A 112320-nucleotide genomic window follows, 5' to 3' on the forward strand; every position below is an offset into this window, starting at 1 on the left:
GCCGGTGCTAGCCTGTGCCGCGTGTCGGCAGGCCGGGCTGCCCGACGCTGGACAGTGCCCGGACGGAGGATGTGCGGCCGTGGATGCAGTCGCCCAGCAAGCCCTGATCACGGGCACGGCCCCGGCGGGCCTGAACCGGCTGCTGCCGGCGCTGCAGGCCATGCCAGATCTGCTGCCGCCGCTGCTGGTCTTCCTGCTCATCGCGCTGCTGCTGGACCTGCACCGCCGGCTGCGGCAGGACCCCTCCCTGCGCCGCTGGCCCTGGGGCCTGGGCGTGGTGCTGGCCGTGGTGCCGGGCGTGCTGGCGCTCAGCCGGCCGGCGGCGGCCTGGGACGAGGCCCTGCTGCTGGGTGCGCTCAGCGCGGCCCTGCTGGTCGCGCTGTGGCTGGGCAGCACGGTGGCCGACCTGCGCCAGACCCGCGCCCGCCTGCGCCAGGCCAATGCCGAGCTGGAGGCGCGTGTCCGCGAACGCACCCGCGCGCTGGAAACCGCCCGCGACCTGGCCGAGGCCGCCTCCAGCGCCAAGAGCCGCTTCCTCGCCACGATGACGCATGAGCTGCGCACGCCGCTGAATGCCGTGCTCGGCGCGACCGAGCTGCTGGCCGAGCGGCCGCAGCTTCACGGCACCGACCGGCGCCTGCTGGAATCGGCCCACGACAGCGGCCGCCACTTGCTGGCCATGATCGAGAACGTGCTCGATCTCTCCCGCATCGAGGCCGGCCAGATGCCGGTCGTCCCCGCGCCTTTCTCGCTGGCCGAATGCGTGCACGGCGCGCTGGAGGCCGTGCGCCTGGCCGCCGAGCGCAAGGGCCTGCTGCTGGAGCTTCAGGGCGGCGGCAGCCTGACGGACTGGCGCCTGGGCGACGCCCTGTTGATCAAGCGCGTGCTGATCAACCTGCTGGGCAATGCGGTGAAGTTCACCGCCCGCGGCAGCGTCATCCTCAGCCTGGCCGAGGATGCGCCCGGCAGCCTGCGCATCGAGGTGCGCGATACCGGCATCGGCATCCCGGCTGCCGCCCTGCAGCGCATCTTCGAACCCTTCCGCCAGGCCGACGACACCACCACCCGGCGCCACGGCGGCTCGGGCCTGGGCCTGGCCATCACCCGCGAGCTGCTGACCGCCCTGGGCGGCAGCATCGAGCTCGACAGCGTCGAGGGCCTGGGCACCACCATGACCGTGCGTCTGCCCCTGCCCGCCTGCGAGGACGTGCGGCCCAGCGAGCTGGCCGCCTGGCGCGACCGCCTGGCCGAGCTGCGCCCGCCGGAGCCGGCCGACACGCTGCCGCCCGAGCTGCTCGACACCGCCCTGGCCGGCCGCGAGCCGGCCAGCCTCCCGCCCGAGCCACCGCGGCCGCCGCGGCCCGAGTTGCGCCCGCTCGCAGCCGCTGACCCGCAGCCGGCGCCGGCGCTCGAATCTGCCGCGGGGCCGGCCGCCACGGCCGATGCCCTTGCAGCGCCCACGCCGGGCGCGGCCCCGGCCTCGCCCGCCACCGAGGCCCTCACCCCACCGGCCGCGGCCTGGGCGCGCCGCCTGCTCGTCGTCGAGGACGACATGGTCAACCAGCTCATCGCCACCCAGATGCTGGCCGCCGACGGCTGGCAGGTCGACATTGCCGAGCACGGCGGCGAAGCCCTGGCCCGCCTGCGCGAACGGCCCTATGCCCTGGTGCTGATGGACTGGCAAATGCCAGTGATGGACGGGCTGGAAGCCACCCGGCGCCTGCGCGCGGGGGAATCCGGCATCGCGGTGGCCGCGCTGCCGGTGATCGGCGTGACCGCCAATGCCCATGCCGATGACCGCCAGGCCTGCCTGGCCGCCGGCATGAACGAGGTCGTCACCAAGCCACTGAGCCTGCCGGTGCTGCGCGCCGTCGTGCGGCAGTGGGCGCAGGTGCCGGCGTCGGCCTGAGCAGCCGCAAGCGGCCGGCCCGCCGGCTTCAGCGGCCGAGCAGGCCCTTCAGCGCATCCTTGACCTTGTCCTTGGGCTGGGCCGGCGGGGCCGAGGCGCCGTCGGCCGGCGCCGCCGCGCCCTTGCCGCCGAGCAGGCGGTCGACCAGGGCCGCACCGCCGCCCGAGGCACCGGCCGCGCCCAGGGCCTGGCGCTTGAGCAGCTCCTTGCCGACCTCGGACCAGCGGATGCGCCAGCTCACCGCGCTGAAGGGGCCTTCGAGCTTGACCGGCACGGTCAGGCCCTTGAGCGCGGCCATCTCCGGCCCGTCCTGGCCCTGCGGCGTGCCCGTCACCGTGGCCCGCGCCACGTAATCGACCCGGCTTGCGCCGAGGTCGACCAGGCCTTCGCCGCTCAATCGCAGGAAGGGGCTCTTGGCGCTGAGGTCCTTGCTGCGGGCCACGCCCTCGCGGATGTCGAAGCTCAGGCTGACCTCGGAGAAATCGGTCTTCTCGCTGGCCTGGCTGGCCTGCTTGGCATCGCCGCCGGCGATCGCGCCGCGCCAGTCGCGCAAGGTCTTGGCCAGGTTGATGCCGCGCACGGCGCCATCGCGCATCTGCAGGGCCAGCGTGCCGCCCAGGGCCTGCTTCAGCGCGCCGACGGTCGGGCCGCGGCTGGCCAGCCGGGTGCTGAGCTTGCCGCGGCCTTCGAGTTTGTCGAAGCCGGCCAGCGCGCCCAGCATCGCGTTCAGGTCGACCTCGTTGGCATCCAGCCCCAGGGCCAGGGCGCCGCTGCCGGCATCGGCCTGGGCCGTGGCCTGGAAGCGACCGCCCCAGGCGCGGCCGTCGAGCTGGCTCAGGTCGAGCTTGCCGTCCTTCAGGCGGGCGGCCACCTCGGCTTGTTCGATGCGGTGCGGCGGCAGGATCAGGGTGCCGGCGCGCAGCTTCAGCGTCGCGTCCACCGCCTTCAGTGGCGAGAGATCGACTTTCTGCGCATCGGCCGCGGCGGTGCCCTCGGCGCTGGCCGGGGCCGGGGCCGAGGCCGCCGCCGTAGGAGCCGGCGGCAGGAAGCTGCTGAGGTCGAGCGTGCCGAAGCTGGCCTGCACGCCCAGGCGCGGCACGCCGCTGCCCAGCACGGCCTCCAACGTGGTGTCGAAGGCCTGGCCGTTCAGCGTGCCCTTGAGCTGGGCCTCAGCCTGCTGCCGGGCCGGCGCGCCGGCCGGCTGTTGCAGGCTCAGGCGGCCCTGGGCCAGCAGGGCCAGGGGCGGCAGGGCCGGGTCCTTCAAATCCAGTTGCAGCTTCAGCGGCGCCAGGTTCAGGGCCAGCGGCTGCGGCGCCAGGCTCAGGTCGGCCTCCAGTTGTGCGGCGATCTGGCGGCTGCCTTCGCTGCCGCTGAGCGCCAGCTTGAGGCCGGGCACGACGATCTTCTCGAAACGCCCGCTCGGTGCCTGCGAGCTGAGCTGCATTTGCAATTCGCGCGAGCCGCCCGCCACCGGCCCGGCCAGCCGCGCGCTGCCGCTGAGCGGGCTGCCCGACAGGCCCTGGCCTTCGACCGACAGCGCCGGCCAGTCGAGCTGGGCGACCAGTTGCTGCGCCGCCTCGGCCGGGCCGAGGGCGGCCTTCAGCTCCAGCGCCAGCCGGGCCAGCTCGATGCGCTGGCTGGCCGGCTTGAAGCCCAGGCGCTCGACGGCCAGGCGCAGGGTCTCGATCTTGGCGCCGGCCGGGCGGGCGGCCAGTTGCAGTTGCAGGCCGCGGGCCTCCAGGGCCTGCTGGGCGCCGTCCCAGTCGAGCGCACCGGCCAGTTGGGCGTCGATGGCCTGCACGCCCAGGGCGCTGCCCTTCAGGCCGAGCTTCATGCCTTCGATGGCCAGGCTGGGCGGCTGGTCGGCCGGCAGGCGGAAGGTCAGCGTGCCGTCCAGGCTCAGCGCGGCATCGACCGGCGGCTCGGCCAGCTTGGCTTGCAGGCGCAGTTCGATGGGCGTGGCCTCGCCCTCGGCCAGGCGGCCGCTGCGCAGGCGTTCGATCTGCACCTGGCCGTCCAGCTTGGCCGGCACGTCCTGCACGGTCAGGCGCAGGTCGTCGAAGGCCAGGCCGTCGACCGAGAAGGCCAGGGGCTTGCCGGGGGCGGCCGGGTCCTCAGCGGCGGCGGCGTCCTGCCGGCTCAGAGCGATCAGGTCGTCGATGTTGCGGCGGCCCTGGGCGTCGCGGCGTAGGGTCATCTGCACGCCGCGGGCGCTGACGGCCTCCACCTCCAGCCGCTGCGCGCTCAGCAGCGGCAGCACGCGCACGGCCAGCCGGGCTTCGTCGACGCGCAGGAATTCGTCGGGCTTGCCGGCCTCGCTCAGGTGCAGGCCCTGCAAGGTGACGGCGACCTTGGGCCACAGGGCCAGGCCGACCGGGCCGTCGAGCTTGAGCGTGCGCTCGGTGCGCTCGGCCACTTGCGCTTCCAGCAGCTTGCGGATGTCGTCGCCGTCGAAGCGGGCCACGAGCACGCCGGCGGCCAGCACCAGCAGGGCGAGCAGGGCGGCAAGGGCGATCAGCAGGCGCTGGATCCAGGTCGGCATGGTGGGGTGCAGCTTGCGGGGCAGGGGGAAGAGGGCCGCTTCATGGTAGCGCCGCAGGGGCAGGCCGGGTCTTCCTAGAATGTCCCGGATGAAGCCCCTCAGCGCCCCGGAACCGGCCGTGTGCATCCAGGGCCGCGGCGCGGTCGGCATGGCCCTGGCCCTGGCCCTGGCCCGGCAGGGCCTGGCGGTGGCCTGGGCCGCCGGCCCGGCGCGGCCGGCCAGCACCCGGCCCGATCCGCGCACCTATGCGCTCAATGCCGCCTCGCGCCGCCTGCTGCAGGCCCTGCGGGTGTGGGATGCCCTGGCCGAGCAGCCCGGCGCCATCACCCCGGTGCGCGAGATGGCGGTGCAGGGCGACCGCGGCGGCCAGCTCGCCTTCAGCGCCTGGCAGCAGCGGCTGGAGGCCCTGGCCTGGATCGTCGATGCCGCTGCGCTCGACCGTGCCCTGGCCACCGCGCTGCGCTACGCCCCGCATGTGCAGGCTGTCGAGCATGCCTGTGCCGCGCCGCTGCAGGCCTTGTGCGAAGGCCGCGACGGCGAGACCGCCGCCCGCTGGGGCGCGCGCTTCCAGCGCAGCGACTACGGTCAGGCTGCGCTTGCCACCCGCTTGCAGGCCGACCGCCCGCACCGCGGCCGGGCCTGGCAGGCCCTGGCCTCGCCCGAGGTGTTGGCCCTGCTGCCCTTCGATGGCGCCGCCGGCCCGGCGGCGGCCGGCTACGGCCTGGTCTGGTCGCTGCCGCAGGCCCGGGCCGAGGCCTTGCGGGAGGCGCCGGCCGAGGCGCTGGAAGCCGAGCTTCAGGCCGCCACCGGCGGCGTGGCCGGCACCCTGCGCCTGGCCGACCCCGACCCGGCCGCCCGCGCCTGCTGGCCGTTGCGCCTGGTGCGGGCCGAGCGCTGGCACGGCCCGGTGCCCGAGGCTGCGCTGCATCCGGCCGGCCCGCGCGCCCCGGGCGTCGATCCGGCCTCCTGGCTGCTGCTGGGCGATGCCGCGCATGTCGTGCATCCCCTGGCCGGCCAGGGCCTGAACCTGGGCCTGGCCGATGTCGCCGCCCTGGCGGCCGTGCTCGGCGAAGCCCGCGTCCGCGAGGCCTGGCGCGCGCCCAACGATCCGCGCCTGCTCGATCGCTATGCCCGCCGCCGCGCCGGCCCCACCGCGGCCATGGCCCAGGCCACCGATGGGCTGTGGCAGCTTTTCGCGCCCGCGCAGCCGCTGCTCGCCGGCTTGCGCAACCTCGGCCTGGGTCTGGTCGACCACCTGCCGCCGGCCAAGCGCTGGCTTGCCGCCCAGGCCCTGGGCGGCTGAACTTTGCGAGGCCGGGCCGGGTCTGCCCGGCGCGTCCTGCAGCGCCTTCCCCCTCCTTCTTTTCGATCGGATCGTCCGCCATGCCCGCTTTGCCGCCCTTCCTGATGCGCCGCCCCCTCGCGGCGGCCCTGCTCGCGGCCGCGGGCCTGCTGGCGGCTGCCAGCCTGATGCCCCCGCCGGCCCACGCCCAGGCCCAGGCGGCCGCGGCGGTCGACCCCGAAGTCGACAAGCGCATCCGCAAGGTGCTGGCCGAGCGCCTGCCCAACCTGCCGCGCATCGACGAGATCCGTGCCACGCCCATCGCCGGCCTCTATGAGCTGCGCATCGGCAGCGACCTGGTCTACGGTGATGCCAGCGGCCAGTACCTGGTGCAGGGCCAGATCATCGAGACGGCCAACCGCCGCAACCTGACCGAGGAGCGCATCAACAAGCTCACGGCGATCGATTTCGCCAGCCTGCCGCTGAAGGACGCAATCGTCTGGAAGACCGGCACCGGCAAGCGCCGCATCGCCGTCTTCAGCGACCCGAACTGCGGCTACTGCAAGCGTTTCGAGGCCGAGCTGAGCAAGGCCAAGGACCTGACTGTCTACACCTTCCTGATGCCCATCCTCAGCGAGGACTCGGCCGCCAAGTCCAAGGCCATCTGGTGCGCCAAGGACAGCACTGCAAGCTGGCGCGGCTGGATGCTCGACGGCATGAACCCGGCCAAGGCCGCGGCCGACTGCGCGAACCCCATCGAGCGCAACCTCGAACTGGGCCGCAAGCTCAAGGTCAACGGCACGCCGGCCATCGTCTTCGAGGACGGCAGCCGGGTGCCGGGCATGGTGCCCGCGGCCGAGCTGGAGCGTCGCCTGGCCGAAGTCGCCAAGGGCGGCTGAGCCCCGGGCCGGGCGGCCCGGCCGCCAAGCCCCGGCGCGGGCAGGGCGGCCGGGGCCTGCCTAGACTGCGGCGCGATGAGCATCGCCCCCGCGTCCCCCGACGGCCCCGAAGCCGCATCCGAAGCCTGGGCCCCCGGCCCGGCCGACCTCACCACCCTGCGGGTCGCCGGCATCCCTGCCGCGCTGCACCGCTTCCCGCCCAGCGCCCAAGCCGCCTGGGCCCGGCTGGCCGAGCTGAAGCCCGCCAGCTATGCGCGCAGCCGCAATGCGCTGGACGGCGCGGTCTCCGGCCTCTCGCCCTATTTCGCCCACGGCCTGATCGAGCCGGGCGCCGCCCTGGCCGCCCTGGCCGCACGCCACCGCATCGGCTACGAGGACAAGCTGGTCTTCGAATTCGGCTGGCGCGCCTTCTTCCACCATGTGCGGGCGCGGCGCCGCGACGCCATCCTCGACACCCTGCGGCCCGAGGGCCTGCCCGCCGGCCCGGCCGCCTACCGCGCCCGCCTGCCCGACGATGTGCTGGAAGCGCGCAGCGGCGTGCCGGCGATCGACCAGGCGGTGCGCGTGCTCTATGCCAGCGGCTACCTGCACAACCATGCCCGCATGTGGCTGGCCAGCTACCTGGTGCACCTGCGCAAGGTCGATTGGCGGGTCGCCGCCGACTGGCTCTACGGCCACCTGCTCGACGGCGACCTGGCCTGCAACCACCTGAGCTGGCAGTGGGTGGCGGGCAGCTTCTCGTCCAAGCCCTACCTCTTCAATGCCGACAATGTGGCGCGCTATGCGCCGGTCGCGGCCTCGCGCACCTGGCGCTCGGCCGGCACGCTGATCGACCGCAGCTACGAGGCGCTGGAGCAGCTCGCCCGCCAGGGCCGCGCCAGCGGGCCCGAGCCCGGCGCGCATCCGGCGGTCGAGCCGCCCGGGCTCTGGGCCGAGCCGCCCGCTGAAGCCCTGGCCGGCCTGCCCCGGCTCGACGACCCGGCCGAACTCGGCGCGGCGACGGCCGCGCTGGACCTGGTCCACCCCTGGGCCCTGGGCGAGCCGCCGGCCGGCGCCCGCCCGCAGCGCCTGGGCCTGGTGCATCTGCCCGCGCATGCGGCCCGGCCCTGGTCGGCGCGGCGCTGGGCCTGGGTGCTGGCGCGCATGGCGGCGGTCTGCGACCGGGTCTGGATCGACGATGCCGCGCCCCTGCTGCAAAGCCTGCGCGCCCAGGGCCGGCCGCTGCGCGCCGCGCCGGCCCCCGAGTCAGGCTACGCCAGGCTGCTGGCCGGCCTGGCGGCCCCGCCGGCGCCGCCGCCGCTGTTCGCCGACCCGGCCGGCTCCTGCACCTCCTTCAGCCGCTGGTATGCGCAGAGCCAGGCCCTGGCCCCGCATCTGGAGGATCGGCTGCGGCCCTGGGCCGCAGCGGGGGCCGCCGGCTTGGGCACACTGTCGCTGTTTCCGGGCTGAGGCCCGGTTCTTCCCGCCTGCTGCCGCCCACCCGCCACCATGTCCGCGCCTTCCTCCGCCCCCGACGCTGCCGGCCCCGTGCCCCTGCTGGCCACCCGCCTGGGCCTGGCCGGCCTGCTGCCCTTCGTGCTGGGGGCCGCGCTGGTCTGGATCGTCAACGAGGAGGCCCATCCCTATGTGGTCGATGCCCTGGCCGGCTATGCCGCGCTGATCGCCAGCTTCCTTGGCGGCCTGCACTGGGGCCTGGCCATGCGCCTGCCCGAAGGGCCGCTGCGCGTGGCCCGGCTGCGCTGGGCGGTGTTGCCTTCCCTGATCGCCTGGATCGGGCTGACCATGCCGGCCTATGCCGGCCTGGTGGTGCTGGGCGGGCTGCTGATCGCCTGCTACCTGGTGGACCGCCGCAGCTACCCCGCCCTGGGCCTGGCGCCCTGGCTGACGCTGCGCTTCCGGCTCAGCACCGTGGCCGCCCTGAGCTGCTTCCTGGCCGCGGCCGGCAGTTGAGCTTCTTTTCCTTGCCGGGGCGCCCGCCGCGCCCGCGACGATGATCCGCTACCGCATCGAGCTGCCCCAGCCCGCCAGCCACCAGTTCCACATCACGCTCACTGTGCCGCAGCCGGCGGAGGCTCAGGTGCTGAGCCTGCCGGTCTGGATCCCCGGCAGCTACCTGGTGCGCGAGTTCGCCCGCCACCTGCACAGCCTGCAGGCCGAACAGGGCGGCCAGCCCTGCGAGATCGTCTGGCGCGACAAGGCGAGCTGGACGGTGCACTGCCGCGGCCGCGGCGCCCTGACCCTGCGCTACCAGGCCCATGCCCTGGACCCCTCGGTGCGCGCGGCCTGGCTCGACGCGCAGCGCGGCTTCTTCAATGCCAGCAGCCTCTGCCTGCGCGTGCACGGCCGCGAGGCCGAGGCCCAGGCCCTGCAGCTCGGCCCGCTGCCGCGCGGCTGGCAGGTCGCCACCGCCATGCGCCCGGCCGCCGGCCAGGGCGAGTCGCCGCGCCGCTTCGAGGCGGCCGACTACGACGAGCTGCTCGACCATCCCTTCGAGCTCGGCCCCTTCTGGTCGGGCGGCTTCCGCGCCCAGGGCGTGCCGCACCGCTTCGTCGTCAGCGGTGCGCCGCCGGGCTTCGACGGCGAACGCCTGCTGGCCATGACGCAGCAGATCTGCGAGGCGCAGATCGCCTTCTGGCATGCCGAGACCGATGCCCGCGGCCGCCGCCGCGTGAAGAAGCCGCCCTTCGAGCACTACGTGTTCATGCTGCACGCCAGCGACGAGGGCTACGGCGGCCTGGAGCACCGCGCCAGCACGGCCCTGGCCTGCGGCCGGCGCGACCTGCCGCGCCGCGCCCTGGTCGATGTGGAGGGCGCCCCCGGCGCCGGGGGCCCCAGCGAGGGCCTGACCCAGCTCCTCGGCCTGATCAGCCACGAGTACTTCCACACCTGGAACGTCAAGCGCCTCAAGCCCGCGCCCTATGTGGCCTACGACTACGCGCGCGAGCAGCCGACCGAGCTGCTGTGGTTCTTCGAGGGCTTCACCAGCTACTACGACGACCTCTTCCTGGTGCGCGCCGGCCTGATCGACGAGGCCAGCTACGTCAAGGGCCTGGCCCGCACGATCAACCAGGTGCTGGCCACCCCGGGCCGGCAGATCAGCAGCGTCGCCCAGGCCAGCCTGGATGCCTGGATCAAGTACTACCGGCCCGACGAGAACACCGTCAACGCGACGGTCAGCTACTACACCAAGGGCGCGCTCGTGGCCCTGGCCCTGGACCTGACGCTGCGCCGCGAAGGCCGCGGCACGCTCGACACCCTGATGCGCCGTCTGTGGATCGCCACCGGCTGCGGTACGGCCGACTCGACCCGCGAAGGCGCGCTCGACGAAGCCCTGCTGCGCCGCGAGCTGGCGGCCGTGGCCGGCCGCTCGATGGATGCCGAGCTGGACGCCTGGGTCCACGGCCGCGGCGAGCTGCCGCTGCCGAGCCTGCTGGGCAGCGTCGGCCTGGGCTGGTCCGAGGACGCGCCGACCCCGGCCCAGCGCCTGGGTGCGCGGCTCAGCGAGTCGGGCGGCCAGCTCAAACTGGCCAGCGTCTTGCGCGGCGGCGCCGCCGCGGCGGCTGGTCTGGCGCCGGGCGACGAGTTGCTCGCCGTCGACGGCTGGCGCCTGGGCAAGGCCGAGGACCTGGCCCTCTACGGCGCCTTCCACGGCCCGCGCCGCCTGCTGGCCGCCCGCGACCGTCGTCTGCTGGAGCTGCAGCTCGATGCCAGCGGCCCGGTGCAGTCCAGCGTCAAGCTCAGCCCGCGCAGCGACGCGCCCGAAGCCGCCCGCGCCCGCCGCGAGGCCTGGCTGGGCCGCGACGGCGGCCGGTGAGCCCGCGCCCGCGCCGCCGCGGCCTGCTGCTCCTGGCCGCCTGCGTGCTGCTGGTCCACGGGCTCTTGCTCGACGGCCTGGCCATGCTGCTGCCGGCCGGTGCAGCGGCCCCGCTGGCGCGGATGGAAGCCGACTTCATCACCGCCCTGCGGCCTGCCGAGCCGGTGACGCCGCCGCAGGCCCCCGCGCCGCCCGCGCCGTCCCCGTCCCCGGCCCCTCCGCCGCCGCCCGAGCCGGCGGCCAGCCGCCCCCTGCCGCCCGAGCCGCCGGCCAGCGCGCCTGCCCCGCTGCCGGCCTTGGCGCTGGCCCCGGATCCCGAACCGGACCCGGACGACCTTGCGGACCCGGCGCCCGCCGAGGCCCTGGCCGCAGGCGCGGCCGCGCCACCGGCCCACGATCCGGCCGGCCCGCCCGAGCCGCTGGCCGAAGCCCACGTCTCCCCGGGAAGTGCGCCGCCCGGCGAGCCCGCCCCGCCCGCCTCGGCAGCAGTTGCCGGAGCCGCGGCAGCAGGCCGACCGACAGACCGCGCCCCGTCCGCGTCGGACCCGGCCGCGGCCGATGCCGGGCCGGCGCGCGTCCCCGCCCCGGCATCCGGCCCCGCGCAGGCCGGGCCGCTTGCGGTCGCCGCGGGCGAGGTCGAAGGCGAGCTGGTCGACGAGGAACTGCGCATCGACGGCTTCGCCTGGCCGGCCTCCACCGAGATCCGCTACCGCCTGAGCGGCGAGGTGCGCGGCGAGGTGCAGGGCAGCGCCGCCGTGCGCTGGCTGCGCGAGGGCCGGCGCTACCAGGTGCATCTGGACGTGATCGTGGGCCCCAGCTTCGCGCCCCTCTTGCAGCGCCGCACGACCAGCGCCGGCCGCATCACGGCCGCCGGCCTGGTGCCCGAGCAGTACGAGGAACGCAACCGCATCGCCTTCGCGCCCGAGCGCCGCGCGCGGCTGGACTTCGCCCCCGGCCGCGTCACCCTGCCCACCGGCCGGCAGGTCGAGGTGCCGGCCGATGTGCAGGACAGCGCCAGCCAGTTCATCCAGCTTGCGTGGCGCTTTGCCCGCCAGGCCCGGGCCCTGGCGCCGGGCGATGCCGTCGACCTGACCCTGGCCCTGCCGCGCCGGGTCGACGGCTGGACCTATGACGTGGTCGGCCTGGAGCCGGTCGATACGCCCGAAGGCCCGGTGCCCGCCTGGCACCTGCGGCCGCGCCGGGCCGGCGAGCCCAGCACCTATGCCATCGAGGCCTGGCTGGCGCCCTCGCTGCGCTGGATGCCGGTGCGCATGCGCGTCACCGACGGCCGCGGCAGCCGGCTGGAGCTGGAGCTGGAAAGCCTGCCGCGCCAGGCCCGGAGCCCCGCCCGCCCGGCGGCCAGCGCGCCGGCCCAGCCGCTACAGTGAAGGCTTCCGGCCCGCCCCGGGCCGCCGCCTTGCCGCTGCTTGCCATGTCTGTCGCCTTCCCCCGCTTCGATCCCGCCCCGCAGCATCTGCTGCTCGACCGCCGCGGCAGCGCGCCGCTGGCCACCGCCTGGATCACCCTGAACCGCCCGGCCGCGCTGAATGCGCTGAACGATGCGCTGATGGACGAGCTGGGCGCCGCGCTGCTGCAAGCCGATGCCGACGAGGGCATCGGCTGCATCGTCATCACCGGCAGCGAGAAGGCCTTTGCCGCCGGCGCCGACATCGGCGTGATGGCCGGCCTGGGCTATGCCGATGCAGTCCGCGGCGACTTCATCACCCGCAACTGGGAGACGATCCGCCGCATCCGCAAGCCCGTCATCGCCGCCGTGGCCGGCCATGCCCTGGGCGGGGGCTGCGAGCTGGCGATGATGTGCGACCTGATCATCGCGGCCGACACCGCGCAGTTCGGCCAGCCCGAGATCAAGCTCGGCATCATCCCCGGCGCCGGCGGCACGCAGCGCCTGCCGCGCGCCGTGGGCAAGGCCAAGGCCATGGACATGGTGCTGACCGCCCGCACGATCGGCGCCGAAGAGGCCGAGCGCGCAGGCCTCGTCGCCCGCCTGGTGCCGGCCGCCAGCCTGCTGGACGAGGCGCAGAAGGCCGCCGACGCGATCGGCCGCCAGCCCTTGCTGTCCATCCTGGCCGCCAAGGACTGCGTGAACCGCGCCTTCGAAGGCCCGCTGGCCGAGGGCATCGCCTACGAGCGCCGCCAGTTCCACGCCATGTTCGCGACCGAGGACCAGAAGGAAGGCATGGCCGCCTTTCTGGCCAAGCGCAAGCCGGTCTTCAAGCACCGCTGAAGCGGCCGGCTGCGACCGGCCGGGGGCGAAGGGCGGTGCCCTCAGCCTCCGCAGACCACGGCGGCCTGCTCCAGCCGCCAGGAGAGGTAGCGCCAGGACGCATAGGAGCCGATCGCGAAGCCGGCCAGCGCCAGGGGCGCACCCAGCGTCAGCAGCGACAGGCCGGTCAGGCCCTGGCCGAAGGTGCAGCCCACGGCCAGCACGCCGCCGAAGCCCATCAGCACGGCCCCGATCAGGTGGTGGGCGGTGTCGCCCACGCCGGCAAAGCTTTCCCAGCGGAATTCGCGGCGCAGCAGGGCGCTGGCCGTGCTGCCCAGCAGGGTGCCCAGCACCAGGGCGATGCCGAAGTTCAGCACGGTGTTCTGGTCCGAGGCCAGCTCGGCATAGCCCAGGGTGGCGCCCACCGGGGCGACGAAGCTCAGGCCCTCGGGCCGGCGGCTGGCGGTGCCGAGCCAGGCCGCTTCCAGCGTCTCGGGGTGTTCGGGCAGGTGGCCGATCAGGCCGGTCGTGACCCAGGCGGCGACGATGAGCAGGCCGACGACCACGCCGCCGATCCACTGCGCCGCGCTCAGGTGGGCGCGGCCGCGCAGGATCCACAGCCCGCCGACCACCAACAGCAGGGCGACCAGGCCCAGGCGCAGCGTGTCGACCGGAAGCTCCAGGCCCGCGGCCAGCAGGCGCGGCAGGTCGGCCTGGGGCAGTTCGATGGCGACCCGGTCGAGACCGTCGACCCGCAGGCCGGCGAAGGCGCCGCGCAAGCTCATCTGCGCGCTCACCGCCAGCACCACCAGTACGACCAGCGAGCGCAGGCTGCCGGCCCCGGCTCGCACCAGCGAGCGGGTGGCGCAGCCCGAGGCCAGCACCATGCCGGCGCCGAAGATCACGCCGCCCAGCAGGTGGCTCAGCCAGGTCAGCCGCGCCTGGTAGTAGATGGCGGCATCGAGCTGCAAGAGGCCCGCGGCCAGCAGGCCCTGGGTGCCGGCCAGGGCCACCAGGGCGGCCAGCAACCACATGCGCATGCGGCTGCCTTCGCCGAAGGTGTAGAGGTCGGTCAGCGCGCCCATGGTGCAGAAGCGCGACCACTGCCCCACGGCGCCGAGCCCCAGGCCGATCAGCCCGCCGAGGGCAAGCACGCGGAAGGTGAGGGCGGCGACGTCGGGATCCATGGGGCGCTCGAAGGCAGGCGGGGCGTGAGGGCCGCGATTCTAGGGGGGCGCCCCCCGCTGTCTGGCCGGCCGGCCGGCCGCTCGCCGGCCCCCCCGGTCCCGCCGGGGCAGCGGCGCATCGCGCCTCGTCAGTCCTTGAAGCGGTAGTGCTCGAGGTTGAGCACCGCGGCGATGGCGGTCACGTCCTCGGGGAAGAGGCTGAGGCCCAGCTCGGTGTTGCACTGCTCGACCATGCCGCGCAGGTAGCCGGCATTCGTCAGGCGCTTGCCGGGGCGGTAGATCGCATGCGGCTTGCCGCCGGTCTTCTCGGCATGGCAGGCGTCGCAGCGGTTCTCCTGGATCAGCTTGCGGCCCATGGCCAGGTCGGCGCCCTGGAAGATCGCCGGCTCGGCCCGCAGGCCGGTGCTGCCGAGCAGCAGGCCCAGCAGCAGTGCGGCTGCGGCCCGCGGCAGGCGGGGACGGACGGATGCGGAGGCAGGGGAGCGGGCCATGGTCGTCCTCGGAGGGGCAAGGGCTGCAGTCTAGGCAGACCGGGTGCGCCGCAGGGGCCGGGTCCGGTCCTGACCCTGCGCGGCGCTCAGGCCGGGCGGTCGGCGTGGCGGATCAGCTCGGCCACGTCCTCGGCGAACATCTCGCCGGGGATCACCTCGCGCAGGCGGCCGCCACGGTCGACGACCACCGTCAGCGGCAGCACGTCGCGGGTGCTGAACAGCGGCGCCAGGCGCTTGGCCTCCAGCGTCACCGGGAAGTCGTACTGGTTCTGGCGCAAGTAGGCCCGGGCGGCTTCGGGCCGGTCGAAGCTGGCCGTCAGCACCCGCAGCGGCTTGCCGGCCGCGGCCCGGTGCAGGGCTTGCACATTCGGGTTGTGGCGGCGGCAGAAGGGGCAGTAGCTGGCCCAGAAGACCAGCACCACGGCCTGGTCGCGCAGGGCCTGAAGGTCGAGCAGGCTGCCGTCGAGCAGGGCCAGGGGCTGCTGCGGCCAGTGGACCCGCTCGCCCCGCGCCAGCGGCTCGGGCCGTGGCGGCGTCGCGGGCGCGGCTTGCACCTGCGGGCCCGCAGGCAGCAGCAGGCTGCCCAGGCCGGCCTGCAGCAGGCGGCGGCGGGATTCACTCATCCTCGCGCTCCATCAGCAGGTAGGTGTTGTAGGCATTCATGCGGTTGGCGGCCTGGAACAGCGGCAGGCCGCTGTAGCGCGACCAGTCGGCCTGGGCATAGGCCTCGTCGAAGGGCAGCAGCTCGCGGGCGGCGCGGCCCATCTGCTCACGCAGGAAGACCAAGTAGTCGCGGGTGAGTTGCAGGTCGGCACGGGCCTGGGTGGTGTGCGGGCCGTGGCCGGGCACCAGCAGGTCCAGCGGCCGGGCCAGCAGGCGGTCGAGCGCGGCGATCCAGGCCCGGCTGTTGGCCTGGCCGACGAAGGGGATGCGGCCGCGGAAGGCCAGGTCGCCGACGAAGCTCACGCCCAGGGCCGGCAGGTGCACGGCCAGGTCGTCGCCGGTGTGGGCCGGGCCCAGGGCCTCCAGCTCGAAGCGGCGGCCGCCGATCTCCAGCGTCAGCCGGTCCTCGACCCAGCGGTCCGCGGCGACCAGGCGCGTGCTTTCGTCCACCCAGGGCGCCAGGGTCAGGCGGCTTTCCTCCAGGCGACGGCGGGCGGTGTCGGATTGCAGGTAGTCGCGTCCGCGCGCCTGGGCGATCACCTGCGCGCCGCGGTCCTGGAAGTACTGCAGGCCGTAGACATGGTCGGCGTGGTAGTGGGTGACGAGCACATGCCGGATCGGCAGCGGCGTGATGCGCGCAATCGCCGCATGCAGCAGCTCGGCCAGCGGCGGCGAGCCCAGGGCATCGATCAGCACCACGCTCGTCTCGGTGATGACGAAGCCGGCATTCGAGATGTAGTTGCCATTGGCCACCGAACCCAGGGCCGAGACGCCGCGCACGTAGTACACGCCGGGCGCGACCTCGATGGGCTCGATCTCGACCGAGGGCAGGAAATCGGCCGCCTGCCCGGCCGGCTGGGCCGGGGCTGCCGGCGTCGGCTGGGCCCAGGCCGGCGGGCTTGCCGCGGCCAGGCCCAGCATCAGGCCCAGCATCAGGCCCAGCGTCAGGCCCAGCACCCAGCCGCGCAGCCCGCCACCCGGCAGGCGGCCGGTCCGGCTGGAACGGGTCGGGCCGGCCGGATGGTCCGGGGCGGAGGCGGCGGGCGGCAGCATCGTGGGTCGACGCGAGCGGGTGGGCCTGGGGCCGAGCAGGGCAGGGCGGGCTGGGGCGGGCAGGCGCTGGCCTCAGAAGGCCAGCGCGTCCTCGATGGCCTTGAGACCGGCGCGGGCGCAGGCCTCGTCGGCCTCGCCGCCGGGGGCGCCGGAGACGCCGATGGCGCCGACCAGGCTGCCGCCGGCCTCGATGGGCAGGCCGCCGCCGATGGCCGCCACCCGCTCATGGGCGGTGCGGATGCCGCTCATGGACTTGCCGGCCTGGGTCTCGGCGGCCAGGGCCATGGTCGGGATCTTGAAGCTGGCCGAGGTCCAGGCCTTATCGGCCGCCACCTCGACGGTGTGGGCGCCGGCAAAGCGGTCGCGCAGGAAGACTTGCAGCACGCCGCTGCGGTCGACCACGGCAACGCCCGCCTGAAAGCCGGCCTTGCGGCAGCTCTCCAGCGCGGCCTGGGCAGCGCGCAGGGCGGTCTCGGGCGTCAGGCTGGTGGTGCCGAAGGTGGCCGGCGCTTCGGCCGCACCGACGGCTGCCGCGCCCAGGCCGAGCGCGAGGGCCAGCAGGCCGGCCGCGACCGGACGGGCGCCGAGGCCGCGGCGCTCAGGGCTTGATGTAGGCATAACCTTCCTTCTGCAGCTTGGTCAGCCGCACGACGCCGGAGGGGGTGAAGTCCGCTTCCTGGATGAACTGCTCGCGCTTCAGGTTGCGGTTCTTCAGCGTGATCTCGCAGATCTCGAACTTCACGCCGCGCGACTTGAGCGCCGCGACGGTGGCGTCGAAGGGCGACTCGTTGCGGTCCTTCATGCCTTCCATCAGGAAGTCGACGCCGAAGGCATGGGTCACCACCGTGATCTCGGCCGAAGGGTCGGTGTCGAGGTGGTTGCGGATGTTGCGCAGCGTGGCCAGGGCCTGGCTGGCCGTGTCGTTGACGTGGTAGACCACCTTGTCACCGGCCCAGGCGGGCAGGCTGCACGCCGCGGCCAGCAGCAGGCTGGCCAGGGTGCGGGCGGCGGACGGGGCGGGCAGGGCAGGCTTCATGGTCTCAATCCTCGTTCAGCAGAATGGGCCGCGCGGGCGCGGGCAGGAAGGGCAGTGTCAGGCCGCGAGCCTGCCCGGGGGCTCAGGCCAGGCCCGGGTTGCCGTCCACGCCGATCATGCGCGGCGTGTTGAGCCGGCGTGGCTTGACGACCTTCTGGTCCTTCAGCCAGCGCTCGACCAGCTCCCAGACCTGCGGCAGGCCGGCCTTGCTGGCCTCTTCGGCCACCGGCGCCCAGCCGGCCACCTTGTAGGTCTTGCCAGCCTCGATGGGCTTGCCGCCCAGGCGCATGTCCTGGATGCGGCGGCCCATGGCGGCGCCGGGCTCGATGGCATAGCTCAGGCCGCCGATGCGGACCATGTCGCCGCCCTGCTGGTAGTAGGGGTCGGCATTGAAGAGGTTGTCGGCCACGTCCTCCAGCACGGTCTTGATCGTCTCGCCGCTCATGGGCGTGACGGTCGCGTAGGAGTAGGTGGTGGCGAGCTGGTCCATCATCAGCTCGCGCGTGATGGCCTGGCCCGGCAGCAGGCTGGTGCCCCAGCGGAAGCCCGGCGAGAAGGCGATCTCCGCGCCCTGGGTCTCGATCAGCGCATCGCAGATGAGCTGGTCCCAGCTTCCATTGAAGTTGCCGCGGCGGTAGAGCGTGCCTTCGGTGGTGGCGAGCACCTCGTTGAGCTTGGCCTCGTAGGGCGCGCGGATCTTGGCGATCTGCGCGGCCATGGCGGTGTCGGCCGGCAGCATCTTCGAGAACACCGGCAGCAGGCGGTACTTGAAGTCGCTGACCTTGCCGTCCACGACCTTGAAGTCCATCACGCCGAGGAACTTGCCATTGCTGCCGGCATTGGTCACCAGCGTCGTGCCGCCGGGGTTCTTGACCGGGACGGCCATCGGCACGCCGTCGTGGGTGTGGCCGCCGAAGATCGCGTCCACGCCGCGCACGCGGCTGGCCATCTTCAGGTCCACGTCCATGCCGTTGTGGCTGATCACCACGACCACCTTGGCGCCCTTGCCGCGTGCTTCGTCGACCATGGCCTGCAGGTTCTCGTCCTGGATGCCGAAGCTCCAGTCGGCCACCATGTAGCGCGGGTTGGCGATGGGGGTGTAGGGGAAGGCCTGGCCGATGATGGCGCAGGCCACGCCGTTGATCTCGCGGATCACATAGGGCTTGAAGACCGGGTCGCCGAAGTCATTGGTCTTGACGTTCTGGGCGACGAAGTCGAGCTTGCCGGCGAAGTCCTTCTCGACGATCTCCTTGACCCGCTCCATGCCATAGGTGAACTCCCAGTGGCCGGTCATCACGTCCACGCCGAGCAGCTTGCAGGCGTCGACCATGTCCTGCGCATTGGTCCACAGGCTGGTGGCGCTGCCCTGCCAGGTGTCGCCGCCGTCCAGCAGCAGCGCGCCCGGGCGGCTGGCCTTCATCTGCTTGACCAGGGTGGCCAGGTGCGCAAAGCCGCCGACCGGGCCATAGAGCTTGGCGGCCTGCTCGAAATCGGGGAAGGCAAGGGCATGGGCCTCGGCCGTGCCGGGCCGCACCTTGGCCAGCTTGAGCAGATGCTCACCGACCAGGTGGGGCACCTGGCCGCGCATGCCGGCCACGCCCAGGTTCACGCTCGGCTCGCGGAAGTAGATCGGCATCAACTGCGCATGGCAGTCGGTCATGTGCAGGAAGGACACCGCGCCCGGCCCCTTGAAGGCCGGCGGCAGGTCGTAGAGCGAGCCGGCTGCCGCACCCGCCGAGGCGTGACGGGCCAGCGGCAGGCCGGCGGCAGCCGCCAGGCCGAGCAGACGGACGAATTCGCGTTTGGAGAGGTTCATGGCAGCAGCCTGACGCCCCGGGGGGCGCGCAAATAAAAAGGGGGCCGGGAAGGCCCCAATCACGAGGGAGACGGGGGCGACGCCGCAGCCGGCCTGGGGCCGGCCGCGTCAGCGCTTCACTGGTTGACCGGGGACTTCGGGTCCAGCAGCAGCGCCATCACATGCTTGATCTGCTGCTCGTCGAGGATGCCCGCATGGCCCGCCCGCGGCATGGCCGAGCAGGCGTTGTAGGCCTTCGCATTCCAGAGCTTGCCCCAGGTGTATTCGACGATGGCCTTGGACGCCGGATCGGCCGGATCCGCCACGCCGCGCAGCTTGCCGTACTGGTAGAGGCTGGGGCCGATGGTGCCGAAGGACAGCTCGGCCTTGCTGATCTGGTGGCAGTTGTAGCAATTGCCGCCATTGGCCGAGCCGGCCTTGTCCGACCAGGTGTTGCCGCGACCGCTCTGGGCGATCTTCTCGCCTTCCTTCCAGTCGCCAAGGAACTTGCCGTCCTTGGGCCACTGGATGGTCTTGAAGTTGGCTTCCTCGATGGCCTTGGCCTGGGCGGCCGGCAGCGGCTTGCCGCTGGCGTCGGCTTGCGAGCAGGCTTCGTTGGCCGGGTCCTGCTGCAAGCGGGCGACCGTGGCGATGCCCTTGTCGCTGAAGGAGGCCTGCATCATCGCGGCGGCCTGGGCATCCAGCTCGGCCGGGCTGGGGCCGGTCGCGCAGGCGGCCAGCAGCAGGGCGGCGGGGAGGGTGGCGATCAGGAATCTCATGGTGCGTCTCCTCAGCGCTTGATCGCCGGGGCGATCGATTCGGCGCCCTTGGCATTCAGGCCCATGTAGCTCGACAGGGCGATCGTGACGTCCGAGCCGAAGCCCGGGTAGGGGAAGCGCTGCTGGCGGAAGCAGTCGTTCAGGCGGCGCTGCATGCCCCAAAGCTGGCCGGCCGACACGCGGTAGGCCGGCCAGGCGGCGAAGCCGATGCCGTCGCCCGGGTTCTTGCGCAGGTCCGGCAGGTCCTGCAGGCGGATGCGCTGGCCTTCGGCGCCGTGGCAGGTCGCGCAGGCAAAGTCATAGGGGCCGCCACGGTAGAAGAAGGCGCGCTTGCCCAGTTCGTACATGCGCTGCTCTTCGGGATGCGCGTTCGGCAGGTTCATCTTCATGCCGCGCGATTCGGCGCTGATCCAGGCCACCAGGGCTTCGAGCGTCTTCTGCTCGCCCTTGCCGAAGTCGGTCTTGGCGATCTCGGCGGCGTTGAAGCCCTGCAGCGTCTCCATGCAGGTGAGCAGGCGCGACTCCAGGTCCTGCACCCGGTTCGTGTCGGCGAAATAGCGCGGCAGCGTCACGAAGACGCCCTTGACCACGCCCTTGCCCTGACCCAGGTCACAGCCTTCCAGGCTGGCCTTCTTGGGGCCGCGGGCTTCCTTCCAGAGCGACTCGCCCTTGAGCTCGAAGAGCTCGGCCGGGTTGCCGTCTTCGAGCATCTTGCGGTACTCGGCAATGCCGTCGGCGGCCGATTTGGCCGCCGGGGCCGACTGTGCGTCGGCCGGGGGGGCGCTGGTCAGCAGGGCCACGCCACCGGCCAGGGCCAGGCCGGCGCCGATCAGGCGCAGGCGCTGGTTCCGGATGTTCTTGGATTCAGCCATTCAATGTCTCCTCGTGCGGCCCCTGTCGGTCGGGGCGGGATGGACCGTCGTCATGGCGACGGTGCTCGGGCTCTCTGGGTCCCCCCTGCGAACGGAGTGGGGGCCGGACCGGCCGGCCCCCGCGGCGTCCCGATCAGGACACCGTGGCTTCGTCGGTGCGCGACTCGCCCTTGTTGTCCACCCAGCTCACGGCGATCTTGTCGCCGGCCTTCGCGCCCTTGACGGCGAACTGCAGGTAGGGGTTCTTCGAGATGGCGGGGCCCCACTGGGCGTCCATCACGACCTTGCCGTTGTGCTTGGCGGTGACTTGCTGGATGAACCAGGCCGGCACCAGGGCGCCCGAGGCGTCCTTGCGCTGGCCGGTTTCCATTTCGTGGCTCATCAGGACGCGGACGGTGGCTTTGTCGCCGGACATCTGCGCGCGGATCTTCATCGGATCGGCCATGGGGTAACTCCTTGAATCGGTGAAAAGCTCGGGGGTGTGGTCGGGAGGCTCAGTGATTGAGCCGGGGTTCCCACGGGCTCGCAGAGCTCGCCCGCTTCGTCAGGCGTTCAACCGTCCGCAAGGACGGTTTCACGTCCTGACTCAGCCACCACATCCACCCAGGGTGACCTTGACTTCCTTCTGGGCGAACAGCACCTTGCCGTCGGCCATCATGGCCACGGCATAGACGTTCGAGGACTGGCCCATCTTGGCGCGGGTCGAGACCGAGGCCTCGACGCTGTCGGTGACGTCGAACTTGGCGGTCAGGATCGAGGGGTTCTTCTCGATCAGGATCATCATGCTCTTCACGCCGGCCAGCGCGGTCGAGGCGCCCAGCGGCACCACGGCGCCGTTCTCGGCGATGTCCGGGCCGGTGATCGTCACATCCTTGCTCTCGACCGGGGCGCCGGCGCCCAGGGCCTTCATCAGATCGGCCATGGTCTTGGCGTCGAAGGCGGCCTTGTTGTAGTCGGCGGCCAGGGCGAAGCCCGGCAGGCTCATCAGCCCGGCTGCGGCCATCAGGCCGGCCACGGTGGCGCTGCGTTGCAGCATCTGTCGACGGTTTTGCATCGGGAACTCCTTGTCAGGACGGTCGGGTGGGGCGCGCAGGGCGCGCGCCCCGGGGCTCAGGGTTTGGCGGCTCCGCCAGCCAGCCAGGTCGCCATGATCTTGGCGTCGGCTTCACCCAGGTTCTGCGGCGGCATCGGGATCGCACCCCAGACGCCAGCGCCGCCCGCCCGGATCTTGCCAGCCAGATAGGCCACTGCGTCGGCGCGCGCGCCGTGCTTCTTGGCAATTTCACGGAAGGACGGACCCACCAGCTTGTTTTCAAGCCCGTGACAGGCCACGCAACTGTTCTTCTGGGCCAGGGACCAGGCCGCCGCGGCCTCTCCGCCGCCGCCAGCGGCCGCAGGCGCGGCAGCCACGGTGGCGACGACCGGGGCCATCACCGCCGTGCCCGGCTTGCGGGTGTCCACGCCCTTCTGGGCGCCGACGACGCGCTGCTGCTCGGCCAGGTTGCCGTGGTTGTCGCGGGCATGCTCGGGCAGGAAGGAGGCGATCTTGGTCTCCGTCGGGCAGTTCTTCATGCACGCGGAACCCTGCACGTCCGGCTTGCTGCTGCCGCCGAACTCCTTGCCCGGCCACAGGCCGTGGGCCGTGGTCTTGCCGGCCCGGTTGGGCAGGCGCTTCTGCACCTCGGCGATGTTCTTGTCGGACAGCACGAAGTCGTCCGGCAGGATGCCGCCCATGTTCAGCAGGTAGGCCGTGACGCCGTAGACCTCGTCGGGCTTGAGCGACTTCGGGTTGGTCCAGGGCATGGCGCGGTGGATGTAGTCCCACAGCGTCGAGACGCTGGAGACCTTCATCAGCGTGGTGCGGCCCGGGAAGCTGGAGTCGTTCAGGCGGGCGACGCGGCCGCTCTTCACATCCTCGGCCGAGGTGCCGCCGACCAGCGGCGAGAAGACCTCATTGCTTTCGCCGAAGACGCCGTGGCAGGACGCGCACTTGTTCTCCCACACGTCCATGCCCAGGTTCACCGAGCCCGAGCCCGGGGGCAGGCCCTTGAAGTCCGGACGGACATCGATGTCCCAGGCCTGCACTTCCTTGGCGGTCGCCGCGCGACCGATGCCGGAGAAGTCGGCGGGCGCCTTGGCCTGGGCCAGGGCCCCGCCGCAGGCGGCCAGCAGGGCCGCCGCCATCACGCTTCGATCAAGCCAGTTGGACATTCTTCACCTCGCCGCTTTCCTGCACGAGCCAGGTCTGGATCGCGTTGTTGTGATAGATCGAGCGCGAACCGCGCACCGCGCGCAGCGCGGTGTAGGTCGGCTGCACATGGCCGGTTTCGTCGGTCGCGCGGCTCATCACCAGCGCGGGCTTGCCGTCCCAGGTCCAGTCGGCGTTGAAGCGCGTCAGGCACTTGGACATCACTGGGCCCTGTAGGCGCGCGGGCTTCCAGTTGCGGCCGCCGTCCATCGACACATCGACCTTGGTGACCTTGCCGCGGCCCGACCAGGCCAGGCCCGAGACGTTGTAGTAGCCCTTGTCCAGCAGGGTCTGGCCGCCCGAAGGCGTGGTGACCACGCTCTTGACCTCATGGAGCGAGGTGTACTGGCGGTGCAGGCCGCCCGGCATCAGGTCGACATAGTGCATGACCTCGTCCTTGGCGCCGTAGGGCTGGTCGCCCACCTCGATGCGGCGCAGGTACTTGACCCAGCTCACGCCCTGCACGCCCGGCACCACCAGGCGCAGCGGGTAACCGTTCTCGGGGCGCAGCATCTCGCCGTTCTGGCCGTAGGCCAGCAGCACCTCGCCGCTCTCGATCAGCGACATCGGGATGGTGCGGGTCATCGAGGAGCCGTCGGCGCCCTCGGCCAGCACGAAGCGGCCGCGCTTCAGGTCGGCGCCGCACATGTTCAGCACATGGATCAGCGGCACGCCGGTGAACTCGCTGCAACTGATCATGCCGTGGCTGTACTGGCAGGTCGGCACCGCGACATTGCCCCACTCCATGCCGGTGTTGGCACCGCACTCGATGAAGTGGAAGCGGCTCACGCTCGGCAGGCGCATCAGCTCGTCGAGCGTGAAGACCATCGGGCGCTTGAGCATCTTCTCGTCCGAGCCATTGACCATCAGGCGGTGTTTGGACGGATCGATGTCCCACCAGCCCTGGTGATGGCGCTCGAAGTGCAGGCCGCTGGGCGTGACGATGCCGAACAGGCTCTGCAGCGGCGCGAAGCTCACGCTGGCCTGGGTGGTCTGCGTCAGGCCCGGGCTGGTGCGACGCTGCACATTCGCCTCGAACTTGGACGGCTTGCCATAGCCGTCGGTGACCACCGGCTGGCCCAGGCCCGTGGTGTGGGCCGGCAGGGTCAGGATGTTGGGATCCCCCCCCTCCGTGGGCACCGGGTTGGCCGCGCCGAAGGCGCTGGGCGCGGCGGCGGCGGAACCGCCGGCCAGGGCGGCGGCAAAGGCGTTGCGGATGAAGTCGCGGCGGCCGTCGCGGGCCTCCGCCTTCACGCGTTCAATGCCCTGGGCATCCAGGAAGTTCTCGGGGGCCTTGATCAGCCGGCCCGAGGAGGCGTTGTCCATACCGATCTCCTCGTTGCTGCGTGGAGCAGCAAATCAACATATAAGCAAAGACAAATATAAAGCCGATGCAAGCGTCCGGCACCCCCGGGTGTTCCCCAGCTTTTGTGGCTCGGGGGCGTCAGCCCGCGGTCAGCCCGGTCTGGCACCTGCGAGCTCGATCCATGCATGGTTATGATTCGATGAGCAGGGCATTCCGTCCTGTGTAGTACGCCCGGCCCCCTGAGAGCCTGGACCGAGCCGCGGAGCAAGCGATGACCCCAGCCCTCGAAGCCGACCAAGTCTTTGAGTCCGCGGCCGAACTGTTCTCGCTGCTCGCCACGCCGATCCGCCTCAAGCTCATCAGCGCGCTGTGCCGGGAAGAGAAGAACGTCTCGCAGCTCCTCGCGGAGATCGAGACCACCCAGCCCAACCTCTCGCAGCATCTCGCCACCCTCTACCGCACCGGCATCCTCGGCCGGCGCCGCGAGGGCACCCAGGTCTTCTACCGCCTGATCAACGAGCATGCGGCCAGCCTGTGCCGCGCCGTCTGCACCCAGATCGCCATGGAGCAGGCCGGGCCGGACGAGGCCCAGCCCGCCGCGGCAGCAAGCCATGCCGCGCCCGCGCCCGCGCTCGCCGAGGCCCCGGCCGACCTGGCGCTGGCCGAGGACGGCCCGGCCGCCCGCCCCGCCCGCCGCAGCCGCCGCCGGGCCTGAGGCCCCCGCAGCCCCCCGGCCCCCCGGCCCGGGTGGCCGGACGCCCGGCTGCTCTAGGCGTTTTCACCGGCGCCGGCCACCACCCTTCGGGTGAATTTCCCAGTGGGGGCTCCGCGATCATCGGGCCGCCCGCGCGGCGCCCTTGCGCACGCCGGGGGCGCCCGTGGCCGCATCGCGGGCGCCGTGCCCTTGAACGACGGGCCTGCCCCTGAAACCGACCCGACTGCGCCCGCCCCGATGAACGGCCCCGTTTCCCGCGTGCCTCCTGCCCGAGCCAGCCGCCTCGTCGCTGCCCTCGCCGGCCTGTTCCTCGGGGGCTTCGCGGCAGCCGCCCCGCCGGTGCTGGAGATCCAGCGCAGCCACTCCCGCCTGATCGAGCTGCCCTTCGACGTCGGCAGCATCGCCGTCGGCGCGCCCGGCATCCTCAACACCACCGCCATCAGCCCGCGCCGCTTCCTGGTCAGCGGCAGCCAGACTGGCGCCACCACCCTGATGTTCTTCGGCCGCAAGGGCGAGGTGGAAGAGCGCCGCGTCCAGGTCGTCTACGACGTGTCGGCCCTGCGCGAGCAGCTCGAACGCATCGACCCGCGCATCCGCATCGGCACCGATCCCAACCGCAACGCCCTGGTCCTCAGCGGCACCGTCCGCACCGAGCTGCTGCGGCGTCGCGCGCTCGATGCCGCGCTCAGCTTCGTCGGCACCACCAACTACGCCGTCACCGAGAACGGCGCCCTCGTCCTGCCGCGCGGCGCCGCCGCCGCCCCGGCCGCCGCGCCCGCGCCGCAGCCCGCCGAGGGCGAGGTCGACCTGCCCCAGCTCGACGAAGCCCCCGGCGCCCCCGCCCCCGCCGCCGCCCGCCCGGCCGAGATCGGCGCCGGCGTGCAGATCATCGGCGCCGCCGGCCGCGACGACGGCAGCACCACCATCACCCGCACCCGGGTGCCCGCCGCCGGCGCGCCGCAGATCATCGACCTGCTGAATTCCGAAGAGGCCCTGGCCACCCGCGCCAGCCAGCTCGAAGGCCTGCTCGCCAGCCTCGACCCCAGCCTCAAGGTGCAGGAGATCAACACCGTCCTGCACATCAAGGGCAGCGTGCCCAACCCCACCCTGCTGACCCGCGCGCTCACCCTGATCGAAAGCTTCGTCAGCAACGGCCAGCAGACCGGCGAAGGCCTGCGGCCCCTGTCCGACCGCGGCGGCATCCTGGTCACCGGCAACGACACCGTCGCCACCGGCCGCAACACCGGCCTGCCGGCCGGCGGCACCGGCAGGCAGGGCCAGGGCAGCACCGGCAACCTGGGCATCGGCGCCTCCATCGGCCAGTCGCCGGCCAAGGGCAACATCCAGCAGAACCTCTCGCGCGCCGATGCCGTCGTCATCGCCGGCGGTCGCGCCCTGGCGCAGATCAAGGTGGCCGACCAGCCGCGCATCGAGGTGCAGATCCGCATCGTCGCCGTCGACCGCGACGCCACCGAAGCCCTGGGCATCAACTGGCGCATCGACGGCTCGCGCGTCTCCATCGGCAACCTCACCGGCAACGTCGTCGACCAGTTGCCCACGCCCAATGCCGGGGGCGTCTTCGACCAGCTTGACGTTGGCGCCGCCAACCTCGTCGGCGCCTTCCGCACCGGCAGCATGTCCATCCTCGCCTTCCTGCAGGCCGTGCAGCAGAACGGCGCGGGCACCTCGCTGTCCGAGCCCCTGCTCACGGCGGTCAGCGGCGAGCAGGTCAGCTTCCTCGTCGGCGGCGAGATCCCCATTCCCGTCTCCAACAGCTCCATCAGCACCAACTCGGCGGTGGGCGGCACCACCACCACCAACAACACCCAGCTCTTCTTCCGGCAGTTCGGCATCCAGCTCTACTTGCGGCCCACCGTGCTGGAAGACGGCCGCATCAGCCTGGTGCTCGACCAGAGCATCTCCGCCCCCGACTTCAGCCGCACCCTCACCATCGGCGGCAACCTGGTGCCCAGCTTCACCCAGCGCCAGGTCCAGACCCTCACCGAGACCGGCGACGGCGAAACCTGGGCCGTCGCCGGCCTGATCACCGCCGAAGACAGCGAGCGCCTCCAGAAGGTGCCCCTCATCGGCGACCTGCCCATCCTCGGCAAGCTCTTCCAGAACAAGAACGGCCGCAAGGCCCGCAACGAACTCATCATCACCGTCACCGCCCGGCGCGCCGTGCCGGCCACGCACGTCACCCCGCCGCGGGCGGCGGCGCCGGGGGGGACGCCTGTCGCTGCGCCTGCGGCAGCAACTGCGGCGGCAGCGACTGCGGCGACCGCGACTGCGACTGCGACCGTGCCTGCGGCTGCGGCTGCGGCGGCCGTGGCGGCTCCGCCGGCCTTGACCAGCCGGCCCGCCCCGGCGCTTGCCCCGGTCCAGGCCCCGGTGCCGGTTATCCCGCAGGCTGCCCCACAGACCGCCCCGCCGACCGCCCCGCCGGTCGCCCCGGCGCCGATCACGCAGCCCGCGCCGATCGTGCTCGCCGCACCGGCAGTCGCACCCGTGGCGCCGCCCCAGGCCCAGCCCCTCCCGGCAGCGCCCGCCGCGCCGGTGCTGCCCGCGCCGGCCGCCACCGCCCTTTCGCCCGCCCCGGTCCTGGTCCCGGTCCCGGTCCCGGTCCCGCAGGCTCTGGTGCGCAGCAACTCGCCCCGTGCCCCGCAGCCCATCGCAGCCCGGCCGATCGTCGCGCCGCGCGGCTTGCCACCTGCCGACGTCGCGCCCGCGGTGCCGACTGCCGATATCTCCGCCGCGCTGCCGCTCGCGCCCGCTGCAACCCTCGCCGTGCCCCAGCCGGCTGCTGCGCCGGACGCTGCGCCCATCCCGCCAAGCCCCGCCCTTGCACGGCCCGCCGCCGCGCCTGCGCCGCAAGCCCTCACGGCGCCCGCCGGCCCGCAGGCTACTGCGCCGCAAGCCGCCCCGCTGGCCGCCGCGCTGCAGGCCGCTTCGGCACAGGCCATCCCGCCCGCCGTCGCGGAGCCGCAGGGGGCCGTCCAAGCGCACGTCGAGCCGCAGGTCCCGCAGCCGCAAGCCGCCACCTTGCCGACCGCCGCGGCCTCGGCCCCCACGCTGCAAGCCGCCGTGCCCCCAGCCGCTGAGCCACTGACCGCTGTTGCTCCGGCTCCCGCGCCACAGGCTGCCGCTGCCCCGATCCCCGCGCTGCAAACCGCTGTGCCCCCGGCCGCTGCGCCGCTGGCTGCTGTTGCTCCGGTCCCTGCGCCGCAGACTGCCGCTGGGCCGCAAGCCGCCGTGGCTCCAGCCGCCGCCACGCCGCCCAAGGGGGTTCGCCAGCAGCCCGCGCCCGCGCTCAAGCCCCGCGATGCGGCGCTCGCCGCCCTGGCGCCTTCCGCCGCCGCGGCCGTGCGTGCCCGCGCCGAGGCCGCTGCGGCCCGCCGCCTGCAAGCTGCGCCGGTCGCGCCGGTCGCGCCGGCGGCCGACCCCGTGACGCCGCAAGCCACCGAAGCTGCCGCGCCGGTCGCCGTGGTCCCGGCCTCGCCCGAGGCATCCACCCCGTCTGCCGCGCCGGCTGCCGTCGCGCCGCTCGCACTCGCTGCCCCCGCCGCCCCCGCCCCCGCCGCCCCGGCGCCCGCCGCAGCGGTGGCCGAGTCCGCAGCCGAGCCCACCCCAGCCGCCGACCCCGCCGACGACCCAGCGACCCGCCTCGCGCCCCGCGCCGCCGACCTGGCCGCCCTGGCGCCCTCGGCCGCAGCCATAGTCCGCGCCCGGGCCGATGCCGCCGCGGCGGCTGCGCTGGCGCGCTCGGCGGCTGCCCGCCAGAAGGGGGCGGGCCAGTGAAGCTGCCCGATCGTTTCCGCCGCTTGCAGGCCGGCGCGGCCCTGGGCGGCCTGCGGCTCAAGCTCATCGTGCTCGGCGGGCTCATCGTGGCCTTGCTCGGTGGCGCCGGCTTCCTCTGGTGGCAGGAGCAGCAGCGCATCGCCCGCCAGGCCGAGCTGCTGGCCGAGGCCGAGCGCGTCGGCGGCCTGGCCGAATCGCCCCAGGTCCTGGCCCGCTGCAAGAGCCTCGACCAGGAACTGCCGCCCGTCATCGCCAAGCTGGCCGAAGAGCCCAACCGCCAGGCCGACATCGGCCGCGCCCGCCGCGCCCTGGGCCAGTGCTACACCAAGCTGCGCCGCTACAACGATGCCGTGCGCGAGCTGCGCGCCGCTATCGAGCTGCGCCCCGAATTCGCCCCCCTGCACGGCGAAATGGCGCTGGCCCTGTCACGCAACGGCCAGCATGCCCAGGCCCGCCGCTGGGTGCGCCTGGCCGTGCAGCTCGATCCGCTGATCTGGCAGGCCCACCGCGCCGAGGCCCGCGTGCTCGACGCCGCCCGCCTGCCCGAAGAAGCCCGCGCCGCCTACGCCGAAGCCCTCAAGCTCGCCCCGCCGGATGTCAGCCGCGGGCTGGAGGACGAGAAGCTGCGCATGCTGCGCCGGCATGGGCTGGCGCCGCCAGCGGTGCCGGCTTCGGCACCGCCCCAGGCCGCAGCAGCTCCCGCGGCGCGGGCGCTGTCCGCGCCGCCAGCCGCGGCGTCCGGCCCCTGATTGCCTGCTGTCCGAGCGTCATCAGTGGAGGAAAACATGAAGCCATCTCTCAGCCCCCGGCGCCCGGCGCCTGTCGTGCTCGCCTGCATCCTCGCCCTGGCCGGCGCCTTGGCCGGTTGCGCCACGCCCAGTTTCGAGGCGCCGGTGCCCGTCACTCCGGCGCGCGAGACGCAGGCCCAGCTCAGCGCCGTGCGCCACTGGCAGGCCATCGCTGCCGACCATGCCGCCGTGATCGCTGCCGGGCTCAAGGCCTCGCCCTGGGCGGGCACGCCGGTCCAGCTCAAGCTCGCGCCCGGTGCCTCTCCCTTCCTGCGCAACTACCGTGAGCTGCTCGCCAGCCAGCTTGTCGCCTCGGGCGTGAAGCTGCGCCTGGAGGGCAGTTCCGACTTGCAGCTTCTCGTCGGGGCCGAAGTCGTCGGATTCAGCCGCGAGCGCGAGAACCGCATCGACATCTACAACCCCTTGCTGTTCACCAGCTGCGGGGTCGCCGGCATGGTCGGCCGGGAAGCCCGCGACTGGTCCATCGGCCGGGGCCTGGCCGTGGGCACCGGCGCCCTGCTTGCCATCGACGCATGGCGCTACTACCTCGGCCAGGCCAGCCAGGGTGCCGACCGGCCCGTGCCCTCGCACGAGCTGGTCGTCTCCACCACCGTCCACCATCAAGGCGTGGTCGCAGCCCGACGCAGCGACATCTATTACCTGCGCGATGGCGACACCGCCCTTTACGTCGAGCCGCGTCCGCCTGCGGGCACCCCCAGCCGGCAGATCGCCGTTCGTCCCCAATGAGCCCCTTGTCAGGAGTCCGAGCCCATGTTCCTCGCTGACCCCACCCGCATGCGTCTCGCCGGTCTTGCCGCGGCCTGCCTGATGCTTGGCGCCTGTGCTGCCCCGCCGCCGCCGGCAACCGAGGCGCGCTTGCCCGAGGCCGACCTGCTGCCCCGCAGCATCCAGCCCGGCGCCGACCCGCTCAAGCAGGCCAGTGAAGCCGCAGCCGACACCCTACACCGCCTGCTGCTCGCGCGCGGACTGGAGCCCAACCTCAGCCTCGTCGTGGCCCAGATCGCGCCGCTGGACGAGCTGCAGGGCAGCTCGCCCCTGGGCCGCGCCCTGGCCGAGCAGGTTGCCGGCCGCCTGACCCAGCTTGGCCTGCAAGTGCGGGAGGCCCGCCTGCGCGAGGCCATGTTGATCAGCCCGCGCGAGGGCGAGCAACTGCTCTCCCGCGACCTTGCCAAGCTCGCCACCCAGCAAGAGGCCCAGGCCGCGCTGGTCGGCACCTACCAGCGCTCCGCCGATCTCACCCGCGTCAGCCTGCGCATCGTGCGCCTGGCCGATGCCACCGCCCTGGCCGCGGTCAGCTTCGACCTCGGCCTCGATGAGCGCAACGAACTCATCCGCGGCGCTGCCGACGAGCGGCGCGCCCAGGCCCTGCGCCGCCACGATGAAGACCTGGCTGCCGAGCGCGCTCGCGCCGCCCGCGAGGGCGCGCGTGCCGAGCGAGGCCTCGACCGCGCCGAGCAGGGTGCCGTCCATGCCCAGCGCCATGGCGAGCGCCTGCTCGATGCCGAAGCCCGCGTGGTGGAGGGCCGTGCCCGACAGGCCGAGCGGCTGCTTGAAGCTCCGCCGCAACGCAGCGAGCAGCCCAGCAAGCTCGTGCCCGTGCTGAGCCGCTGAGCCGGAGTCCCACCATGCCCGCCAACCCGCGCCCCCGCCGTCCCGGCTTGATGCCCTGTCTGCTCGCCCTCGGCCTGGGGGCCTGTGCCGCCCTGCCGCCCCCGGCGCCCCCGGCCACGGCCGCCCCTGCGAGCCTGTCGCTGCCCTCGGCTTCGCGCCATGCCGACGACCTGACCCGCAGCAACGAGCAGGCTGCCGACGAGCTCGCTACCGCCTGGCGCCAGTCGGGTTTCGGCTTCACCGAGACGGTGCTGATCAGCAGCCTGGTCGCCCTCGACGACCTCAAGAAGTCCTCGCCCCTGGGCCGCCTGGTGGCTGAGCAGGTTGCCGGCCGCCTGGCCCAGCATGGTCTGGGCGTCAAGGAAGTGCGCCTGCGCGAAGGGCTGGTGATCCGCGCCGACCAGGGCGAGCTCATGCTCTCCCGCGACGCCGCCGAGCTGGCGCGCCAGCACCAGGCGCATGTCGCCCTCATCGGCGCCTACACCCGCTCGCGCGAGGCCACCCGCATCACCCTGCGCCTCGTCCGGCTGGACGATGCCCGGGTCATTGCCGCGGCCAATTACGTCGTCAAGGTGGACGAGCGCACCGACGCCCTCTTGCCGCTCGGCCCGACCGAAGCCAGCGCATCCGAAGCCGCGACGACCCCGCCCCGCCGCACCCTCTACGACAGCATCCGCGACTACGACCGCGGTCAGCCCTCGCTGCATTACTGAGCGCACGGCGCCGCTCGCCCCTTCATGCGCATCCTTGTCATCAGCGCCCAGGAACTCTTCCGCCAATCCACCCAGGCGGCCTGTCTGCGCTATGGCGAATCGCTGGTCAGCGTGCGCTTGTCGGAAAGCGTGGGGCAGGGCCTCGAACTCGCCGAGCAGTTCCAGGCCGAAGTCGTCTTCCTCGATCTCACCCGCAGCGTCGAGGCCGGCATGCTCGCCATCGAGCAGCTTGCCGCCAGCCGCATCCAGCGCCTCGTCATCGCCAGCATCGACAAGGCCAGCATCGACCTCATGACCCGCGCCGTGCGGGCCGGCGCTCGCGAGTTCATCGCCCAGCCGGTGCAGGACGACGATGTCCATGCCGTGCTGCGCAAGGCCCGCCAGGTGCTGGTGCCCGCGCTGGCCGACCCGGGCGTGCGCGGCAAGATCTACGTCGTCTTCTCCAGCAAGGGCGGGGTCGGCAAGACCACCCTGGCCTGCAACCTCAGCGTGCTGTTGGCCCAGCGCAGCGGCGTGGGCCGGGTGGCCATGGTCGATGCCAACACCCAGGCGCCCAATGTCGCGCCCATGCTCGACCTGCAACCCGAGCGCTGGCTGCGCGACGCCGTCGAGCAGTACCGCCGCCTCGACGGCGACATGCTGCGCCAGTTCATGACCCCGCATGAAAGCGGCGCCCTCGTCCTGGCCCACTCCTCCGAAAACCCCCTGGGCCTCGATTTCGAGGAAGACCAGCTCGGCAAGATCCTGCTGGTCGCCAAGGGCCATTTCGACCACGTCATCGTCGACACCTTCCCGGTGCTGTCCAGCCTCAACCTGGCGGTGATGGACCTGGCCGACGAGATCCTGCTCGTCACCGAGCCGGTCGTGCCCGCCCTGCGCAGCGCGCGGCACAACCTTCAGGTGCTCAAGCAGGCCGGCTACGGCCCCGAGCGCATCCAGCTCGTCATCAACCGCTTCTCGCGCTTTCGCGGCAACGTGCCCATCGATCTGGTGAGCGAGACCCTGGACTGGCCCGTTCACGCCGTGCTGCCCTACGACATGCACGCCACCATCGCCGCCAACAACGGCCAGCCCGTGGTCACCATGTTCCCCGAGTCCATCGTGGCCAAGGGCATCGGCGAACTGCTCGACCGCCTGACCGGCCAGAGCGATGTCGAACCCACCCCGCCCATGAGCCTGCGGGATCGCCTGCTGCGCCTGCTGCGCGGCTACTGAAGCCCCTGTGACCGCCATGAGCACGCCGGATCCCGCCACCCTCAGCCTTCGCGAGCAACTGCGCCGCAGCGCCAGCGGCGGCAGCGATTTCCTCGGCGAGCGCCTGCGCTCCCTGGCCGTCGCCCAGAAGGACGGCCGGCTCGGCAGCGAGTCCGCGGGCCCCCTGGGCCTCAGCCCCGGCACCGCCAGCTATGTGCAGGTCCGGCACCGCCTGCACCGCGGCCTGCTGGAAGTGCTCAATCCCCAGGCCGTTGCCCAGGCCGGCATGGCCCAGATCCAGGAGGCCATCAACGCCTACCTCGACGATGCCCTGGCCCGCGAGACCCTGCCCCTGTCCCGCCCCGAGCGCGAGCAGATCAGCGAAGACCTGCTCTACGAAGTCATCGGCCTCGGCCCGCTGTCCTCGCTGATGAGCGACCCGACGGTGGCCGACATCCTCGTCAACGGCCCCCACCAGGTCTATGTGGAACGGCATGGCCTGCTGGAGCTGACCGACATCCGCTTCCACGACAACGAGCACCTCATGCTCACCATCGAGCGCATCCTCTCGCGCGTCGGTCGGCGGGTCGATGAATCGCAGCCCATGGCCGATGCCCGCCTGCCCGATGGCAGCCGGGTCAATGTCATCGTCCCGCCGATCGCCGTGCACGGCCCCAGCATGTCCATCCGTCGCTTCATGCGCGAGGTCTATGGCATGGACGAGCTGGTGGCTGGCGGCTCGCTCACCGCCCGGGCGGCCGAATTCCTCAAGCTCGCCGTGCGGGCGCGGCTCAACATCATCGTCAGCGGCGGCACCGGCTCGGGCAAGACGACCATGCTCAACTGCCTGAGCAACCACATCCCCGACGGCGAGCGCATCGTCACCATCGAGGACACCGCCGAGCTGCGGCTCAACCACCGCCACATCGTCACGCTCGAAGCCCGGCCCGCCAATGCCGAAGGCCGGGGCAGCGTCAGCATCCGCGACATCGTCAAGAACGCCCTGCGGATGCGGCCCGACCGCATCATCGTCGGCGAAGTCCGCGGCGGCGAGGCGCTCGACATGCTCCAGGCCATGAACACCGGCCACGACGGCAGCCTCGCCACCCTGCACAGCAACACCCCGCGCGACACCCTGGCGCGGCTGGAAACCATGATGCTCATGGCCGATGTCGACCTGCCCCAGCGCGTGCTGCGCGAGCAGGTCGGCTCGGCGCTCCACCTCATCGTCCACCTCGGCCGCATGGCCGATGGCAGCCGGCGCGTCACGCACATCACCGAAGTGGTCGATGTCGACAACGGCACCATCCTCACCCAGGACCTCTTCCTCACGCGGCGCGAGGGCGAGACCCAGGTCATGCGCGGCCAGGGCATGCTGCCCGCCTGCGCCAACGCCTTCCACGAGCGCAATGTCGCGCTCGACCCGGCCCTCTTCATGGCCTGAGCACGCGCCATGGTCCAGCTCCTCGTGCCCCTGATGCTGCTGCTGGCCGCCGCCCTGGTCGGCCTGCTGCTGCTGGACCGCTGGCGCAGCGCCCGCCTGCGCGAGCGCATGGTCGACCTCATCCTCGACCTGCCCGAGCCCGAGGCCGCCGACACCCTCTGGCGCGACGCCGCCAGCCTGCTCCAGCTCACCCGCATGCGCAGCCTCGTCGGCCAGTCGCCGCTCATGCGCCGCCTGGCCCTGCGCCTGGTGCAGGGCGATGTGCCGCTGCGCCTGGGCCAGGCCGGCCTGCTGCTGTTCGCCTCCGCCGGCCTGGGCGCCGGCCTGGGCGTGCTGCTCGGCCGCGGCTTCGGCATCAGCCCCGGCGGCATGGGCGTGGGCGGCGCCCTGCTGCTGCCGCTCGCGCTGTGGTCCATGCTCGATGCCTGGACCACCCGCCGCATCGAACGCCGCGAGCGCCAGCTCCCCAACTTCTGCACGCAGATGCTGTCCTCGCTGCGCACCGGCGCCACGCCGCTCACCGCACTGCAGGCCGCGGCCCGCATCAGCCCCGACCCGCTCGGCCGCAGCCTGCGCAGCCTCGTCGATGTGCTGCAACTCGGCGTCTCGCCCAATGTCGCCTGGCGCGACTGGGCGCAGCGCTGCGGCGGCGACCATGCCCAGCTCCTCGCCACCGGCCTGCGCCTCAAGTGGGAGGCCGGCGGCCAGATGACATCCATGCTCGCCCACATCCTCGAATCCATGCAGACCCGCGAACGCATGATCCTGCGCGTGGGCACCCTCACCGCCCAGGCCAAGCTGGGCAGCTATGTGCTCAGCCTGCTGCCGGTCGGCTTCATGATCTTCAGCTACCTGGTCAACAAGCGCATCTACGACTTCGTGATGCAGGACCCGGTCGGCCCCAAGGTGCTGCTGGGCGGCGCCGGCCTGGTCATCGTCGGCTTCTTCTGGCTCCGCCGGCTCGCCAAGCTCAAGTTCTGAGCCCCGCTGCATCGCCCTTGCCGCCGCCATGCTGCCCGTCCTGCTGCTCACCGTCCTGACCCTGCTGCTCGCCGGCTGGCTGGGCCTGCAACTGCGCCGCCAGCAGGAGGTCGAGCGCCTGCGCCAGCGCATGGTCCAGGGCGAGGCCCCGCCGCCCGACGAGGCCCAGGCCACCGCCGAGGACCTGATGCGCGACGACTACGGCCTGCGCGGCGCCGACATCCTCAGCTACCAGCTCACCCGCCTGACCAACAGCGTGCTGGGCCGCCTGCTGATCGCCGGCGCGGCCGGCGGCGCCGGCTTCCTGCTCAGCCGCAGCGCCGGCCGCAGCCTGGGCGACAGCATCGGCCTCAGCCTGGCCGCCGGTCTGCTCGGCGTCGGCCTGGCCTACCTCGCCCTCAATGCCCGGCGCCGCAACCGCCAGCGCGAGATCCGCAAGGCCCTGCCCGATGTGCTGGAGATGCTCGCCGCCATCATGGAAGGCGGCACCGCCTTCGACGCCGCGCTGCAGCACATCGTCCGCGAGTCCGACCTGCGCCACCCGCTCTACCTCGAACTCTCCATCACCCTCGAAGCCATGCGCCGCGGCCGGCGCCGCCACGAGGCCCTGCGCATGATGGCCGACCGCTGTCGCCTGCAAGAGGTGCGCGATGTCGTCGCCGGCCTCATCCAGGCCGACCAGACCGGCTCCTCCATCAGCGACGTGCTGCGCCACTTCGCCCGCACCTTCTTCCGCGAGTACGAAGCCGAGGTGCAGCGCCGCGCCGAGCGCCTGCCCATCAAGATGATGTTCCCCATGATGTTCACCATCATGCCGGCCATGCTCATCGTCACCGGCTTCCCCAGCTTCCTGCGCCTGTGGCGCACGCTGGAAGCCGTGCTCGCCGGGCGCTGAGCCCTGGCTCCATGTCCCTCCCGCCTGCTGCCTGCATGAAGCGCATCGCCGTCGACCACCTGCGCGCCGCCGCCGCCGCCACCCCCGGCCCCCAGCCCCTGGCCGACGATGTCGGCCTCGCCGACGGCTGGTGGAGCCGCCTGCGCGGTCTCATCGGCCGCCCGCCGCTGCAAGCCGGCCAGGGCCTGTGGATCCTGCCCTGCCAGCAGGTGCACACCCACTTCATGGGCGCGCCGATCGACGTCGTCTTCGTCGATCCCGCCGGCCGCGTGTTGCGCGTGCTGCGCGGCCTCAAGCCCTGGCGCTTCTCGCCCTGGGTGCGCGGCGCCCGCGCCGTGCTCGAACTGCCGGCCGGCGGCGCCCAGGCCCTGGCCGAAGGCGACCAGCTCCTCACCCGCCCCCGCCATGCCGGCTGAAGCCCTGCACCCCGGCCCCGCGCCCGCCGGCCCGGCGCCGGGCGCCGCCCCGGCGACCGAGGGGCGCCTGCCGGCCCGCGCGGTCGCCTGCCTCATCGCCTTCGCGATGATCGTGCCGGTGCTTTGGGGCAGTTCCACCAAGCCGCATGCCTCCTTCATGCACCAGCTTGTCTGCGTGCTGGCCTGGTGCGGCGTGCTCATGCTGCTGCCCCGCGCCCAGCCCGATCTCGCCGCCCGCAGCCGCCGCAACCTGCCCCTGGCCGCCGCCCTGGCCGCCCTGGGCCTGTGCTGGCTCGCCGCCGCGGCCCAGGGCTTCACCGGCCGGGCGGCCGAGCTGCTCGTCATGGGCCTGGGCCTGCTGCTCATGCTCAGCGCCGCCCGCCAGGGCCGGCCCGAGCAGGCGCTCACCCCCCTGGCCTGGGGCCTGTGGCTGGGCGGCCTGTTCAGCGTCGGGGTGATCGGCCACCAGCACTTCTTCCCCTGCCGGGGCGATGGCCACATCCTCGCCCTCAACCTCACCGGCCGGGCCTACGGCAACCTGCGCCAGCCCAACCTCATGGCCACCTACCTGGTGCTGGCCCTGCTGGCCGGCGGCTGGCTCGCCAGCCAGGGCCGGCTGGGCGCGCAGGCCGGCATGCGCCGCGCCCTGGCCCTGGTGGGCGGCCTGGGCCTGGTGCTGGCCCTGGCCATGACGGCTTCGCGCACCGGCCTGCTCGTCCTGCTGCTGCTCCCCGCCTGGGCCGCTTTCGACCGCCGCCTGCCGCGCGGCCTGCGCCTGGCCCTGGGCAGCACGCCCCTGGTCTATGCCCTGGCCTTCGCCCTGCTCAGCGTCGCGCCGCGCATGGCCCCGCCTGCCACCTGCAAGCCCTTGCCGCCGGTCGGCAGCCTGGCGCGCCAGCAAGCACTGGCCGACCGCCATGCCGCCCAGGCCTCCGCCACCGCCACACCGTCCGCCCGCGCCGCCGCACCGGCCGGCGCTGCATCCGCTGACGAAGCCGCCGAAGACGAAGCTGCCTTCGCCGAGGGCGAGGCCGCCGAAGCCCCCGGCTTCATCGGCACCCAGCGCTTGCAGATCACCGGCGACATCAGCAGCGGGCGCCGTGGCATCTGGGCCGATGCGCTCCGCCTCATCCGCGAGCAGCCGCTCAGCGGCGTGGGCTGGAACCGCTTCAACCTCGCCTGGACGCTCAGCCCCGGCATGCAGTGGCGCGGCGGCTTGCTCACCCACGCCCACAACCTGCCCCTGCACCTGGCGGCCGAGCTGGGCCTGCCCCTGGCCGGTACCGTGCTGGGCCTGCTGGCCTGGGCCCTGTGGCGCGGCAGCCGCCTGATGCCGCGCAGCCCGGCCGCCACCGTGGCCGCCCTCATGCTGGCCGCCCTGCTGCTGCACAGCCTGCTGGAGTACCCGCTCTGGTACGCCTACTTCCTGCTGCCCGCCTGCTGGCTGCTCGGCGCCCTGCTGGGGCCGCTGGGCCTCGCCCCGCAAGCCCTGCCGGCCGACCCGGCCGGGGCCGCGGCCCAAGCGTCCGTCGCCGTGCCGACCCCCGCCCCCCGGGCCTGGGGCCTGCGCGCCAACCTGGGCCTGCTGGCCGCCCTGGCCGCGCTGGCCGGCTGGCGCGACTACCGCCTGCTCGAACCCATCCTCACCATCCAGGATCCGAAGGCCCGCCTGGAGGCGGTGCGCCAGGCCGAACGCGGGCCGATCTACGGCCACTACGCCAGCTACCTGCTGCTCAAGCACCCGCGCGCCGTGCCCCAGCCCGTGCAGTTCTCGGTGGCGCTCAGCCAGGGGTTGGATGTGCGCCTGCTGCGCGCATACGCGATCGCCCTGGCCCGCGCCGGCCGGCTGGACGATGCCACCTACGTCAGCCAGCGCCTGCGCGAATTCGACTGGCGCGAAGACGTGCAGCGCATGTTCGCCGCCTGCGCCACGGCCGAGGCCGGGCGTCACTTCTACTGCCGCCGCGAGCCCCTGCCCGGCCCCTGGCGCCGCGCCCTGCCCTGAGCCGGGCGGGCACATGCCGCGCCAGCAAGCGCCGGGCGGCCCGGCCCCGGTCGGGCCAGCCGCCCCGGCCGCCCGCTCAGCCGCCCTTGACCGCCGCGATCACCACCACGATCACGGCCAGGGCCAGCAGCACTTGCAGGATGCGCAACACGATCTTCATGCTCGTTCTTTCTTGAGTCAGCCGGAGGGCAGAGGGGGAGGGGCGGCAGCGGCATGCCACTGGGCCGGCATCCGGCCCGGCGCCCTCATTCGTCGTAGCTTGCCGCCACCGTGCGGCGACCGCCGCCTTCGATGATCTCGATCACCCGCGGATCGCGCGGCATGCGTGCCAGCCGGGCTTCCGTCGGGTCCACCCGCTCCACATCGTTGAAGGGCCGGTGCACCACTTGCAGCACCCGGCCGCTCACCATCGCCAGTTGCAGGGTGGGCGCATCGTCCTCATGCACTTCCAGCGCCATCTCTTGGCTGGGCGGCGGCGCGCGGCGGTTGCGTTGTTGTTGGCGCGGCGGCGGCGGCGGGGCAATCACCACCCGCACCGCCTGGGCCACCAGGGCCAGGCCCTGTTCGGTGGCGGCATTGGCCGCATTGGCCTGGGCATTCCGCACCGAGGGTGCAGGCGTGCCCGGTTGCAGGCTGTTGCCCGTGGCCACCAGGTTGGTGTTGTTGCGGTTGCGCCCGCCCGGCGCCCCGCCCGAGGTGGCGACGATGTCCACCACATCGCCTTCACGCAAAAAGCGCGACACCCCGCCCAGCGCCCCCGCATTCATCACCACCATGCGAAAGCCCGGCCGCAGCAGGCCCGAGAAGCCATTGGGCGCCCCCACCGGCGCCAGCTTGCCTTCGCTGAAGTACTCGCCCGGCCGCAGCGAAACCTGCGTCACCCGGTTCAGCAGCGAATTGGGCTGCAGGATGGCATCCGGTGGCACCTGCTCGGGCCGCAGGTACATGGGGCGGATGAGGCCCGGCCCCTCCATCTCCGTGCCCTTGGGCAGGGCGCGCACGGCCACCGGCACGGCCACCGTGCCGGCCGGCCGCACCGGGGCGGCCGGCCGGGCCGGCTCGCCTCGGGTGAAGTACCAGATCGCGCCGCCCACCGCCGCCAGCACCAGGGCGGCCAGGGGCAGGATCAGCGGGCTCGTGCCGCGCCTGCGGCGCGGAAGGGGGGAAGTCGCCATCGTGAGAATCCCAGAGAAAGTCGAGCTGCGGGCTGCCGCTCAGTTGCAGGCCTGCACCGGCGCGCGAAGCTGCCCGCCCTCGCGCTGCACCGAGGTGCTGGCGCAACCCAGAAAGTCCTTGGACGGGATCAGGAAGTAGTTGCGCAGCAGCCGGTCCGGCGCCGAAGCCGCCCCCGCCACCGTGCCCGCGCCCACCGAAGTCACATCGGCCCCGTAGCCCCCGGCGCCCGGATCCTCCCGGAAGTTCGCCAGCGGCCCGGTCACCAGGCCCGAGGGCACACATTGCTCGCCGCCCAGGGCCACCTGGTCGGAAGGGCACAGGCCCGTCACTTGCACGCCGCGGTCCAGCAGCAGGGTCAGGTCCTCGGGCAGCGGCCGGCCGGTCAGGTTGCTGCCGCTGTAGAAGGCGCTGGCCAGGAAGCCGTTGAAGTGATGCCGGTAGCGCGCCTGCACCCGCACCCGGCAGGCCAGCGGCACGGGCGCCTGCACCACCGCGCTGGCGGCCGGGGGCGCCCAGCACAGGCCGGCCGGCGCATCGCGGCTGTCGCAGGGCTCGAAGCCGCCGCTGCCCGCCGCCTCCTGGCAGTCCAGCTCGAACATGGGCTTGGGGTTGGGCTTGCCCGAGGCGAAGTCCGCCAGCACCGGCGCGGCCCGGCTGTCCACCACCGTCAGGCAGGTGCTGCCCAGGGGGCAGGGGTTGTCGGCCAGGCCGGCGGCTGCGGCGGCATCCTCGGCCGCCGCCACATCCTGCGGCTTGATGAAGTGCTTGCCCGGCAGGCGCAGCAGCCAGCGCACGGCATCGGTGTCGGGCGAGCGCTTCTCGGGGCAGGCCATCTGCCGCATCGCATCGCCGGGGTTGAAGCTGCTCTCGTCGATGCAGTGCAACTGGTAGAGGCCGTAAAGCGCCTGGTTCAGCGCCGGCAGGCCGGCGTAATCCTCCACGCAGCCCTCGGCGCCCGGCGCGCTGGCGGCCGGGCAGCCTTCGAAGATGCGCCGCACGCAACCCTCATGGGCCGGCGCGCTGCGGCCCTCGGGCACGCAGGCGCTCACATCCACCGGCACCGGGTTGAACAGGTAGACATCGCCCTCCAGCGCCGGCGTGCCCGGCCGGTCGGCCGGCAGGGGCAGGCCGTGCCCGGGCTCGATGCAATAGCCGTCCAGCACGGCCTCGCAGCCCGGCGCCTCGAAGACGCCGAAGTCGTGTTCGCCCAGGCCGTATTCGGCCGCCGTGCCGGGCTCGGAGCCGGCCAGGCCGTAGGCCACGGCAATCACCGTGCTGCTGGCGCCTTCCAGCGCCAGCTCGGGCTGGCCATGCTCGCCCACCACGGCGCGCCATTGCTCGGCGCCGGCTTCGGCCGCGGCGCGGCTGCGCTCGCCGCCGACGCTGGCCGTGAACAGCTCCACCCCGCCGGCCAGCAGCAGGAAGATGAGCATGGCAAGGATGGCGAACTCGATCAGCGCCTGCCCCGCCTGCGCCGCGCGGCCGCGGGCGCGCCGCCGCAGGGCGGGGCGCTGCAAGCCGGGCCGGGGCAGGGCGGGGCGCATGGCGGGCGGGCGCAGGCTTCAGCCCAGGCCCAGCGCCCCGCGCACGGCCGGGTGGCGGCCCAGTTGCCAGGCGATCACCAGCCAGGCGCCCAGGGCCAGGGCCACGCCATAGGGCATGCGCAGGGCGCCGGCACTGGAGAGATCCCAGCCCACGCGGCTGAAGCCCGACAGCCACAGGCTGCGGCCCATGAAGCGCAGGTTGCGCCAGACATTGCCCAGGCCGCCGCTGCGCGCCGCGATCCACAGCGCCCACAGCCCGCCGATCAGGGCGGCATTCAGCAGCGCGAAGATGGCGCCGAAGGGGCCCAGGAAGTAGCCGATGACCATCATGAACTTCACATCGCCCGCGGCCACCTGGCGGTAGATGAGGGCCGGCGCCATCAGGCCCATGCCCATCAGCATGCCCAGCAGGGCAAAGCCCAGGGCCTGGGCGGTGAGCTTCCAGCCGCCCGGCACGGTGAAGAAGATGAAGATGGCGGTGGCATAGAGCAGGCCGCCCAGCAGGTAGTCGTTGGGAATGCGGCGGTGCTTCAGGTCGCTGCGCGCCACGGCCAGGCCCAGCACGCTCAGGCCCAGGAAGAGGGGCGGCGCAATCTGCTGGCTGGCGGAGCTGAGGGTGGGGGCGTCCACGGCAAGGGCGACCGGTAGAAAGTGAAAAACCCCCGGCAGGGGGAGTCGATTGGAGCGCCCCGCACTGTAGGCAGGCCGGGCCGGCTTGCCGAGCGTGGAAGCCCCGGGCGAGGTCGGGAGTCCGTCCCGAATCGCGCCTGGAAAAGGGAACGGCCCGTCCGGCGGGGAGGCCGGACGGGCCGTGAACTGAATCGAGCTGCTAATGCCCGATTAGGCTGATCAGAGGCCCGGTTCGATACCGGAGGCGTTGACGTCGGTCACAACGTTCCAACCACCATCGCCCGCCTCATACGCGGAACCGCCACCCAGGGTGGCGTTCATGGTGTAGTTCAGCGTCGAAGTGCCTTGAGTCGCAGCATCGCTGGTGCGCTCGGCGAAGCGGTACTCAGCGCCATCTTCGTCCAGGCCCACCAGGCCATCAGCGGTCAGGCGCACTTGGGCCAGACCTTCGTCGGCTTCGCCGCCCGGCAGGTGGTTGGCCATCCAGGCGTAGAGGTCGGCGGTCTTGTCGCCCAGCACGACGACGGCGATGTAGGACACCGCGGCGATGCCGCCGAGGGTGATGCCGTACTCGACCATCGACTGGCCTTCTTCGTCCTTCAGGAACTTCTTGATGGATTGCAGCATGGTGTGTCTCCAGAGACTTGTTTGGGTTCGGAACCCCCCGGGGGAGAACGGGATGCACCGCAGGCCGTCGGGGAGCCGGCTGCGGGCGGCGGCTTGCGCCACCGCGGTGGGGAGGCCTTGCGGCCCGACGCATGACCCTCTTGCGAGGGGTCTGCCCCGACTTGCGTGGCGCTGTAGAAGGCAGGCCACGTGCCAGCCGGCCGCAAGCCTGGGGTAAGCCCCAGACGGTGGTCGGCAAGTGCTTGATTCGTCGGAAGGCGTCCCGGAGTTCTTCCCGAAGCCTGCGGCCGGCCCCGGCCGGGCGGCTGGTTGCCCGGCAACCAGGGTGGCCGCAGCGTGGTTGCTGCGCAGCCACCGGCGCTGGGGGGTGGCTCGGCGGGCGGATGCGGGCCCGGGGCCCCGATTCCGGGGGGGTGTTGAGCTTTTGTCAGCCGGGCAAGCAAATGTGTGAATCCGGTAACAGGGGCAGGCGGTAATCGGCAGGTCGGACGTGTTTGTCCGCGCCCTTTCCCAGAACACGACCCGGAGCCCGCATGAGCCTCACCTCCACCCTTTCCAGCCTGACCACGCCGCTGCCCCTGAGCCTGCCGGTGCTGCCCACCGCTGTGACCAGCGTGATCGACGAGCTGGAGTCGGCCCTGCCGGCCACCCTGCCGTCGCTGGCCCTGCCGGCCCTGCCCGCGCTGCCCGGCCTGCCGGGCCTGCCCGCCCTGCCGGTGGACCTGCCCGTCGACCTGCCGCTGGGCCTGACCTCGCTGGCCGCGCCGGATGCCCTGATCGGCAAGCTCGAAGACCTGCTCGGCGACCTGACCGGTCAACTTGACGGCCTGCTGGGCGCGCTGCCCGCCGCCGACCTGCCCGATCTGCCGGGCCTGGGCGACCTGAATGCCCTGATCGACGAAATCCAAAGCATCGTCGACGCGACCGTGGTGCCCCTGGTGGCCGGCGGCGTGGACCTGCTGCAAGACGTCATCGACGGCGTGCAGGCCCTGCTGGCTGACCCCAGCCTGAATGCCCTGGCCGCTGGCGCCAGCGACCTGCTGGGCGCGGTGACCGCCGCCACCGGCGGCGCCCTGGTGCTGCTGGACGGCGCCGCCATCGACCCGCTGCTGGACCTGGCCGCCGGTGGCGTGGACACCGTGGGTGCCACCCTGGCCGACGCGCTGGCGCCGGTGCTGGCTGCCGCGCCGCAACTGGCCCCGGTGGCCGCCACGGCCGCCAACCTGCTGGCCCTGAGCTCGGACGCCGTCTCCGGCCTGAACGAAGCCGCCGCCCCGGCCGTGCTGGGCACCCTGGCCACCGTGAACAACGGCGTGGCCCTGGTCGACGCCGCCCTGGTGGCCGTGGACCCGCTGCTCGACACCCTGGACGGCCTGGCCGCCGGCAACCTGCCCGCCCTGCCCAGCCTGCCGGGCCTGCCCGCCGCGCCGGCGCTGGACGACGTGCTGGGCCTGCTGCCGGTCGGCGGTGGCCTGTCGGGCCTGCCGGATGTCGGCGGTCTGCTGGGCGGCCTGCCGGACGTCGGCGGCTTGCTGGGTGGCCTGCCGCTGGACGGCGGTCTGCCCGCGCTGCCGGCCCTGCCGGATGTCGGCGGCCTGCTGGCCCTGCTGCCGCTGGACGGCGGCCTGCCTGCGCTGCCGGCCCTGCCGGACGCGGGTGGCCTGCTGGCGCTGCTGCCGGTCGGCGGCGGTCTGCCGGCCCTGCCGGCGCTGGACCTGGGCGGCCTGCCTTCGCTGCCGGCCCTGGACCTGGGCGGCCTCAACGACGTGCCGGTGCTGGGTGACCTGGCCGCCGGCCTGGGTGGCCTGGGCGGTCTGGTCGAGGTGGTGGACACCGTGGTCGACGCAGCCAACAGCGTGCTGGCCGCGCTGCCCGAGCTGCCGGTGGCCCTGCCGGCCCCGGTGGCCGGCCTGGTCGATCAGCTCGACGGCGCCCTGGACCCGCTGCTGAACCTGGACAGCACCAGCGTGGGCGTGAGCCTGGATTCGGTGGCGACCGCCGACATCGCGCTGCAACTGCCGCTGATCTGATGCTTGAATGATCGTGGGCTGGCCTCGAAGGGGGGCCAGTTCCTCTGGGCCGTCCGGCGCAAGCCGGGCGGCTTTTTTTATGCGCCTTCGGGCCGTTCGGCCGGGCCGAAGGCGCGCCACTTCTCCAGCCGGTAGCGCAGGGCCATGCGGGTGATGCCGAGCTGGCGCGCGGCTTCCGAGACATTGCCGCGGCAGCGGGCGAGGGCGCGTTCGACGAGGTGGCGCTCGGCTTCTTCGAGGGTCATGGCGTCGAGGGCGCCGGCCTCGGCGCCTGCGCGGGCGGGCGCGGCCAAATCGGCGGGCGTTAGGGCGGGCGTGGTGGCGGGCGCAGCGGCGGGCTCGGCCGCCGGCAGGCCCAGGCCGGCCGCACCCAGTGGCGCGCCGCCGCCGAGCAGCACGGCGCGTTCGATGAGGTGGCGCAGCTCGCGCACATTGCCGGGCCAGGCGTAGTGGCGCAGGGCGGCTTCGGCCTCGGGCAGCAGCACGGGGTCGGGCAGGCCGTAGCGGCGCGCGGTCTGCAGGGCGAAGTGGCGGGCGAGCAGGAGCACGTCGGCCTCGCGCCGGCGCAGCGGCGGCAGGGTGACGCTGATGACGTTGAGGCGGTAGTAGAGGTCGGCCCGGAACTGGCCGGCGGCGACCATGGCGGCCAGGTCGCGGTTGGTGCCGGCGACGAAGCGGGCGCTGACGGGTTGCTCGCGCACGGCGCCGACGCGGCGCACGACGCGGCGCTCCAGCACATTGAGCAGCTTGGCCTGGAGTTCGAGGCCGAGCTCGCCGAGTTCGTCGAGGAAGACGGTGCCGTCCTCGGCGGCTTCGATGAGGCCGACGCGGCGCGCCTGGGCGCCGGTGTAGGCGCCTTTCTCGTGGCCGAAGAGTTCGGCTTCGATCAGCTCGCGCGGCAGCGAGGCGCAGTCGATTTGCACAAAGGGCCGCTCGCGCAGGGGGCCGCTGCGGTGCAGCACGCGGGCGGCGACGTCCTTGCCGGTGCCGGTCTCGCCGAGCAGCAGCACGGTGGGCGGGGCGATGCCGGCGCGCGGGGCGAGGCGGCCCAGGGCTTCGAGCTGTTCGCGGGCGGCGCGCAGGGCGGGGCTGTCGCCGAGCATCTGCACTTCGTCGAGCGCGTGGACGCTGCGCTCGCGCGAGTAGTCCACCCGCCGCCGGAGCTGGGCGGTGGAGAGGGTCTTCTCGACGACGAGGCGCAGTTCGTCGAGATCGACCGGTTTCTTCACATAGTCGGCGGCGCCGAGCTTCATGGCTTCGACGGCGTCTTCCAGCTCGCCGTAGGCGGTGAGCATGATGAAGCTGGGCCGCTCGGCCGATTCGCCCGGCGGGTGGGCGGCGAGCAGCTCGAAGCCGTGGCCGTCGGGCAGGCGCATGTCGAGCAGCACCAGGGCGGGCGGCTGGCGCTGGAGCTGGGTGCGGGCTTCCTGCAGGCTGCCGGCGACCTGGCAGGCGTAGCCGGCGCGGCCCAGGTGGCGGGCGGCGGCGCGGGCGAAGAGGGCTTCGTCGTCGACGATGAGCAGGGCCGGGCCGCTGGGCTCGGCGGGCGGGGTGGGGCTGCTGCTGTTCATCGGCGGGGTCGGTCGAAGCTGCTGGCGTAGCGCTGCGCCCAGGCGTGGAAGGCGGTGTGCAGGGCGGCGCTGAGGGGGGCGGTGGTGCCTTGGGCAGCGGTGCCTTGGGGGGCGGCGGGGTCGGCTTCGGCCTCCGCGGTGGCGGCCCAGGCGGACAGGGGCGTGCCGGGCCGGCGCGGCAGGCGGATGCGGGCTTCGGTGCCGCCGCTGGACGGGCTGAGGAATTCGAGCCGGCCACCATGGCTTTCGCAGACCTTGGTGCAGAAGGGCAGGCCGAGGCCGCTGCCGCCGGGCTTGCTGCTGGGCAGGGGCGGCAGGCCGTGCAGGGCGGGCGGGCCGCGCCAGCCGGGGCCGCGGTCGCGGACGCTGAGCCAGGCTTCGTCGGCATGGGCGCCCAGGGCGAGGCTGAGGGGGGCGCCGGGGGGCGAGGCTTCGGCGGCGTTGACGATGAGGGCGCTGACGGCCTGTTCCAGCAGCTCGGGGTCGATCGCCACGACCAGGGGCTGGCTCCAGCCCATGCGCTCGATGGTGATCTGGCGGCCGTCGAGCACGGCGGCATGCAGGGCCAGGGCCTGGTCGGCGACCTGGCGCAGGTCGGTGGCGACGGGCCGCGGTTGCAGGGGATGCAGGTAGGAGAGCAGGGCGTGCGTCCAGGCGGCAAGGCGGTCGCTGGCGCCGATGATGTCGGCCAGGGCCTCGCGGGTGTCGGCCGGCAGGCCGGGCGTATCGGCAATTTGGGCGGTGGCGCGGATGCTGGCCAGGGGGTTGCGGATGTTGTGCGCCACCACGGGGATGAGCGCGCCCAGCACGGCCTGCCGTTCGGACTGCACCAGGGCCTGGCGGCTGGCGGCCAGCTCGGCGGCCATGGCATTGATGCCCTGGGCGAGGCTGCGCAGCTCGGTGGTGCCGCGGTCGGGCACGCGGTGGGCGAGGTCGCCGTCGCGGATGCGGCGGGTGGCATCGAGCACATCGCCCAGCGGCCGGCTGAAGTGGCGCCGCAGGTGGGCGCTGGAATAGACCATCAGCAAAGCGGCCAGGGCCAGGGTGAGGGCGAGCACCACCGGCACCCAGCGGGTGAGGAAGGCGAGCTGGCGGGTCTGCTCGGCATGCTGGCGCTGGAGCAGGGCCTCGAAGCGGGCGAGCGCGTCTTCGTAGTGCTGGAAGGCGCCGGACTCGATCTCGGTGTGCATGAGGCGCAGGATGGACTGCGTCTCGGCCGGGAGCTGGCCCTCCGGCCCCGGCCGGGTGTTGCGCATCAGGGTTTCGCTGATGCGCAGCACCTCGCCGTAGGCATCGCGCAGCTCGCGGGCCAGGCGCATTTCCTCGGAATGGCGGAGCTGCTGCTCCAGTTGGTCGAAGCGCTTCTCGATACCGCGGGTGAAGGCGCCGTATTCATTGCGGGCGCTGGGGTCGCCGAGCAGGATGTCGTCGAAGACTTCCTTGACCTGGCGGTAGAGGGTGCCGCGGATGGCATAGACCTCGGATTCCAGCGCGGCGAGGCGGCTGATCTCGCTGGAGACCGCCTCCCAGGGCCGGGTGCCGAGCAGGCCGAGCACGCCGCTGAAGACGATCAGCAGCACATAGCCCAGCGAGATGCGGCTCTGGAAGCGCCGCAGCGAGCGGGCCGGACCGAACCATTCAAAGCTCATCGGCGCAGGGCGGGAGGGGGAGGGCGGCGCAAAAGCCGCGGATGATCCCCCGCCCCCCGGAGCGACCGGCTGGGACTTTTGCCCGATCAGGCCGGGCCCCGGGCAAGCCCGGAGCCGCGGGCCCGTGCGCCTGGCCTCAGGCCCCCGGGAAGACGATGGCGGCGTTGAGCGCGCCGGCGAAGGCGACCCAGAGCAGGTAGGGCAGCAGCATCAGGGTGCAGCCCGGCACCCGGCGGCTGCGCCCCACCAGCCAGGCGACGGAGAGCCAGAGCAGCACGACCTCGACCAGGGCCCAGTCGGGCCGGCGCAGGCCGAAGAAGATCACGCTCCAGGCGAGGTTCAGGCCGGCGTTGAGGCCGAAGTCGCGCAGCACGGCGCGGCGCGCGGCGGCATCGGGCGCGGCATCCCAGCAGCGCACGGCGGCCCAGGCGGTGAGGGTGTAGATGAGCGTCCAGGCCGGGCCGAAGAGGAAATCCGGCGGCTTCCAGGCGGGCTGCTTGAGGGCCTGGTACCAGGGGCCGACATCGGTGACGGCGCCGCCGAGCAGGGCGGTGAGCAGGGCCACGCCCGCCGCGACGGCGACGGGGGCGCGGCGCCATCCGCGCCGCGCACTCATGCCCGGATCAGGCCGAGCAGGTGGGCGAGGTCCTTGAAGAAGATGCGCACATGCGCCATGGGGCGGGCGCGGACCAGGGCCTTGTTCATGTAGGACTCGAAGGTGAGTTGCTGCACGTCGCGGTCGGCGCAGATGCTCACGAAGCGTTCGCGGCGCTTGTCGCTGACGTACCAGAAGCGCTGCATGATGCCGAGGATCCAGAAGACCTTGCGGTGATCGCGCATGAAGGCCTTGCGGGCGTAGGCGAGTTGCCGGCCATCGGCATGGACGATGGCGCGGGACACGGCTTCGGCCGCAAGCCGCCCGCCGAGCATGGCGTAGTAGATGCCTTCGCCCGAGGCGGGGGCGACGACGCCGGCGGCATCACCGGCCAGGACCACGTCGCGGCCGTTGTCCCAGCGCGGCAGGGGCTTGAGCGGGATGGGCGCGCCTTCGCGACGCAGCAGCTCGCAGCCCTCCAGCCCGGCCGCCTCGCGCAGCCGGCCGACCGAGGCGCGCAGCGACCAGCCCTTGTCGGCGCTGCCGCTGCCGACGCTGAGGGTGTCGCCGTGCGGGAAGACCCAGCCGTAGAAGTCGGGCGAGAGGCTGCCGCGGTAATAGACATCGCAGCGGCTGCCGTCGTAGCCGGCGGGTTCGGGCTGCGGGCGCTTGAGCACCTCGTGGTAGGCGAAGACGAAGCGGCCGCCTTCGGCCTTCGGCACGGCTTGCAGGGCGATCTGCGAGCGCGCGCCGTCGGCGCCGACGATGTGGCGGGGGTGGACGACGAAGGTCTCGCCCTGGGCGTCGCGGCAGATGACGCGGGCGCTGCCGTCGGGCTCGCGCTCCAGGCGCTCGAAGTGGCCGTTGAGGCGCTGGGCGCCGGCCTGGGCGGCGCGATCGCGCAGCCATTCGTCGAAGACCTCGCGGTCGACCATGCCGACGTAGCCGCCCTCGATGGGAATGTCGACCTGCCGGCCGACCGGCGAGATCATGCGCGCGGCCCGGGCCTTGGCGACGATGAGGTGGTCGGGGATCTCGAAGTCGCGGATCAGCCGTGGCGGCACGGCGCCGCCACAGGGCTTGATGCGGCCGGCGCGGTCGAGCAGCAGCACGCTGAGGCCTTCGCGGGCCAGGTCGTGCGCGGCGGTGGCGCCGGCCGGCCCGCCGCCGACGACGAGCACGGCGGGTCGCAGGTTGACAGGGGCTGCGGCGGCGCTCGAAGCGGTGGCGGGGCGGGACGGGTTCATGGGCGGGGTCCGGGTCGGAGCCAGGGGCCGCGGAGCCCGGCCTCGGTGGGGCTGCGCGGTGCGGCGGGGCCGGCGCGCTGGATGCCGCGCGCGACGGCGGCGGCGGCAAGGAAGAGCAGGGCCTCGCCCGCGAAGACCAGGGCATAGGCCGGGCCGGGGGCGTCGATCCAGAGATTGGCCAGGTCGCTCAGCACGGTGCCGAGCAGGCCGCCGAGACCGAAGGCCAGGGCCTGGGCGCCGCCCCACAGGCCCATGCGCAGGCCCTCGCGGCCCGGGCCGCCCTGGCCGGCGAGCTGCATCATCGAGCCGATGGCGGCGATCGAGAAGGCGCCGTTGGCCACGCCGAGCAAGACCACATTGGCCAGCAGCGGCCAGCCCGGCCCTTGCTGCCCGGCCAGTACCAGGCCGGCCAGGGCCAGGGCGGAGGCGAGGCAGCCGCCGACCATCCAGCCGCGCAGCGTGCCCACCGGCCGGCCGCCGAAGCGCCCGCCGGCCGTGGCCGCCAGCAGCATGCCGACGAGCACGCCGCCGTGCTGGGCGCCGGCAAGCTGGGTGGACTGGCCGGCGCTGTAGCCGAAGACGAGGCCGGCGAAGGGTTCGAGGATCAGGTCCTGCGTGCTGAAGGCCAGCATGGACACGAAGACGAAGACGGTGAAGCGCCGGGCGGCGGCTTCGTCCCAGACGGCGGCCAGGGCGGCGCGGAAGCGCAGCGGGGCGGCGGCAGGCCGGCCGGCGGGGTCGGCCGGGGCCGGCGCGGCGGCTGGGCCTTCCAGGCCGCGCAGGGCCAGCACGCTGATCAGCAGGGCCAGCAGGGCGACACCGGCCGAGACGGCAAGCAGGCGCTGCGGGCTGTAGGGATCGAGCCAGGCCCCGGCCAGGCCGGCGGTGAGCGCGAAGCCGAAGATCATCATCAGCCAGACGACGGTGGCCGCCGGCGCCCGCCGTGCCGGGGCCACGCGCTTGGCCAGCAGGGTGAGCAGGGCGGTGCCGCCGGCGCTGACACCCAGGCCGACGAGCACGAAGCCCAGCACGGCCAGGGCCAGGCCGGGGCCGCGGGCGCTGTCCATCCAGGCGACGGCGGCGGCGGCGGTGAGGCTGCCGAGCGCCAGCACCAGCATGCCGCCGAGGATCCAGGGGGTGCGACGGCCGCCCTGGTCGCTGCCATGGCCCATGCGCGGCCGGGCGATCTGCACCAGGTAGTGCAGGGCCACCAGCAGGCCGGGCAGCACGGCGGGCAGGCCCAGCTCGACGACCATGACCCGGTTGAGGGTGGAGGTGGTCATCACCACCAGGCCGCCGAGCGCGGCCTGCACCAGGCCCAGGCGGGCGATGCCGCCCCAGCCGAGATCGGGCCCGCCGCTCATGCCGCGCCCCCCTGGCGCAGGGCCAGGGCGCTGAGCAGCATGCCCAGCACGTAGAGCGAGACGCCGCCGGCGCTGAACCAGGTGGCGCGGCCCAGCGGGTCGGCCAGGAAGCGCCGCATCATCAGGCCCTGGGCGGCCAGCAGGCCCAGCACGCCCACGGCGTGCAGCGGCGCCTGCCAGTGCAGCAGCAGGCCGATGACGAGAAGCTGGGGCAGGGCCATGGTGGCGCAGGCGGCCTGCGCGGCGCGCTGCGGGCCGAGCTGCACGGGCAGCGAGGCGATGCCGGTGCGGCGGTCGCCGTCGAGCGACTTGAAGTCGTTGAGGGTCATGATGCCGTGCGCCCCGGCGCTGTAGAGCGCCGCCAGCAGCAGCGAGCGGTGCTCGGGCCAGGCGCCCCAGGCCATGACGGCCGCGCCGGTCACCCAGGCCAGGCCCTCGTAGCAGACGGCGCAGGCGGCGTTGCCCCACCAGCCATTGCGCTTGAGCCGCAGCGGCGGTGCGCTGTAGGCCCAGGCCAGCAGCAGGCCGAAGACGCCTGCGGCGAAGACGAAGGGGCCGAGCGAGCTGGCCACCAGCAGGGAGAGGGCCGTCCAGGCCAGGGCGATGTAGAAGCCCCAGCGGCCCGGCATGCGGCCCGAGGGGATGGGCCGGTGGGGTTCGTTGATGGCATCGACATGCCGGTCGAACCAGTCGTTGACGGCCTGGCTGCTGGCGCAGACCAGGGGGCCGGCGAGCAAGAGGCCCAGCAGGACTTCGGGCCAGCGACTGGCCAGCGGCAGCCCTGACGCCACCACCCCGCATGCGAAGGCCCACATGGGCGGGAACCAGGTGATCGGCTTGAGCAGCTCGGTCACGGTCGAAATGCGGGGGCGGCTCATGGACCGATTCTTCGGTCACCCCCTTAGAATGTCAATTCTTATTGACACTCAAGCATGTCACTGGGGCATCTACTTGCTTTGTCTTGCGCGCTTGGCGGGGGCGCTCGCGCCTTCGCCGGCCTCGCCGTCGACGGAGGGCACGTTGTCGACCATGCCGTAGCGGCGCAGCTTCACATAAAGGCTCTGGCGCGAGAGGCTGAGCATCTCGGCGGCCGAGGCGCGGTTGTCGCGTGTGAGCTGGAGGGCGGCTTCGATGCAGAGCTGTTCGATCAGCTCGCTGGTCTCGGCCACGATGTCCTTGAGCGGCACGCGGCCGACCAGATCGACAAGCTGGCCGACGGTGCGCGGCAGCACGCGCTCGCCGCGGGCGTCCTGGTTGAGGCGGCGGCCGATGTCGCGCACGGCGAAGCCCAGGCAGGGCGGCTCGCCCTCGGGCACGGCGACGGCGGAGACCTCGACCTCGATCTGCGCGCCCAGCGCCGAGCGCAGGGTGGTGGCATAGAGCCGCACCGAGCCGCGCTGCTTGAGGTTGGCCGAGAGCACGCGGAAGTCCACCGAGGAGCGGCCCAGCCAGCGGCTGATGGGCTGGCCGAGCACGGGCTCGGTCGGGTCGGGCTGGACCATGTCCATGAAGGCCGGGTTGGCCACCAGCACCTGACCGTCGAGGTCGGTGACGACCAGGCCATCGGGCGCGCGCTCGACCACGCGCAGCAGGGATTCGGCCAGAGCGTCGGGGGCCTGCGCCTCGGCGGCGTGGCGGCCGCGCGCCAGCGCCGGGCTCAGGCGCAGCAGCAGGGCGTTGCCGTGTTCCTGGCGGAACAGCGAGGCATGCAGGCGCAGCTCCTGGCTTTCGGGCTCGGTGCTGCGGACGGTGAGGGTGTCGCTGCGGCCCTGCACGCGCAGGTGCTCCAGCATCGCAAGCACGCTGGCATGCGAGTCGGGATGGAAGGCTTCAAGCAGCGAGCGGTGCATCAGCCGCCGGCCGGCCGGGCCGAGCAGGCTTACGGCGGCGGGGTTCAGCTCGCTGATGCGGAGCTGGCCGGCATCGGCAATCAGCACGGCCTGGCTGACCGACTGGAAGAGCAGGCGGTAGCGGGTTTCCAGGTGGCGCAGGCCGGCGTAGTTGCGCTCGATGGACTGCTGGGCATCGACCAGGCGCTGTTGCAGCTCGGCCGTGGTGCGCATCTCGCGGCCGACGGCGATCACCCGGTTCATGCCGGGCAGGGCCATGGTGGTGTAAAGCACCGGCAGGTCGCTGCCCTGGCCGCTGAGGTCGGGATGGTTGACGTGGCGCCAGGTCGGGTGGCCGCTGCGGCGCGGGCTGCGCAGGAGCTGCTCGACCTTGTCGCGGCTGTCGAGGCTGACCGTCTCGATCCAGGGCCGGCCGCGCCAGCCCAGACAGGCTTCAAGCTCGATGTCCTGCTTGCCCAGCGCGACGTTTTCGATCACGCCTGCCGGATCCAGCAAGAGGGTGAGGTCCGCGGTGTTGGCCAGCAACGAAACCGCGGTGTTCGGATCGAGACCCTCTGGCATGGTCAGCGCAGCATTCATGGAGCACTAGGGGAGTTGGCCTCGAACGAATCCGATCGAGGCCAGGGCCACTCGCATGGCATCCAGAAACTGCAATGGATGGACAGGAAAACGCGGGGCTGGTGCGATCACAACAAGGGCCCGCAGGCCAGCTCCGTGAGGGTTGCCACAAGCCGCTCTGCCAGGGCGACGGCGGCCGGTGCGCTGGCCGCCGTGCCATCGGCGCCGAGGATCAAAGCTCGGCCCGGATCGTCGAGAAAGATCGACCCGCCGACCAGCACCACAAGCTCGGGGTTCATCGATGCTTCTCTGAGGGAAATGATAACGGACGGCAGTCCCTGAAGCTCCCGCTCCGAGCCGATGGACAGGCCCAGCACGTCGAACCACTGGTCGGAGACACGCTGCTGCAAGGATTCATAGCTTTCGATCGCATCGCTGTCGACCCGCCAGCCGGCGCGGCGGAAAAACTCAGACAGCATGCTGACCCCGAAGCTGTGCTGCGCACGCGGGGCCGTGACCAGCACGATGCTGCGGTCGACCGAGCCGCCGCGGGCCTGCTGGAAGGCCGGCTTCAAGTCCCAAAGCAGGTTCTGCGCCCGCCACATGCCGATGGTGACCTGGGTGAAGTCGCAGCGGTCCTCGGCCCACCAGATGCCCAGGCGGCGGGCCGCCGGGGCCAACCATTCCAGCAGCAGCGATTCGGGGCTGTAGCCGACCAGCCGGGCCTTTTCGATCAGGCGGCAGGCGGCACCGACATCGGCATCGATGAGGGCCTGGGCCAGGCCCTCGACCTCTTCCAGTGCGGGCGGCGCCAGTTTCCGCAGGCGGGTGGGTGCCACCGGCCGGGGGCCACGCTGATGGGTGAGCATCAGACGCGGAACGATGTGGGTTTCGATCGTGCGGACCAGGGTGGCCAGGCGGACACTGCTGTCGGGCGCAGCGTCCTCGCAGTCCGGGAGCAAGGGCTCGGCGGCCAGCGGCTGCCCCCCGTTCGAATGCTCGGATGACGACCGGTTGGCGCGACGGCGCGAACGGGTGAGGGGCAGGGCCTGGGCCTGCTGGGCGCGCGCACGTTCCAAACTGCCTCCTCTTGCGTGGGCCTGTCGGCGTCCACGCGCGGATGTCCGGACCTTTCCGGGCCTTGTGGCCCGAGCGGGAGGAACGTCTCGCTCAGTGCGCCATGACGGCACCACGACGTCAGTTTCATCACGCCTTCGGAGCGCGTCAAGCGCTTTGTGTCAGCCTTTCGTGCGCCTCGGGATTGCTGTGGCACGGTCGGCACGGGAAGTCAAAGTGTCAATTCAGATTGACATTGTTCGCAGTAAATCCTAGATTGGGTCAATGCAGCGCCCCGACCCCAGCCCCGCCGATCCGACCCGCAGCCCGCGGGCGATCTACAGCCGCGAGGAACGCGCCCGGCGCGACGCCAGCCCCTGGACCCTGGTGCAAGGCGTGCTGGCGCCGCTGCAGTTCCTGGTCTTCCTGGTGAGCCTGGGCCTGGTGCTGCGCACCCTGGCCACGGGCGAGGGCCAGGCCGCGGCCGAGCTGTCGGTGCAGCTCAAGACGGCGGTGCTGCTGCTCATCATGGTGACCGGCTCGATCTGGGAGAAGGTGGTCTTCGGCCGCTGGCTGTTCGCCTCGGCCTTCTTCTGGGAGGATGTGGTCAGCTTCGGCGTCATCGCCCTGCACCTGGCCTGCGTGCTGGCCATGGCCTACGACCTCGGCCTCGATGCGCGCGAGCGTCTGCTGCTGGCCCTGGCCGCCTACGCCAGCTATGCGGTCAATGCCGGCCAGTTCCTGTGGAAGCTGCGCCTGGCCCGGCTGGAGGCGCCGCCGCGCCCGGCCCCTGCAAGCGCCCGCGGCCCGGGCCGGGAGCTGGCCCGATGAACGCCCCCATCCCCATCCATGTGCAGCCCCTGCACGAGCTGCCCCCCGCCGCCGGCGGCGGCTGCAGCAGCGCGCCGGTGCTGCGCGAGCGCGGCCAGCGCGAGGTCTTCTGCGGCCTGACCGGCATCGTCTGGCTGCATCGCAAGATCCAGGACGCCTTCTTCCTGATCGTCGGCTCGCGCACCTGCGCCCACCTGATGCAGAGCGCGGCGGGCGTGATGATCTTTGCCGAGCCGCGCTTCGCCACCGCGATCATCGAGGAGCGCGACCTCGCCGGCCTCGCCGATGCCAACGAGGAACTCGACCGGGTGGTCGAGCGCCTGCTGACGCGCCGGCCCGACATCAAGCTGCTCTTCCTGGTCGGCTCCTGCCCCTCGGAAGTCATCAAGCTCGACCTGTCCCGCGCCGCCCAGCGCCTGTCGCAGCGCTTCACCCCCGGGGTGCGGGTGCTGAACTACTCCGGCAGCGGCATCGAGACCACCTTCACCCAGGGCGAGGACGCCTGCCTCGCTACCCTGGTGCCCGAGCTGCCCGCCCTGCCGGCCGAAGCCGCGCCCGAGCTGCTCGTCGTCGGCACCCTGGCCGATGTGGTCGAGGACCAGTTCGCCCGGCTCTTCCAGGCCCTGGGCGTGCCGGTGCGCTTCCTGCCGCCGCGCCAGTCGCGTGCCCTGCCGCCGGTCGGCCCGCAGACCCGCATGCTGCTGGCCCAGCCTTTCCTGGGCGACACCGCCCGCGCCCTGGAGGGCCGTGGCGCACGCCACCTGCCGGCCCTGTTCCCGCTGGGCGAGGAGGGCACCACCGCCTGGCTGGCCGCCGCGGCCGAGGCCTTCGGTATCTCGCGCGAGCACTTCGACGCCGTCACCGCGCCCGGCCGGGCCCGCGCCCGCGCCGCGCTGGAGCGCCAGCGCACGCTGCTGGCCGGCCGCAGCATCTTCTTCTTCCCCGATTCGCAGCTTGAGCTGCCGCTGGCGCGCTTCCTGTCGCGCGAGCTGGACATGCGGCTCACCGAAGTCGGCACCCCCTACCTGCACCGCGGCCACCTGGCCGCTGAGCTGGCCCTGCTGCCGGCCGGCACCCGGCTGAGCGAGGGCCAGGACGTCGACCGCCAGCTTGACCGCTGCCGCGCCGCCGCGCCCGACCTGACCGTCTGCGGCCTGGGCCTGGCCAACCCGCTGGAGGCCGAGGGCCTCAGCACCAAGTGGGCCATCGAACTGGTCTTCAGCCCCATCCAGGGCTACGACCAGGCCGGCGACCTGGCCGCCCTCTTCAGCCGACCGCTCGACCGCCGCCAGCGGCTCGCGGCCTGAGCCCGGACGACCATGCAGCTCACGCTCTGGACTTACGAAGGCCCGCCGCATGTCGGCGCCATGCGCATCGCCACGGCCATGCGCGGCCTGCATTACGTGCTGCATGCGCCCCAGGGCGACACCTATGCGGACCTGCTGTTCACGATGATCGAGCGGCGCGACCGCCGCCCGCCCGTCACCTACACCACCTTCCAGGCCCGCGACCTGGGCGGCGACACCGCCGAGCTGTTCAAGACGGCCGTCCGCGAAGCCCATGCCCGCTTCCAGCCCGAGGCCCTGATCGTCGGCGCCTCCTGCACCGCCGAGCTGATCCAGGACGACCCGGCCGGCCTCGCCGGTGCGCTCGACCTGCCGGTGCCGGTGATCCCGCTGGAGCTGCCCAGCTACCAGAAGAAGGAACACTGGGGCGCGGCCGAGACCTTCTACCAGCTCGTCCGCAGCCTTTGCGGCCCGGCCGCCCGCGCCCGCCGCGAGGCCCGTGCCGCCGGCGAGCTGCCGGCGCGGCCCGCCGGCCCCCGGCGCTGCAATGTGCTGGGCCCCGCCGCCCTGGGCTTCCGCCACCGCGATGACCTGGCCGAGATCCGCCGCCTGCTGGCCGCGCTGGGCATCGAGATCCACCATGTCGCGCCGCTGGGCATCAGCCCGCGCGAGCTGGCCACGCTGGGCGAGGCCGATTTCAATGTCGTGCTCTACCCCGAGATTGCCGGCACCGCCGCCGCCTGGCTCAAGCGCGAGTTCGGCCAGCCCGCGACCACCGTGCTGCCCTATGGCAGCCGCGCCACCGAGGCCTTCGTGCGCGAAGTCGCCGCGCTGGCCGGTGTCGACCCCGAGCCGGCCCTGGCCGCCGAGGACCGCCGCGCCCGCTGGTATGCCGCCTCGGTCGACTCGACCTACTTGACCGGCAAGCGCGTCTTCATCTTCGGCGACGCCACCCATGCGGTGGCGGCGGCCAAGGTCGCCGCGGGCGAGATGGGCTTCGAGGTCGTCGGCCTCGGCAGCTACAGCCGCGAGTTCGCCCGCGAGGTGCGCGAGACCGCCGCCAGCCTGGGCCTGGAGGCGCTGATCACCGACGACTACCTCGATGTCGAGGCCCGCATCGCCGAGCTTCAGCCCGACCTGGTGCTGGGCACGCAGATGGAGCGCCACATCGCCAAGCGCCTGGGCCTGCCCTGCGCGGTGATCTCGGCCCCTGTGCATGTGCAGGACTTCCCGGCCCGCTACGCGCCGCAGCTCGGCTTCGAGGGCGCCAACGTGCTCTTCGACACCTGGGTGCACCCGCTGATGATGGGCCTGGAAGAGCATCTGCTGGGCATGTTCCGCGGCGACTTCGAGTTCCACGAAGGCGCCGCCCCCTCGCACCTGGGCGGCCCGGCCCGGCCGGCCGCGCAGGCGCTGCCGGAGCCTCTGACGGCGGAGCCGCAGCCCCAGGCCGCCGAGCCAGCCGCCGCCCCCGCGCGGGCGACCCCGGCCGTCGCCGCCGCACCGATCGCAGCCGCCGCCCCCATCGACACCCGCTGGGCGCCCGAGGCCGAGCGCGAGCTGGGCAAGATCCCCTTCTTCGTGCGCGGCAAGGCCCGCCGCAACACCGAGCGCTACGCCAGCGAGCTGGGCGTGGCCACCATCACCGTCGAGACGCTCTATGACGCCAAAGCGCACTACAGCCGCTGAGGCGCATGCGCCCGGCGCGGCCGGAACCGGCATGCGGGTCGTGCTGGTGACGATGGACGCCCACCTGGTCAGCAGCGCCGCGCGCGCCATGGCCACGCTGGAGCGCCAGTTGCCCGGCCTGGTCTTCGAAGTCCACCTGGCTTGCGCCTGGGCCGAGGATGCCGAGGCCCTGGCGCGCTGCCGCGCCGCCATCGCGGGCGCCGACCTGCTGATCTGCGCCATGCTCTTCATGGAGGACCACTACCTGCCGGTCCTCGACGCCCTGCAGGCCCGCCGGCCCGATTGCGATGCCGTCGTCGCCTTGCTCTCGGCCGCGCCGGTGATGAAGCTGACCCGCATGGGCCGCTTCAGCATGGACGGCAGCAGCGGCGGCCCCATGGCCCTGCTGCGCAAGCTGCGTGGCAAGCCGGCCGAAGGCAAGCCGGCCGGCGGCGGCGGTGCCCAGCAGATGGCCATGCTGCGCCGCCTGCCCAAGATCCTGCGCTTCATCCCCGGCACCGCGCAGGACCTGCGCGCCTGGATGCTGGCCATGCAGTACTGGCTGGCCGGCTCGCAGGAGAACCTGGGCGCGCTCGTTCACTTTCTCGTCGACCGCTATGCCGAGGGCCCGCGCAAGGGCCTGCGCGGCCGCGGCAGCGTGCCCGATCCGGTGGCCTATCCCGAGGTCGGCGTCTACCACCCGCGCCTGCAGGCAGGCCCCGCCGCCCAGGGCCTGTCGGAAGACGCCGGCAAGCTGCCTGCCCTGCCGGGCGCCACCGGCACCGTCGGCCTGCTGCTGATGCGCAGCTACCTGCTGGCCGGCAACCGCGCCCACTACGACGGCGTGATCGCCGCCCTGGAAGCGCGCGGCCTGCGCGTGATCCCGGTCTTCGCCAGCGGCCTGGATGCGCGGCCTGCGGTGGAACGCTACTTCCTCGACGGCGAGCGCAGCCGGGTCGATGCCGTGGTCTCGCTGACCGGCTTCTCCCTGGTCGGCGGCCCGGCCTACAACGATTCGCGCTCGGCCGAAGCCCTGCTGGCCCGGCTCGACGTGCCCTATCTCGCCGCCATGCCGGTCGAGTTCCAGTCGCTCACCCAGTGGCAGGATTCCTCGCGCGGCCTGCTGCCGGTCGAGTCGACCATCATGGTCGCCCTGCCCGAGCTGGACGGCGCCACCGGCGCCATGGTCTTCGGCGGCCGGGCCGGCCCGACCGCCCCGGCGGCGGGCACGGCCCCGGCCACGCCCGCGGTGCAGGACGGCCGCGCCGCCGGCCACGACATGGCCGTGCATCCCGAGCGCGCCGCCATGCTGGCCGACCGCGTCGCCCGCCTGGTCGCGCTGCGCCGCAGCCCGCGCGCCGAGCGCCGCATCGCCATCGTGCTGTTCAACTTCCCGCCCAATGGCGGCGCGGCCGGCAGCGCCGCCCACCTGGGCGTCTTCGAGTCCCTGCACCATGTGCTGGGCCGCATGGCGGCCGAGGGCTACCGGGTCGACGTGCCCGAGAGCGTCGATGCGCTGCGCGAGGCCCTGCTGCAGGGCAATGCCAGCCGCCACGGCACCGAGGCGAATGTGCATGCGCGCATCCCCACCGCCGACCACATCCGCTGCGAGCCGCACCTGGCCGAGATCGAGGCCACCTGGGGCCCGGCGCCGGGCCGCCAGCTCAGCGACGGCGCCTCGCTGCTGGTGCTGGGCCGCAGCTTCGGCGAGGTCTTCGTCGGCCTGCAGCCGCCCTTCGGCATCGAGGGCGATCCGATGCGCCTGCTCTTCGAGGGCGGCCATGCACCCACCCATGCCTTCAGCGCCTTCTACCGCTGGATCCGCGAGGACTTCGGCGCCCATGCCGTGCTGCACTTCGGCACCCACGGCGCGCTGGAATTCATGCCCGGCAAGCAGGCCGGCCTGTCCGCCGCCTGCTGGCCCGACCGCCTGATCCGCGACCTGCCGAGCTTCTACCTCTACGCCGCCAACAACCCCAGCGAGGGCATGCTGGCCAAGCGCCGCGCGGCCGCCACCCTGATCAGCCACATCACGCCGCCGCTGACCCAGGCCGGCCTGTACCGCGGCCTGGTCGACCTGCGCGACAGCCTGGACCGCTGGCGCCGCCTGCCGCCCGAGACCGAGGCCGCCGAAGCCGGCGACCTGGCCCAGCTCATCCAGGCCCAGGCCGCCGAGCTCGACCTGGCGCCGCTGGAGCCCGCCTGGCCGCTGCCCGAGGCGCCCGCCGCCATCGAGACCCTGCGCCTGGCCCTGGCCGAGCTGGAAGCCACCCTCATCCCCCAGGGCCTGCATGTGCTGGGCCGTCCGCCCAGCGCCCACGCCCGGCTCGACCTGCTGCATGCCTTGGCCGAGGCCGGCCCCGCCCCGCATCCCGGCCGCGAGGCCCTGGCCGAGCTGGTCGCCGGCCACCGCCCGGCCGAGGTGCTGGCCCGCCATCCCCTGACGGCGGCCGGCCGCGACGATGCCGCGGCGTCCGAGGCGCTGGCCCGGCTCGAAGGCCTGGCCCGCACCGACGCCATGCTCTGCGCCGACCACGAGACCGACGGCCTGCTGCATGCCCTGGATGCCGGCTACCTGCGACCCGCGCCGGGCGGCGACCTGCTGCGAACGCCCGAGGTGCTGCCCACCGGCCGCAACCTGCACGGCTTCGATCCCTTCCGCCTGCCCAGCGCCTGGGCCGTGCGTGACGGGGCCCGCCAGGCCGAACGCCTGCTGGCCCGCCACCAGGCCGACGGCCACCCCCTGCCCGAGACCGTGGCCCTGGTGCTCTGGGGCACCGACAACCTCAAGCACGAGGGCACGCCCATCGCCCAGGCCCTGGCCCTGCTCGGCGCCCGGCCGCGCTTCGACAGCTACGGCCGCCTGGCCGGCGCCGAGCTGATGCCCCTGGCCAGCCTGGGCCGGCCGCGCATCGATGTGGTGATCACCCTGTCGGGCATCTTCCGCGACCTGCTGCCCCTGCAGATCAAGCTGCTGGCCGAGGCCGCCTTCCTGGCTGCGAGCGCCGACGAACCCGAGTCGCAGAACTTCATCCGCAAGCATGCCCTGGCCTGGCAGCGCGGCCACGGCGGCGACCTGGAGACCGCCTCGCTGCGCGTCTTCGGCAATGCCGAGGGGGCCTACGGCGCCAACGTCAACCACCTGGTCGACAGCAGCCGCTGGGAGGCCGAGGACGAACTGGCCGAGACCTACTGCCGCCGCAAGGGCCACGCCTACGGCCTCAACGGCCGGCCGATGCGCCAGCCCGAGCTGATGGCCGAGGTGCTGGCCGGCGTGCAGCTCGCCTACCAGAGCCTGGATTCGGTCGAGCTGGGCGTGACCACGGTCGACACCTACTTCGACACCCTGGGCGGCCTGTCGCGCGCCGTGCAGCGCGCCAAGGGCGCGGCCGGCCTGCCGGCCGAGGTGGCGCCGGTCTACATCGGCGACAGCACCCGGGGCGAGGAGCGCGGCACCGTCCGCACCCTGTCCGAGCAGGTGGCGCTCGAAACCCGCACCCGCATGCTCAACCCCAAGTGGGCCGAGGCCATGCTGGCCCATGGCCACGAGGGCGTGCGCCAGATCGAGGCGCATGTGACCAACACCTTCGCCTGGTCGGCCACCACCGGCCAGGTGCAGCCCTGGGTCTACCAGCAGCTTGCGCAGACCTTCATGCTCGACCCGGCCATGCGCGAGCGCCTGGCCCAGCTCAACCCGGCCGCCTCGGTGAAGGTGGCCAACCGCCTGCTCGAAGCCCAGCGCCGCCAGTACTGGCAGCCCAACGCCGCCGTGCTGGATGCCATGCAGCGCGCCGGCGAGGAGCTGGAGGACCGGCTCGAAGGCGTGCTCGTCCGCGCCGCCGCCTGAACGCACGCCCCCCCGCACCCCAACCGAACGAGCCGACATGGACATCACCACCCTGCCTTTCCCGACGGTCCGCACCGCGTCCCGCCGCCCCGATGGCGAGGGCAGCCTGCAGGTCCAGCTCGACCCCGACCTCAAGATCGGCACCGCCAAGGTCTTCGCCATCTACGGCAAGGGCGGCATCGGCAAGAGCACGACCAGCAGCAACCTCAGCGCCGCCTTCAGCAAGCTGGGCAAGCGCGTGCTGCAGATCGGCTGCGACCCCAAGCACGACAGCACCTTCACCCTGACCAAGAAGATGCTGCCGACCGTCATCGACATCCTGGAGACGGTCGATTTCCACCCCGAGGAGCTCAAGCCCGAGGACTTCGTCTTCGAGGGCTACAACGGCGTGATGTGCGTGGAAGCCGGCGGCCCGCCGGCGGGCACCGGCTGCGGCGGCTATGTGGTCGGCCAGACGGTCAAGCTGCTCAAGGAGCACCACCTGCTGGAAGACACCGACGTGGTGATCTTCGACGTGCTGGGCGACGTGGTCTGCGGCGGCTTCGCGGCACCGCTTCAGCATGCCGACCGGGCCATGATCGTCACGGCCAACGACTTCGATTCCATCTTCGCGATGAACCGGATCGTGCAGGCCATCGGCGCCAAGGCCAAGAACTACAAGGTGCGGCTGGGCGGCGTGATCGCCAACCGCAGCGTCGACACCGACCAGATCGACAAGTACAACGCCCGCACCGGCCTGGGCCTGGCCGCGCACTTCCAGGACCTGGACGTGATCCGCCGCAGCCGGCTGAAGAAATCGACCGTCTTCGAGATGGACGATGCGCCCGGCCTCAAGCAGGCCCAGGACGAGTACATGCGCCTGGCCGCCGCGATGTGGGTGGGCACCGAGCCGCTGCCGGCCGTGCCGCTCAAGGACCGCGACATCTTCGACCTGCTGGGTTTCGACTGAAAGGCAGGCCGCGCATGAACGATCCCCTGATTTCGCCCCGGCCCGCCGCTGGCTTCGCCCCGCCGCAGGCCGACGAGGCCTATCTGCGCCGCCGCGCCGCCGTCGAGCATTACTTCGACCGCACGGCCGCCCAGGCCTGGGCGCGGCTCACCTCCGAGGCGCCGGTGGGCCGCATCCGCGCCACCGTGCGCGCCGGCCGCGACCGCATGCGCGCCACCCTGCTCGACTGGCTGCCGGCCGACCTGCGCGGCCAGCGCCTGCTGGACTTGGGCTGCGGCACCGGCGCCCTGGCCGTGGAGGCCGCGCGGCGCGGCGCCGAGGTGGTGGCGGTCGACCTGTCGCCGACCCTGGTGCAACTGGGCCGCGAACGCTGCCCGGCCGATGTCGCCGCGCAGATCGACTGGCGCAGCGGCGATGCGACTGACCCGGCGCTGGGCCGCTTCGACCATGTGGTGGCGATGGACTCGCTGATCCACTACCGCCTCGTCGATGCCGTGACCGCGCTGGCCGCGCTGGCGCCGCGCACCCGCGGCCGCATCCTCTTCACCTACGCGCCGCGCACGCCGCTGCTGGCGGCCATGCACACCCTGGGTCGCTGCTTTCCGCGCAGCGAGCGCTCGCCGGCCCTGCAGCCCTTCGCGCCGGCCCAGGTGCTGCGCCGCCTGGCCGAGCAGCCCGCCCTGGCCGCCTGGACGGCCGGTCGCCAGGCCCGGGTAAATGCCGGCTTCTACATCTCGCAGGCCCAGGAGTTCCACCGGTGAAGCCGGCCGGCACGCCCCGCAAGCCCTCGCCGCTGGCCCAGTGGTGGGCGCGGCAGTGGCCGCGCTGGCTGCCCTTTGCCGATGCCGCCTCGGCCAGCCTGCCGCTGCCGCGGCTGCTGCGCCTGGCGCTGTTCCAGGTCTCGGTGGGCATGGCCACGGCCCTGCTGGTGGGCACGCTCAACCGGGTGATGATCGTCGAGCTGGGCATGAGCGCCGGCCTGGTCGCGCTGATGGTGGCGCTGCCGCTGGTGGCCGCGCCCTTCCGCGCCTTCATCGGCTTCCGCTCCGACCACCACCGCTCGGCCCTGGGCTGGAAGCGCGTGCCTTATCTGTGGCTGGGCAGCCTGATGCTCTTCGGCGGCCTGGCCATCATGCCCTTCGCCCTGCTGCTGCTGGGCGAGGGCGGGCTCAAGGGCCAGACCTTCGGCGCCGTCGGTGGCGCCCTGGCCTTCCTGCTGGTCGGCGCCGGCATGCAGATGACGCAGACCGCCGGCCTGGCCCTGGCCACCGACCTGGCGCCGCCCGCCCAGGGCCCGCGGGTGGTGGCCCTGCTCCACACCATGCTGCTGCTGGGCCTGATCGCCAGCGGCCTGGTCTTCAGCCTGCTGCTGGCCGACTTCACGCCGGTGCGCCTGATCCAGGTGGTGCAGGGCGCGGCGGCGCTGGCCCTGCTGCTGAACCTGGTCGCCCTGTGGAAGCAGGAGCCGCGCCGGCCGCGCAGCCGCGAGGATGCGGCCCCCGCCTTCCGCACCGGCTGGCGCGAGTTCCTGGCCCGCGGCCGGGCGCGCCGCTTCCTGTGGGTGGTGGGCCTGGGCACGGCGGCCTTCAACATGCAGGACATCATCCTGGAGCCCTATGGCGGCGAGGTGCTGGGCCTGAGCGTGAGCCAGACCAGCCTGCTCACCGCGCTGATGGCCCTGGGCGCGCTGGCGGCCTTCGGCCTCTCGGCCCGCTTGCTCGGCCGGGGCGTGAACCCGCTGAGCCTGGCGGCCTGGGGCGCGGTGCTGGGCCTGCCGGCCTTTGCCCTGGTCATCCTGGCCGCGCCGCTGGGCGCGCCCGGCCTGTTCCGCCTGGGCACCGTGCTGATCGGTGCGGGCGGCGGCTTCTTCGCCGTCGGCACCCTGAGCGCGGCCATGGACCTGGGCCGCGCCAACCTGCGCGAGACCGGCCTGGCCCTGGGCGCCTGGGGCGCCGTGCAGGCCACCGTGGCCGGCGCCTCGATCGCCTTCGGCGGCGTGCTGCGCGACCTGCTCTCCGGCCTGGCCCTGCAGGGCCACCTGGGCGTGGCGCTCAACGAAGCCTCGGCCGGCTACGGCGCCATCTACCACCTCGAACTGTTGCTGCTCTTCGCCACCCTGGTGGCGATCGGGCCGCTGGTGCGGGCCGCGCGCATCGCCGCGCCCGCCGACCCTTCCCCCCCGGGTGCCGACCGGGCCCCCGATCCGCAAGCCGGCTTCGGCCTGGCCCGGCTGCCCGGCTGAGTTCGCTCAGCCCTTCAAGCGCCCTCCATCCCCCAGGAGACCCTCCATGGAAACCGCCGCCATCACCCAGTACGTCGATGTCGCCCAGATCGTGCTGTACCTGTTCTGGGCCTTCTTCTTCGGCTTGATCTATTACCTCCAGCGCGAGAGCCACCGCGAGGGCTATCCCATGGATTCGGGCCACGGCCTGAAGCAGAAGATCGCCGGCTGGCCCGTCGCCTCGCCCAAGACCTACCTGCTGCCGCATGGCGGCTCGGTGCAGGTGCCGCCCGGCCCCTCGGGCGAGCCGCCGCTCAAGGCCAGCCCTGGCCGCCCCGGCAGCGGCGCGCCGCTGGAGCCGGACGGCGATCCGATGCAGGCTTTCGTCGGCCCGGGCAGCTATGCCATGCGTGCCGACGTGCCCGACCTGACCATGGACGGCGACATCAAGATCGTCCCGCTGCGCGTGGCCGCCGACCACGGCGTGGCCCGCCAGGACCGCGACCCGCGCGGCCTGCCGGTGGTGGGCGCCGATGGCGTGGTGGCCGGCCATGTCAGCGACCTGTGGGTGGACCGCAGCGAAATGCTGTTCCGCTACCTTGAGGTCGACGTGCCCGGCGCCGCCCACGGCCCGCACATCCTCGTGCCCATGGCCTTCGCCAAGGTGCGCCGCGACCGCATCGAGGTCGATGCCGTGCTCGGCCACCAGCTCGATGGCGTGCCGCGCACCCGTCACCCGGACCGCATCACCCTGCTGGAAGAAGAGAAGGTCTGCGCCTACTACGGCGCCGGCACGCTCTACGCCACGCCGGCCCGCCAGGAGCCCCTGGTGTGAAGGCCGTCCGCGCGCCGGCGATGACGCCGCACCAGCATGAATTCGAGGCCGCCCCCGGCCTGCCCGAGACCCTGCCGTCCGACGAGCGGATCCTCTGGCAGGGCGCGCCGGATGCCGGCCAGCTCGCCCGGCGGGTCTTCCACCTGCCCAAGGTGGCGGCTTATTTCGCCGTGCTGATCGGCTTGCAGGCCATGCACCTGGCCGAGCAGATCGGCCCGACCGGCGAACTGCTGCTGGCCCTGGTGCCGGCCCTGGCCCTGGCCACGCTCGGCCTGGGCCTGCTCGGCCTGTGGTGCTGGATGACGGCGCGCACCACGCTCTACACCCTGACCAACCGCCGGGTGGTGATGCGCATCGGCATCGTGTTGACGCTGACGCTGAACCTGCCGCTGCGCGTGTTGGCCGGCGCCAGCCTGCGCGAGCTGCCCAAGGGCTACGGCGACCTGCCCCTGGCCCTGCCCGACAACGCCCGCATCGCTTGGCTGCACCTGTGGCCGCATGCCCGGCCCTGGGCCTATGCGCGGGCCCAGCCCACGCTGCGCTGCATCCCGCAGGTGACGGCGGTGGCGGCCCAGCTCACCGAGGCCTGGCGGGCTGCCGCGCTGGCCGATCCGGCCCAGCGCGCTGCGGCGGCTGCCGCCCCGGCCCTTCGCCCCGAGCCGGAGTCGTCCCCCCTGGGCGGCGCCTTCGCCGGCCAGCGGTCCTGATCCCCTTGCCCCCTGACGCTGCCGCCCATGTCTGCCTCCCACCACGATGAAGTGACGGTGCCCCGCGGCGCCCTGCTGGCCGTCGCCGGCCTGCTGCTGGCCAGCTTGCTCGCGGCCGGCGCCGGTCGCTGGATGGGGCCGTCCACTCCGCCCGGCGAGACGGCGGCCGAGACGCAGACCGCGATCGACGGCCCGGCGCTGCATTTCCTCGACCAGCCCGACGGCGGCATCGAGGTGCGCGACGCCCAGACCGGCCGCACCGTGCAGGCCCTGCACGGCGAGCTGGGCTTCGTGCGCGGCGCCCTGCGGGTGCTGGCGCGCGAACGCCAGCGCCGCGGCCTGGGGCCGGACCAGCCCTTCCTGCTGGGCCGCGATCCGCAGCAGCGCCTGACCCTGGCCGACCCGGTCACCGGCATCCGCCTGGACCTGGCGGCCTTCGGCAGCGCGCCGGCCGCCGCCTTCGACCGCCTGCTGCAGGCCGCCCGGCCGGCCGCCCTGGCCGCACCCGTCCCCGCCTCGAACCGGAGCCCCACATGAACCACCCTGCCCAGGCCGCGACCGCCTCCAGCGAGGACCTTGCCGCGAGCATGCCCAAGGGCACGGCCGAGGTCGCCACCGAAGCCGCCCGCGCCAACAGCCTGCTGAGCCCGCGCTTCTACACGACCGACTTCGCCGCCATGGACCGGCTGGACCTGGCGGGCGTGCGTGCCGAGTGGGACGCGATGATGGCCGAGTACGAAGGCGACAACAACCACGACCACTTCCAGCGCGACGAGGCCTTCGGCCCCGAGCTGGCGGCGGCGCAGGCCGACTGGTCGCCGCTGCTGCGGCAGGAGTTCCTGGACTTCCTGATCAGCTCGGTCACCAGCGAGTTCTCGGGCTGCGTGCTCTACCAGGAGGTGGCGCGCCGCGTCGAGCATCCCGAGCTGAAGGCCCTGATGCGCTACATGGCCCGCGACGAGGCCCGCCATGCCGGCTTCATCAACCAGTCGCTCAAGGACTTCGGCATGGGCGTGGACCTGGGCGCGCTCAAGCGCACCAAGGCCGCGACCTTCTTCAAGCCCAAGTTCATCTACTACGCGACCTACCTGTCCGAGAAGATCGGCTACGCGCGCTACATCACCATTTTCCGGCAGCTTGAGCGCCATCCGGACAAGCGCTTCCATCCGATCTTTCGCTGGTTCGAGCGCTGGTGCAATGACGAATTCCGCCACGGCGAGAGCTTCGCCCTGATCCTGCGCGCCCAGCCCGAGCTGCTGCGCGGCCTGAACCTGCTGTGGGTGCGCTTCTTCCTGCTGGCCGTCTACGCGACCATGTATGTGCGCGACCACACCCGGCCCACCCTGCACGAGGCCATGGGCCTGGATTCGGACGACTACGACTTCACCGTCTTCCGCATCACCACCGAGATCTCGCGCCAGGTCTTCCCCCTGAGCCTTCAGACCGATGCCCCGGCCTTCCGCGCCGGGCTGCGCCGCCTGGTCGACCTGTCCGCGCGCATGGAGGTGGCCAAGGCCCGCGGCGGTCTCGTCGGCGCGCTGAGCAAGGCCGGGCTGGCGGCGCAGGCCCTGGTCTGCTTCGCGCGGCTCTACCTGCATCCGGTGGACCGTCACGCCCTGCCGGCGCAGATCCGCGTGGCTCCGGCCTGGTGAGCGCTTCCGCACCCGGTCGCGCCGCATGAACCTCGACAGCCTGCCCCTGTGGGCGCCCGTGCTGGCGGCGCTGGCCTATGCGGCCTTCGTCTGGTGGTTCGGCACCGGCCTGGTCCTGATGCTGGAGGCGGCACCCGGCCGCCGCAGCCCGCCCGCGCCGGTGCCCGGCCATGCCGTCGCCGGCCTGCTGGCCCTGCTGGGTGTGGTGCTTGCGGCGCACCATCCCGGCCCGCTGGCGGCCACGCTGGGCTTCACCGCCGCGGTGGCGCTGTGGGGCTGGCATGAGCTGGCCTTCCTCTCGGGCCGGCTCACCGGCCCGCGCCAGGGCGATTGCACGGCGGCCTTCGGCACCTGGCGGCGCTGGCGCCAGGCGGTGGCCGTCATCGCATGGCATGAGCTGGCCCTGATCGCCTGCGGCCTGCTGCTGGCCGCCGCCTGCTGGGACACGCCCAACCCGGTCGGCGCCTGGACCTATGCCGCCCTCTGGGGCCTGCGGCTGTCGGCCAAGCTCAACCTCTTCCTGGGCGTGCGCAATTTCAGCGAGGACTTCCTCCCCGCGCGCCTGGCCCATCTGCGCAGCTACTTCCGGCGGCGCGGCATGAACCCCCTGCTCCCGGCTTCGCTGCTGGGCGGCGCCTGGCTGGTGAACGAGCTGGTCGCCGGCGCCCGGCTGCTGCCGCCGGGCGAGGCCTTCGGCCATTGGCTGGTGATCGCGCTGATCGGGCTGGGCCTGGTCGAGCATGTCCTTCTGGTGCTGCCCCTGCCGGCCGGGGCCCTGAATTCCCTTTGGCGCTGGGCCATGCCGGCCGGCCGCCCCGAACCTGGTCGACCGCAATGAACCCTGCCCAACCGGCACCCGCCGCCTGCACCGGAGCGATCCGATGAGCGGCCCCTGGCTCGACCGACTCGGCCTGATGGCCGAGACCCCGGGCTGGACCGGCCCCGCCCGGCCCGCCCTGGATGCGCCGCCCGCCGGCCCGCCGCCCCTGCCCGGCCCCGAGGCGCCGCATGCCCTGGTGATCGGCGGCGGCTTCGGCGGCCTAGCCGCTGCGCTGCGCCTGTCCTGCCGCGGCTACCGCGTCACCGTGCTGGAGGCGCTGGACCAGTTCGGCGGCCGGGCCCGGGTCTTCCGCGAGGACGGCCATGTCTTCGACATGGGGCCGACCATCGTCACCGTGCCGCACTTCTTCGAGGAGCTGTGGACCCTGGCCGGCCGCCGCCTGGCCGACGATGTCGAGCTTCAGAAGCTCGACCCCTGCTACCGCATCCTTTTCGACGACGGCAGCCATTTCGACTACAGCAGCGACGGCGAGACCCTGAGGCGCGAGATCGCCCGCCTGGCGCCCGGCGACCTGGCCGGCTACGAGCGCTTCAGCGCCCATGCCGACCGCTGCTGGGCCCTGGGTTTCGGCCAGCTCGGCGCCAAGGCCTTCGACAGCACCGGCGACCTGCTGGCCGCCATCCCGCACCTGGTCCGCATGCAGGGCTGGCGCACCCTGCACGCGCTGGTGGCCCAGCATTTCCGCGACCCGCGGCTGCGCATGGTCTTCAGCCTGCAATCGCTGCTGATCGGCGGCAACCCCTTCTCGGTCACGGCGGTGTACTCGCTGATCCACGCCCTGGAGCGACGCTGGGGCGTGCACTGGGCCAAGGGCGGCACGGGGGCCCTGGTCCAGGGCCTGGTCGGCCTGCTGCGCGAACGCGGCGTGGTGCTGGAGACCGGCGCCGAGGTCACGCGCATCGACATCCAGGCCCAGGCCGGCAGCCGCCGCCCGCGGGCGACCGGCGTCAGCCTGGCCGATGGCCGGCACCTGCCTGCCGATGTGGTGGTCTGCAACAGCGACGTGGCCTGGACCCAGCGCAAGCTGATCGAGCCGCGCTGGCGCAAGCGCTGGACCGACGAGCGCGTCGAGCGTGCGGATCACTCGATGAGCCTCTTCGTCTGGTACTTCGGCACCGACCGGCAGTGGCCCGAGGTGCCGCACCACATGATGGTGCTCGGCCCGCGCTACCGCGGCCTGCTTGACGACATCTTCAAGCACCACCACCTGGCCGAGGACTTCAGCCTCTACTTGCACCGGCCCACAGCGACCGATGCCTCGATGGGCCCGCCGTGCATGGACACCTTCTACGTGCTCTCGCCCGTGCCCCACCTGGGCAGCGGCACCGACTGGTCCGAGGTGGCCGAGCGCTACCGCCAGGCCGTGCAGGAGCGGCTCGAAGCCACCGTGCTGCCCGGCCTGGGCCAGCACCTGCGGGTCTCGCGGCTGATGACGCCGCAGCACTTCCACGACGAGCTGCGCTCCCACCAGGGCGCCGCCTTCGGCCTGGAGCCCACCTTGATGCAGAGCGCCGGCTTCCGGCCGCACAACCGCAGCGAGGACATCGACGCGCTCTACTTCGTCGGCGCCGGCACCCATCCGGGCGCGGGCATCCCGGGCGTGCTGATGTCGGCCAAGGCCCTGCAGACGGTGCTGCCCGATCCGGGGGCGCTCGCCCGCCCGTCGCATGCTACGGCGAGGCTCACGCGATGAGCGCGGTCCTCAGCCCGTCCCTGGCGGACGATGCCACCGCGTCCGTCGATTCCGCCGCTGACTCTGCCGACGGCGCCGCATGCGAAGCGCTGATGCGCGGCGGTTCGCGCAGCTTCTTCGCCGCCTCGCGCCTGCTGCCGCAGCGCCTGCGCGGGCCGGCGGCTGCGCTCTATGCCTTCTGCCGGGTGGCCGATGACCTGATCGACGAGGCCAGCGCGCCGCCCGATGCGGTGGCGCAACTGCTCGACCGGGTCGACCGCATCTGGGCCGGCCGGCCCGGCCCCGTGCCGGCCGACCGCGCGCTGGCCGAGGTGGTGGCCGCCAGCGGCCTGCCGCGCACCCTGATCGAGGCCCTGATCGAAGGCTTTGCCTGGGATGCCGAGGGCCGCAGCTACACCAGCCTGCCTGAGCTGGAGGCCTATGCCGCGCGGGTCGCGGGCAGCGTCGGCGCCGCCATGACCTGGCTGATGGGCCGCCAGCAGCCTGAGACTCTCGCCCGCGCCTGCGAGCTGGGCGTGGCCATGCAGCTCACCAACATTGCCCGCGACGTGGGCGAGGACGCCCGCCGCGGCCGGCTCTACTTGCCGCGTCAGTGGCTGGTCGAGGCTGGCTTGGACCCCGAGGCCTGGCTGGCCCGGCCGGTCTTCGGGCCGGCGCTGGCCCAGGTCATCGCCCGCTTGCTGGCCGCGGCCGACACGCTCTACCAGCGCGCCGAGGCCGGCGTGGCCGACCTGCCGCCGGATTGCCGCCTGGCGATCCGCGCGGCGCGGCTCATCTATGCCGAGATCGGCCGCGAGCTGGAGCGCGGCGGCCTGGATGCGGTGGGCCGGCGGGCCGTGGTCTCGGGCCCGCGCAAGCTGCTGCTGATCGGCCAGGCCCTGGCCGGCCGGGGTGGCCGCAGCCGGCTGGCGCTGCGTTCGCCGGCGCCGCTGCCGGCGATCGTCTTCCTGCTGGAAGCCTGCGCCGCCCGGGCGCTGCCGCAGGAGCGCGCGCGTCCTGCACGCCGCCGCAGCCTGGCCGAGCGCATGGTCTGGAGCCTGGACCTCTGCGAGCGCACCACCCTGCGCCGCTACCCCCAGCTCGGCGCCAGCGGCCTGCCGCCGCATCTGGGCTGAGCTTCCGCCGCACGCGCCCGGCCCGGCGGCCCCGCCGGGCCGCTCAGGCGCGGCGCGGCATGCGCCAGGGCAGCATCCACTGCGTCGCGCCGTGCACCAGGCGCGGCAGGCTCAGGCTTTCGTGGAAGGCCGTGACGTTCTCGCCCAGCAGCCGCGTCTGCACCAGCGAGCGGCTGTAGAAGGGCGTGTCCTCCAGCGTCTGCTCCACCCGGGCGGTGGCCGAGGCCTCGCCGCGGATCATGCGCGGCATGCGCCAGATCGGGCTGGCCGCCAGCCGCTGCGGCCCCGGGGCGGTGAAGGGCTGGGCCTGGCCGTGGCGGTCGAAGGCCAGGGCGAGCAGGCGCTGGCTGTGGTCGCGTTCTTCCAGCTCGTAGAGCACGGCGCTGCGTCCGCCGCTGAGGTGGGCGCGCGACCAATCCCATTGCAGGAAGGGCCGGTCGATCGGCTCCTCGCCCTCGTTGCTGTCGAGATAGCCCTCGCCCGACCAGCTCAGCGCGGGCGCATCGAGGCTGAGCTCAACCCGCGCGCTGGGCGCGATCGGCCCCCAGCCATGGCGGCCGGCGCGGTCCAGCGGCCAGAGCTGCGGGCTGAGCGCGCGCGGCCACAGCCGCACCCGGCCGCGAACGCGCTGCGGCAGGGGCACGGCCCGCTCGTCGATGTCGATCTCCAGGGCCTGGCCGGTCCAGCGCATCTGGCTGGGGCCGATCTGGAACTGCTGCACGTCGCGCCGCACCTGGCCGCGGCCGCGCTCGGTCATGGTCCAGCGCCGCGCCGGGCCGTAGAGCGAGACATTGAGCGCGCAGTGGTTCTCCGGGTCGGCCAGGCCGCTGCGGCCGCGCGCCCGGGCGTAGTAGGGCGAAAAGACGCTGCCGACGAAGGCGATCAGAGTCAGTCCGTGGCGCCCGTCGTCGCTGAGGGCATCGACATACCACCAGAGGTAGCCGCCCGGCGGAACGGCCGCGTCGAAGCGAGGTGCGCCATCACGGCCTCGGCCGCGCGACACCCCGACAAGGCCGCCATCGGCAGGCCCGGCCCCGGATGCACCGAGCCGCCCGCCAGCATCAGGCCCGGCACCCGGCTGTTCGCCCCCAGGCGCTGGAAGATCGCGCCCCAGCCATGCGTCGCCATGCCGTACAGCGCCCCCCCCGTGCCCGGGTAGAGGCGGTTGAAGTCCGCCGGGCTGCGCAGCGTGAGGGCCTCCGCCGGCCCGTCCGTCTCCAGGCCGGCTGCGCGAAGCCGCGCGAAGGTGAGGTGTGCGCATCGTTGGATCTCCTGCGGGCCCCAGGCCCCGGCGTGGTCGCCGGTCGGCGGGGCGTTGACGAGCACTTGCAGCCGCTCCGGTGCGTCCCCGGCCGGCGGCCGGCCCCGGTCGTCGCGGTCCTGGGCGCAGACATAGATCGTGGCCTGCGACGGCGCCCGGCCGGCCCCGAAGATGTCGCGGAACTCGCGGCGGTAGTCGGCATTGAAGAAGACGTTGTGGCGCACCAGCGGAAAGCCGCGGGTGCGCAGCCGCGCGCTCCAGACCAGGGCCGAGAGCGAGCGCCGGCCGGCCGGCTGCGACGGCACGGCGAGCCGTGCCGCCTCGCCCAGGCGGCCTTCGGCCAGGGCGCGCACATCGCCGTTGAAGACGACGGCCGCACCGCGCAACCGGCGGCCCGAGGCAAGCTGCACGCCGCTGGCCCGGCCGTCGTGCAGCTCGATGCGGTCGACCGCATCGCCGTACAGAAACTGCACGCCGCGGGCGCGGGCCAGGGCTTCCATCGCGCGGGGCAGGGCATGCATGCCGCCCTCGACCTGCCAGACGCCTTCGCGCTCGACCTGGGCCACCAGCATCAGCGTGGCCGGGGCTTGCCAGGGCGAGCCGCCGCAATAAGTGGCGTAGCGTGCGAAGAGCTGGCGCAGCCGCGGGTCGTGCAGGCGCCGGCCCAGCACGCTGGCCAGGCTGCTGAGCGGGCCGAGCGCGCTCAGCCGGGCCAGGCCGCTGGGCCCCAGCGCGCGGATCAGGCCCCAGGGCGTGGGCCGCTCGGCCTGCATCACCGGGCCTTCCAGCAGGCGCAGAAGGCCCTCGGCCTCGGTGCAGAAAGCGGCATAGCGGCGCGCCTCGGCCGGGCCGGCGAAGGCGGCTACGGCATCGAGCGCGGCGGCCGGATCGGCCAGCAGGTCGAAGCTGCTGCCGTCGGGCCAGGCGTGGCGCGCCAGGATGGACAGGGGTTGCAGGCGGAGGTGGTCGTCGAGCCGGCTGCCGGCGGCCTCGAAGATCGCGTCGAAGACCTTGCGCAGGGTGAAGACCGTGGGGCCGGCGTCGACTGCCGCGCCGTCCACCGTCACGGTGCCGGCCTTGCCGCCGGGCGCCAGGCCGGCCTCGACCACCGTCACCGGCAGGCCGCGGGCGCTCAGCATGAGCGCGGCGCTGAGCCCGCCCATGCCCGCCCCGACCACCAGGACGGGCGCTTCAGCCGGCATGGCGCGCGGTCCCGTCCAGGCGCAGCGCCCGGCCTTGCCAGACGCCGTCGAGCGCCAGCGGGCGCAGGCGCAGGAACATCGATTCGCTGAAGTGCTGGCCGGCGCGTGCGGCCTGGATGGCGGCCTGGTGGCCGCCGCGGCGGGCATAGCCGTCCATGTCGGCCACGCTGCGCCACAGGCTCACGGTCGCCTGACGCAGCAGCGGGGCCTCGCCCAGGCCCACGGCCATCAGGCAGCCCTCGGCCTGGGCGAGGCCGGCCTGGGCGGCCGGCGCATGGCGCCAGAAGTCGAGGGCGGCGCGCGGCCGGATCGAGGCCCGGGTGAGGGCCGCGATCGGCCCCTCGGCCGGGGCCTCGCCCTGCGGCGCGACCGCCACCCCGCCCCAGCGGCCCTTGGCCTGCCAGGGCTGCAGGGTCAGCAGGGCCAGCTCGCGGGCATGCCGGCGGTAGGCCTCGACCAGGGGGTTGCCCTGGGCGAAGGCCAGCGCAGCGGCGGGGCTGCGGAAGCCGCAGCACAGGGCTTGCAGGCCGAGGTCGGGCCGCAGGCCGAAGCCGCCGCGGTGGCCGCTGCCCATCTGGCGCACGAAGCACAGATCGGCTGCGGCGCGCCGGGCCGCGCGGGTTCCGAAGAGAAAGCGGCCCCAGCCCCACCAGCGGTCGGCGCCGCCGAAGTCGGCCAGCAGGATCACCAGGGTGAGCGGCAGGGCGGCGGCCTCGACGCGCCCGCCGCCAGCGGCCCGGGCCGGCTGCTCGCCCGCCGGCCGCTTCAGGCCACCGGGCGATGCCGCCGCCGGGGCGGCACCGACCTTCTGCGTGTCCACGGCCGCAATCCGGGGCTCAGCGCGCGCTCGCGCCGATCAGCTCGGGATGGTTCTGCAGCATGCTGGCACCCAGCAGCGGCTTGTAGGCGCCCTGGTGGCAGGTGGCGCAGTTCATCTTGGCGACGTCGCCGGTCGGCCCGCGCCGCGAGGCGGGGAAGATGTCGGTGAGCGGCACCATGTACTCGTTGTTCAGCTCGCGAACCATCTGGATGCCGTGCCAGGCCGTCACGCGCTGCGGCGGGCCGCCTTCCCAGGTGCTGAAGCTGCGGCTGTTGTGGCAGTAGGTGCAGTTGACGCCCAGGGCCTTGGAGAAATGGATCATGAAGGCATAGGTACCCTCGGCCGCCTGGATGGGCGCCTTCTCCGACCAGGCCTGGCCGGCCAGCGGCAGCGCGGTGCTGCCATTGACCCGCACCGGCGCGTCCTTGAGCAGGTAGGCGGTGTAGGGGTCGAGCGGCAGCGAGCTCTTGTCGACCTCGTCGGCCACCGTGTTCTGTGTGCGGTCGCCGCCGATGAAGTCGGCACCCTTGGCGCCGGTCAGCGGCGCGAACCAGATCTTGTCGGGCACCGGCTTGCCGCGGTGGCAGGTGTAGCAGGTGACGCCGGTGGCCGCGACGTGGGGCTTCCAGTCGGCATTGATGGTCTGGGTCATCTCGACCATGCGGCGCGCGACGACCTTGGTGTAAAGGCTGTCGTCGGCGAAATTGGCCGCGTTGTGGCAGTAGACGCAGCCCTTGTCCGGCGCGACCCAGTTCGTCATGGCCAGCATCAGGCGGTTGAACTCGCCGACCTTCAGGTCGCCGAGCACCTTGACGTTCTGGTAGACGTCGCGGGCCAGGGGCTCGTTGGGGTCGCTGGTGTCGGCGGCGGGAATGGCCTCGGGCAGCTTGTGCTTGTCGAGGTTGGCCGCCACGGTGCGGGGGTTGTAGACCAGTTCCATGCCGGTGCCGCGGAAGCCCCGCTGCACGGTCTCGACCGGCGGTCGCTCGCAGCCGGCGAGCAGGGTCATCAGACCCAGGGCGGCCAGCGACGCCCAACGTTGTGCGTGACGCTTCATTGCGGGGCTCCCAGGCTGAGGGCGGGGTCGGTGACCGGCGGGAAGACGGCCGGGTAGGGCGGGGCGACGCCATGCTTGACGGCCCAGAGGTACCAGTTGTCGACGGCGGTGCCGGTCAGCAGGATGCCGATGCCGCCAGCCAGCGGGCAGAGCACGGCGAACCACCAGGCCCAGCGGTGGATGGATTCCATCGTCGCGTTGAAGCCCATGGTCCAGCGCCAGAACAGCGCGGCGCGTTCGCTGGCGGTGCCGCGGTCGGTGATCTGCTCGATCTCGCGCTCGCCGCCGTAGCGGCCCACCGCCAGGATGGTCGCGCCGTGCATCGCAAACAGCAGGGCCGAGCCGTAGAGGAAGGCGATCGAGAGCGCGTGGAAGGGGTTGTAGAACAGGTTGCCGTAGCGCAGGGAGAAGGCCGCGGTCCAGTCCAGGTGCGGGAAGATGCCGAAGGGCACCGCCTCGCTCCAGCTTCCCATCAGCACCGGGCGGAAGAAGCCCAGCACCAGGAAGAGCCAGATCGCCGCCGCGAAGGCCCAGGCGATGTGGGTGCCCAGGCCCAGCTCGCGCGCCCTGCGGTACATGCGCACCCACCACAGCAGCAGCGAGGCGGTCAGGAAGAGGCCGCAGATCAGCCACCAGCCGCCCTTGTTCAGCGGCGGGATCGACAGACCGTACTCCGGCGCCGGCGGCTCCAGCGCCAGCCAGAAGAGCTGGCGCACGAACTGGATGGGGTTCCAGTCGACCGAGGCCAGCATGTTGAAGCCGATGATCCAGAAGGCCATCAGGCCGAGGATCAGCGAGGCCAGGCCCAGGCCGCCCAGGTAGATCGGTCCGATCTGGGCATTGCCGATGCGGCCGGCGAGATGGACGATCCAGGGGACATCCCCGGTGCGCGGGCTGTTGCCCGGCCCCAGCGGCACCCCATGGTGCACGGGGCCCACCGCCTGCACGGCAGTGAAGAGGTTTTGGTAGTGCGCCATCGCGGCTGCTCCTCGGCGTGTTCGTTGGGAGGGTTCGAGGCTCAGGCGGCCGGCAGCGGCCACTGGCTCCAGATGGGCAGGTTCAGCCACCAGGTCCACCACTGCGGCCAGCCCTGGGTCCAGAAGGGGCCCGACAGGACGATGCACAGGGCGCTGAAGATGACCGCGGCCAGCGCCAGGTAGAGGCCCAGGCGGTGGATGCCCAGCGTGCCGATCGAGTAGCCGATCGTGTCGCGGAAGAAGGTGTCTTCGTACTCCGGCGTCTTGACCCGCTCACCCTTGGGCGGGTTGGTGGCCGAGAGCACCAGGCCACCATGCAGCGACAGCGCGAAGACGGAGGCGAAGAAGAAGCTCACCGCCAGCATGTGCGCCGGGTTGTAGTGGAAGTGCAGGTACTGGTAGCCGACGTTCGACACCCAGTCGAGGTGGCTGAAGATGCCGTACGGGAAGCCATGGCCCCAGGCGCCCATCAGCACCGGCCGCACCACCACCAGGGTGACGTAGGCCAGGATGGCGACCGAGAAGGCCACGGGCACGTGGTAGCCCATGCCGAGTTTTCGGCAGATCTCGACCTCGCGCAGGGCCCAGGAGGCGAAGGCCCCGATCGCGCACACGGTGATGATCTGCCAGAGCCCGCCTTCCATCAGCGGGGCGAGGGCCAGGCCGTAGGACAGGTCCGGCGGGGCAATGCTGATCTGCCAGAGGTTCCAGGTCGGCCCTTGCGAGGCGCCCCAGAGGATGAGCGCGGTGCCGAGCGCCGCGAAGAAGATCGTGGTGACACCGAAGAAGCCGACGTAGAACGGTCCGACCCAGAAGTCGAACAGGTCGCCGCCAACCAGCGTGCCGCCGCGGACGCGATACTTTCGCTCGAAGCTGAGCAGGGCCATGGTTACGTCCTCCAACCGTGTGCGGCCGCGCATGCGCAGGCACCGGTTCTTTTGTGGGGTGGGGGAGGGGTTCTCACATGCAGCCGGAGGGAAGGGGCCGGTCCCAGGGACCGGCCCGGCTTCGGCTCACGACTGACGCGGGAGCGTCCGGTCTTACTTCAGCGAAGCCACGGCTTGCGGCAGGGCGGGCTGGGTGACCGCCGCCGTGCCGGCCGCCTTGGGACCGTCGAGCCAGTTGAACTTGTTCGTGCTCAGCAGGATGAGGTGAATCATCGCGGCCAGGCCGAACAGGAAGATGCCCTGGACCACCATGGCCCGGAGGGGATCGTACAAACGCCAGATGCGCCACATGTTGGGGTGCTCCTTAAACGAGATAGGACATGAAGGTGTAGACCGCCGATCGCACACCTCCCGGCAAGGACGCTCGGTCCTCCGCCCCGGGCAGCCATTCGCGCCAGTGCAGGCCGACGACCTGGGCCATCAGTGCCAGCGCGAACAGCAGCAGGAATGCGACCACGAAGATCAGCCGAAACGTCACGCCATCGCCCGGCAGCAGGCTGACGGGCGGGGTATGAAGGGTCTGGGGCATGGAAGCTCTCCTGCTTGAACCAAGGGGGGACAGAACGCTCACGGGGGTGGCGTCAGACGATCACAGCCAGGGACGCCAGACCCAGACCAGGACATGGGCCACCACCGCGATCACGGTGAAGCCCACGAAACCCTGAGTCCAGTACTGATGGAACTCCTGGGCCTCTTCGTCGGTGAGGCCGGAGATCGAACTCCTCTTCTCAGCCATGGATGTGCTCCTCAAGAACGGCCCTTCGGCCGGTGTGCGCCAGGCCCGCGCAACATGGGCAGCCGCGGCGGGATGCCGTGACATGGGGGGCGATCCGCGAAACTGCCGGATGCAGATGGGGTCGGGTGGCCGCGCTCACGCGGGCACCGTGCGTGGGGACAGCGTGCCGGCATCCGGCGCGCTGCCCAGGGTCTGGGCGACGTGGTCGGTCTCGACCTGGGCGGCGCCATCGCGTGCGGCGATGCGCTCGGCGCGATCGCGCCACTGCTTGGCCGCGGAGATCTGCACCAGCACCGGCTGCTGCGCCACCGCAGCGTCGAGGCGCTGCTGGGCCGCATCGCTCCAGGCCAGGCCGCGACGGGCCGGCGTGGCTTCGACCCGGTCCATCTCGCCCGCCAGGGGCAGGATGTGGAAGAGCGCGTCGAACAGGGCGTTGCAGACTTCCTGCAGCACATAGGTCGCGCCGGCATAGCCCATGAAGGGCGTGCCGGTGGCGCGGCGGATCGCCGCACCGGGGAAGCTGGCCGGGATGAAGGCCGCCCGCGGCCCGTGGCCGCCCGAGCTCATGGCCTGAGCCTCGGCCAGGTACATGCGCTCGTTGATGCTGCCGAAGAGGATCAGCGGCGTCTTGCGGGCGACCTGGTCGCGGATCGCCGCGTTGTCGGTCTTGGCGCCAGCCACCCGCGACACCGCGAAGCGGCAGGGCAGGCCCAGCTCGTCTTCCAGGTAGTGGCGCAGGCCGCGGCTGTAGGTCTCGCCGGCCACCACCGCGAAGCTGGCGGTGCCGAAGAAGTCCTGGGTGACGCTGCGCCACAGGTCCCAGACCGGCTTGATCGTGGTGTGCTTCTCGCGCTCGATGAAGGGCTCGGGGTCCAGGCCCAGCAGCTCGCCCAGCTTGCGCAGGAAGGCCGTGGTACTGTGCAGGCCCATGGGGGCTTGCAGATAGGGCCGGTCCAGCGCCTCGCAGAGCAGGCGGCCGAACTCGCGGTACATGCAGATGTTCACGTCGGCCTCGACCAGCCGGCTCACATCGGCCAGGTGGCTGCCGAGCGGGAAGACCATGTTCACTTCGGCGCCGATGCCGCGCACCAGGCGCACGACCTCGGCCACGTCGCTGGGGCCGTTGAACATGCCGTAGCTGGGGCCGATCAGGTTGACGCGCGGGCGCTCGCCTGCCGGCCGTTCCGCGAAAGGCTTGCGCGCCGGAACATGGCGCAGGCCGTGCTGCTGCCACAGCCACAGCAGGGCGCGGTTGGCGCACTGCCACTGGTCCTCGTCGATGGTGCGCGGCAGGAAGCGCTGGATGGTCGTGCCCTCGGGCGTCACGCCGCCACCAATCATCTCGGCGATCGAGCCGGTCACCACCACGCTGGGCAGGTCGGGGTCGAGCACGGCATGGGCGCGCTTCATCGCGCCTTCGGTGCCTTCGCGGCCGAGCTGCTCCTCGGCCAGGCCGGTCACGACGATGGGCAGCTCATGCGGCGGCAGCGCATCGGTGTAGTGCAGGACGCTGGTGACGGGCAGGTTCTCGCAGCCCACCGGGCCGTCGATGACGACCTGCAGGCCCTTGATGGCCGTGAAGACATAGACTGCGCCCCAGTAGCCGCCGGCACGATCGTGGTCGAGGACAAGCATGGTTCCCGTCCTTTCAGATCATTTGCTCGGCCTTGCGGCGTTGCGCGATCTTGATGATCTGCCGCCGGGTCTCGGCGCGGAATTCGGGCCGCAGCACCGGCGTCTCGGTCCACACGCCGGCGCGGTCGCCGCGGCCGGCTTCGCCGAAGAAGGCCTGCATGGTGTCGAAGCGCGCGCGGTTGCCGCGGGCGGCATTGATCACCTGCGCCAGCGAGCCGGCACCCGCCGCGCCCATCAGCGGCCGGGCCGAGATGAGGTTGGTGAAGTACAGCGCCGGGATGGCCATTTCCTTGGCGGCCTGCACCAGCGGCGTGGTGCCCAGGGCCAGATCGGGCTGGAAGGCGCGCAGGGCGGCCAGGTCCTGTTCGAGCGAGGCGCGGTACTGCACCTGCACGCCGCGCGCTTCGAGCCAGGCGCAGTCGACCGCGCTCCAGGGCGTGCGCGGGCAGGCGGTGCCGACATAGGGCACCTCGGCGCCGCTCTCGATCAGCAGGCGGGCGACCAGCAGCTCGCTGCCCTCGTAGCCGCTGACGGTGATGCGGCCGGTGATGGGCGTGGCCGCCAGGGCGGCGCGGATGCCGGGCAGGGCCGCGGCAAGGGCTGCGTCGATGCGCTCCTGCGGCACGCCCGCCGCGTCGCCGATGGCTTGCAGCCAGGCGGCGGTGCCTTCGACGCCGACCGGCGCCGAGCCCACCACCTTGCGGCCGGCGGCCTCGAACTCGCGCACGCTGGCGGTGTAGAAGGGATGGACGGCGGCGACGACCTTGCCGTCGAGCGCGGCATAGAGCTCGCGCCATTCGCGGGTCGGCACCACCGGACCGGCGGCCAGGCCCATCGGCGCCAGCAGGCGGCCGATGACGACCGGATCGGCCGGGAACATCTCGCCCAGCAAGGTCACCGTGGGCAGCTCGGACACGCCACCGCGCGGCGCGGCCACCGGGCCGGCGGCCGCTTCGGCGCGGGCATAGCGCAGCATGGCGCCGGCCAGCACGTCCTTGGCCTCGGCATGGGTGGGCACGCCGAAGCCGGGCACGTCGATGCCGATGATGCGCACGCCGTCGATCTCGCGCGGCAGCAGTTGCAGCGGCACGCCGCTGGCGGTGGGCACGCACAGGTTGATCACGACGATGGCGTCGAGCTCGTCCGGCTTGGCGCTGGCATGCACCGCGTCGCGGATGTCCTCGAACAGCTTGCCGGTGACCAGGGTCTCGCTGTTGAAGGGCACGTAGCCGACGCTGCGGCGCGCGCCGTAGAAGTGGCTGGTGAAGGTCAGGCCGTAGACGCAGCAGGCCGAGCCCGACAGCAGGGTCAGGGTGCGGCGCATGCGCAGGCCGACCCGCAGCGAGCCGAAGGCCGGGCACATGCTCTGCGGCTGGTCGTGCGGGCCCTTGGGGTAGTCCGCCGCGTACTGCGCGAGCAGCTCGGACTTGCCGGCGGCCGCCGCCGCCGAAAGCAGGGTGTCGCGGCCGGCGTGGCAGCCGCGTCCGTCCTCGGTCGCGCCAGCGACCGGGACAGCCTCCAGCGGCAGCCGCGGATCCGGCTTGGCCGGGCCGCTGGCTGTACCTCCCTGGGCGGGGGCAGCGAAGTCGCTACGGGGGGAGGTCATGGTCAGGCGGCGTCGTAGACGACTTCGAGCGTCGGACGGATCGACTCGTCGCGGCCGACCATGTCGAAGACGGTGGCGGGCTCCATCTTGAAGTCGCGGCCGGTCACTTCGGCGCTGAAGAGGCCGAGCAGCTCGTCCTGTGTCTGCGGCTTGGGGCGCACCGGCGGGGCCTCCGCCACATTGGTGGCCAGCTCCTCGAACAGCGGGGCCCACTGGGTGCCGGGGCGGCCGATGATTTCGTAGCTGGCACTCTTGCGGCGGATGTCCTCGTTGGCCGGGATGGTCGCCAGCACCGGGATGCCGGCCGCCGAGGCGAACTGCTTGGCCTCGCCGGTGCCGTCGTCGCGGTTGATCACCATGCCGGCCACGCCGACGTTGCCACCGAGCTTGCGGAAGTACTCGACCGCGCTGCAGACGTTGTTGGCGACGTAGAGCGATTGCAGGTCGTTGCTGGCGACGACGATGACCTTCTGGCACATGTCGCGGGCGATCGGCAGGCCGAAGCCGCCGCAGACCACGTCGCCCAGGAAGTCGAGCAGCACGTAGTCGAAGCCCCAGTCGTGGAAGCCGAGCTTCTCCAGGGTCTCGAAGCCGTGGATGATCCCGCGGCCGCCGCAGCCGCGGCCAACCTCGGGGCCGCCGAGTTCCATGGCGTAGACGCCGTCGCGCTTGAAGCAGACATCGCCGATGGCGACCGGCTCGCCGGCCAGCTTCTTGCGGCTGCTGGTCTCGATGATGGTCGGGCAGGCCTTGCCGCCGAAGAGCAGGCTGGTCGTGTCGCTCTTCGGGTCGCAGCCGATCAGCAGCACCTTCTTGCCCTGCTGGGCCATCATGTAGCTGAGGTTGGCCAGGGTGAAGCTCTTGCCGATGCCGCCCTTGCCGTAGATCGCGATGATCTGCGTGGTCTTGGCGGCGGGCGAGGTGGCGACCGGATCGGGCTCGATGGCCGCCTCGGCGCGCAGCGCCTCGCGCATGGCCTCGGGGCGGATCAGCTGGATGGGCGCCGAAGCGGGAAGGGAATTCGCGTTCATGCGCAGGTACTCCAGTTGAGAACCATCTTGAGACAGGCCGGGTCCTCGAACGCCGTGGTGTAGGCGTCCGGGGCCTGGTCGGCCTGGGCTTGGTGGGTGATCAGGCCGTCGAGCGAAAGCCGGCCTGTTTCCACAAGTTCGCGGACCGCCATCAGGTCCGACTGCTTCCACTCCGCCGCGCAGCGCAGCGCGGCTTCGCGCATGAATGCCGGGGCGAAGGCGAAGGACAGGCGGTCGCTGTAGAAGCCCGCCAGCACGACTTCGCCGCCAGGGGCGAGTCGCATGATCAATTCGTCGAGCAGGCCGGCGTCGCCGCTGGCGTCGTAGATCGCGCGGTAGCGGCGGCGCGGATCGTCCTCGGGCGTGCAGATGGTGTAGCCCTCGCCGCCGGTGGAGCGCGAGGGGTCGCGTTCCCACACGGTCGGCGGCGGGCAGCCGGCGGCCACCGTCATGCGCGCCAGCAGGCGGCCCAGCACGCCGTGGCCGACGATCAGCTCCGGCGGCGTGATGCGCTCGCGCTGGCCGCCGCCGGCCACCGCGTGGTAGGCCGTGGCGGCCAGGGCCAGCAGCACGCCTTCGCGGCCGACCTGTTCACCGATCGGCAGCGCACGTTCGGCGGGCAGCACCAGGCGCGAGGCCGCGCCGCCGAAGAGGCTGCGCACCGGGCCGAAGCACTTGGCCCCGGGCACGAAGACCCGCTGGCCGATGCGCGCGCGCTGCGTCGGCCCGGCATCGACCACCCGGCCCACCGTCTCGTAGCCCGGCACCAGGGGGTAGCCCATGCCTTGGAAGGCGGGCATGCGGCCGGACCAGAGCAGGCGCTCGGTGCCGGTCGAGATGCCGCTCCATTCGACGGCCACCGTCACGTCGTCCTCGCCCATGTCCTGCAGGGCGAGTTCGCTCACCCGCAGGGCCTGCGGGGCATCGAAGACGACGGCCAGGGCGTTCATCGGCAGGCTCGCGCCGGCGCTTTGCGGCGCGGGCTTTCAAGGGGGGTGGGCAGGCGGTTCATGCGGGAACTTTCGGTGTGAAGGTCATCTTAGGTGTTCACAACAATACGTCAATCTAAATTGACACTTATGTCGGTGCTACCCCGAAGACCAAGGGTTAACGCTGATTCAGGCCGCGGCCTCGTGGCCGGGGACCCGCGCCACCATCAGCCCCGTCTGCAAGGGCAGGTGGGTGGCCAACTGGCGGATCTGCACGAAGCCGGCTTCGGCCAGCAGCGCCCGCAGCGTGGCCGGCGAGCGCGGTCGGCCCTGGCCCATGGCGAGCAGGTAGAGGCCGAAATAGGCATCGCCCATGGCCTCGGCGCCGGGCGTCTCGCTCATGGGCTCGGCGATCAGCAGGGTGCCGCCGGGCGGCAGGGCGGCATGGGCGGCGCGCAGCAGGTGCCGCACGGTGGCGTCGTCGTGGTCGTGCACCACGCGGACGAGGCTGATCAGGTCGGCGCCGCCGGGCAGGCTATCGCTGAGGAAGCTGCCGCCCACGGCCTCGGCCCGACCGGCCAAGCCGTGCTCGGCAAAGCGCTGGCGCGCCCGGTCGGCCACGGCGGGCAGGTCGAAAAGCCGCAGCCGCAGGCCCGGCGCCTGCCGCGCCACCGCGCGCAGGAAGGCGCCTTCGCCCCCGCCCACGTCCATCATCAGCCGGTGGCGTTGCACCGGGTAGGCGTCCAGCACAAGCTGGGCGATCAGCGGCTGCGAGGCCGACATGATTCCGCTGTAGGTCGCCACCTGCTCGGCCGCCAGGCTGTCGGGCCGCGCATGCACGGTGTAAGGCCACTGCCGCGAGGTGGCCGGCCGGCCCGCCGGGCCGCGCAGCAGGCCGACCGGGTCGGCGAGGTCGGCATAGAGCGCATGGTGGTGCTCGACCAGGGCCGCGATCGCCGTGTGGCCCACCAGCGGGGCGCCCAGCGGGCCCAGGGCGATGCGCCCGCCCGCGCGCCAGCGCAGCAGCTTCAGCGCGACACCGGCCGCCAGCAGGCGGTCGAGCGCAGCCTCGTCCAGGCCGACGGCACGCGCCAGCGCCGCCGGCTGCACCGGGCCGCCGGCCAGGCGTTCGAACAGCTCGAGTTCCATGCAGGCGCGCAGCACCTGGCTGTAGACGAAGCCGGCGACCAGGTCGAAAGTCTGGCGGGCCCGGCGCTGGGCGACGCGCCGCAGCAGCGGGGTGCGCAGCACCCAGGTGCGGAAGGCGGGATCGGCCATGCGGCGGTCCCGCCAGGCGGCCAGGCGCTCGCGCCAGCCCTGGGGCTGGCCGAGGGCGAGATCGGGCCGATCGGCCGCGCTATCGGGGCCGGCGGGCGGGGCGGGGGGCGAGGCAAGCTGCATGGTCAGGCCGCCGCCAGGCGGGCATGCAGGGCGCGCGGCACGAGGCGCGCGGCTTCGGCATGCACCAGGCCGCGCAGGGCCTCGGCACCCGGGCAGTCGGGCAGGGTGTCCAGGGCCTGGTGGATGGCCTGGTCGAAGACGCGCAGTGCGCCGCGGTGGCCCAGGCTGCGCACGACGCTGGGCCGGTCGAGGGCCTCGTCCTGGCCGCTGGGCTTGCCCAGCGTGGCTTCGTCGAGCAGCACGTCGCGCACGTCGTCGGCGATCTGGTAGGCCGAGCCCAGGGCGTCGCCGAATTCGCGCCATCCGGCTTCGTCACGGCCGGCCGCCAGGGCGCCGCCGGCCGCCGCGGCGGCAAACAGGGCGCCGGTCTTGGCACGCTGGTATTCGCTCAGGTCGGGCGCGGGCTCGGATTCCCAGGCCTGGCCGGCGACGATGCCCAGGGGCATGCCCACGCCTTCGGACAGGCAGCGCAGCAGCTCGGGCAGGCGCGCCACGGTCTCGGCCGTGCAGGCGGCGGCGAGTTGCTGGTAGGCCAGCACGATGAGGGCATCGCCGGCCAGCACGGCCAGGCGCTCGCCGTGGGCGCGGTGGGTGGTGGGCAGGCCGCGCCGGGTGGCGGCGTTGTCGAAGCAGGGCAGGTCGTCGTGGACCAGCGAGGCGCAGTGCAGCAGCTCCACCGCCGCGCCCATGGCGGCCGACAGGGCGGGCGCGTCGTCGCCGCAGGCACCGGCCACGGCCAGGCAGAGCCGCGGCCGCACCCGGGCACCGCCCGGGAAGACCGCCTGGCGCATGGCGGCGGCCAGGCGGGGCGGCGCCCGACCGGCGCGATCGGCCAGATCCAGGGCCCGGGCCAGGGCGCTCTCGGTGCGGTCTAGGGCTTGCATGGCAACTCCGCCGCGGACCGAAGGGCCCCGGGAGCTGTCATTCTTGCGAATCAATTCAATGTGTCAATCTAAATTGACATTGACGCGTCCGGTGGCCCGCTGCCCGGCAGCTTGGCGAGGCGGGCGATCAGCGCAGCGGCGCGCTCGGGCGCTTCCTCATGCGCCAGGTGGCCGAGCGCCGGCCAGGCATGCAGCACGGCCGCCGGGCAGCGCTGCGCCACCCGCTGCGAGACCTCCGGCCGCACCGTGCGGTCGCCCGCGCTGGCCACCAGGTGCAGGGGGCATGCAAGGCGGGGCAGGCCGGGGCCGAGCAGCGTCAGGTCCCAGTGCGCCATCATGGCCAGCGCCGCCGCCACATGGTCGGGCGAGCGGGCGAGGCGGCCGTAGAGCGCTTCGCCCTCGCGGTCCAGCCGGGAGCCGGTGTCGTGCAGCAGGCGCCGAAAGGTCGCCGGCTCGCCCGCCTGCCGCGCCAGCCAGGTCGGCACGCCCGGCAGGCTCACCAGCCCGCGCATGAAGGGCTGCAGCAGGCTGCCGGCCCGGCCGCCAAAGGGCAGCAGGGCGCCGTTGAAGGCGATCACCCCCTGCGCCGCCACCTGGCCGGCCATCACCATCTGCAGGGCGACGGCGGCGCCCGCCGAATGGCCGATCAGCCAGTCGGGCCGGTAGGCCAGCCGCGCCAGCAGGGCGGCCAGGCCGCGGGCCATGCCGTCCAGCCGGTGCAGGGCGGGGTCGCGCACGCAGCCGCTGAAGCCGTGACCGGGCAGGTCCACCGCCAGCCAGTCCGCCCGCCCGGCCAAATGCAGCACCAGGCCGCGCCAGGAATGCAGCGAAGCGCCGGTGCCGTGCAGGAAAAGCAGGCGCGGCGCGCTGGCCGGCCCGGGCCGGTGCTGAACATGCCAGTCCAGGCCGGCGGCCTGCACCCAGCGGCTGTGGGCGAAGCCGGGCCAGTCCGGGCCGTCGAGCTGCCGGTCGAGCGGGCCGCTGCGCGCGGCCAGCCGGTCCGGCGCGCCGGGGGGCAGGGCCGCTGCGCTTTCGGCGGCCTCGCCCAGGCCCTCAGCCTTCATGCCGGCCGGGCCTGTTGCACCAGGGCGACAAGCCCCGCGCTGCCGCGCGCCGGCAGCGGCAGGTAGCGCGCGCCCAAGGCCTGGGCCAGGCCGAGGGTGGCCGGATGAATCTGCGCCGAGGTGTCGATGAACAGCGCCGGCAGCCCGTCGGCCTGGCAGGCGCGGGCGACGGTCAGGGCCTCGGCCATGGCCTGGGGCCGGCCGCCCTGGCCGTCCAGCGCGACATTGGCCCGGCCGTCCGAAAGCACGACGAGAAAGGGACTGCTGCCCCGGCGCCGCTCGGCCGCGGCCAGCGCCCGGGCGGCCTGCAGGCCGGTGGCCAGCGGCGTGCCGCCGCCGCCAACCATGCCGGCCAGGCAGCGCTTGGCCCGCACCAGCGAGCGGGTCGGCGGCAGCAGCAGCTCGCAGCCCTGGCCGCGGAAGGCCAGCAGGGCAACCTGGTCGCGCCGCACATAGCATTCGGCCAGCAGGCCTTCGACGGCGCCCTTGGCTTCGGCCAGGCGATGCAGGGCCGCCGAGCCTGAGGCGTCGACCGCAAACACGGTCAGCGTCGGCCGGCGGCCGGCGTGGCGCTGGACGCGCAGGTCCTCCGGCCGAACCCGCAGCGGCTGGGGGCCAGGCCCGGCCGGCCCGCTGCGCAGCCGCTGCCAGGGTGCGGCGGCGCGCAGGGTGTCGAGCAAGGCCAGCCGCAGCCCGCCCACCGGTCGGCCGGGTCGGGGCGGCAGCGGCCGGCCCCGGTCGGCCAGCACCAGCCCGCCCTGGCCGCCGCCGCGGCCGGCCTGGCGCAGCCGGCCGGCGGGGCTGCGCAGGCCCTGGAGCAGGCCGCCGGGCAGCAGGGTTTCAGCGGCTTCGAGCAGCCGGTCCTGCAGGGCCTGGGGTGGCGGGGAGGGGTCGGCGGGCTCGGCCGGCGCAGCGGCGTCCGGCTCGGCATCCGCTGAGGTGGGCGGCGGCTGAGGGTCCGATTGCTCGGTCACGGCACCGTCGGGCGAGGCCTCGGACGGGGCCTCGGGCGGGGCCGGGGGCGGATTGGCGGGTTCCGCGGACGGCGTGTCCTCGGGCGGTACAGCCGCAGTCTCTTCCGCCTCGGGCAGGGGACGACGGCTGGCGCGCGGCGCCAGCACCAGGCCGGTGGCGGCGATCAGGTCTTCCGCCAGCACCTGTTCGCGGCCTGCGCAGCGGGCCCGCAAGCTGGCGGTGCGCCAGGCCATGGCGGGGGCGCGCAGGCCGGCTACGCCCAGGGCCTCGGCGCTGGCGCACAGGGCTTCGAGGGCGGCTTCGGTCGCCAGGGGCGCCGCCGCTTCGGAGGCTGCCCAGGGCAGGGGTGGTGTCGGCAGGCGCAGCAGGCCGTCGGGCAGGCCGCGCAGGTCCACGCACAGCGCCAGGCGGTCGGCCAGGGCGGGGGCAAGCGGCGGGTCTTCGCCCTCGGATTCGTCGAGCGCGACCAGGCGCAGCCGCAGCGCTTGCAGCCGGCTGCGGCCTTCGCGTTCCACGCGCAGCAGGCCTTCGTCCAGCACGCCGGCCAGCACGCCGGCGGTGCGCGCCGGCAGGCGCTCGGCCATGGCGATCAGCAGCAGGCCGCCGTCCGCTTCGGCCAGCAGGCCGCTGGCATCGATGGGCCGGCCGGCTTGCAGGCTGGCCCCCAGGTCCAGGCCGCCCAGCAGGCGGTTCTCGTCGATGCCCTGCGGCAGCTTGCGCCAGGGCCGTCCGGGCGGATGGGCCTGACGCAGCGCGGCCAGCCAGGCCTCGCGCAGGGCGCCGGCCGGGCCGCGCAGCCAGACGCCGCCCAGCCGGCCCGCATCGTCGGCCGCCAGCAGGCGAGCGGCTTCCAGCGCTGCGGCCCAGCGCGGTGCCGGGTCCGGGCCGGCGGCGGATTTCAGGCGAAGACCTCGGCCACCGCGCGCTCGACCCGCTGGCCGGCGTCGCTGTCGTCCAGGGGATCGCGCCGCAGCCGGTGGCGCAGCGCGGGCGCGGCGACGCGCCGCAGCTCGGCATCGCCGACGGCCGCCCGCCCCTCCAGCGCGGCCAGGGCGCGGGCGGCGCGGATCAGGGTCAGCTCGCCGCGCAGCCCGTCGGTGCCCAGGGCCAGGCAGAGCTGGGCGGCGCGGGTCAGCGCGGCCTCGTCGACCTGCACCTCGCCGACCTGCCGGCGCGCGCGCAGCAGGCGCTTGCGCAGCTTGGCGGCTTCCGGCTCCCAGGCGGCGCAGAAGCCGGCAGGGTCGCGCTCGAAGGCGTCGCGGCGCTTGATCACCTCCACCCGGGTCGGCAGCTCGCGCGGCGTGCGCACTTCCACGGCCAGGCCGAAGCGGTCGAGCAATTGCGGGCGCAGCTCACCCTCCTCGGGGTTGCCGCTGCCCACCAGCACGAAGCGGGCGGGGTGGCGCACGCTCAGGCCTTCGCGCTCGATCACGTTCTCGCCCGAGGCGGCCACGTCGATCAGCAGGTCGACCAGGTGGTCGTCGAGCAGATTGACCTCGTCGATGTAGAGAAAGCCGCGGTGGGCGCGGGCGAGCAGGCCTGGCTCGAAGGATTTCACGCCCTGGCTGAGCGCCCGCTCCAGGTCGAGCGCGCCGAGCACCCGGTCCTCGGTGGCGCCCAGCGGCAGGTCGACCACCGGCACCGGGCGCTTGATGCGGCGCGGCTTGGGCCCCGCCTCCGCCTGGCAGGCTGCGCATGCGCCGCCCAGGCGGGCCGGGTCGCAGCCATAGGGACAGCCGGCCACGGCGTCCATGGGCGGCAGCAGGGCCGCCAAGCCGCGCACGGCCGTGGATTTGCCCGTGCCCCGATCGCCCAGCACCAGCACGCCGCCCACCGCAGGATCGATCGCCGCGATCAGGATCGCGAGCTTCATCTCGTCCTGGGCGACCAAGGCGACAAAGGGGTAGGTGGGGCCCATCGGATCTCCTGCCGCGTCCATGTGTCATCTCGACGTGACGAACTTCATGGGCCGGACGGCTGACACTCTAACGGAAGGCTGGGCCAGCGAAGCCGCCGGGCCGGGCGGGATGGGCCGGGGCGATGCCGGACTTGCGTCTGCGGCAGGGCTTGCATTCGCCCAGCCCTTGTTCCCGATGCGACACAGGCTGTCGCGGCCTCAGGCAAGCGCAAGGGATGGGATGCGAGTGCCCTCAAATCCCCCCAGCCCACTGGCCGGCGTGAATCGACGAAAATCTAACCGCTTGAATGTCCAAGTGCTCCGAGAACCCGTCCATGTCTGCAAGCTGCACCCCCCTCGTCCTCGCCCTCTGCGCAGTTCTCAGCGCCATGGGCGGCCTGCTGCTCATGCATTCGGGCCAGCGCGGCATGATTTACATCGACCGCCTTTACGGCGCGCCAATGCCCGGTCGCCTGCGACCTGCGGCCGATCGTCAGGGCGATTGAAAAATTACTTGGGCCGCGGTACAACGCGGCTCAAGTTTTCAACACGGGATGGCCGAAGCCAGGGTTCTCAAACCCTGAGAAGGCGTAGATCAGAAAAGTCGTCAACCCTGGCTTGGGCTCGACGGCTTGACCTTGGCAGCTTCCTCTTTCGCCGCTGCAAGCGCCTCGGCCGCTCGCTTGGCCCGCAGAATCTCCCGATCCCGCGCCAAGCTGCGCATCTGCCACAGCCCGAAAGCGATGGCGCCGCCTCCGAAGAGCAGCACTTCGAGGAAGATGGGCAGGTTCTCACTGTTCATGATGGTGTCGACTTTGACCTTCCCACCCCAGTCGGCCGCGGATATCGGATGCTGACCCGGGGTTCAAGCCCAAGAATTTGCAAACAACTCCAGATCCGCCGTGCAAACCTGGGTGAGCGGCGAAGCCTGATCGGCTTGGATGGGAAAGAAACCACGCATCCCATGCACGTAGAACGAGGAGTAAGTGGAGAAAGCCATGCTCCATTCCGGAAAATTCCGGCGTTCGATGGGTCGACGCACCAGCAATTCAATTTGGTGGTGACGCGGGTCTCGCAAGATGCGCTGCCAGAGTTGCTCGACATGCTCGGTCGGCCCCTCGATGCACTGCGTGAAACCACCGCGCAAGTAAAGCAGATGTCCGGTGATTTCAAGCCGCTCATTGCGATGCTGTGCATCGGTCAGCAAGTTGAAGAGGTGCAGCGAGCTGAAATCGTTCGTCGCGCGGGATTGGTAAAGAATGCGTTCGAGCATTGCGGTATCGACGAACAGGAGGCGTATCCCTCTGCGGCTTCAGGCCGAGAGGTCGGAATAGGTGTAATCCATCATACGCACTTTGTCTCATCGACCTGACACGGGCCCGACAACTGTCGCAGGCTTCCAACGTGGGGTCGGTTCGTATCGGCCGGCTTCAAGGCATTCGAAGCAAGCGGCTCGTCGAGCAGCAGGGCGCGGTGCAACAGGCGGGCCATTTCCTGCGGTTCGACCAGGGCCAGCCGCGGCGGCACGCGGTCGAAGCTGGCGAAGTAGGCGAGTTCCAGCATGGAGAGCTCGCTGCTTTCGGCGCGGGCGCTGAGGGTGGCGGTGTCCATCTCGATCTCCTGGAAGCTTGGCGGGAAGGGCCCGAGGGGTGGGCGACGAATCGTGTTCACGGCGACCTCGATGTGACTCATCGAGGGCAGGGCCATTGTTGCGAATGTAGTCATAAGCGAGTCAAACGACAAGCGTCGCAGACCCTTGTGCGCGAAGCCTTGCGAATGCAGGTCAAAATCGAGTCATGACAAGCCAAGGCATCTACCAAAGCAGCGTGGTGGCCCAGCTCGCCGGCATGCCCGTGGCCACCCTGAGGGTGTGGGAGCGCCGCTACACGCTCGGCTGCGCCGAGCAGTCGCCCACCGGCCGACGCCTCTACTCCCGCGAGGACGTGCAGCGCATCATCCTGCTCAAGCAGCTCACCGAGCGGGGGCATGCGATCGGCGCCCTGGTGCGGCTGGACGAAGCCGCGCTGCGGGCTCTGGGCGACTGGCCAGCGGCCGAGCCTGCAGCAGCCAGCGAGCCTGCGGCCGCGGCCGAGGTGCCGACATGGTGTCTGGTCGGCAGCCTGCCCGCCGCCGCGCTCGAGCTCGCCGCCCAGGCGGGCTTGAAGCTGCAAGCCCGCTTCGACCGGCTTGACGAGGCCATGCAGCTCGCGGCCGATGCGCCGCCCCCCGCGCCCCCGCCCTGCGCCCTGCTGCTGCTTGCGGTGCCGGCGCTGAATGCGGCCGATCCCCTGCAGCTCCGCGCGCTGGCTGCTCGATGCGGGGCTCAGCGGATGGCGGTGGTCTATCGCTTCGGCGCTTCGGCCGATTTGGCGCTGTGGTCCTCGCTGGGCGTGGCCCTGATGCAGGAGCCGCGGGATCCCGCCCCTTGGCTGGCCTGGGTGCAGAACCTGCTTGCCATGCCGGCCACACCCGCGCCGCCCCCGCCCACGCCACGGGCCGCCCGTGCCCTGGGCAAGCCATCCGCTGCGCCCGCCGAGCTTCCGCCCGCGCAGCGCCGCTATGCCGAGCCGGTGCTGCGCCGCATGGCGGCCATGCAATCGGCCGTGGCCTGCGAATGCCCGCAGCATGTGGCCGAGATCCTGCTGCTGCTCTCGCAGTTCGAGGACTACAGCGCCCGCTGCCTGCACCGCAACCCCGAGGATGCCGAGCTGCATGCCGACTTGCAGCGCGCCGCGGCGGCGGCCCGGTCCATCTTCGAAATGGCGCTGGAGCGGGTCGCCGCCCACGAAGGCGTCGACCTGACGGAGCCCGCCCCATGAGTGCCGCCCTGCCCGCGGCCTGCCCAAGCGCCACAAACCGGCCCACCGTGTATTTCGACGGCGGCTGCCCGCTGTGCCGGCGCGAGATTGCGATCTACCGCCGCGCCCGCGGTGCCGAGGCCCTGCGCTGGTGTGACCTGAGCGACTGCCCGGACGAAGCCCTCGGCCCCGGCCTGGACCGCGCCTCCGCCCTGAGCCGCCTGCATGCCCGCGATGCCGACGGCACCCTGGTGCACGGCGCCCGGGCCTTTCTGCTGATCTGGGCCAGTCTGCCCGCCTTCCGGCCGCTGGCCCGCCTGGGCCGCTTGCCGGGCGTGCGGCCGGCGCTCGACCTGGCCTATGCCTTCTTCCTGAGGCTGCGGCCCCTGTGGCGGCCGCAGCCCGCCTGCGCCCTGCCCCCTGCCCGGGACGACACCCCATGAGCGACATCCTTCCCGCCCTGACCCTGCTGAGCACCGCCGCCCTGTTCGGCGGCATGCTGCTTTTCGCCGGGGGCTTTGCGGCCTTTGCCTTCACCGCCTTGCCGCAGGCCGCCGCGCGCAGCCTGATCCGCCGGGCCTTCCCGCCCTTCTATGCCTTCGTGATCGGCGCGGCCGGCCTGGCTGCCCTGACGGCGGCGGCGCATGACGGGCTTTCCAGCCTGATGCTGGCGGCCATCGCCCTGAGCACGGTGCCCAACCGCCAGCTCCTGATGCCCATGATCAACCGCGCCAGCGATGCCGGCAGGCAACAGCGCTTCAAGCGACTGCATGGCCTGTCGGTGGCCATCACCTTGCTGCACCTGGTGCTGGCGGCTGCGGTGCTGCTGCGCCTCGCCTGAGGGGTTCGAGCCGGCGCGCATGCGGCTTGCCGGGGTCTTCAGGCGTCCCGCACGTCGGCGACCGGGTTCTGGCCGAAGTCCGGTCGGTCCAGCCAGGCCAGCACCTTGGCGGCGGCCTGCTCGGGCGTGTCGAGCAGGCCCTCGCGGTGCAGGGCGTCGAAGCGGCCCTGGGCGGCGAAGCGGGCCGGGTCCGCGCCGCGCAACTGCCGCTGCATGTCGGTCGCGATGACGCCGGGCGCCAGCGAGACGATGCGGGTGCTCGGATCCTGGGCATGTTCCAGCGCCAGCGCGCGGGCGGCATGGTCCAGACCGGCCTTGACGGCGCAATAGGCCGTGCTGCCCGCCATCGCCCGGCGGCCCAGGCCCGAGGAGATGAAGAGCAACTGCCGCTGTGCACCCCAGCCGGCACTGGCCGCCAGGGCGGCGGCGCTCAGGCGCAGCGGGGCTTCCAGGCCCAGGCGCAGCGCGGCGCGCAGTTCCTCGTCGGGCTGGGCCTGCAAGTCGGCCGGCTCGGGCAGCAGGGCGGCGTTGTGCAGCAGCACCAGGCGGGCGGGCGGCGCTTCGGCCAGGGCCAGCAGGGCGGCGCGCAGGCGCTCGACGGCTGCATCGGGTTCCGCCAGATCCAGGGCCCACTGGCTGCAAGCGCAGCCGGCGCTGCGGGCCGCGGCATCGAGCCCTGGATCGGGCCGGCGCGACAAGGTCAGCAGCGTCATGCCGGGCCGCAGCAACTGGCGGGCCATGGCCGCGCCCAGGCCGCGCGAGGCGCCGGTGAGCACGGTCAGGGTGGTGGCGGGCGCGGCGCCGGGGGCGTGGCGCAGCAAGTCGGTGGCGGGCGAGGCATCGGGCATGGCGCGCATGCTGCCAGCCTGTGGCGCATCGTGCTGGCGGCGCATGCCGCGGGGGGTGATGCTGCGATTGCCTGGCTGCGGGCTGCCGCCGCAGGCCCGGCCACGGCCGCCGTGGCATGCCTTGCCACGGCCTGCCGCCGCAGGCCCGGCTTTCAGCCGCTTGCCGACCCTTCGGTCATGCGGTCGCGCCGGGCCAGGGCCGGGAAGCGCCGTCGCCAGATCGCGACCACCGCCAGGGTGCCGAAGCCGCCGAGCAGCACCGAGCCGACCGGGCCCAGCACGGCCGCCGTGGCGCCCGATTCGAATTCGCCGAGCTGGTTGCTCGCGCCAATGAAGATGCCGTTGACGGCGCTGACCCGGCCGCGCATCGCATCCGGCGTCTCCAGTTGCACGAGGGACTGGCGGATGACGACGCTGACCATGTCCGCCGCGCCGGCCACGAACAGCGCGGCCAGCGACAGCCAGAAGCTGGTCGACAGGCCGAAGACCAGGGTGGCCAGGCCGTAGACGGCGACCGCCCGGAACATCTTGGGCCCCACCTGCCGCTCGATCGGCCGGCGGCTGAGCCAGACCGACAGCGCCAGCGCGCCCACCGCCGGCGCGGCCCGCAGCAGGCCCAGGCCCCAGGGGCCGACGTGCAGGATGTCCTTGGCGAAGATCGGCAGCAGCGCGGTGGCGCCGCCGAGCAGCACGGCGAACAGGTCCATCGAAATTGCACCCAGCACCGCCGGCCGGCTGCGGATGAAGGCCAGGCCGGCGAAGACCGTCTTCAGGTTCACCGGCTCCTTGGGCACGGGCGGCTGCACATAGCGCAGGCCCAGGGTCAGCACCACGCCGACCAGGAACAGCAGGCCGCAGACGCCGTAGACCGCCTCGGGCCCCGCCACGTAGACGAAGCCGCCGATCGCCGGCCCGCCGATGATGGCCGTCTGCATGCCCGCCGAGCTGAGCGCGATGGCCCGCGGCAGCTTGGCCGCCGGCACCAGCAACGGCAGCAGCGACTGCTGCACCGGCATCTGGAAGGCCTTGGCGGCGCCGATCAGCAGGGAGAGGCCGAGCAGGGTCTCGCGGCCGGCCCAGCCGCCGGCACTGCCCAGCATCAGCACGGCGCTGATGCCGGTCTGCACCGTCAGCGCGGCGGCCAGGATGCGGCCGCGGTGGTGGCGATCGGCCAGGTGGCCCGCCACCAGCATCAGCACCACCGAGGGCAGGAACTGCAGCAGGCCGACCAGGCCCAGGTCCCAGGCGCTGCCGGTCAGCTCGTACATCTGCCAGCCGATGGCGACCATCATCATCTGGTTGCCCGAGGTGCCGGCGACCCGCGCACACCAGAAGCGGACGAAGGCACGCTCGGCCAGCAGCGCGCGCAGCCCGCCGTCGGCGGGAAGGCCCGCTTCGGTGGCGGGCGGGGGGGCGGGGCTCAAGGGGGCGGGATCCGGGGCGGTGAGGGTGGGGCTAGCCTTCGATCGCCGGGTCGCGCACCGGGCCGATCGGCCCGCCGGTGCCGGCCTCGCCCGCCACCACGCGCGCATGCCGCTCGTAGGTGAAGTAGGCCCAGGCCCAATCCATCAGCACGGCGATGCGGTTGCGGAAGCCGATCAGGAAATAGACGTGGGCGATCAGCCAGAACAGCCAGGCGAAGAAGCCCGAGAAGCGGATCGGACCCAGCGGCGAGCTGAGGTCGACCACCGCCGCCCGGCGGCCGATGGTCGCGAGGTTGCCGTAGTCCTGGTAGACGAAGGCCTGGGTGGGCTGGCCGGCCATGCGCCGTTGCAGATTGCGCGCTGCGCACTGGCCCATCTGCTTGGCCGCCGGCGAGACGCCGGGCACGGCCGTGGGCTCGCCCTTGCGCGGGTGGCTGAGGGCTGCGGCCATGTCGCCGATCACGCTGACTTCGGGGAAGCCGCGCAGGCTGAGATCAGGCTCCACCGGCACGCGGCCGGCGCGGTCGCAGGCGACGCCCGCGGCCTCGCCGAGCATGCGCGCCAGCGGCGAGGCGGCGACACCAGCCGCCCAGATGATGCTGTGGCTGTCGATGCGCTCGCGCCGGCCGCCGCGCTCCACCCACAGCCCGTCGGCGTCGATGGCGGTGACCTTGGTGTCGAGCATGACCTCGACGCCCAGGCGCTCAAGCTGCTGGCGGGCCTTCTCGCTGAGGCTGGGCGGCATGGCTTGCAGCACGCGGCTTCCGCCCTCGACCAGCAGCACCCGCGCCTGCGCCGGCTGGATGCGGCGGAACTCGCCGGGCAGGGTGTGGCGGGCGATTTCGACCAGGGTGCCGGCCATTTCCACGCCGGTGGGGCCGGCGCCGATGACGACGAAGGTCATCAGGTCGCGCTGGCGCACCGGGTCGTCGGCCCGCTCGGCGGCCTCGAAGGCCAGCAGGGCGCGGCGGCGGATGCTGAAGGCGTCGCTGAGGGTCTTGAGGCCGGGCGCATGCTCGGCCCATTGGTCGTTGCCGAAGTAGCTGTGCGTGGCCCCGGCCGCGACGATGAGGTGGTCGTAGGCCAGGCTGCCCCCATCGGCCAGCCGCACCTGCCGGGCCGGCAGGTCGAAGCCGCTGACTTCGGCCATTAGCGTGGTGACCTGATCGTCGCCGCGAAACATCTGCCGGATCGGCGCGGCGATCGAGGGCGCCGGCAGGCCGGCCGTGGCCACCTGATAGAGCAGGGGCTGGAAGAGATGGTGGTTGGTGCGGTCGACGACGGTGATGTCGACCGGTGACTTGTGCAGGGCCTTGGCGGCCCAGATGCCACCAAAGCCGCCGCCGATGATCAGGACATGCGGGCGGCGGGCCGGCTGCAGGGGGGTGGGATCCATGGGGGGTCCTCGTGGGGCGGGCATCCGGTCGGTCGTGGCCGCCGGCTTCTTGGGGGGTCGGGGTCGGGCGTGGCGCGTCGTCTCGGCCGGGCAGGGAAGCGGCAGGGGCTGCTTCGGCTTCACCGGCGTGTCAGGTCTGCATGCTAACCACTGCAAATGCCGTTCCCGAGCGATCCGGCCTCAGAAGGGGGCCGGGTCGTGCCAGATGCAGCGCGTCCCGTGCCGCGGGTGTTCCAGTTCGAGCCGCGTGGCGTGCAAGAGCAGCCGTCCGGCTCGCCCGGGGTCGCCGTAGAGCGCGTCGCCGAGGATGGGGTGGCCGATGGCCGCGAGGTGCAGGCGCAGTTGATGGGTGCGACCGCTCAGCGGACGCAGTTCAAGCCGGGTCGCCAGGCCGGGCCCGGGCCCCGCGCCCAGGCGGTGCCACAGGGTGAGGGCGGGCTTGCCGTGGAGCGGGTCGACCTTCTGGCGCGGCCGCTGCGGCCAGTCGGCGCCCAGGGGCAGGTCGATGCGGGCGGGCGGCTCGGCGGGCCCCGGGCCTTCGAGCCGGCCCTCGACCACGGCTTCGTAGTGCTTGTCGACCTGACGCTCGGCAAAGGCCCGGCTGAGCCGGCGCTGGGCCTCGGCCCCGCGCGCGAAGACCATCAGGCCCGAGGTCGCCTGGTCGAGCCGGTGCACGGTCAGTGCATCCGGCCAGCGCCCTTGAAGGCGGGTGACGAGGCAGTCCGCCTTGTCCTCGTCCCGGCCGGGCACGGCCAGCAGACCGGCGGGCTTGCAGACGAGGATCCAGTCGGCATCGAAAGCGAGCACCCGCTCGCTCTCGGGGCCGCAGGCCGCGGGCCGGCCCCCGGCCGGCCCCGCGCATGCAGCCGATGCAGGCGACTCAGCCGCGCTGCTGGATGCCGGCAATCGCCCAGTCCCGGCTGTCGTCGAGCGGGCGCACCAGGTGCCACTGCTCGTCGAAGCGCTCGGCGCCATGTTCGGCCTCTTCGCGGATCAGGCCGTGGAAGCGGACGGTGACGATGCGCTGCTCGGCGTCCTGCGTAACTTCGAGGATCTCGGCATCAAGCTGCACGACATCGGTCTGCTGGCTGGCGCTGCCGCGCTCGTGCAGGTCCAGGCGCAGGGCGGCAAACAGCTCGGGCGTGGTGAAGCGACGCAGATCGTCGACCTGGCCGGCGTCGTTGGCGGCCTGCATGCGGATGAAGATCATCTTCGCGATGCGGACGAAACCTTCGGCGTCGAAGTCAGCCGGCAGCGTGGCGGCGGCTGCCGGGGCGGGCTCGGCGAGGGTCGAGCCGCCGAAAGCCTGGGTGGCCTCGCGGGCGTAAGGGCTGGCGGCTTCAGGCCGGGCGTTCAGGGCCTCGGCCGGGGCGCTGCCCTGGCGCGGCATCGCGACCGAACCCAGGCCGGCACCGGCACCTGCGGGCTGCATGCCCTGCGGGCCGCGGGCGAAGCGGCGCATCACCAGACGCACGATGAAGAAGATCGCCACGGCCAGCAGGACCATCATCATCATGTCGGCAAAGCCTTCGCCAAGACCGAAGTGGCTCAGCAGGGCGGCAAGGCCCAGGCCGGCGGCCAGACCGGCGAGCGGGCCCATCCACGAGCGCTTGCCCGCGCCAGCCGCGGCCGCTGCGGCAGGGGCTGCTGCGGCTGCCGGCGCTGCGGCGCCGGGGCTGGCATCGGCCTGCTTGGGCGGCGTGGCCGGCGGGGGATTCGGGCTGGCGTCACGCTGCATGCCCACCGAACGCTTGCCGCCCAGGCGCTTGGCCTCGGCATCGGCCGGGGCCAGGCCGCCGGCCAACAGCAGGGCCAGGCTGAGCAAGCCGGTCTGCAAGCCAGCGCGCACGCGGCGCAGCGACAGGGTCCAGCGGTTCGGATGGGGCAGGGTGGCGTTCATCAAGTCCTCTCGTTGAAAGCGGGCCGGGCAGCGCAGGCTGCATCAGGGCTTCAGTGGACCACAGCGCGGGGCCCGGGTTCCCCAGGGCTTGGCCCAAGAAAAAACCGCCCCGTGGGGCGGTTCATCCGACCCGGCCCGCAGGGGGCCGGGTGTGGATCAGGGCAGAGGGCTTCAGGCCTTCTTGGCCTTGCGACGGCGGCCGATGTAGGCGACCACGCCCAGGCCGGCGATCATCAGCGCGTAGGTCTCGGGCTCGGGCACCGGGGCGGTGGTGAAGGCCAGGCCGTTGACCGTGCCGGCGAAGTTGCTGCGCAGCACCGCATCGCCGGTGGCGAGGTTGATGCTGTACAGGCCGCTGGCGCCCGTGCCGTCGTCCAGGTTCAGCACGGCAAAGGCCGGGCCGCCCCCCACGATCTCGAAGCCGTTGGCCGAGAGCACGTTGAAGGGCAGATCCAGCGAGCCCACCGTCGTGATCATCGGGCTGTTGAAGGCCGCGCCCGCGAACTGCAGCGTGTCCGTGCTGGTGTTGATGTAGTACAGGTCGGTCAGGTCACCCGGCATGGTGCCCGGGAAGCTGCCCGGGGGCGTGCCGGGGAAGGAGTTGGTGTAGGCCACGGCGGTGTAGCCCGGGCCGATGTTGCTGGCCGTGTTGCCGACCACGCCGGTGTTCACATTGACGGCGTAGTTGTTGCCGCCGGCGGTGGTCACACGCAGCGAGGCGCCGCCGGCGAAGTCAGCCTGCGGATTGAAGTCCATGCCGATGCCGCCGGTCGAGGCGAAGCTCGCGCCGGACAGGGCCGTCACCAGGCTGAGCGCGCCGCTGGTGGTGTCGATCGTGTAGAGATTGTTCTGGTTGGAGATCGCGTAGGTCAGGCCGTTGGTGGGACGGGTGTCCAGACCCAGCAGGGTCTCGCCCGAGGCCAGACCGCTGATCGCGACGGTTTGCGTCGAGCCGGCGGTGTTGAACTTGACGATCTGGTTGGAGGTGGTCAGCGCGACCAGGGTTTGGCTCTGGGCCTGGGCGCCAAGGCCGAGGGTGGCCAGCGCAGCGGCGGCGAGCGCCTTGACAGCAAAACGGTGCATGGAGGACTCCTGAGGTTGGGTGCGTCCCGGACATCGCAATAGGCTCGTTTCCGGGCTCGTTACACACTACGCCCTGAGCGACTGCTTGGTTTCATAAATGACCCCCGAGTCGCGGGACAGGGTTTGTACTGACCCCGTCGCCAAAAAACAAAAACCCCACAGCGGATGAGCGCCGTGGGGTTCTGCACCGCGGCGGCCTCAGGCCGCCTGGACTCACTTCAGGCGACCGACTTCCAGCAGCTCCTTGCTGGCTTCGACGATCTCGCCCGTCGTGGCGTCGACCTCGACACGCATGTCGCCGGTCTTGGTCTTGATGTCGTACTCGTAGGACACCTTGCCGTCGGCTTCGATCTCGAACTCGACGCGCTCGACTTCGCCCGGGAACTTGGCGAGTGCGGTGGCGCGGGCGGTGGCCTCGCTCACCTTGGCCTTGTCCTTGAAGCCGGGCGCGTCGGCGCTCAGGACGCGCTCTTCGACTTCGACGATCTTCCCGGTCTTGCCGCTGCACTCGATGTCGTAGAGCTTGCCGCCGGCGGCTTCGATCTCGATCTCCCAGACGGCTTCCTTGCCCTCGGCCTTCAGCACGACTTGCAGGGCTTCGCCGGGATGCTTGGCCAGCACCGTCGGCAGGCAGGACTCGAGGCCATGGCTGACCTTGGGCATCTGGTGCTTGTCGGCCTGGGCCAGGGGGGCGGCCAGCAGCGCGGCGGCGCCGAGGATGAGGGCGAAGGGACCTTGGTTCATGTTGGCTCCGTGACGTGAATGGAACGATGGAATTTGGATCTAGGGTTAACCCTTGTTCCATCATAAAAGGGAATGAATCCCGTTGAAATCGGCAGGAAAAGGGAATAGTTCCCGGGTCAATCTCCAGCGAGATCTCTTGACGTGCGTCGAGGCTCTTGTCCTCGCAGGCCGGTGGCGGGTGCCAGGCGGGCTCGGGTCGGGCCTTAGGCCATCGGGCATATTGCGGCGAGGCCGCCGGTCTGCGAACAATCCGTGGTTCTTGCTTTACACGACCCGCGCGCTCTGCCTTCTGCCGACTTCTCTCCAACACGCCGTCGTCGCTTCCGGTCCGTCTTCATGCCTGCACTTCCCCAGCACCCCGCGTCGCTCCGCCCGACGGTTCATCCGGACCGTCGGCGCCTGCTCGCCCTGCTGGGTGGCCTGGCCCTGCCCATGTTGGCCCAGGCGGCACGGACCGAGATCGAGGTGCTGAGCCTCGACCCGCTGCCCCAGCCCCCGGCCCAGGCGCTGGCCGACGGCGTCTACTGGGTGCCCGGCCTGCCCGGTGAGGTCGACGGGCGCAATGTCGGCCGCAATGGCAACACCGGCTTCATCGTCGGCCCGCAGGGCGTGGTGGCCATCGATGCCGGGGTCTCGCGCCGCCACGGCGAGGCCCTTCTTGCCAACATCGAGCGCGTCACCGACCGCCCGGTCAAGCTGCTGCTGATCACTCATGCCCGGCAGGAATTCCTGTTCGGCGCGGCGGCTTTTCGCGCCCGCGGCATTCCGGTGGCCATGCAGCGCGCCACGGCCGGCCTGATGACCTCGCGCTGCGAGGGCTGCCTCGACACGCTGCGCGGCCTGCTCGGCGAGGCGCACATGGCCGGCACCGAGATGTTCAAGCCCGACCAGTTGCTCGACGGCCCGAGCGCCCTTGGCCTCATCGGTCGGCCGCTGCGCCTGCTGAGCTGGGGCCATTCCAGCGGCCCGGGCGATCTGGCGGTGCTTGACGAGGCCAGCGGCGTCGTCTTCACCGGCGGGCTCTGCGACCGCCTGCGCGTGCCCGATCTGCAGGACAGCCGCCTGCAGGGCTGGCGTGACGCCCTCGCCGCCCTGCGCGCGCTGCAGCCGCGGCAGGTGGTGCCCGGCCACGGCCCGGTGGGCGATGTCGGCGTGATCGACGGCGTCGAGGACTACCTGCGTGCGCTCGAACAGCGCCTGGGCCAGTTGCTCGACGCCGGCGTGCCGCTCAGCGAGGTGGCCGAGCGTGCCGAGCTGGGCGCCTACGCCGGCTGGGACCAGTACGAAGTCATCCACCGCCGCAATGCGGCCTTGTTGTTCCTGCGGCTTGAGCATGCGCAACTGCTGCGCTGAGCCGCCGCCTTCACGGAGAGCCCCCATGTCCTCGGACGCGTTTTCTTCCTCCACGCATGGCCGCCCGATGTCGCGCCGCATGGCCCTGGCCGGCCTGGGCGCGCTGGGCCTGAGCGGCCCGGCGGTGCGCGCCGCGCCCGGCGGCCTGCCGAGCAATGTCGGCCATGCCGACAGTTCGCCGCAGTGGGAAGAGCTGCGCGCCAAGCTGTGGGGGCGTGAGCCGATTGCCGCGGGCGAGGCCAGCAAGGTGCAGCTCATCGTGCCGCTACGCGCGGCCTTCGGCGCCTCGGTGCCGGTCAAGGTGCTGTCCAAGCTGCCGCAGACCGAGGCCCTGCACGTCAAGCGCATGACCCTGCTGGTCGACAAGAACCCGGCGCCCATCGCGGCCGTGCTCGACATGAGCCCGCGCATGGGCCAGGCCGATCTGGAGACCCGGCTGCGCGTGGACGAATACGGCCATGTGCGCGTCGTCAGCGAGCTGTCCGACGGCAGCCTGCACATGGATTCGCGCTACTGCAAGGTCTCGGGCGGCTGCTCGGCACCGCCCAACCGCGACCAGCTCCACAACATCGGCAAGACCGTCTTCCGCCTGCCCGAGGGCCTGAAGGCCGACGGGCCGACGCCGGCCGAGGTCTCGGTCGTGCATCCGAACGACACCGGCTTCGAGCTCAACCACATCACGGTGATGTACATCCCGCCGCACTATGTGCGCCTGATCAAGGTCAGCTACGACGGCGAAGCGCTGTTCAATGCCGAGGTCGGCTTCTCGCTCAGCGAGAACCCCAGCCTGCGCTTCAAGCTGATGGCCCGGCCCGGCGGTCGCCTGAATGCCGAGGTCGAGGACACCAAGGAAGGCCGCTTCCGCGGCCAGCTTGCCCTGGCCTGAGCCGGGCCTGCCCACCGCCCGCCGGAGCCCCCCATGTCCCACCTTCCTGCCCGCCGCATCCTCCTGCAACAGGCCACGGCGCTGACCCTGGGGGCCACGCTGCTCGCCGGGGCGGGCGTCGCCGGGGCGGCCCGCCCGCACGGCCTGCCCGCGGCCTACGGCGCCATGGTCCAGCAGCCGGCCACCTTGCCGCGCAGCGCCGAGTTCGACCTGGGCCCCGCCCTGGCCCGCGCCCGGGCCGAGGGCAAGCGGCTCTACGTCTACCTGAGTGCCGACGACTGCGCCTACTGCCGCCGCTACGAGGCCTTCCTGGCCGCCAACCACGAGGCGCTGAAGTCGCATTTCTCGCCCTACCTGCTGGTCGACCTGCGCAGCTCGCTGCGCGTGCCGGTGCGCGAGCTGCGCTTCAAGACCCCGACCCTCGGCAGCCTGCCCTATGCCGAGTTCCAGAAAGCCATCGGCGACGAGCGGGCGCGCCAGCTTGTCTACCCCAGCGTCTGGCTGCTCGATGCCCAGGGCCAGCCGCTGATGCAGATGCCGGCCGGCGCCGGCACCTTCGAGACCGTGCCCGAGCAGATCGAGGTGCTGCAGCTCGTGCAGTGAGCCGCGGCCTCGCCCCGGCCGTGGCGGGCCGGCATGCCCGTGCCGGCCGCCGTGTCGCCAAAGCCGGCTACAAAGGCGGGATGCCCGAGCCCCGAACCCGCTGGACGACGCGCCTGATGCAGGCCTTCGAATCCCGCGTCGATCCCTATCCCGCCAGCCCGCCGCCGCGTCCCCCCGAGACCCTCGTCGCCTTCATCTGGGCCGGCACCCAGGGCATGCGGCCCTGGCTGGCCGGCATGGTGCTGCTGACGGCCTGCATCGGCGCCTTCGAGGCCTGGCTCTTCGGCCTGATGGGCCAGGTGGTCGACCTGCTGGCCGCTGTCGATCGCGGCCAGCTCTGGTCCGCCCACGGCGAACTGCTGCTGGGCCTGGCGGGCCTGCTGCTGGCCAGCACGGCCGTGGTGGCCCTGCAGGTTGCGATCAAGCAGCAGACCCTGGCGGGCAGCTTCCCGATGCGGCTGCGCTGGCAGTTCCACCGCCGCATGCTCGGCCAGAGCCTGGCCTTCTACGGCGACGAGTTCGCCGGCCGCATCGCGACCAAGGTGATGCAGGGCGCGCTGGCCGTGCGCGACGTGGTCTTCATCGTCGGCGACATCCTGGTCTTCGTGACGATCTACTTCGCCACCATCGTCGGCGTGCTCGGCGGCCTGGCGCTTTGGCTGCTGCTGCCCTTCGCCGTCTGGCTGGCCGCCTACTTGCTGGCGGTGCGCTACTTCGTGCCGCGGCTGGGCCGCGCGGCCCAGGCCCAGGCCGATGCGCGCTCGCTGATGACCGGCCGCATCACCGACGCCTACACCAACATCGCCACCGTCAAGCTCTTCTCGCACGGCCAGCGCGAGGCCGGCCATGCACGCGGCGCGATGCAGGACTTCCTCGTCACCGTGCACCGGCAGATGCGGCTGGTGACCGGCTTCGAGATCGTCAACCACGGCCTGAGCATGCTGCTGATCGGCGGCACCGCCGGCACCGCGCTGTGGCTGTGGACGCAGCAGGCGGTGGGCCTGGGCGCGGTCGCCGCGGCCACGGCGATGGCGCTGCGGCTCAACGGCATGTCGCACTGGATCATGTGGGAGACGGCCTCGCTCTTTGAGCACATCGGCACCGCCCAGGATGCGATGAACACCCTGTCGCGGCCGCACAGCGTGGTCGACCGGCCCGGTGCCCCGGCCCTGCACGTGCAGCGCGGCGAGATCGTCTTCGAGCGGGTGGCCTTCAGCTACGGCCGCGCGGCCGAGCCCGGTGCGGCCGGCCGCGGCCTGCGCATGCAGGACTTCGACCTGCACATCCGCCCGGGCGAGAAGATCGGCCTGGTCGGCCGTTCCGGCGCCGGCAAGAGCACGCTGGTGCATCTGCTGCTGCGCTTCTATGACCTGGAAGGCGGACGCATCCTGATCGACGGCCAGGACATCGCCGGGGTCAGCCAGGACAGCCTGCGCGCGCAGATCGGCATGGTCACCCAGGACACCGCCCTGCTGCACCGCTCGGTGCGCGAGAACATCCTCTACGGCCGCCCCGACGCCGACGAGGCCGCCCTGCATGCCGCCGCCGCGCGCGCGCAGGCGGCCGGCTTCATCGCCCAGCTTCGCGATGCCAAGGGCCGCAGCGGCTACGACGCCCAGGTGGGCGAACGCGGCGTCAAGCTCAGCGGCGGCCAGCGCCAGCGCATCGCCATCGCCCGGGTGATGCTCAAGGATGCGCCCATCCTGCTGCTCGACGAGGCCACCAGCGCGCTCGACAGCGAGGTCGAGCAGGCCATCCAGGCCAGCCTCGGCGAGCTGATGGCCGGCAAGACCGTGGTCGCGATCGCGCACCGCCTGTCGACCATCGCCGCGATGGACCGCCTGGTGGTGATGGACCAGGGCCGCATCGTCGAGACCGGCGACCACCGCAGCCTGCTGGCGCGCGGCGGGCTCTATGCGCGGCTCTGGGCGCACCAGAGCGGCGGCTTCCTCGGCGAGGACGATGCCGAGGCGCCGGAGGCCACCCCGCCGCGCGATCGGGTCGCCCAGCCCTGAACCTGCCGCCGCCCTTCGAATCCCTGCCTGAGCCCCAGCCCGTCCGACCGGAGCCCCCGCATGTCCCTGCCCGCCGCCCGTCACCTTTCCGCCATCCGCCCCCACCGGCGCCTTGACCGCTGCCTGCCCGGCCTCATCCTGCTGGCCGCCCTGGCCGGGCCGCTCGCGGCCCAGGAGGCCGCCACCCCGGCGGCGCCGGCGGCATCCGACCCGGCGCTGCCCGAGAGCTACCTGAGTTTCGAGAAGGACTTCACCTCGAACTGCGTCATCCGCAATGGCGTGCAGGTGCTGATCCGCAACACCCATCCCAGCCGCACCGTGCGGGTGTGGCTGGAGCGCACGATTGCCGGCCGGCCGACTGGAGACCGTTCGCGCTCCGAGCTCAAGCCCGGCGCCGAGGCCGAGCCCCTGGGCTGTTCGGTGACCAGCGAGCAGCCTCAGGCCTGGCGCATCGTCAAGACGGTCTTCGCTGACTGAGCCGAGGCGCGCGACCGCGTCGCTCGCCCCCTTGCCCGGCGCTGCCCGGGCGGGGGCCCGTGCGGCCGCCCAGCCGCTCAGAAGCAGTCGGCCGGATTGTTCGAACGCGCCAGCCGGCAGCTCCAGCGGAAGAGCTGGCCGCCGTGCTTGATCGAGCGCTGGAACATGACGGTCGGCTCGCGCTCGATGGCCTCGGGCAGGGGCAGGGTGGGCGTCACGCCCTGGCTGTTGGTGTAGAAGCGGACGAAGCAGCTTTCGCTTGCCTCGCAGACGCTGGCGATGGCACGGTCGTACCAGGCCCGGTCGGTGGCCTGTTCCGGCGGCACCAGGTAGTAGGCCACCTTGCCCAGCCGGCCGATCAGTTGCGGCCCGGCATCGCCGGCCGGCGCCGCCTGCGCCCCGGCCAGGCCAAGCAGGCCGCCAAGGGCGAGCGCCGGCAGCAGGCGCCGGTCGAGGGAGGAAAGCAGCTTCATCGTGATGTGCCCTGAGGTCGGAGCGCGGGTGGAGTCGGCCGGAGCACCGAAGGTTGCTCCTGGCTTACCCCGGCTTGCCCGGCCCGGTGGTCAGGCCGGGTCGTAGGCGAAGCGGGCCTGCACGATGCCGTGGTCGGGGGTGCCCGTCGCGGCATGGTCGTCCAGGTTCAGGTGATCGTTGTAGACCCGCATGCCCTCGAAGCGCCACAGGCGCTGGCGCGAACGGTCGTAGAAGGCCTGCGACACGAGGATGTGGTCCAGCGAGCCGTGCTCGCCCTGGTGAATGTAGGTGTAGCTCACATCGCGCAGGCTGCGCTGGCCCTCCATCAGCTCGGTGGCATAGAGGCCGGTGGCGCTGCCGCCCTTGCTGTCGGCGCGCAGCAGCAGGTCGGGCTGGCCGGTGAGGATGGCCTGGGTGTTGCTCAGGCGGTCGTCGTTCAGGTCGCCCATCACCACCGTCGGCCGGCCCTCGGCCTTCATGCGCTCGGTCAGCAGCACGCGCAGTGCGGCGGCCTCGGCGCTGCGGCGGATGGTGGAGATCGCGCTGCCCAGGGCTTCGGCATGCGGGGCGTAGCTTGCGGGGTCGGCGCGGAACCAGGCCTCGCTGCCCACGGCGGTCGGCCCCTTGGACTTGAAGTGCGCGACATGCACCTCCACCGGCGGCAAGCCGGGCGCCACCCGAAGGGCCAGCCGCAGCACCGGGCGCGAGAAGCCCTTGATCGTCAGCGCGATCGCGGGGCTCTGCGGGTCGTCCCCGCCGCTGCGCAGTTGCAGTTGCGGCGGGAAGCGGTCGATCCACACGGGGGCCAGCGATGCTTCGGCCTGCGGATCGATCGCCAGGCTGCGGCGCACGGCCGCCGCGCAGGCGATGCCCTGGCCGTTCAGTCCGGGGCGGGTGATGAGCTGGTAGTCGCCGTCGAGGCCGGCCGCGCGGAAGGCGGCTTGCAGCGGCTCGGGATGCCAGAGCTCCTGGAAGCCCCAGACATCGGCATCCACGCCCCGCAGGGCCTGGGCCAGCCAGGCGATCTTGGCGGCGTACTGGGCCTCGGTCCAGCCCGGCCGGCCGTAGAGCGCGCGGCCGGGCAGGTTCAGGTTGTAGAGGTTGCAGCTCGCGAAGCTGAGCGGCGTGTTGCGGCGCGGACGCTGGAGGGTGGCCATCGGGGCGGGACGAAGCAGGAGGGGCCGGCCATTCTGGCCGGCCCCTCCTCGCCCGGAACCCGGGGAGACCTCAGGGCCGCAGCATCGGCAGCGGGGCCTCGGCGTAGCCGATCTGCGCGGTGCGGTTGGTGGCGAAGCCGTGGAACCACATGCGCGCCTTGCCGTTCTCGAAGATCACGCTGGGTGCGATCGGGCCGATGTTGTCGAAGCCGCTGGCCGACTTGCGCAGGATGGGCTCGGGGTTGATCGTCCAGGGCCCGAAGGGGCTGCTGGCCTGGGCCACGCCGATGTCATGGCCCAGCTCACCGTGCAGGCGGGTGTAGAAGAGGTAGTAGCGGCCATCGGGGCCCTGGCTCACGTCGACTTCGGCGATGCCATCCTTCACCCCGGGGAAGTTGGCTGCGCTCAGCACCGGCGTGCTGCGCTTGGTCCAGTTGCGGCCATCTTTCGAGGTGGCGGCCATCAGCGTGACGCCCGCACCCTTGGGGCAGTTGTAGAAGCAGTAGGCCGAATACAGCATCACCAGCTCCTTCTTGTAGACGACGAAGCTCGGGCTGCTGATCGCATCGTGGTCATGCCCGGCCGGCGTGGTCTTCAGCACCGGCTTGCCGCCGTTGGCGCGGGTGAAGCGGATGCCGTCGGTCGAGGTGGCCAGGCCGACCTCGGCCGGGAAGGAGGCAAAGAAGCCGCCGCGGTCCAGGTAGCCGACGTAGTACAGCAGGTACTCGTTCTTGAACTTCACCATGACCGCGGATTCGTGGGCATCGTCCCACTGGCCCGGCCGGGTGGCGATCAGGCGGCTGGGCAGGGTGGTGTCGCCGGTGTTGACATCGCTCCAGCTCAGGCCGTCGCTCGAACGCGCCAGGCAGATCGCGCCCCGCTGGCGGACGATGTCGTAGCAGTTGTAGGTCATCCGCAGCTCGCTGCCGACGCGCATGACGCTCGGGTCGCCGACGGCTGCATAAGGCCCGCTGAAGACCGGCGCGAGCCGCTTCGACCAGGCCGCCCAGCCCGGGGTGCTGACGGTCTGCCAGGTGCCATCGCTGATCGCGCTGCCGCTGCTCGGCGCCGCGCTGCGCGGACGCAGGCTCCAGCGCTGGTTGGCGCCGCCGCCGTCGGTCCAAAAGCGCACCTCGCTGAAGTTGCCGCCGTGCAGGTCCAGCACCAGGCTCGGGGCGCTGACCGGGATGAAGCGCCCGGTGTTGCCGTCGATGTAGAGGGTTTGCTGCGCGCTGCCGTTGCAGACCTGCAATTGCAGGCCGCTGCCGACACCCGCCGGAAGGGCGGCCGTGCCGACGCAGTAGCCGCCGTACTTCAACTGGTAGCTGCCATTGGCGTTCGGCAGCAGCGCCATGTTCTGGCTGGCCAGGCTGCCATTGCAGGGGCCGACGTTCAGGAGCGCGCCGGCACCCAGCGGGGTCTGCTGCGACTGGAGGCAGAGATCGGGCCGCTGAAGGTTGAAGACCTCCAGGCCGCCGATCTCGTTTGCCTGGGCGATGGGGGCACCCAGCGCAAGCCAGAACAAGGCAGCCGACGCGAGTTTCCGGGGCAGGACAGGGTGGTTCATGGGATATGCGTGACAAGCTGGGCAAGGACTCGGGACGGCGGGGGCCCGCTCACCCGGGCCATGGCCCGGTTTCGGCCCTCGGGCGCCACGATTGACATCACTTACATCTGATTACCTGATGACATGTCGGGTTTCGACGCTGAATGACCACGTATTGGGGCTTGCCAGCACGAGACAAATCATTTCGTCGCCTGCGCGGTCGAAGACCCTCAGGGTGCTCATCGGCCGAGCCGAGCAAAACCTTTACCCGTCCGTGCGGAAGGCCGCCGACCGCCCATGAAAAAGCCCGGCCTCCGCGCATGCGGAGGCCGGGCGGGGAGGCGGGCCAGTCGGTGGCGAGATGCGCCGAATCAGGCCGGGACGGCAGGCTTCCGCCGCCGGGTCGACCAGGCCACCACGCCCAGGCCCGCCAGCATCAGGGCCCATTCACTCGGCTCGGGCACGGCCGGCACGCTGAGGATGGCGGTCATCGACATCGAGGTCACGCCGGGGGTGAAGTCCAGGAAGGTCGGGAAGGCCGTCGCGAAACCCGGCGCGGCCGTGTCGAGCGTGAAGCCGACGATGCTGAAGTTCGTGACTCCGGGGCCGAAGAGGTAGTTTTCGCCCGGGTCCAGGGTGGCCACGATCATGCCGCCGACCAGCACGTCAAGCGGCCCGAAACCGAAGGCCGCGCTCGGCACCATGACCTCCAGGAATTCCCCGCCGATCACCTCGTATTCGAAGCCCTCGGCAAAGGGCGGGTCGAACCAGAGGCGTGGCGTGGGATCGATGAAGGTGAATTCGCCCGGTCCGGTCACGAAGGGAAGCACTGGCACCTCTTCGGTGGCTCCGGGTGCCACCCCGCCCACCCCGCCGAAGGCGAACAGGAAGGTGGCCGGTTCGCCGCTTTCGGCATTGGGGAAAGACTGCCCCAGGGAATAGACATCGGCATTCAAGGTGTTGAGGCGATCAAGCGCGCCAGCCTCGTCCGGCGCCGAGCCGTAGAAGATGTTGAAACTGCGCGATTCGCCCGGGGCCAGGGTGCCGAAGGAGAAATCAAACACCGAGCCATGATCGGCAGGTCCGCTGTCGGTGAAGTCGGTGTTGACCGTCCCCCCGAGGATCTGCCCCGCGGGGTTCAGCGGTGAGGAGTACGCGAAGCCGTTGTCGCTGGCGTACAGCACATTGCCGCCATTGCTCACCAGATTGGCCTCGACGCCGCGGTGTGTGACGTACTCGTTGAACGTCGAGGGCGGCACGTCCCAGTCCATCGAGCGCCGGTAGGTGACGTTCGAAAGGCTTTCGGTCGCGCTGGTGTTGGTGAGGGTGACCGAGACCTGGAACACATCGGCAGCCAGCGAGGGACCGAAGTTGTGGCGGATGTCCATGGGCAGGACGGAAGACTGCACATTCGACAGCGCCTGGTTGCCGCTGACGCCGAAACTGCCGCCGCTGATGTTGCCGATGCCTCCGTTGTCGATGCTGGCCCAGGTCGAGAAGCTGCCGCCGGAGGTGTCGGCCGAAACCCCCCAGCCTTCGCAAAGGCAGCCCGGGGAAATGGCGTCGCCCACCCCCGCGCGGAAGACGCCATAGGTCAGGCCGCCGCCTGGCCCCTCGCCGAAGAAATTCAGATGACCCTCTTCGTTCACGCCGAGGCTGGTCTCTCCGTAGGTGATGATGCCGCCCGCGTGGGCGCTGGCCGCTGCGCCTCCGAGAACCAGACCGGCGAGCAAGCCGGCAAGTCCCGTTCGCCAAATGCTTCGATGATTCATGTCCATGCTCCGCAAGGTTCGGGGGCCCGGTAGCTTGCGAGGGCAAGCCCTGACCGGGATGGTCTGTGGCCGTCCACAGGACCATGGACAAAATCTAGACGGCCCCTGTCTCGTCGTCGTCCCGACGATGGGGGAGGCTCCCCATCAGGGGGGGCGAGTCGCTCCGCCGGGCGCGCAACCCCGGCGGCCGGCTGCCCGCCCCGCCTGGCGGACCGGACCGCGGCTTCAGCGCCCGCCGATGGCCAGCAGTTCCACCTCGAAAGTCAGCGTCGCATTCGGCGGGATCACGCCGCGGCCGGCGCCGCGGGCGCCGTAGGCGATGTGCGGCGGGCAGGTCAGGCGGGCCTTGCCGCCC

At 72.6% G+C, this 112320-nt stretch carries 101 protein-coding genes and 1 pseudogene (1 of these 102 only partly in view); 43 read left to right on the top strand and 59 right to left on the bottom strand.

The window, feature by feature from the left end; all coding sequences use genetic code 11:
• Window positions 1-79 precede the first annotated feature (79 nt).
• Window positions 80-1909: an ATP-binding protein gene (locus JI742_RS04865; RefSeq protein ID WP_201824446.1), complete on the top strand. Its 1830-nt coding sequence runs from the start codon at window positions 80-82 to the stop codon at window positions 1907-1909.
• 28 nt (window positions 1910-1937) lie between these two features.
• Here the strand turns inward: JI742_RS04865 and JI742_RS04870 are convergent, their stop codons facing one another.
• Window positions 1938-4451, bottom strand: coding sequence for an AsmA family protein (locus JI742_RS04870; protein ID WP_201824448.1), 2514 nt, complete (start codon window positions 4449-4451; stop codon window positions 1938-1940).
• A gap of 88 nt (window positions 4452-4539) precedes the next feature.
• Between JI742_RS04870 and JI742_RS04875 the strand changes: the two genes are divergently transcribed.
• From JI742_RS04875 to JI742_RS04905, 7 genes are all read left to right on the top strand, one after another.
• Window positions 4540-5754, top strand: a complete 1215-nt coding sequence (locus tag JI742_RS04875; RefSeq protein ID WP_201824450.1) for an FAD-dependent monooxygenase — start codon at window positions 4540-4542, stop codon at window positions 5752-5754.
• A 104-nt stretch (window positions 5755-5858) separates the two neighbouring features.
• Complete coding sequence (locus tag JI742_RS04880) at window positions 5859-6632, top strand: DsbC family protein (RefSeq protein ID WP_201826374.1); 774 nt, start codon at window positions 5859-5861, stop codon at window positions 6630-6632.
• Between the two features lie 75 nt (window positions 6633-6707).
• Window positions 6708-8081 carry an FAD-binding domain-containing protein gene (locus JI742_RS04885; RefSeq protein ID WP_201824452.1) on the top strand — a complete coding sequence of 458 codons (1374 nt, stop codon included), beginning with the start codon at window positions 6708-6710 and terminating at the stop codon, window positions 8079-8081.
• 39 nt (window positions 8082-8120) lie between these two features.
• Window positions 8121-8582, top strand: a complete 462-nt coding sequence (locus JI742_RS04890) for a DUF3429 domain-containing protein (protein ID WP_182660327.1) — start codon at window positions 8121-8123, stop codon at window positions 8580-8582.
• A gap of 40 nt (window positions 8583-8622) precedes the next feature.
• A complete protein-coding gene (locus JI742_RS04895) occupies window positions 8623-10446 on the top strand; it encodes a M61 family metallopeptidase (protein ID WP_201824454.1) in 1824 nt (607 codons plus the stop codon).
• Window positions 10443-11834, top strand: coding sequence for a DUF3108 domain-containing protein (locus JI742_RS04900; RefSeq protein ID WP_201824456.1), 1392 nt, complete (start codon window positions 10443-10445; stop codon window positions 11832-11834). The genes JI742_RS04895 and JI742_RS04900 overlap by 4 nt, the downstream gene beginning before the upstream one ends.
• A gap of 44 nt (window positions 11835-11878) precedes the next feature.
• Entirely contained in the window at window positions 11879-12694 is an 816-nt protein-coding gene (locus tag JI742_RS04905; RefSeq protein WP_201824458.1) for an enoyl-CoA hydratase, read from the top strand.
• Between the two features lie 41 nt (window positions 12695-12735).
• Here JI742_RS04905 and JI742_RS04910 read toward each other — a convergent pair whose 3' ends face one another.
• The 13 genes from JI742_RS04910 to soxC form a co-directional block, all read right to left on the bottom strand.
• Entirely contained in the window at window positions 12736-13860 is a 1125-nt protein-coding gene (locus JI742_RS04910; protein WP_201824460.1) for a YeeE/YedE family protein, read from the bottom strand.
• A 128-nt stretch (window positions 13861-13988) separates the two neighbouring features.
• The gene (locus JI742_RS04915) at window positions 13989-14351 is read right to left on the bottom strand and encodes a hypothetical protein (RefSeq protein ID WP_236676786.1); all 363 of its coding nucleotides are present in this window, start codon (window positions 14349-14351) and stop codon (window positions 13989-13991) included.
• Window positions 14352-14437: 86 nt separating this feature from the next.
• Window positions 14438-14974, bottom strand: coding sequence for a TlpA disulfide reductase family protein (locus tag JI742_RS04920; protein WP_201824462.1), 537 nt, complete (start codon window positions 14972-14974; stop codon window positions 14438-14440).
• Window positions 14967-16067, bottom strand: a complete 1101-nt coding sequence (locus tag JI742_RS04925; RefSeq protein WP_236676787.1) for an MBL fold metallo-hydrolase — start codon at window positions 16065-16067, stop codon at window positions 14967-14969. The genes JI742_RS04920 and JI742_RS04925 overlap by 8 nt, the downstream gene beginning before the upstream one ends.
• Window positions 16068-16139: 72 nt before the next feature.
• Complete coding sequence (locus tag JI742_RS04930) at window positions 16140-16685, bottom strand: GlcG/HbpS family heme-binding protein (protein WP_201824464.1); 546 nt, start codon at window positions 16683-16685, stop codon at window positions 16140-16142.
• Window positions 16666-17103, bottom strand: a complete 438-nt coding sequence (locus tag JI742_RS04935) for a DsrE family protein (protein ID WP_201824466.1) — start codon at window positions 17101-17103, stop codon at window positions 16666-16668. The genes JI742_RS04930 and JI742_RS04935 overlap by 20 nt, the downstream gene beginning before the upstream one ends.
• Before the next feature lie 82 nt (window positions 17104-17185).
• Complete coding sequence (gene soxB, locus JI742_RS04940) at window positions 17186-18919, bottom strand: thiosulfohydrolase SoxB (RefSeq protein WP_201824468.1); 1734 nt, start codon at window positions 18917-18919, stop codon at window positions 17186-17188.
• Window positions 18920-19035: 116 nt separating this feature from the next.
• Window positions 19036-19677, bottom strand: coding sequence for a sulfur oxidation c-type cytochrome SoxX (gene soxX, locus JI742_RS04945; protein WP_201824470.1), 642 nt, complete (start codon window positions 19675-19677; stop codon window positions 19036-19038).
• Between the two features lie 11 nt (window positions 19678-19688).
• On the bottom strand, window positions 19689-20549 hold the full coding sequence (gene soxA, locus JI742_RS04950; RefSeq protein WP_201824472.1) for a sulfur oxidation c-type cytochrome SoxA: 861 nt from the start codon (window positions 20547-20549) through the stop codon (window positions 19689-19691).
• A 133-nt stretch (window positions 20550-20682) separates the two neighbouring features.
• Entirely contained in the window at window positions 20683-20994 is a 312-nt protein-coding gene (gene soxZ, locus JI742_RS04955) for a thiosulfate oxidation carrier complex protein SoxZ (RefSeq protein WP_201824473.1), read from the bottom strand.
• 141 nt (window positions 20995-21135) lie between these two features.
• Window positions 21136-21603 carry a thiosulfate oxidation carrier protein SoxY gene (soxY, locus tag JI742_RS04960; protein WP_201824474.1) on the bottom strand — a complete coding sequence of 156 codons (468 nt, stop codon included), beginning with the start codon at window positions 21601-21603 and terminating at the stop codon, window positions 21136-21138.
• A 56-nt stretch (window positions 21604-21659) separates the two neighbouring features.
• The gene (locus tag JI742_RS04965) at window positions 21660-22760 is read right to left on the bottom strand and encodes a c-type cytochrome (protein WP_201824475.1); all 1101 of its coding nucleotides are present in this window, start codon (window positions 22758-22760) and stop codon (window positions 21660-21662) included.
• Window positions 22744-24123 (bottom strand): sulfite dehydrogenase, encoded by a 1380-nt coding sequence (soxC, locus tag JI742_RS04970; RefSeq protein WP_201824476.1) that lies wholly within the window; start codon window positions 24121-24123, stop codon window positions 22744-22746. The genes JI742_RS04965 and soxC overlap by 17 nt, the downstream gene beginning before the upstream one ends.
• A 251-nt stretch (window positions 24124-24374) precedes the next feature.
• On the opposite strand from soxC, the pseudogene JI742_RS04975 reads away from it, so the two are divergent.
• The 12 genes and pseudogenes from JI742_RS04975 to JI742_RS05030 form a co-directional block, all read left to right on the top strand.
• Window positions 24375-24674 (top strand): annotated as a pseudogene (locus tag JI742_RS04975) (ArsR/SmtB family transcription factor); the annotation flags it as partial.
• 402 nt (window positions 24675-25076) lie between these two features.
• Window positions 25077-28616: a secretin GspD/PilQ domain-containing protein gene (locus JI742_RS04980; protein ID WP_201824479.1), complete on the top strand. Its 3540-nt coding sequence runs from the start codon at window positions 25077-25079 to the stop codon at window positions 28614-28616.
• Entirely contained in the window at window positions 28613-29365 is a 753-nt protein-coding gene (locus tag JI742_RS04985) for a tetratricopeptide repeat protein (RefSeq protein WP_201824481.1), read from the top strand. Before JI742_RS04980 ends, JI742_RS04985 begins: the two co-directional genes overlap by 4 nt.
• Window positions 29366-29401: 36 nt before the next feature.
• A complete protein-coding gene (locus JI742_RS04990; RefSeq protein WP_201824482.1) occupies window positions 29402-30151 on the top strand; it encodes a hypothetical protein in 750 nt (249 codons plus the stop codon).
• 24 nt (window positions 30152-30175) lie between these two features.
• Entirely contained in the window at window positions 30176-31036 is an 861-nt protein-coding gene (locus tag JI742_RS04995; protein WP_201824483.1) for a FlgO family outer membrane protein, read from the top strand.
• Between the two features lie 14 nt (window positions 31037-31050).
• On the top strand, window positions 31051-31749 hold the full coding sequence (locus JI742_RS05000) for a FlgO family outer membrane protein (RefSeq protein WP_201824484.1): 699 nt from the start codon (window positions 31051-31053) through the stop codon (window positions 31747-31749).
• Window positions 31750-31773: 24 nt separating this feature from the next.
• On the top strand, window positions 31774-32964 hold the full coding sequence (locus JI742_RS05005; protein WP_201824485.1) for a CpaE/TadZ family protein: 1191 nt from the start codon (window positions 31774-31776) through the stop codon (window positions 32962-32964).
• Between the two features lie 16 nt (window positions 32965-32980).
• Window positions 32981-34387 (top strand): TadA family conjugal transfer-associated ATPase, encoded by a 1407-nt coding sequence (locus tag JI742_RS05010; protein WP_201824486.1) that lies wholly within the window; start codon window positions 32981-32983, stop codon window positions 34385-34387.
• 9 nt (window positions 34388-34396) lie between these two features.
• Window positions 34397-35368 (top strand): type II secretion system F family protein, encoded by a 972-nt coding sequence (locus JI742_RS05015; protein ID WP_201824489.1) that lies wholly within the window; start codon window positions 34397-34399, stop codon window positions 35366-35368.
• Window positions 35369-35396: 28 nt separating this feature from the next.
• Complete coding sequence (locus tag JI742_RS05020) at window positions 35397-36263, top strand: type II secretion system F family protein (protein WP_201824490.1); 867 nt, start codon at window positions 35397-35399, stop codon at window positions 36261-36263.
• A 35-nt stretch (window positions 36264-36298) separates the two neighbouring features.
• Entirely contained in the window at window positions 36299-36679 is a 381-nt protein-coding gene (locus JI742_RS05025) for a DUF192 domain-containing protein (RefSeq protein WP_201824492.1), read from the top strand.
• Window positions 36669-38684: an O-antigen ligase family protein gene (locus JI742_RS05030; protein WP_201824494.1), complete on the top strand. Its 2016-nt coding sequence runs from the start codon at window positions 36669-36671 to the stop codon at window positions 38682-38684. Before JI742_RS05025 ends, JI742_RS05030 begins: the two co-directional genes overlap by 11 nt.
• A gap of 245 nt (window positions 38685-38929) precedes the next feature.
• On the opposite strand, the gene cpaB is transcribed toward JI742_RS05030, so the two are convergent.
• From cpaB to JI742_RS05050, 4 genes are all read right to left on the bottom strand, one after another.
• Entirely contained in the window at window positions 38930-39859 is a 930-nt protein-coding gene (gene cpaB, locus JI742_RS05035) for a Flp pilus assembly protein CpaB (protein ID WP_201824496.1), read from the bottom strand.
• A 39-nt stretch (window positions 39860-39898) separates the two neighbouring features.
• Window positions 39899-41404 carry a hypothetical protein gene (locus JI742_RS05040; RefSeq protein WP_201824497.1) on the bottom strand — a complete coding sequence of 502 codons (1506 nt, stop codon included), beginning with the start codon at window positions 41402-41404 and terminating at the stop codon, window positions 39899-39901.
• An 18-nt stretch (window positions 41405-41422) separates the two neighbouring features.
• Window positions 41423-42034, bottom strand: a complete 612-nt coding sequence (locus tag JI742_RS05045) for a prepilin peptidase (protein WP_201824498.1) — start codon at window positions 42032-42034, stop codon at window positions 41423-41425.
• Between the two features lie 219 nt (window positions 42035-42253).
• Entirely contained in the window at window positions 42254-42661 is a 408-nt protein-coding gene (locus JI742_RS05050) for a Flp family type IVb pilin (protein WP_201824499.1), read from the bottom strand.
• Between the two features lie 533 nt (window positions 42662-43194).
• On the opposite strand from JI742_RS05050, the gene JI742_RS05055 reads away from it, so the two are divergent.
• The gene (locus JI742_RS05055; protein ID WP_201824500.1) at window positions 43195-44691 is read left to right on the top strand and encodes a hypothetical protein; all 1497 of its coding nucleotides are present in this window, start codon (window positions 43195-43197) and stop codon (window positions 44689-44691) included.
• A 77-nt stretch (window positions 44692-44768) separates the two neighbouring features.
• Here JI742_RS05055 and JI742_RS05060 read toward each other — a convergent pair whose 3' ends face one another.
• The 8 genes from JI742_RS05060 to JI742_RS14125 form a co-directional block, all read right to left on the bottom strand.
• Window positions 44769-46262 carry a sigma-54-dependent transcriptional regulator gene (locus tag JI742_RS05060; RefSeq protein WP_201824501.1) on the bottom strand — a complete coding sequence of 498 codons (1494 nt, stop codon included), beginning with the start codon at window positions 46260-46262 and terminating at the stop codon, window positions 44769-44771.
• The gene (locus JI742_RS05065) at window positions 46259-47911 is read right to left on the bottom strand and encodes a sensor histidine kinase (RefSeq protein WP_201824503.1); all 1653 of its coding nucleotides are present in this window, start codon (window positions 47909-47911) and stop codon (window positions 46259-46261) included. The genes JI742_RS05060 and JI742_RS05065 overlap by 4 nt, the downstream gene beginning before the upstream one ends.
• Before the next feature lie 136 nt (window positions 47912-48047).
• Window positions 48048-48527, bottom strand: coding sequence for a TspO/MBR family protein (locus JI742_RS05070; protein WP_201824505.1), 480 nt, complete (start codon window positions 48525-48527; stop codon window positions 48048-48050).
• Entirely contained in the window at window positions 48524-49753 is a 1230-nt protein-coding gene (locus JI742_RS05075; RefSeq protein ID WP_201824507.1) for a geranylgeranyl diphosphate reductase, read from the bottom strand. Before JI742_RS05075 ends, JI742_RS05070 begins: the two co-directional genes overlap by 4 nt.
• Window positions 49750-51117, bottom strand: coding sequence for a BCD family MFS transporter (locus JI742_RS05080; RefSeq protein WP_201824509.1), 1368 nt, complete (start codon window positions 51115-51117; stop codon window positions 49750-49752). The genes JI742_RS05075 and JI742_RS05080 overlap by 4 nt, the downstream gene beginning before the upstream one ends.
• On the bottom strand, window positions 51114-51995 hold the full coding sequence (chlG, locus tag JI742_RS05085) for a chlorophyll synthase ChlG (RefSeq protein ID WP_201824511.1): 882 nt from the start codon (window positions 51993-51995) through the stop codon (window positions 51114-51116). The genes JI742_RS05080 and chlG overlap by 4 nt, the downstream gene beginning before the upstream one ends.
• A gap of 69 nt (window positions 51996-52064) precedes the next feature.
• Window positions 52065-53546 (bottom strand): transcriptional regulator PpsR, encoded by a 1482-nt coding sequence (ppsR, locus tag JI742_RS05090; protein WP_201824512.1) that lies wholly within the window; start codon window positions 53544-53546, stop codon window positions 52065-52067.
• Window positions 53547-53653: 107 nt separating this feature from the next.
• Entirely contained in the window at window positions 53654-54718 is a 1065-nt protein-coding gene (locus JI742_RS14125) for a cobalamin B12-binding domain-containing protein (RefSeq protein WP_201824514.1), read from the bottom strand.
• A gap of 148 nt (window positions 54719-54866) precedes the next feature.
• Here JI742_RS14125 and bchF point away from each other — a divergent pair, with 148 nt between their 5' ends.
• From bchF to JI742_RS05165, 14 genes are read left to right on the top strand one after another with little or no spacing between them, the layout of a single operon-like run.
• Window positions 54867-55412, top strand: a complete 546-nt coding sequence (gene bchF / locus JI742_RS05100; RefSeq protein ID WP_201824516.1) for a 2-vinyl bacteriochlorophyllide hydratase — start codon at window positions 54867-54869, stop codon at window positions 55410-55412.
• Entirely contained in the window at window positions 55409-56719 is a 1311-nt protein-coding gene (locus JI742_RS05105) for a ferredoxin:protochlorophyllide reductase (ATP-dependent) subunit N (RefSeq protein WP_201824518.1), read from the top strand. The genes bchF and JI742_RS05105 overlap by 4 nt, the downstream gene beginning before the upstream one ends.
• A gap of 12 nt (window positions 56720-56731) precedes the next feature.
• Complete coding sequence (gene bchB, locus JI742_RS05110; protein WP_201824520.1) at window positions 56732-58387, top strand: ferredoxin:protochlorophyllide reductase (ATP-dependent) subunit B; 1656 nt, start codon at window positions 56732-56734, stop codon at window positions 58385-58387.
• Complete coding sequence (locus tag JI742_RS05115; RefSeq protein WP_286184057.1) at window positions 58359-62213, top strand: magnesium chelatase subunit H; 3855 nt, start codon at window positions 58359-58361, stop codon at window positions 62211-62213. The genes bchB and JI742_RS05115 overlap by 29 nt, the downstream gene beginning before the upstream one ends.
• 37 nt (window positions 62214-62250) lie before the next feature.
• On the top strand, window positions 62251-63162 hold the full coding sequence (gene bchL / locus JI742_RS05120; protein ID WP_201824524.1) for a ferredoxin:protochlorophyllide reductase (ATP-dependent) iron-sulfur ATP-binding protein: 912 nt from the start codon (window positions 62251-62253) through the stop codon (window positions 63160-63162).
• A 14-nt stretch (window positions 63163-63176) separates the two neighbouring features.
• Complete coding sequence (gene bchM / locus JI742_RS05125; RefSeq protein WP_201824527.1) at window positions 63177-63923, top strand: magnesium protoporphyrin IX methyltransferase; 747 nt, start codon at window positions 63177-63179, stop codon at window positions 63921-63923.
• Window positions 63920-65404, top strand: a complete 1485-nt coding sequence (locus JI742_RS05130; RefSeq protein ID WP_350309628.1) for a BCD family MFS transporter — start codon at window positions 63920-63922, stop codon at window positions 65402-65404. The genes bchM and JI742_RS05130 overlap by 4 nt, the downstream gene beginning before the upstream one ends.
• A 46-nt stretch (window positions 65405-65450) precedes the next feature.
• Entirely contained in the window at window positions 65451-66218 is a 768-nt protein-coding gene (gene puhA / locus JI742_RS05135; protein WP_201824529.1) for a photosynthetic reaction center subunit H, read from the top strand.
• Window positions 66215-66925 (top strand): photosynthetic complex putative assembly protein PuhB, encoded by a 711-nt coding sequence (puhB, locus tag JI742_RS05140; protein WP_350309629.1) that lies wholly within the window; start codon window positions 66215-66217, stop codon window positions 66923-66925. The genes puhA and puhB overlap by 4 nt, the downstream gene beginning before the upstream one ends.
• Window positions 66926-66952: 27 nt before the next feature.
• Window positions 66953-67462, top strand: coding sequence for a photosynthetic complex assembly protein PuhC (gene puhC, locus JI742_RS05145; RefSeq protein ID WP_201824531.1), 510 nt, complete (start codon window positions 66953-66955; stop codon window positions 67460-67462).
• Window positions 67459-68577 carry a magnesium-protoporphyrin IX monomethyl ester (oxidative) cyclase gene (gene acsF, locus JI742_RS05150; RefSeq protein ID WP_236676789.1) on the top strand — a complete coding sequence of 373 codons (1119 nt, stop codon included), beginning with the start codon at window positions 67459-67461 and terminating at the stop codon, window positions 68575-68577. The genes puhC and acsF overlap by 4 nt, the downstream gene beginning before the upstream one ends.
• A 25-nt stretch (window positions 68578-68602) precedes the next feature.
• Complete coding sequence (gene puhE, locus JI742_RS05155; RefSeq protein WP_201824533.1) at window positions 68603-69415, top strand: putative photosynthetic complex assembly protein PuhE; 813 nt, start codon at window positions 68603-68605, stop codon at window positions 69413-69415.
• Window positions 69416-69458: 43 nt separating this feature from the next.
• Window positions 69459-71111, top strand: coding sequence for a phytoene desaturase family protein (gene crtI / locus JI742_RS05160; protein ID WP_236676790.1), 1653 nt, complete (start codon window positions 69459-69461; stop codon window positions 71109-71111).
• Window positions 71108-72226, top strand: coding sequence for a phytoene/squalene synthase family protein (locus JI742_RS05165; protein WP_201824535.1), 1119 nt, complete (start codon window positions 71108-71110; stop codon window positions 72224-72226). Before crtI ends, JI742_RS05165 begins: the two co-directional genes overlap by 4 nt.
• A 43-nt stretch (window positions 72227-72269) precedes the next feature.
• Here the strand turns inward: JI742_RS05165 and JI742_RS05170 are convergent, their stop codons facing one another.
• The 21 genes from JI742_RS05170 to JI742_RS05270 form a co-directional block, all read right to left on the bottom strand.
• Window positions 72270-73229 (bottom strand): carotenoid 1,2-hydratase, encoded by a 960-nt coding sequence (locus JI742_RS05170; RefSeq protein ID WP_350309630.1) that lies wholly within the window; start codon window positions 73227-73229, stop codon window positions 72270-72272.
• Window positions 73115-74689, bottom strand: coding sequence for a 1-hydroxycarotenoid 3,4-desaturase CrtD (gene crtD / locus JI742_RS05175; protein WP_201824537.1), 1575 nt, complete (start codon window positions 74687-74689; stop codon window positions 73115-73117). Before crtD ends, JI742_RS05170 begins: the two co-directional genes overlap by 115 nt.
• On the bottom strand, window positions 74679-75509 hold the full coding sequence (locus tag JI742_RS05180; RefSeq protein WP_350309631.1) for a spheroidene monooxygenase: 831 nt from the start codon (window positions 75507-75509) through the stop codon (window positions 74679-74681). Before JI742_RS05180 ends, crtD begins: the two co-directional genes overlap by 11 nt.
• Before the next feature lie 16 nt (window positions 75510-75525).
• Window positions 75526-76566, bottom strand: a complete 1041-nt coding sequence (gene pufC, locus JI742_RS05185; RefSeq protein ID WP_201824538.1) for a photosynthetic reaction center cytochrome PufC — start codon at window positions 76564-76566, stop codon at window positions 75526-75528.
• Window positions 76563-77543: a photosynthetic reaction center subunit M gene (gene pufM / locus JI742_RS05190; RefSeq protein WP_201824539.1), complete on the bottom strand. Its 981-nt coding sequence runs from the start codon at window positions 77541-77543 to the stop codon at window positions 76563-76565. The genes pufC and pufM overlap by 4 nt, the downstream gene beginning before the upstream one ends.
• A 41-nt stretch (window positions 77544-77584) precedes the next feature.
• Window positions 77585-78430 (bottom strand): photosynthetic reaction center subunit L, encoded by an 846-nt coding sequence (gene pufL / locus JI742_RS05195; RefSeq protein WP_201824540.1) that lies wholly within the window; start codon window positions 78428-78430, stop codon window positions 77585-77587.
• 153 nt (window positions 78431-78583) lie between these two features.
• Window positions 78584-78781: a light-harvesting antenna LH1, alpha subunit gene (gene pufA, locus JI742_RS05200; RefSeq protein ID WP_201824541.1), complete on the bottom strand. Its 198-nt coding sequence runs from the start codon at window positions 78779-78781 to the stop codon at window positions 78584-78586.
• A gap of 13 nt (window positions 78782-78794) precedes the next feature.
• Entirely contained in the window at window positions 78795-79019 is a 225-nt protein-coding gene (locus JI742_RS05205) for a hypothetical protein (protein WP_201824542.1), read from the bottom strand.
• Between the two features lie 60 nt (window positions 79020-79079).
• On the bottom strand, window positions 79080-79226 hold the full coding sequence (pufB, locus tag JI742_RS05210) for a light-harvesting antenna LH1, beta subunit (protein WP_201824543.1): 147 nt from the start codon (window positions 79224-79226) through the stop codon (window positions 79080-79082).
• 135 nt (window positions 79227-79361) lie between these two features.
• Window positions 79362-80861: a chlorophyllide a reductase subunit Z gene (gene bchZ / locus JI742_RS05215; protein WP_201824545.1), complete on the bottom strand. Its 1500-nt coding sequence runs from the start codon at window positions 80859-80861 to the stop codon at window positions 79362-79364.
• Between the two features lie 13 nt (window positions 80862-80874).
• Entirely contained in the window at window positions 80875-82467 is a 1593-nt protein-coding gene (bchY, locus tag JI742_RS05220; RefSeq protein WP_201824547.1) for a chlorophyllide a reductase subunit Y, read from the bottom strand.
• Between the two features lie 2 nt (window positions 82468-82469).
• Window positions 82470-83498, bottom strand: coding sequence for a chlorophyllide a reductase iron protein subunit X (locus tag JI742_RS05225; protein ID WP_201824549.1), 1029 nt, complete (start codon window positions 83496-83498; stop codon window positions 82470-82472).
• Complete coding sequence (gene bchC, locus JI742_RS05230) at window positions 83495-84448, bottom strand: chlorophyll synthesis pathway protein BchC (RefSeq protein ID WP_201824550.1); 954 nt, start codon at window positions 84446-84448, stop codon at window positions 83495-83497. Before bchC ends, JI742_RS05225 begins: the two co-directional genes overlap by 4 nt.
• 168 nt (window positions 84449-84616) lie before the next feature.
• The gene (locus JI742_RS05235; protein ID WP_201824551.1) at window positions 84617-85828 is read right to left on the bottom strand and encodes a methyltransferase; all 1212 of its coding nucleotides are present in this window, start codon (window positions 85826-85828) and stop codon (window positions 84617-84619) included.
• Between the two features lie 2 nt (window positions 85829-85830).
• Window positions 85831-86712, bottom strand: a complete 882-nt coding sequence (locus JI742_RS05240) for a polyprenyl synthetase family protein (protein ID WP_201824552.1) — start codon at window positions 86710-86712, stop codon at window positions 85831-85833.
• Between the two features lie 68 nt (window positions 86713-86780).
• Window positions 86781-87776: an alpha/beta fold hydrolase BchO gene (gene bchO, locus JI742_RS05245; protein WP_201824553.1), complete on the bottom strand. Its 996-nt coding sequence runs from the start codon at window positions 87774-87776 to the stop codon at window positions 86781-86783.
• A complete protein-coding gene (locus tag JI742_RS05250) occupies window positions 87773-89653 on the bottom strand; it encodes a magnesium chelatase subunit D (protein WP_201826392.1) in 1881 nt (626 codons plus the stop codon). The genes bchO and JI742_RS05250 overlap by 4 nt, the downstream gene beginning before the upstream one ends.
• On the bottom strand, window positions 89650-90669 hold the full coding sequence (gene bchI / locus JI742_RS05255; protein WP_201824554.1) for a magnesium chelatase ATPase subunit I: 1020 nt from the start codon (window positions 90667-90669) through the stop codon (window positions 89650-89652). The genes JI742_RS05250 and bchI overlap by 4 nt, the downstream gene beginning before the upstream one ends.
• A gap of 586 nt (window positions 90670-91255) precedes the next feature.
• A complete protein-coding gene (locus JI742_RS05260) occupies window positions 91256-91450 on the bottom strand; it encodes a hypothetical protein (RefSeq protein WP_201824555.1) in 195 nt (64 codons plus the stop codon).
• Between the two features lie 63 nt (window positions 91451-91513).
• Entirely contained in the window at window positions 91514-91921 is a 408-nt protein-coding gene (locus JI742_RS05265) for a BLUF domain-containing protein (RefSeq protein ID WP_201824557.1), read from the bottom strand.
• A gap of 71 nt (window positions 91922-91992) precedes the next feature.
• Window positions 91993-92259, bottom strand: a complete 267-nt coding sequence (locus tag JI742_RS05270) for a hypothetical protein (RefSeq protein ID WP_201824559.1) — start codon at window positions 92257-92259, stop codon at window positions 91993-91995.
• A 185-nt stretch (window positions 92260-92444) separates the two neighbouring features.
• Between JI742_RS05270 and JI742_RS05275 the strand changes: the two genes are divergently transcribed.
• From JI742_RS05275 to JI742_RS05285, 3 genes are read left to right on the top strand one after another with little or no spacing between them, the layout of a single operon-like run.
• Window positions 92445-93467: a MerR family transcriptional regulator gene (locus tag JI742_RS05275; protein ID WP_201824561.1), complete on the top strand. Its 1023-nt coding sequence runs from the start codon at window positions 92445-92447 to the stop codon at window positions 93465-93467.
• Window positions 93464-93889: a thiol-disulfide oxidoreductase DCC family protein gene (locus JI742_RS05280; RefSeq protein ID WP_201824563.1), complete on the top strand. Its 426-nt coding sequence runs from the start codon at window positions 93464-93466 to the stop codon at window positions 93887-93889. Before JI742_RS05275 ends, JI742_RS05280 begins: the two co-directional genes overlap by 4 nt.
• Window positions 93886-94287 carry a DUF4149 domain-containing protein gene (locus JI742_RS05285; protein WP_201824564.1) on the top strand — a complete coding sequence of 134 codons (402 nt, stop codon included), beginning with the start codon at window positions 93886-93888 and terminating at the stop codon, window positions 94285-94287. Before JI742_RS05280 ends, JI742_RS05285 begins: the two co-directional genes overlap by 4 nt.
• Window positions 94288-94325: 38 nt before the next feature.
• Here the strand turns inward: JI742_RS05285 and JI742_RS05290 are convergent, their stop codons facing one another.
• From JI742_RS05290 to JI742_RS05320, 7 genes are all read right to left on the bottom strand, one after another.
• A complete protein-coding gene (locus JI742_RS05290; RefSeq protein ID WP_201826394.1) occupies window positions 94326-95135 on the bottom strand; it encodes an SDR family NAD(P)-dependent oxidoreductase in 810 nt (269 codons plus the stop codon).
• A 152-nt stretch (window positions 95136-95287) separates the two neighbouring features.
• On the bottom strand, window positions 95288-96559 hold the full coding sequence (locus JI742_RS05295; protein ID WP_434057631.1) for an MFS transporter: 1272 nt from the start codon (window positions 96557-96559) through the stop codon (window positions 95288-95290).
• Window positions 96560-96590: 31 nt separating this feature from the next.
• Window positions 96591-97955 carry an NAD(P)/FAD-dependent oxidoreductase gene (locus JI742_RS05300; protein WP_201824566.1) on the bottom strand — a complete coding sequence of 455 codons (1365 nt, stop codon included), beginning with the start codon at window positions 97953-97955 and terminating at the stop codon, window positions 96591-96593.
• A 180-nt stretch (window positions 97956-98135) separates the two neighbouring features.
• Entirely contained in the window at window positions 98136-98762 is a 627-nt protein-coding gene (locus tag JI742_RS05305) for an RluA family pseudouridine synthase (RefSeq protein ID WP_350309632.1), read from the bottom strand.
• A gap of 73 nt (window positions 98763-98835) precedes the next feature.
• Window positions 98836-99855: a Tim44 domain-containing protein gene (locus tag JI742_RS05310; protein WP_236676792.1), complete on the bottom strand. Its 1020-nt coding sequence runs from the start codon at window positions 99853-99855 to the stop codon at window positions 98836-98838.
• A gap of 171 nt (window positions 99856-100026) precedes the next feature.
• Entirely contained in the window at window positions 100027-100938 is a 912-nt protein-coding gene (locus JI742_RS13865; protein WP_236676793.1) for a DUF4394 domain-containing protein, read from the bottom strand.
• A gap of 213 nt (window positions 100939-101151) precedes the next feature.
• Complete coding sequence (locus JI742_RS05320; RefSeq protein WP_201824568.1) at window positions 101152-101682, bottom strand: PepSY domain-containing protein; 531 nt, start codon at window positions 101680-101682, stop codon at window positions 101152-101154.
• Window positions 101683-102018: 336 nt separating this feature from the next.
• On the opposite strand from JI742_RS05320, the gene JI742_RS05325 reads away from it, so the two are divergent.
• The 5 genes from JI742_RS05325 to JI742_RS05345 all read left to right on the top strand — a co-directional run bounded on the left by JI742_RS05325 (window position 102019) and on the right by JI742_RS05345 (window position 107016).
• The gene (locus tag JI742_RS05325) at window positions 102019-103035 is read left to right on the top strand and encodes an MBL fold metallo-hydrolase (protein WP_201824570.1); all 1017 of its coding nucleotides are present in this window, start codon (window positions 102019-102021) and stop codon (window positions 103033-103035) included.
• A 25-nt stretch (window positions 103036-103060) separates the two neighbouring features.
• Window positions 103061-103921 carry a quinoprotein dehydrogenase-associated SoxYZ-like carrier gene (locus JI742_RS05330; protein ID WP_236676794.1) on the top strand — a complete coding sequence of 287 codons (861 nt, stop codon included), beginning with the start codon at window positions 103061-103063 and terminating at the stop codon, window positions 103919-103921.
• Between the two features lie 33 nt (window positions 103922-103954).
• On the top strand, window positions 103955-104524 hold the full coding sequence (locus JI742_RS05335) for a thioredoxin family protein (RefSeq protein ID WP_236676795.1): 570 nt from the start codon (window positions 103955-103957) through the stop codon (window positions 104522-104524).
• Between the two features lie 80 nt (window positions 104525-104604).
• Entirely contained in the window at window positions 104605-106539 is a 1935-nt protein-coding gene (locus JI742_RS05340; RefSeq protein WP_236676796.1) for an ABC transporter ATP-binding protein, read from the top strand.
• Window positions 106540-106599: 60 nt separating this feature from the next.
• Window positions 106600-107016, top strand: coding sequence for a hypothetical protein (locus JI742_RS05345; RefSeq protein ID WP_201824572.1), 417 nt, complete (start codon window positions 106600-106602; stop codon window positions 107014-107016).
• Between the two features lie 77 nt (window positions 107017-107093).
• Here the strand turns inward: JI742_RS05345 and JI742_RS05350 are convergent, their stop codons facing one another.
• From JI742_RS05350 to JI742_RS05370, 5 genes are all read right to left on the bottom strand, one after another.
• Window positions 107094-107489: a hypothetical protein gene (locus tag JI742_RS05350; RefSeq protein WP_201824573.1), complete on the bottom strand. Its 396-nt coding sequence runs from the start codon at window positions 107487-107489 to the stop codon at window positions 107094-107096.
• Window positions 107490-107579: 90 nt separating this feature from the next.
• A complete protein-coding gene (locus tag JI742_RS05355) occupies window positions 107580-108647 on the bottom strand; it encodes an endonuclease/exonuclease/phosphatase family protein (protein WP_201824575.1) in 1068 nt (355 codons plus the stop codon).
• A 70-nt stretch (window positions 108648-108717) separates the two neighbouring features.
• Window positions 108718-110214, bottom strand: coding sequence for a ricin-type beta-trefoil lectin domain protein (locus JI742_RS05360; RefSeq protein ID WP_201824577.1), 1497 nt, complete (start codon window positions 110212-110214; stop codon window positions 108718-108720).
• Window positions 110215-110564: 350 nt separating this feature from the next.
• On the bottom strand, window positions 110565-111971 hold the full coding sequence (locus JI742_RS05365; protein WP_236676939.1) for a PEP-CTERM sorting domain-containing protein: 1407 nt from the start codon (window positions 111969-111971) through the stop codon (window positions 110565-110567).
• 219 nt (window positions 111972-112190) lie between these two features.
• A protein-coding gene (locus JI742_RS05370) for an FKBP-type peptidyl-prolyl cis-trans isomerase (protein WP_434057643.1) crosses the window boundary here: on the bottom strand, window positions 112191-112320 show its 3' end. It continues 344 nt past the right edge of the window; the window shows 130 of its 474 coding nt (coding positions 345-474); the start codon falls outside the window, past its right edge; the stop codon is at window positions 112191-112193.

The organism is Piscinibacter lacus, from assembly GCF_016735685.1.
GTDB classification, from domain to species: domain Bacteria; phylum Pseudomonadota; class Gammaproteobacteria; order Burkholderiales; family Burkholderiaceae_C; genus Aquariibacter; species Aquariibacter lacus.

Excerpts from the sequence above, each read along its gene's own strand:
- bchO (WP_201824553.1), bottom strand. The coding sequence starts at position 87,776 with ATGAAGGCTGAGGGCCTGGGCGAGGCCGCCGAAAGCGCAGCGGCCCTG.
- JI742_RS04910 (WP_201824460.1), bottom strand. The coding sequence starts at position 13,860 with ATGGATCCCGACGTCGCCGCCCTCACCTTCCGCGTGCTTGCCCTCGGC.
- bchI (WP_201824554.1), bottom strand. The coding sequence starts at position 90,669 with ATGGGCCCCACCTACCCCTTTGTCGCCTTGGTCGCCCAGGACGAGATG.
- puhE (WP_201824533.1), top strand. The coding sequence starts at position 68,603 with ATGAACCTCGACAGCCTGCCCCTGTGGGCGCCCGTGCTGGCGGCGCTG.
- JI742_RS05235 (WP_201824551.1), bottom strand. The coding sequence starts at position 85,828 with ATGCAGCTTGCCTCGCCCCCCGCCCCGCCCGCCGGCCCCGATAGCGCG.
- JI742_RS05060 (WP_201824501.1), bottom strand. The coding sequence starts at position 46,262 with ATGAACAGCAGCAGCCCCACCCCGCCCGCCGAGCCCAGCGGCCCGGCC.
- JI742_RS05290 (WP_201826394.1), bottom strand. The coding sequence starts at position 95,135 with ATGCCCGATGCCTCGCCCGCCACCGACTTGCTGCGCCACGCCCCCGGC.
- bchB (WP_201824520.1), top strand. The coding sequence starts at position 56,732 with ATGCAGCTCACGCTCTGGACTTACGAAGGCCCGCCGCATGTCGGCGCC.
- JI742_RS05320 (WP_201824568.1), bottom strand. The coding sequence starts at position 101,682 with ATGAACCAAGGTCCCTTCGCCCTCATCCTCGGCGCCGCCGCGCTGCTG.
- JI742_RS05105 (WP_201824518.1), top strand. The coding sequence starts at position 55,409 with ATGAACGCCCCCATCCCCATCCATGTGCAGCCCCTGCACGAGCTGCCC.
- JI742_RS05080 (WP_201824509.1), bottom strand. The coding sequence starts at position 51,117 with ATGAGCGGCGGGCCCGATCTCGGCTGGGGCGGCATCGCCCGCCTGGGC.
- JI742_RS05365 (WP_236676939.1), bottom strand. The coding sequence starts at position 111,971 with ATGGACATGAATCATCGAAGCATTTGGCGAACGGGACTTGCCGGCTTG.
- JI742_RS04885 (WP_201824452.1), top strand. The coding sequence starts at position 6,708 with ATGAGCATCGCCCCCGCGTCCCCCGACGGCCCCGAAGCCGCATCCGAA.
- JI742_RS05070 (WP_201824505.1), bottom strand. The coding sequence starts at position 48,527 with ATGAGTGCGCGGCGCGGATGGCGCCGCGCCCCCGTCGCCGTCGCGGCG.
- JI742_RS04935 (WP_201824466.1), bottom strand. The coding sequence starts at position 17,103 with ATGAAGCCTGCCCTGCCCGCCCCGTCCGCCGCCCGCACCCTGGCCAGC.
- bchL (WP_201824524.1), top strand. The coding sequence starts at position 62,251 with ATGGACATCACCACCCTGCCTTTCCCGACGGTCCGCACCGCGTCCCGC.
- JI742_RS05000 (WP_201824484.1), top strand. The coding sequence starts at position 31,051 with ATGCCCGCCAACCCGCGCCCCCGCCGTCCCGGCTTGATGCCCTGTCTG.
- JI742_RS05340 (WP_236676796.1), top strand. The coding sequence starts at position 104,605 with ATGCCCGAGCCCCGAACCCGCTGGACGACGCGCCTGATGCAGGCCTTC.
- JI742_RS05240 (WP_201824552.1), bottom strand. The coding sequence starts at position 86,712 with ATGCAAGCCCTAGACCGCACCGAGAGCGCCCTGGCCCGGGCCCTGGAT.
- JI742_RS05335 (WP_236676795.1), top strand. The coding sequence starts at position 103,955 with ATGTCCCACCTTCCTGCCCGCCGCATCCTCCTGCAACAGGCCACGGCG.
- JI742_RS04915 (WP_236676786.1), bottom strand. The coding sequence starts at position 14,351 with ATGGCCCGCTCCCCTGCCTCCGCATCCGTCCGTCCCCGCCTGCCGCGG.
- JI742_RS05275 (WP_201824561.1), top strand. The coding sequence starts at position 92,445 with ATGACAAGCCAAGGCATCTACCAAAGCAGCGTGGTGGCCCAGCTCGCC.
- JI742_RS05280 (WP_201824563.1), top strand. The coding sequence starts at position 93,464 with ATGAGTGCCGCCCTGCCCGCGGCCTGCCCAAGCGCCACAAACCGGCCC.
- bchC (WP_201824550.1), bottom strand. The coding sequence starts at position 84,448 with ATGAACGCCCTGGCCGTCGTCTTCGATGCCCCGCAGGCCCTGCGGGTG.
- crtI (WP_236676790.1), top strand. The coding sequence starts at position 69,459 with ATGAGCGGCCCCTGGCTCGACCGACTCGGCCTGATGGCCGAGACCCCG.
- JI742_RS05075 (WP_201824507.1), bottom strand. The coding sequence starts at position 49,753 with ATGAACCCGTCCCGCCCCGCCACCGCTTCGAGCGCCGCCGCAGCCCCT.
- bchY (WP_201824547.1), bottom strand. The coding sequence starts at position 82,467 with ATGACCTCCCCCCGTAGCGACTTCGCTGCCCCCGCCCAGGGAGGTACA.
- soxA (WP_201824472.1), bottom strand. The coding sequence starts at position 20,549 with ATGGCTGAATCCAAGAACATCCGGAACCAGCGCCTGCGCCTGATCGGC.
- crtD (WP_201824537.1), bottom strand. The coding sequence starts at position 74,689 with ATGCCGGCTGAAGCGCCCGTCCTGGTGGTCGGGGCGGGCATGGGCGGG.
- JI742_RS05300 (WP_201824566.1), bottom strand. The coding sequence starts at position 97,955 with ATGGATCCCACCCCCCTGCAGCCGGCCCGCCGCCCGCATGTCCTGATC.
- JI742_RS04875 (WP_201824450.1), top strand. The coding sequence starts at position 4,540 with ATGAAGCCCCTCAGCGCCCCGGAACCGGCCGTGTGCATCCAGGGCCGC.
- soxY (WP_201824474.1), bottom strand. The coding sequence starts at position 21,603 with ATGCAAAACCGTCGACAGATGCTGCAACGCAGCGCCACCGTGGCCGGC.
- JI742_RS05055 (WP_201824500.1), top strand. The coding sequence starts at position 43,195 with ATGAGCCTCACCTCCACCCTTTCCAGCCTGACCACGCCGCTGCCCCTG.
- pufM (WP_201824539.1), bottom strand. The coding sequence starts at position 77,543 with ATGGCGCACTACCAAAACCTCTTCACTGCCGTGCAGGCGGTGGGCCCC.
- JI742_RS04990 (WP_201824482.1), top strand. The coding sequence starts at position 29,402 with ATGAAGCCATCTCTCAGCCCCCGGCGCCCGGCGCCTGTCGTGCTCGCC.
- puhC (WP_201824531.1), top strand. The coding sequence starts at position 66,953 with ATGTCTGCCTCCCACCACGATGAAGTGACGGTGCCCCGCGGCGCCCTG.
- JI742_RS05350 (WP_201824573.1), bottom strand. The coding sequence starts at position 107,489 with ATGAAGCTGCTTTCCTCCCTCGACCGGCGCCTGCTGCCGGCGCTCGCC.
- JI742_RS05360 (WP_201824577.1), bottom strand. The coding sequence starts at position 110,214 with ATGAACCACCCTGTCCTGCCCCGGAAACTCGCGTCGGCTGCCTTGTTC.
- JI742_RS05205 (WP_201824542.1), bottom strand. The coding sequence starts at position 79,019 with ATGCCCCAGACCCTTCATACCCCGCCCGTCAGCCTGCTGCCGGGCGAT.
- JI742_RS04930 (WP_201824464.1), bottom strand. The coding sequence starts at position 16,685 with ATGCCTACATCAAGCCCTGAGCGCCGCGGCCTCGGCGCCCGTCCGGTC.
- soxZ (WP_201824473.1), bottom strand. The coding sequence starts at position 20,994 with ATGGCCGATCCGATGAAGATCCGCGCGCAGATGTCCGGCGACAAAGCC.
- JI742_RS04880 (WP_201826374.1), top strand. The coding sequence starts at position 5,859 with ATGCGCCGCCCCCTCGCGGCGGCCCTGCTCGCGGCCGCGGGCCTGCTG.
- JI742_RS05345 (WP_201824572.1), top strand. The coding sequence starts at position 106,600 with ATGTCCCTGCCCGCCGCCCGTCACCTTTCCGCCATCCGCCCCCACCGG.
- JI742_RS05020 (WP_201824490.1), top strand. The coding sequence starts at position 35,397 with ATGCTGCCCGTCCTGCTGCTCACCGTCCTGACCCTGCTGCTCGCCGGC.
- bchM (WP_201824527.1), top strand. The coding sequence starts at position 63,177 with ATGAACGATCCCCTGATTTCGCCCCGGCCCGCCGCTGGCTTCGCCCCG.
- JI742_RS05310 (WP_236676792.1), bottom strand. The coding sequence starts at position 99,855 with ATGAACGCCACCCTGCCCCATCCGAACCGCTGGACCCTGTCGCTGCGC.
- JI742_RS05285 (WP_201824564.1), top strand. The coding sequence starts at position 93,886 with ATGAGCGACATCCTTCCCGCCCTGACCCTGCTGAGCACCGCCGCCCTG.
- JI742_RS05030 (WP_201824494.1), top strand. The coding sequence starts at position 36,669 with ATGCCGGCTGAAGCCCTGCACCCCGGCCCCGCGCCCGCCGGCCCGGCG.
- JI742_RS05040 (WP_201824497.1), bottom strand. The coding sequence starts at position 41,404 with ATGCGCCCCGCCCTGCCCCGGCCCGGCTTGCAGCGCCCCGCCCTGCGG.
- JI742_RS05325 (WP_201824570.1), top strand. The coding sequence starts at position 102,019 with ATGCCTGCACTTCCCCAGCACCCCGCGTCGCTCCGCCCGACGGTTCAT.
- JI742_RS04890 (WP_182660327.1), top strand. The coding sequence starts at position 8,121 with ATGTCCGCGCCTTCCTCCGCCCCCGACGCTGCCGGCCCCGTGCCCCTG.
- pufA (WP_201824541.1), bottom strand. The coding sequence starts at position 78,781 with ATGTGGCGCATCTGGCGTTTGTACGATCCCCTCCGGGCCATGGTGGTC.
- JI742_RS04895 (WP_201824454.1), top strand. The coding sequence starts at position 8,623 with ATGATCCGCTACCGCATCGAGCTGCCCCAGCCCGCCAGCCACCAGTTC.
- chlG (WP_201824511.1), bottom strand. The coding sequence starts at position 51,995 with ATGAGCCGCCCCCGCATTTCGACCGTGACCGAGCTGCTCAAGCCGATC.
- JI742_RS04925 (WP_236676787.1), bottom strand. The coding sequence starts at position 16,067 with ATGCTGCCGCCCGCCGCCTCCGCCCCGGACCATCCGGCCGGCCCGACC.
- pufC (WP_201824538.1), bottom strand. The coding sequence starts at position 76,566 with ATGAAGCGTCACGCACAACGTTGGGCGTCGCTGGCCGCCCTGGGTCTG.
- JI742_RS05065 (WP_201824503.1), bottom strand. The coding sequence starts at position 47,911 with ATGAGCTTTGAATGGTTCGGTCCGGCCCGCTCGCTGCGGCGCTTCCAG.
- pufB (WP_201824543.1), bottom strand. The coding sequence starts at position 79,226 with ATGGCTGAGAAGAGGAGTTCGATCTCCGGCCTCACCGACGAAGAGGCC.
- JI742_RS05165 (WP_201824535.1), top strand. The coding sequence starts at position 71,108 with ATGAGCGCGGTCCTCAGCCCGTCCCTGGCGGACGATGCCACCGCGTCC.
- soxC (WP_201824476.1), bottom strand. The coding sequence starts at position 24,123 with ATGGACAACGCCTCCTCGGGCCGGCTGATCAAGGCCCCCGAGAACTTC.
- acsF (WP_236676789.1), top strand. The coding sequence starts at position 67,459 with ATGAACCACCCTGCCCAGGCCGCGACCGCCTCCAGCGAGGACCTTGCC.
- JI742_RS05025 (WP_201824492.1), top strand. The coding sequence starts at position 36,299 with ATGAAGCGCATCGCCGTCGACCACCTGCGCGCCGCCGCCGCCGCCACC.
- cpaB (WP_201824496.1), bottom strand. The coding sequence starts at position 39,859 with ATGGCGACTTCCCCCCTTCCGCGCCGCAGGCGCGGCACGAGCCCGCTG.
- ppsR (WP_201824512.1), bottom strand. The coding sequence starts at position 53,546 with ATGAATGCTGCGCTGACCATGCCAGAGGGTCTCGATCCGAACACCGCG.
- JI742_RS05010 (WP_201824486.1), top strand. The coding sequence starts at position 32,981 with ATGAGCACGCCGGATCCCGCCACCCTCAGCCTTCGCGAGCAACTGCGC.
- JI742_RS04870 (WP_201824448.1), bottom strand. The coding sequence starts at position 4,451 with ATGCCGACCTGGATCCAGCGCCTGCTGATCGCCCTTGCCGCCCTGCTC.
- JI742_RS04905 (WP_201824458.1), top strand. The coding sequence starts at position 11,879 with ATGTCTGTCGCCTTCCCCCGCTTCGATCCCGCCCCGCAGCATCTGCTG.
- JI742_RS05050 (WP_201824499.1), bottom strand. The coding sequence starts at position 42,661 with ATGCTGCAATCCATCAAGAAGTTCCTGAAGGACGAAGAAGGCCAGTCG.
- JI742_RS05265 (WP_201824557.1), bottom strand. The coding sequence starts at position 91,921 with ATGCTCGAACGCATTCTTTACCAATCCCGCGCGACGAACGATTTCAGC.
- bchZ (WP_201824545.1), bottom strand. The coding sequence starts at position 80,861 with ATGCTTGTCCTCGACCACGATCGTGCCGGCGGCTACTGGGGCGCAGTC.
- JI742_RS04995 (WP_201824483.1), top strand. The coding sequence starts at position 30,176 with ATGTTCCTCGCTGACCCCACCCGCATGCGTCTCGCCGGTCTTGCCGCG.
- puhA (WP_201824529.1), top strand. The coding sequence starts at position 65,451 with ATGGAAACCGCCGCCATCACCCAGTACGTCGATGTCGCCCAGATCGTG.
- JI742_RS05005 (WP_201824485.1), top strand. The coding sequence starts at position 31,774 with ATGCGCATCCTTGTCATCAGCGCCCAGGAACTCTTCCGCCAATCCACC.
- JI742_RS05115 (WP_286184057.1), top strand. The coding sequence starts at position 58,359 with ATGACGCCAAAGCGCACTACAGCCGCTGAGGCGCATGCGCCCGGCGCG.
- JI742_RS05355 (WP_201824575.1), bottom strand. The coding sequence starts at position 108,647 with ATGGCCACCCTCCAGCGTCCGCGCCGCAACACGCCGCTCAGCTTCGCG.
- JI742_RS05225 (WP_201824549.1), bottom strand. The coding sequence starts at position 83,498 with ATGAACGCGAATTCCCTTCCCGCTTCGGCGCCCATCCAGCTGATCCGC.
- soxB (WP_201824468.1), bottom strand. The coding sequence starts at position 18,919 with ATGAACCTCTCCAAACGCGAATTCGTCCGTCTGCTCGGCCTGGCGGCT.
- soxX (WP_201824470.1), bottom strand. The coding sequence starts at position 19,677 with ATGAGATTCCTGATCGCCACCCTCCCCGCCGCCCTGCTGCTGGCCGCC.
- JI742_RS05015 (WP_201824489.1), top strand. The coding sequence starts at position 34,397 with ATGGTCCAGCTCCTCGTGCCCCTGATGCTGCTGCTGGCCGCCGCCCTG.
- JI742_RS04920 (WP_201824462.1), bottom strand. The coding sequence starts at position 14,974 with ATGAGTGAATCCCGCCGCCGCCTGCTGCAGGCCGGCCTGGGCAGCCTG.
- JI742_RS05270 (WP_201824559.1), bottom strand. The coding sequence starts at position 92,259 with ATGGACACCGCCACCCTCAGCGCCCGCGCCGAAAGCAGCGAGCTCTCC.
- bchF (WP_201824516.1), top strand. The coding sequence starts at position 54,867 with ATGCAGCGCCCCGACCCCAGCCCCGCCGATCCGACCCGCAGCCCGCGG.
- pufL (WP_201824540.1), bottom strand. The coding sequence starts at position 78,430 with ATGGCCCTGCTCAGCTTCGAGCGAAAGTATCGCGTCCGCGGCGGCACG.
- JI742_RS05260 (WP_201824555.1), bottom strand. The coding sequence starts at position 91,450 with ATGAACAGTGAGAACCTGCCCATCTTCCTCGAAGTGCTGCTCTTCGGA.
- JI742_RS13865 (WP_236676793.1), bottom strand. The coding sequence starts at position 100,938 with ATGCACCGTTTTGCTGTCAAGGCGCTCGCCGCCGCTGCGCTGGCCACC.
- JI742_RS04965 (WP_201824475.1), bottom strand. The coding sequence starts at position 22,760 with ATGTCCAACTGGCTTGATCGAAGCGTGATGGCGGCGGCCCTGCTGGCC.
- JI742_RS05330 (WP_236676794.1), top strand. The coding sequence starts at position 103,061 with ATGTCCTCGGACGCGTTTTCTTCCTCCACGCATGGCCGCCCGATGTCG.